Origin of the sequence: Pantoea sp. BAV 3049 (assembly GCF_009765445.1) — a bacterium.
GTDB lineage: Bacteria > Pseudomonadota > Gammaproteobacteria > Enterobacterales > Enterobacteriaceae > Erwinia.
This window is the reverse complement of sequence record NZ_WHOY01000031.1, coordinates 273,668-381,084: the sequence shown is the minus strand read 5'-3', so window position 1 is coordinate 381,084 and position 107,417 is coordinate 273,668. Positions and strand designations below refer to the sequence as shown.

The following is a 107,417-nucleotide window of genomic DNA, read 5'->3' as shown; positions in this document are numbered from 1 at the left end:
TCAGATGTGTATAAGAGACAGGTCTTTGCACGCACAACAGGATTTATCCGGCCAGGGGGCGAACGAAAAACTCAGCCCGCCTGCAGGGAATATCACCATCCAAGAGGCCAGAACATGACTATCACAGGAAATTTTATTGGCGGGAAAACATCCCTGAGCGCCAGCAATGAAACCATCCCGGTTTACGATCCGGCGACCGGCAAAGTGGTGCGTGAGCTGACGCAAAGCACGGCGGAAGAAGTGGAAAAGACGATTGGCGTTGCTCATGCAGCGTTTGACGACTGGTCCCGTACTTCTCCGCTGCGCCGTGCCCGTGTGCTGTTTAACTTTAAAGCCCTGATGGAGCAACATCGCGATGAGCTGGCGGCGTTGATCGTCAGTGAACATGGGAAGGTCTGGTCTGATGCGCTGGGCGAGCTGACCCGCGGAATGGAAGTGGTGGAGTTTGCCTGTGGTATTCCGCACCTGATCAAAGGTGAGAACTCGGCGGATGTGGCAACCGGCGTAGACTGTTATTCGCTGATGCAGCCGCTGGGCGTGGTCACCGGCATCACCCCATTTAACTTCCCGGCGATGGTGCCGCTGTGGATGTTCCCGATTGCGCTGGCCTGTGGTAACACCTTTGTCCTTAAGCCACCGGCGCTGGATCCTTCTGCTTCCGTACGCATGGCCGAGCTGCTGACCGAAGCCGGCCTGCCGGACGGCGTCTTTAACGTGGTGCACTGTTCTAACCAGGATGCGGAACAGCTCTATACCGACCCGCGCGTGCAGGCCGTCAGCTTCGTAGGTTCTTCCGGTGTGGCAGAGCATATCTATAAAACAGCCAGCGCCCATGGTAAACGTGTGCAGGCCTTTGGCGCGGCGAAAAACCACGCCATCGTGATGCCGGATGCGGATCTGGAAGCGACCGTTAACGCGATTATGGGCGGTGCTTTTGGGTCAGCGGGTGAACGTTGTATGGCGCTGCCGGTGGTGGTGGCGGTGGGTAACGACACGGCAGACAAGCTGATTGCCGCCCTGACGCCACTGGTCAGAGCGCTGCGCGTTGGTCCTGGGATCCAGAAGGGCAGTGAAGAGAACGAGATGGGCCCGGTGGTCTCTGCGGCGCACCAGAAAAAAGTGCTTGGTTACATTGATAAAGGCGAGGAAGAAGGCGCGAAGCTGGTGGTTGATGGACGTAACTTCCAGGTACCGGGCTTTGCCGGGGGCTACTATGTCGGAGGCACGCTGTTCGATAACGTAACCCCGGAGATGGTTATCTGGCGGGAAGAGATCTTTGGCCCGGTGCTGAGTATTATGCGTGCGCCGGACTACGTCAGCGCGCTGAAGCTGGTCAATAGCCACGAGTTCGGAAATGGCAGTGCAATATTTACCAGCAACGGCCATACGGGCCGCGATTTTGTGCGTGAGGTGCAGGCGGGCATGGTTGGCGTAAACGTGCCGGTGCCTGTGCCGATGGCTTTCCACAGCTTCGGCGGCTGGAAGCGTTCTGTATTTGGGGCGTTGAACGTGCACGGGCCAGATGGCGTGCGTTTTTACACCCGCATGAAAACGGCCACGGTGCGCTGGCCGGGTGGTCAGAAAACCGTTTCCGAGTTCAGTATGCCTACGCTGGGCTAAGCGCGTTTCGTACGGAAAATTCAGTCATTTAAACCCCCTGATATTGCCTGTTAGCCAGGCAGTATCACAGGGAAAGAGGAGCAGCAGAATGGCATTGCTATCCAAAGCACAGCAGCCGGATGCGCAGGGGCGCATCCAGCATGTCACACCGGAAAGTGCCAGCTGGCGCTATGTCGGTTTCGATGCTTACCAGCTGAAAAAGGGCCAGACCCTGGCGCTGGAAAGCGGCAGCAAAGAGCTTTGCCTGGTGCTGGTCGCCGGGCTGGCTTCGGTGAAAACCCGCCACGCAGAGTTTCCGGGCATCGGCAAACGGATGTCGCCGTTTGAGCGTACACCGCCTTACTCAGTGTATGTGCCGCATCATGAGCAAGTGGAAGTTTATGCGGATTCCGACCTTGAACTGGCAGTGTGTAATGCACCCGGCAACGGCAATCTGCCTGCCAGACTGATCTCACCTGAGGATGTCGGTGTGGAGCAGCGCGGGAAAGGCCGAAATAAACGCCTGGTGCACAATATTTTGCCGGATGATAAGCCAGCCGACAGCCTGCTGGTAGTGGAGGTTTACACCGACGAAGGTAATACCAGCTCTTACCCGAGCCACAAGCACGATCGGGAAGATTCAGAGACAGAGACCTGTCTGGAAGAGACCTACTATCACCGTTTTAATCCGGAGCAGGGTTTCGCCATGCAGCGCGTCTATACTGACGACCGCTCTCTGGACGAGTGCATGGCGGCTTACAACCGCGATGTGGTCACCGTGCCACGAGGTTATCATCCGGTGGCGACTCTTGCCGGTTACGATAACTACTATCTGAATGTGATGGCCGGGCCAGTCAGGCTGTGGAAGTTCAGCTGGGAGAAAGATCACGCCTGGGTAAACAGCGAAGATTATCCGCGTAAATCGGGCAACTGAACGACAAATTCATAGCCTGCTGCATACTGAAACCGGCTCTGGAAGGCCAGAGAGAGGCCTTCCGACAGACTGAAATAACCTGACAGGATAACCAGGGTTGCCGCCGTAATTATCCTGAGAAGTCGTTCTGACCTGTTCATTCCTGTTCCCTCTCTCTTTGCTGCTGTTCTCTGGCCCGGCGCAGAAGCAACCAGACTCTGACCGTTTTGACAGCGACGCGGCGTGCTGCGGTTGATTCCGGATCGGCAGCCAGCTCCACCGGTTGGCATGCCTCACAGCTGCGGTTTTTAAAGTGAAGACCTTTCCCGTTCAGGATCAGATTCGAGACGATTGCTGTGCAGGTCCCCACGGTGATCCCGCTGTGTAAAAACATCCTTGCCAGCTCCGGAAGCTGTGAGAAAAGTTGCGGCACCAACACCGGCATCAGACCCAGACCCAGCGTCAGTGCAACCACCATCCCATTGTTATTATTCCGGTAATTGACCTGGCCCAGCGTACGGATCCCCGCCACGGCAACCATGCCAAACATCACAACACCTGCCCCACCCAGCACCGGTTTCGGCACCACGACCACCAGTGCGGCAATTTTGGTAAACAGCCCCATCAGGATCAAAATGCAGCCCGAAGCGGCAACCACAAAGCGGCTTTTAACGCCTGTCAGGCCAATCAACCCAACATTCTGTGCGAATGCAGCATAGGGAAAAAGATTAAAGAAGCTGCCGCAGAATGTTGCCAGCCCGCAGGCCAGTAGCCCTTTTTTCAACGTTTCGCTGTCCGCTTTTCGTCCTACCAGCTCACCGGTCGCCATCATGGAAGACATGGTTTCCACCATCACCACGACCATGACCATCGACAGCAGCAGGATGGGGATCAGGTGGAATTCCGGGTGGCCGAACTGTAGCGGAACGGGCAGGCTAATCCACGGACTGGCACTGACCCGGCTGAAATCCAGTGAGTCAACGAAGTACCACACCGTTGACCCAATAATCAGCCCAATCAGCACAGCGATGTTTTTAATCAGGCCGGAGCCAAAGGTATAGATATTCAGGATGATCACCAGCGTCAGCGCAGCCAGTGCCAGCGACAGAACATTGCCAAAGTCGGCCATGCTGCTGCTTCCTCCGCCAATCCATCCACCGGCAACCGGCATAATTGACAGTCCAATCAGCGTGACTATCGAACCCATCACCACTTTAGGAAAGAAGCGAACCAGCTTACAAATCCACGGCGCACACAGTAGCGTGAACAGACCAGCGATCATCACCGCCCCCGAAATGCCTCCCATGCCGTACTCTTTGCCGATAAGTACCAGTGGGATCAGTGCGGCAAAAGTACAACCCTGGACCAGAGGCAGACGGCATCCGAGCCACCGGCCAATGCCTATCGTCTGTAACAGCGTGGCTATTCCGCACACCACCAGATCACATCCAATCAGCACCACGATCTGGTTATCCGCCAACCCGATTGCCGAGCCGACAACCAGCGGAACGGCAACGGCCCCGGCGTACATCACCAGCACATGCTGTAAGCCATACAGGGCCATTTGGCCAATGGGCAGCACTTCATCCACTGGCAGAGAGGAAGAGGGCGTTGGGTCAGAGTGAAGTGCAGAAGTCTTCATCAGGAGAGTTCTCCCATTTTTTTCCACAGCCTGCTGGCTGCTTTACGCGCCTGGGCGTAGAGGGGGGCGACATCGAAGGGGAACTGGCGATCTTCATACACCATACGCCCGCCAACCATTACGCTGTGAACGGCTGAACTACCGAGGCCAAAAGCCAGATGCCCGGCCAGATTTTCCGGCTGCAGCGGAGTGGGAGAGGCATAATCACAGATTGTCAGGTCGGCGGTATAGCCCGGAGCCAGCTGACCAAAGCGCCCGGTAAAGTTGCGTTCCAGCAGTACATTGCCGTTTTGCAGCATGTGCATAAAGCTGTCCGGCCAGAGAGGCCCACCGGCATCCCGATGTTTGAAATAAGCGAACTTCAACTCCTCAAACATATCCGCGCCAATGCCGTCCGTTCCCAGCGCTGCCAGCTGGTAACCAGCGAGGTGGCGGTTATAGCCAACGTGATTGTTCATATTGGAACGGGCGTTATGGACAAGGCAGGCCCGGCGTTCATTCAGCAGCGTAATTTCATCGGGGGAGAGCCAGAGGGCATGCGCAATCACTGTTTTTTCATCCAGCAGCCCGAACTTATCCAGCCTGGCAATGGGGTCGATGCCATATTTATCGTGGCTGTGTGACACATCATAGCGGTCTTCAGCAACGTGGATGTGCAGGCCACGTCCGGTTTCCTGCTTCGCCTGACGAAGCAGCGTCAGCCCGGCGTCAGGGACGGTGAATGGCGCATGGGCCCCAAGGTGGGATTCCACCAGCGTGTTTCGGGGGTGGCTGCCGCGTTCGGCATCAATCAGCCGGGCAAAGGCGATATTCTCTTCCACGCCAGCTTCCAGCTCCTCCATCCCAAAATTGCGATCGGTGGTTTCGAAGCAGGTCATCCCCCGTAGCCCTGCTTCAAGAAAACCTTTGCGCAGAATGGCCAGCGAGCCTTTGATCAGACCGGGCGAGGCGTGGTGATCAATCACTGCGGTACACCCCTGACGGATCGACTCCAGTGAGCAGATCAGACCGCTGTAATACAGCGACTCTTCATCGAGCGCCCGATCCAGCCGCCACCAGAGGTTTTTCAGGGTAGAGATAAAGTCCGGACAGGGGGCGATCGGGGCAAGAATGCCCCGGGACAGACCGGAGTAGAAATGGTTATGGGCACAAACCAATCCGGGCATAACCAGCTTGCCATTCATCTGTTTGATTTCAGCCCCGGGATACTGTTCAGCCAGATTACTGCCGACTGCCACAATCTTGTCATCTTCAACGGCAATATCGTATCCCAGTTCTACCTGACAGGGTTCAAACTGCACGGCGGTACAATTTTTCAAAATCAGCATGATTATTCCTCCACACTGCCCAACAGATATGAGTGGTGCTGGCGCGTATAATCGATAATCCGCACCATCTCCTTCAGCTCGTCCGGTGTTTCTCCGGTAACGCTACCTTGCCCGTTAAGGTTCAGTCGCCAGACACGATCCTGCAGACGGACCTGCACGCTCTGCTGGCTGATGAGAAAGCCGGGATTGGTGCTGTTGCCGAAATCATCCTGACGGCTGAAAACGGTGACCTTGTCTTTATAGGGTTTGCCCTGCCACGGGCAGAACTGGGCGCAGTTGCCACATTCGTTGCAAAGCGCATCCAGATGCAGAATTTGCTGACGGCTTTGGAAGCCCGGCACGCTGAGTGCCACGTTGGCGCGATTAGGGCAGACATCCACACACTTCGCGCAGACGTAATTACATTCAAGGCAGCGGGTGGCCTCCTGGCGGGCAAAGGCATCTTCATTGCTGGCATCAATCTGCGTGACGGCGACGATCCCCCTGCGGGTATATATCGCGGCCGGATCGCTGTTCAGCCAGCGTTTGTCATCCTTGTCGGAACGAATGTTTTCCCGCTGCAGGATGGCATTGGCAGCTTTACGTGCCCCGCCAATGGCTGAAACAATGGAGGCTGGCCCGGTCTGGACATCGCCGATCAGATACACGTCAGGCAGGCTGGTTTCCAGCGTGTGCGGATTAACCTCCACTCTGCCGGAAGAGGCCAGCGGCAGGCCAATTTGACTCAGCACCTCTTCGTCCGGATTCTCACCGGTGGCGGTGATAAGCGCGTCAAAATGCTGTGTTTCTGTTTGCGCTGTTGCCATCGGGCGACGGCGTCCCTGGGCATCCGGCTCACCAGGTTGCATCAGGCGTAAGGTCATATTGCCCTGAGGATCGAAATGTTCAGGGTTCACCAGCGTCCGGAATGCCACGCCTTCCTGTCGGGCAGCGGCAATTTCTTCCGGCCAGGCGGGCATATCCAGCTCCTCCCGTCGATAGACAATGGTGACCGAGGTGACGTCTTTAACCTTCAGGGCGGCTCTTGCACAGTCCATGGCCGTGTTACCTGCCCCCACTACCGCAATCTCCCCGCGCAGGGTTTCTGGCAGGCATTTCTGGTTGAACAAACGCAGAAAATCAAAGGACTTCAAAACATGTGGATTGTTACCGGGCAGGGCAAGGGTATTGGTTTTACCCGCACCGATGCCGATGCAGACAGAGGTGAAACCCTGCTGCCGTAGCTGAGCGATAGTCAGCCGGGGGTCGCAGCTGTAGACGAATTTCACACCGTGATCGGCAATAAACCGGATGTCCTGTTCGATCAGGCTGGCAGGAATGCGAAATTGTGGAATGATGTGCCGGACCACGCCGCCGGGGCTGGCTTCCTGCTCAAACAGGGTGACCGGATGCCCTGCGCGCGCCAGGAAATACCCTACGGCAAGCCCAGCCGGACCGGCTCCCAGTACCGCTACCGGATGTTTGTCACCGGACCCCGCCGGTTTGTGCCAACGCTGGCGATAGCCCACCCAGCCTTTTTCCAGCGCAATTTTTTTGATTCGCCTGATGTTCAGGGCATTGTCGTAATCCAGGCGGGTACAGTTGTTCTGGCACTGGTGGTCGCAAATATGGCCAGTGATGGCGGGTAGAGCATTACGTTGATAGATCAGCTCCAGCGCTTCGGTGTAGCGTCCTTCACCGGCAAGACGCAGGTATTCCGGAATGTCCTGTCGAATGGCGCAGGCTGTCACGCAGGGAGCGACATAACAGTCGGTAAGCGGCAGCGGTCCCCCGGCATCTATTTCATCCCGGCTTTTCCACTCCTTCTTCGCCCATCCGGCAGTGAGTGCCGCGCTGGCAAGTGATTGCAGCCGCGGTACATCGATCTGTTTGCGGTCCCAGCCTTCATGGGTTTCCAGAATTTGTGCGCAGGCTTTCATTCGCAAATAGCCGCCGGGCTTCAGCAAATCGGTTGCCATGGTAATGGGTTGAATACCAGTGGCGAAAATATCGGCAATGTTATACTGGCTGGCTCCCCCGGAGTAGGAGACAGGAAGCTCACCAGCAAAATGTGCCGACAACACGGCTGCCACATTAATGGAGAGAGGATAAAGCGCGCGGCCCGACATGTACATTTCTTCACCGGGAAGGCGATGCTTATGATTTCGGGCACCCAACGTATTCGTCAGCTTCACCCCGAAGGTTCGCTGCCGTTTTTTACCCAGAGCAATCAGACGCTCAAGCATTTCCAGTGCCCGATTTAGCTGGAGATCGTGCCCAAAAGACTCTTCACTGAGCGAGATATAGTCAAAGCCATTGCCATCCAGGATCTCCCTGACTCGCTGATAGCCCAGCAGGGTCGGGTTGAGTTTGACGAAAGTATGCAGATTTTTCTCCGTCAGCATGTAGCGACAAATTGATTCGATCTCATCGGGAGGGCAGCCGTGCATCGTCGAGAGCGTGACGCTGTTAACCATGCGGGAGGAGATCAGCCCCGGCAGAGCGAGCAGTTCCTTCCGGTCAGCTTTTTCCAGTAGCCGCCAGTGGCCGGAAGAGAGACAGCTGAGTAACGTCTGCTGGTAGCGGGTAAATTTTTCGTTTTTACCGGCGTCGGTCATCTCTTCGATAAACTTCTGCATCGGCGGTTGTTTAATGCCCTTCAGGTCATAACCCACGCTCATATTAAAAATAAATGAGCGCCCCTTACCTGCGTGTCGGGGAGTATAGAGAGCTTCCAGCAGGTGCAGCACCATCCATGCTTTCAGGTATTCATCCCAGGCTTTCCGCAGGGTAAATTCCGTCGACCATTCGGTATTGAATGCCTCATCACTGGCATCAATACAGGGCTTTTCCAACTCAAGCCTGTCGAGGATCTGCACGGTTTTTAACTCAATAAAGCTGCCACCGGTGAGCCAGGAGACAATGATATTTTGCGCCAGCTGAGTATGTGGCCCGGCGGCAGGGCCAAGCGGGGTGTCGCAGGTTTCACCAAACAGAGAAATCTGCCGGTCAGGACGGCGTGTATAAAACTCTTTTTCCGGTATACCGAATATCGACTGGTTTTCCTGATATTCAGCGCAAATCCGCGTCAGGAGTTCGTCGAAGGGAAGGGGTCGCATGATATCGCCCATAGATAGCTCCTCATCACTTACCTGTTAATCCACATGGAGTATTCCTGTGTGGAGAGGGTTTCGGCAGAGCATTAGCAACAAGTGAGCCAGGCTGGTCCGGGGATGATTATTTGCCGTTGTTTCGTGACGGGATTCGCACTCTGCCGGCGACAGAAAGAGACTCAGGAAAGTAGGTGATAATGAAATGCATTTACAGTCGGTTTCACCGCTGGGTGAAACGAGAATCTTCGCAATTTAATAATCTCTCTCTCATTATGAGAAATTACCCCACTCCAATTGGTTATCTGACTGATACTTAATGTATTAATAACGGCATGCGGGTTGCATGGAACTCAGCAGACCTTATGGATTTGAGGATAAAACAATGAGCTTATTTACCACAGCCAGCAGGCTGGAAAATGAAAACCGGGCTTTTGCCCTTTTACAAATTATCGAATGTCGCGGTTCGTCGCCGCGCCACTCGGCCAGTATGCTGGTCCCGGAAGAAGGTCCCACCGTGGGGACCATTGGCGGAGGAATGATGGAACGGCTGGCTATTGAGCAAGCCAGGGAGGCGCTGGCGGAAGGAACTTCAAGGGTTTTTCACGGCAAGCTGGCCCGTCAGGGAGCGAATGCCGTAGGCTCTGACTGTGGCGGCGCAATGACGGTGCACATTGCTGTGTATCCCGGCAGTCCGCATCTTTTTCTGTTGGGTGCAGGGCATGTCAACCGGGCGCTGGCCCGCCTTGCCATCCCCCTGGGCTTTAAAACCACCCTTGCCGATCCCTGGGAAGAAAATCTGCAACATCCTGAGCTGCCGGAGCAGTGTGTACGGGCAGGCGGGGAGAACTTTACCGCTATCATCAGTCAGCTGAAGCTCACCAGCAGCAGCTATGTGGTGATTGCCACCAATCACCAGGACAGGGAAGTGCTTGAACAGGTCATCTCACTGCCGCTGGCTTATCTGGGGCTGTTGGCCAGCCGACGCAAAGCCCAGCATTTTCGCGACCTGCTGCAGAAAGAGCAGGGGATCAGTGCCGACAGGCTGGCAACTCTGCATGCTCCCGTTGGACTGGAAATCGAAGCCGAGACGCCGGAAGAAATTGCGGTGAGTATTCTGGCGGAGATGATCCTGCACTACCGACAGAAAAAAGCGGGTGCAGGTCAGGAGAATAAAACGCAGACGGGCGACGTCGCTGCTGAAAACGTCGCCTCCCGGGAGGCTACTGCTGTATAAGCGTCCCGGTTTTACCTGCAATACCCTCACTGGCTTTGGTCAGCAGAGTAATCAATGCCTGACGTCCTGGCTTCGATTCTGCGAAGGAGACAGCAGCCTCAACTTTAGGCAGCATCGAGCCGGGGGCAAACTGCCGATCGGCAATGTAGTGATGAGCCTCCTGTGGGGAGAGGGTGCTCAGCCAGCGTTCACCTGGCTGGTTGAAGTCAACGGCAACTTTTTCCACTGCGGTCAGGATAATCAGCATATCGGCATTGATATCTCTGGCCAGAACGGCGCTTGCCCAGTCCTTATCGATGACCGCATTTGCGCCCAGCAACCGGTTATCACTGGCGATGACCGGGATCCCTCCGCCCCCTGCAGTGACGACAATTTGCCCCGCCTCAAGCAGCGTTTTAACCGACCGGGCTTCGATGATTTCCTGGGGTTTCGGTGAGGCCACCACCCGCCGCCAGCCGCGACCGGCATCCTCAACCAGCAGTACGCCCGCACCGCGCAGCCTTTTCGCCTCTTCTTCCGTCAGAAATGAGCCGATTGGCTTATCAGGATGATTAAAAGCCGGATCGTGCGCATCAACGCGAACCTGAGTGATCAACGACACCACATTTTTCACTATGCCGATATCAAGCAAAGCCTCACGAAGCGCATTCTGCAGGTCGTAACCAATGTATCCCTGACTGAGTGCCACACAGACCGACATTGGCAGTACCGGAGAGTGAGCGCTGGTGGCGGCGGCCGCCTCAAAGGCCTGGTGGATCATCCCCACCTGCGGGCCATTGCCGTGGGTAATCACCAGTTCGTGGCCTTCAGCTACCAGTCCGGCAATGGTTTTGGCCGTGCTGTGCACCGCCTTCATTTGCTCCTCCAGTCCATTACCCAGAGCATTTCCTCCCAGCGCCATAACAATTCGCTTCTTCACTATTTACTCCTTTTCAATGAATGGTTTGCGGGCTATAAACCGGCCATGTCCTGCCTGCCCGGTAAAACGTCCTTCGCGGCAAACGACTTCACCACGAGACAGTGTCATCACCGGCCAACCCTGGCACGATATTCCCTCATAGGGAGAGTAGTCCCCCCGGTCGTGGAGCTTTGCATGCCGGATGGTTTGATGCAGGCGGGGATCGAACAGGACCAGGTCAGCATCTGCACCCGGCAGCAGGCTGCCTTTTTCTGGCCACAACCCAAAGAGTTTTGCCGGACGCGCACTGGTAAGCGAGACAAAGCGAGAGCGGCTTATCCTTCCTGTCATCACGCCGGAGGAAAACAGCAGTGCCATACGGTTTTCCACACCGGGCAATCCGTTAGGACAGCGGGTAAAATCTGCTGCTGCCATTTGCTGGCGCTGACTGAAGGGAAAATTGCAGTGATCGGTGGCGACGGTTGCAATACTGCCGTCAGCAATGCCGACCCACAGCTTATCCAGTTCGCTATACGGTCTGAGCGGCGGGCTGAGCATGTACTTCAGGCCATCGGCCAGGTGATAACGGCTGATATCCAACAGGAGATATTGCGGACAGGTTTCTGCCCAGACCGGCTGCCCGGTTGCCCGGGCCAGACGAACATAGTCCAGCCCAAGGCCATTTGAGAGGTGCACGATATAAAGTGGGGCGTTATCCGCCAGCCTGGCAAGATTGATGGTGCGGGAGATCGCTTCTGCTTCACAGGCCAACGGACGACTGTGTGCATGCCAGATCGGTGCTGTTTTCCCCTGTTTCCTGAACTGCTGAATACGCCACTGGATAGCCGCATCATTTTCAGGATGTACCGTGGCCAGTGCGCCAGCTTCATTGAGGCGCTGCAGAACTTTCAGGATATCGCTGTCGTGCAGCATATGATTATAGGTCAGATAAAATTTGAAACTGCTGATGCCCTCTTCATGCACCATCGGGGCAATTTCTTCGAGGATCTGCTGATTAACGTGCTGGATCACCCCGTGAAAACTGTAATCAATAACGGCCTGGCCTTTTGCATCCTGATGATATTTTTGCAGCTGGTGGTATAGCGAGCAGCCATCAGGCCCAAAACCCATATGGTCGACGATGGTGGTGGTCCCTCCGCACGCGGCGGCCCGGGTACCACTGAAAAAATCGTCGCAGCTCTGTGCAATACCAACATCAATATTGAAATGGGTATGGACATCAATCCCGCCAGGCATGATCAGCAACTCCTGTGCATCGATCACCTCCATACTGGCATCCGCACTGATATGTTCATCACGACGGGTAATTTTTCCCTGCTCAATCAGCAGGTCCTGGCGGTACTCCCCGGCCTCGTCTACCAGGATGCCGCCTTTAAGAAGTTTTCTCATCGTCTCTCTCCCGCTGGCACCCGGCATGAGTGCCAGCCTCAAAACGATTTAGCTGTTCAATTGCTGCAGCCAGGCCAGTGGTGTCGCTGCATACAATGCGGCGCAGGTGACCAGATGGTCCTTCCAGGTTTTTTCATTGGGAGCGTGGGCTTCCGGCTCTTTCCCCGGGCCGAAGCCGATGACCGGAATACCATGGCGTCCCATGATCGACACGCCATTGGTTGAGAACGTCCATTTATCCACGACCGGATCCTGTTTAAACAGGCCGCGATAGGCCGTACTCAGGGTTTTCACCGTGATGTGATCTTCTTCCACCTTCCAGGTGGGGAAATAACATTCAGTAGGGTAGACCAGGCCAGTCCAGGAGGCGCGCTCGTAGTTGTAGAGTGAAACTTCCGCTTTTGTCGCTTTCACTGCTGGCAGGGCGCGAATTTCTTCCAGCGCATTTTGCCAGCTTTCGCCCCAGGTCAGGCGGCGATCGATGGAGACGGCACAGCTGTCGGCAACCGCGCAGCGGCTGGGGGAGGTGAAGAAAATCTCTGAAACGGTCAGCGTTCCTTTTCCCAGGAAGTCATCATTGCCCAGCTTGCCGGACAGCTCCTGTAGCCCGGTCAGGATCGGGGCCATCTTGAAAATGGCATTATCACCACGTTCCGGCGCAGAGCCGTGGCAACTCACTCCCTGTACCTCAACCCTGATTTCCATGCGGCCGCGGTGCCCACGATAAATCTGGCAGTCGGTGGGCTCGGTACTGATCACGAACTCCGGGCGGATACCTGACTGCTCGATAATATATTGCCAGCACAGGCCATCGCAGTCCTCTTCCTGCACGGTGCCGGTCACCAGCAACGTGTACTCATCCTCCAGGCCCAGATCTTTAATGATCTTCGCGGCATAGACCATAGCGGCCATACCACCTTCCTGATCGGACGACCCGCGGCCTCCGATCAGCTGGTCATCTTCCATGCCGTCATAAGGATCGAACTGCCAGTTCTTTATATTGCCAATACCGACGGTATCAATATGCGCATCCATTGCCAGCAGGCGGGGGCCATGGCCAAGATAACCAAGAATGTTCCCCATCGGATCGACGTCGATCTTATCGAAACCTACTTTTTCCATCTCCTGACGGATGCGTTCTATTACCCTCTTCTCATCGCAGCTTTCGCTGGGAATAGCGATCATATCGCGCAGAAAGCGCGTCATTTCAGGCTGATAACGTTGAGCCTGAGCAAGAATCGCGTCATACGGAATAGGCTTTACCATTTTAAACTCCTGTTAATTACTCGCTGTGATCCCATCTTTTCCTTCCCACACCACTTCCCGATAATGCTGAGGATCGGTATCGCCTTCGGTACTGAGGAGCAGCACGCGAGAGGTGGCAGTGAGCTTGAGTTGGTCTTTCAGTTCCTGTGCCTGGGGATGGTGCAGAATGGCGGCCAGTACGCCCATGCTGACTGCTCCCGACTCGCCGGAGATGATGCGGGGATCGTCTCCCAATGGATTTCCCAGCACACGCATACCCAATGCGGCGACCCGGTCCTCGCAGGAGATAAAATGCTGCACGCAATTTTTCAGCACAGGCCAGCCCAGAGGGTTCGGTTCACCACAGGCCAGGCCAGCCATGATGGTGTTCATCTCGCCAGCCACGTTGACGATTTCGCCGCGTTGAGCTGACCGGAACAGGCAGTCAGCTTTATCCGGTTCAACCACCACCGCATGCAGCGTCCCGGCACCGTAAACATCGCTGAAATAGCCCAGAACCCCGGCAGCCATGGCTCCCACCCCGGCCTGCAAAAAGAGATGAGTGGGGTCTGCCATTCCTGCTGCGGCGATCTGTTCAACGGCTTCATCCGCCAGCGTGGCGTAACCCTGCATAATCCAGGTTGGCACTCTGGTGTAGTCTTGCCAGGCGGTATCCTGCACCACTTTCCAGCCGTTTTTTTCAGCTGTGCCGATCGTCAGCCGCACTGTATCGTCGTAGTTCATTTCGGTGACAATACAGTCCGCCCCGAGGTCGGTGATGTGTTTAACGCGGGCGGCAGAAGAACCTTTAGGCATGTAAATGACCGCATGTTGCCCCAGCTGTTGTGCCGCCCAGGCGACGCCGCGACCGTGATTTCCGTCGGTAGTGGTAGTGAACGTCAGCGGTTGAGGATGCTGGCGGCGAAAGGATTCAAAGGAGAATTCACCAATATCGAGGTTGTATTCTTCACACAGCAGGCAGGCAATGGCCCACGCTCCGCCCAGCATTTTGAATGCGTTCAGACCGAAGCGCTGTGACTCGTCCTTGACCATAACCTGATGTACACCCAGCGCCTGAGCAAAAGCGGGTAACAGGCGAAGCGGGGTAGGCTGGTACCCTGGCAGTTTACTGTGGAAGGCTCTGGCCGCCCGGGCGTGGTGACGATTAAAAAGTGTGGACCCGCCGGGGGAAAATGTGGCATTCCCGGCGATTTTCATCTGTAGCATAAACTGTGACATGACTGATTTTCCCGGTAAACAGAGTGGATGCGTTTTTGCCGTGCCCGGTTTCAAAGCTTGATTCGCGGAAGGGCCTCTTTGAGGCGTTTTTCCAGCACGGCTGCCGGGTCTGAGAATTTCCGCGCCACGATCATGCTGGCGATAATCCACGGTTTCCAGCTGGCTTCCTTATAGGTAGCGATACGGTAACGCTCGAAAACGCTGGCCTCGACTTCTCCGGCTTCACAAGAGATGCCGCTGATATCAGCAGGCAGGCAGTGCATATAGAGCGCATTGCCCTGACGGGTTAGCTTCATCAACTCTTCTGTGCAGTGCCAGTCACGATGCTGGGCATTCTGCTGCAGGCAGCGCTGTTCGAGAGATTTCAGACCGGCGCTGTCCTGGCTGCGAAGCAGTGTGGTTCTCTGTTGCATAACCTGCCAGGGAGCCCAGGATTTGGGATAGACGATGTCGGCATCGCGGAATGCCTGTTCCATGGTGCTGACCTGGCGGAAGCTGCCCCCGGACTCTTTGGCATTGCTGCGGGCGACCTCCAGCACGTCGGGTATCAGATCGTAACCTTCGGGGTGGGCAAGGGTGACATCCATACCAAATCGGGTCATCAGCCCGATAATGCCCTGCGGCACAGAGAGGGGTTTACCGTAGCTGGGAGAGTAAGCCCAGGTCATGGCGATTTTTTTGCCTTTCAGGTTCTCCAGGCTGCCAAAATGTTCTTTCAGCCAGGCCAGATCCGCCATCGACTGCGTTGGGTGGTCAATATCACATTGCAAATTGACCAGCGCAGGGCGCTGAGGCAAAACGCCCTCGGCGAATCCTTCATCCAGCGCAGCACCCACTTCACGCATATAGGCATTACCTGCGCCGAGATACATATCATCCCGGATGCCGATAGCGTCGGCGCAAAACGAGATCATATTGGCGGTTTCGCGTACCGTCTCACCGTGGGCGATCTGCGATTTTCCCTCGTCCAAATCTTGCTGTGTCAGGCCCAGCAGATTCAGCGCGGAAGCATAAGAAAAGCGGGTTCGGGTGGAGTTATCACGGAATACCGAGATCCCCAGTCCATTGTTGAAGATACGGGTGTCGATATTTTTTTCCCGCATGCGTTTCATGACTTCTGCAATTTCCAGAACCTGCTCCAGCTCCTGCCGGGTTTGTTCCCAGGTCAGCAGAAAGTCTTTTTTTGCCAGGCCAGATTTTTTCTGCCGGATGGCATGCAACAGCGTGGTGATTTCATCCATTTCAGGCGTTCCTTATGACATCAAAGCTAACCCCTGCCGGGGGCGAGGCAGGGAAATGTAATAACCTCCCGACCTTTATCAACTTCTGTGCCAATCCTTTATGTCCGGCCCGACAGCTGGATGAAATGTGATCGCATTCTTACTCTGAAGGTATTTTTAAGAAAAAAAGGCCTTTGTTGTGATCAATCATGTCCTGCTCTGAATAAGCAACGTAGTTGTATAGCTGTTGTCATTGAGGTGACGCAGAGCCTGCAGGGCTCAAAATGAGAAAATCGGCTGTTCTTCTCAAAATGAGAGAAGCCAGCATCTCCGGGACGAGAAAACGCAACAGGGACAAAAGGGAGTCATATATGAGTGAAACAGCAGCATCACCCTCTGCACTGATGCTCATCCAGTCCACCATTCTTAACTTCAGCAGCCTGTTGGCCAATGTTTTGCGGATGGAGGTCGAAGTTGTCGATAACCACCTGATACGGATTGCCGGAACCGGGCCTTATGGCAGCGGATTTGGCTGCCCGCCGCAAAATAACAGCCATTTGCTCAGGAACGTGATTGAGACGCAGAAGGAAGTGGTGATCGTGGACTCACGTTTTAATCCGTTATGTGCCGCCTGCCAGAATCGTGACAGCTGCAAGGAGCGGGCTTTTATTGGTGTCCCGATCCTCGGGCCACAGCGATGCCTGGGGGTGATCAGCCTGATCGCAGTGAATAATGAACAGCATCACCGACTGAGCGAAAATGCGGAAATGTTTGCGCAGTATATCTGGCACGTTTCCCGTCTGCTGGTGGCAAATCTCTCCAGTGCCCAGCAAAAAACACCTAAAAACGAGGCAATATGGCCGCTTCTGTTGAGCAACATCGATCAGGGTGTGATCGTCCGGGATCGAGACTGCAAAGTGAGAATTATCAACGATCGGGCACTTGAGTTGCTGCATCTTGCCCGTGAGTCGGTCCTGGGGAGAACGCTGACTGTTGAGCCGGTGAGCCGCCAGAAAGAACCCAGCGAAGGACACATTCAGCATCGGGTCAGGCTGGAGGAGTGGCAAAATGTCCTGACCGGGCAGCTGCATCACACCGGGCAGCAATCCCTTTTTTTACTGGCCTTCCATCAGAGCGCTTCTCTGGCAGCTTTGCCCGAGGATGACGATCCTCCCGGCATTGAACGGCTGGTGGGGCAGTCGCTGGCAATGAAAAAGCTGAAACGCCTGATTATGCGGATAGCTTCCAGCCCTTCCAGCGTGATGATTTTGGGGGAAAGCGGTAGCGGCAAAGAAGTGGTCGCTCGTGCTATCCATCGGTTAAGCAAGCGGCACGATAAGCCATTTGTTGCCATCAACTGCGCGGCGATCCCGGAAAATCTGCTGGAAAGCGAACTATTTGGCTATGTGAAAGGGGCTTTTACCGGTGCGTCACCAGGAGGCCGGCCAGGATTAATTCAGTCCGCCAGCAGTGGAACGCTGTTTCTGGATGAAATCGGCGATATGCCGCTCAGCCTGCAGGCGCGTTTGCTGAGGGCGATTGAAACTCGCGAGGTTCTCCCCGTGGGTGCCAGCCGTCCCGTTCCTGTTGATATCAGGATTATTTCCGCCACCCATCAAAATCTTCAGGGATTTATCAGTGCCTCCCGATTCCGGGAGGATTTGTTCTATCGCCTGAATGTGATCCCTCTGGAATTGCCGCCATTACGTGAACGGGGAGAAGATGTGGAGCTGCTGCTGCATTACTTCCTGAATTATCACTCACTGCGTATTGGCTGCACTTATCCGGGAGTCAGCCAGGAAGTGGTCAGGCTACTGCAGAGCTACCGCTGGCCGGGCAACGTTCGTGAACTGAGTAATCTGGTGGAGTATCTGGTGAATATTGTTCCCGATGGCGAGATGATCGACAGCGCTTTGTTGCCCCCGGTTTTCCACGCAGCTTCCACGCTGGAGACCCGGGAAACTGCCGTGGTGAAATTACTCCGGGCCGGGGATTGCCTGCACGATGAAGAGGGCGGCGCAAACCTCAAATCGATGGAAAAAACCATTATTGAAGAAGCATTGCAGCGCTGCCGCAATAAAAAGCAGGTCGCTGATGAACTGGGCATCGGCGTGGCCACTCTTTATCGTAAGATCAAAAAATACCATCTTACGGATTAGCGTTCAGTTCCGGGATCGCCAGCAGATGATGGTACTGTTCGGGGGTATCAAGATCCCAGTGAATGGTTTTGCTGCCAACAGGGACGCTCAGTCTGCCGTAAGCCTGCATCAGCAAGCGCAGATTGCTCTCTGCTGGCGAGTTGCGTATCAACTTTATCAGCGGCGGAGGAAGTAACACCGGATGTCCGTTGCCGCCATCATAAAAGGGTTGCAGACATTCCTGAGCGGAGTGAGACCACAAGCTGGCATAAATCTCCGGATCGATGGCTGGCATGTCGCCAGGCACGACAAAAAAACGCCCGCCTGCCAGCTCCGCTGCGCCACAGCGGACAGAAGAGAACATTCCCTCTCTGAAGTCCTTGTTGTGACAGATCTGGATCCCCGGGTGACCCCCATAGCGCTGCCGCAACTCTTCACCCCGAAAGCCGGTGACCAGAATCACTTTATCGCAGAAGGCCAGCGCATTCAGCAGTGCGCTGTCCAGCACGGTGCCATCGTTCCAGGGCAGCATCATTTTCCAGCGGCCCATCCGCGAAGAGAGGCCTGCTGCCAGCATAATGCACTCTTTCATGGCGTCTGTTCCTTGTTCCGGTGGGCCTGCCAGCTGCATGGCAAGGCAGGCCCGACTGTGTATTAAGGTTTCAGGGCAGCCTTGATCGATTTAATGATTGGCTGGTAGCCGGTACAGCGGCAGAGATTGCCTTCCAGGGCTTCTGCCAGTTGGCTGTCATCGGGGTTGGGATGTTTATCCAGAAGGGCTTTGGTACTCATCAGCACGCCTGGCGTGCAGAAGCCGCACTGAACGCCACCGTGGCGCACGAACTCCTGCTGCAACCTTTTTCCGACTTCGTCAGCAGCTAGCGCCTCAATGGTCGAGATCTCCGCTCCGTCACACTGTGCAGCAAGCAGCAGGCAGGAACAGACCGCTTTGCTGTTCACAATCACCGTACAGGCACCGCACTCTCCTACCGAGCAGCCCTCTTTTGTACCCGTCAGCTGCAAATCTTCCCGCAGAAAATCAAGGAGGCGGCGGTTATCGCCTACCGTTTTTTCTACCTGAATACCATTTACTTTCAGCTTAATGTGATGCATTTCAGTTCCTTATATAACCTGGCTGTCCTGTGCTTCCTGAAGCATCTGGCGCAGCATATCGATAGCCACCGGCACTTTGTAGGCGGCGGACCAGCGTTTACCAATGGCCGCCATCAGCAGGGTTTCGAGCGCTTTGCTTCCAGCGTCAATCTGCTCAGCGGTAAGCTTTTTCCCGGTCAGCGTTTTTTCAACAGCGATCAACCGTTGAGGGTTGCTGAACAGCGCGCCATCCACCAGACGACAGCGTGTCAGGATACCTGCCGGATTAAAGGTGAACTGGCCGGTGAAACTCTGGCGGGTAATATTCAGCGCATTTCGTCGCCCCAGCTGGAGATAGCGCTGCTGCAGCCCGGTGTCCTGATACGGGAGGGGGAGGATAATTGCGGTAACGAGTTCATCAGGCTGGAGCCTGGTCTGGTAGCCGCCGGTTACAAATTCTGCCAGTGGCAGCTGACGCTTAGTCTTAAGGCTCTGCAATACCACCGTGGCGTCATAAATTATTAAAGGAGGCATCGAGTCAGCACAGGGCGCTGCATTGACAATATTGCCGCCTATCGTGGCGCGGTTGCGCAATTGCAGGGAACCAATGGTATTGCAGGCGGTGACCAGTAACGGGTAGCTGTCCTTAATCAGCGGATGAACGGTCAGATCGCTGAAGCAAACCCCGGAACCGATCGAGACGCCTTCGGCTACTGCGACGACCTCCTTCAGCGCTTTGATTGCGGAGATATCGACCAGTGGCACGGCAGCTGATTTCAGCCTCGCCTGTACCAGCACATCAGTGCCTCCCGCGATGGGCTGGGCCGTTCCCTCTGCCAGCGCCTGCAGTGCCTCTGGCAGCGTTGTTGCCCGCGTGAGCTGAATGGTATTCAGGCGAAGCACCTGTTTTTTCTCTCCGGTTTCTGCCAGTAGCTCGCTCTGCCGGACCGGTTTTTTCAGGGCGTAACCCAGCCGGACCTGCTCCAGGGTCAGCGGCAGCACGTAATTGCGCCGTTCCAGCGCAAAACTCACGGCATTGTTCAGTGCAGCACCGCCGAGTTCCAGTACCGGCTCGCCAATGACCTTGCCGCCATATGGACCCGCTTTATCGTGGTTTTCGACGGCGATGACTTCAATATCCGGGACATCTTTGATAGTCGGCAACAGATAGGTGTCAAAGTTTTCCGATTTCACCTCGCCATTTTCAATATTGAACTCCTCCAGCATGCCATAGCCGATCATTCCCTGTACCACGCCGCCGTAAACCTGCCCCTCAAACCCCACCTTATTGATCACTTTTCCCACGTCATGCACGGCAGTAATGTGATTGATGGCTATTTTTCCCGTGCGGGTATCGATGGCGATGTCGGCGACCTGGCAACCATAAACCCAGGTGAAATAAGGGCTTCCGGTTCCTTTCTCTTCATCCCAGTGGATATCAGGAGCAACATGCCAGCCATAGGCTGACAGGTTCGCACCGGTGGCTTTGGTCATATCCACCACCTGCTGAAACGACAAACGTTGCCAGGGGTGATGACGGTTAAAGACTTTGCCATTCTCCCAAACCAGATCTTCCCGATCTTTTACCGAGAGTGGCTCTGTGATGGCATCGGCCATCCGGCGTTTGATCTTGTTGGCGGCATTGAGAATCGCCTGTCCGCCCATCAGCGTCCCGCGGGAGGCCACGGTTGATCCGCCGTCAGCAATCATCGCGGTGGCCGGATCGGAAAAGCTGATGCGATCCAGGCTGACGCCGAAAGCTTCAGCCGTTATCAGCGACATGGTCGTTTGCAACCCCTGGCCGTTTTCTGAGACCGACGTGGAGATATTGATACTGCCGTCCGCGTTAACCTGAATCAGCGCAGATGAGGCATCCAGCCCCTCCGCACCCAGAGAACATCCGCGGTGGCTAAGTGCCAGCCCGATGCCATAACGGATGGGACCGCCCTGCTGATTGAGCTGCTGAAAATGCGCTCTCTTCTCGAGATATTCGGTACTTTTGACCGCTTTCATCAGCACTTCCTGCGCCGATACGCAGTGTTCGCTGAAGACCTGTCCGGCCATACTGGTATCGTTCTGTTTCAGCACGTTACGCAGGCGCAGCTCAATGGGCGACAGCCCCATAGCTTCGGCCACTTCATCCATCAGGGATTCATTAGCAAAAATCACCTGTGGCGCGCCAAATCCACGATAGGCCGAGGTGTAATTGTTGTTGGTATAGACGCCGGTGACATCCACCCGGACATTGGGAATGTTATAAGGGCCAGCGGCCTGCACCGAACTGCGCCAGGTGACAAATACCGTCTGCCCGGCGTAGCTGCCACCATCGGCCAGCACGTCGATTTTGATCGCCTGGATGCGCGCCTGATCGTCCAGGCCAATTTTGTAATGCATCAGATAGGGATGACGTTTATAGCTCTCCCGCATCGATTGTTCGCGGTTGTAGGTGATTTTAACCGGACGGGAGGTCAGCTTCGCCAATAGTGCGGCACGGCAGGCCAGATGATCGATAATGTCATCTTTTCCGCCGAACGAGCCACCCAGCACCGAGCGTTTGACGTTAACTTTGGCCTGAGGCAGGTTGAGGTATTTCGCCACCATTCCTCTGACGCGGTGCGCATTTTGTACTGAGCCATAAATGTTCAGGATCTGTTCGTTGTCATCGTACCCGGCCGTAATGGATTCCGGCTCAATATAAGCATGTTCCTGAAAGCCCACCTCATAGTCGCGTTCGAAAATATGGGTGGAAGCGGCGAACCCGGCCTCAATATCGCCTTTCACCGTATGGTGATGATTGATAATGTTATTTTCTCTGTCGCTGTGGATCAATCGGGCACCAGGGCTGATTGACTCTCTGACGGAAGTGATCGGCGTCCACGGGGTGTAAACCACTTTGATTTTGTCTGCGGCCAGGCAGGCAGCTTCATAATTTTCTGCCGCCACCACGGCTATCACATCGCCACGAAAAGCGATTTCACGATCGACTATTGGCGGATAGTCAGGAATAACCACTCCAATATGCGTGTTGCCGGGAATATCTTCCCAGGTGGCTATTCTGACCACACCAGGCACTTTTTTCGCTTCGCTAAGATCGAGTTTCTCGATCCGACCTGCAGCAATATCGGCATAGCGGCACACGCCATAAAGCATATTTTTCAGCACGATATCGTCGCCATAAACGGCGGCGCCTTTTACCTTTGCTGCCCCGTCGACGCGCGGGACTTCACTGCCAACCAATAACGTATTCATTGGGCATGGCCCTCCAGAGATCCATTTATGGCGCTTTCAAAGCAAGGGATATGCCAGAGAAGTCAGGAGGCTCATTGTTGCTGCAGAGTTGTGATGGCGGTTAGAAAAATGGCCTGTCTGCAAAGCGTTAAGGCGTGCAAGGATCGCGTTGTTTTTTCAATTTGAAGTGATTTTTATCAAATTGAGACGGAGTGAAGGCGTATTGGCAGGGCCAGCGGCAGAAGGGAACGTCTGCAATCAACATATTGAGAGAAGGTTCACATAAAGAAGTAATTTCTTCCTGTTTCTGCAAACTCGCCTCTTTTTTGCATTAGCCACCTGGCGGAATCGCAAAAAGGAATAATTATGAATCGATTCGTTGTTGTTAACCCCGGTGAGTGTATTGGATGCCACGTTTGCGAAGTGGCCTGTGTGCTTGCACATAACCAGCAGGCCTGGCCTGCCAGCCCTGAGCAGTTCCGGCCACGTATTCACCTTATTACCCGTGGCGGCAGCGCCGTGCCGTTAACCTGCCGCCATTGCAATAACGCCCCCTGTGTGGCCAGTTGCCCGACAGAAGCACTGGTCCCGGAAGGTGACAGCATTCGTTTGCGGGAAGAGAAGTGTATCGGCTGCAAAAATTGCCTGCTTGCCTGTCCCTTTGGCGCTATCGAGCAGGTCAGTGACCGGCCTGTGGTGCAGAAATGTGACCTGTGCCAGCAATTGGCAGCGGGGCAGGCAGCCTGTGTTGAAACTTGTCCCGCGCAGGCACTTCAGCTAATGGATGAGGCTGAACTGCAGCGACTGCGGTTGTACCGGCAGCATGCGACTGCCGGAGGGAAAAATCGGCCAGCCCCCATCGCTTCAAAAGGCGTTGAGCTGCTTGACAGAACCCCGCGCATCGGCGCTGCCAAACTCGCAGCAAAGGACAGAAAGCTTCACTTCAGGGAGATCTATCAGGGGCTTAATCAGGCCCAGGCACGATATGAAACGGATCGTTGTCTGTATTGCGCACAGAAAGCGTGGTGTAACTGGACCTGTCCTTTGCATAACGCTATCCCGGATTTTATTCAGCTCGCGGCTGCAGGAAAGCTTATCGAAGCCGCAGAACTTTCTCACCAGACGAGCAGCCTGCCGGAAATTTGCGGGCGGGTTTGTCCCCAGGATCGCCTGTGTGAGGGGGCATGTACCCTGAACGGTCAACCCGGCTCCGTCAGCATCGGTAATATTGAGCGTTACATCACGGATGAAGCGCTTGCCCGGGGCTGGAGGCCAGTCTTGCATGGAGTAAAAGACAGACCGGAGCGTGTGGCTATTGTGGGAGCCGGGCCGGCCGGATTGGGCTGTGCCGATGTGCTGAGGCGACAAGGGGTTCACGTGGATGTTTACGATCGCCACCCGGAAATCGGCGGATTGCTGACCTTTGGCATTCCCTCTTTCAAACTGGATAAGCAGGTGATCGTGAACCGACATTCGATATTCAGTGAAATGGGAATCAATTTTCACCTCAATTGTGAAATTGGCCGCGATATTCCTTTTTCCCGACTGCTGGAAGAGTACGACGCGGTCTTCCTTGGCGTGGGGACCTACGGACTGATGGGCGCAGGACTGGAGAATGAAGATGCGCCTGGGGTGATGCAGGCCCTGCCTTATCTGATCGCGAACACGCGGCAGGTGATGGAGCTGGAAGAGGATGAGCAGCAGCCTTATGTCTCGCTGAAGGGTAAAAAGGTGGTAGTGCTTGGCGGCGGGGATACCGCAATGGACTGCCTGAGAACGGCCGTGCGGCAACAGGCGGAAAGCGTGATTTGTGCCTATCGCCGTGACGAGAAAAGCATGCCTGGCTCTAAGAAGGAGGTCACCAATGCCCGCGAAGAAGGGGTGGAATTCATGTTTAACCTGCAGCCGCAGTATATCGGGCTGGATGAAGCGGGCTGCCTGAACGGCATTGGGCTGATCCGTACTGAAATGGGGGCGCCCGGCAGTGACGGGCGTCGCAGGCCACAGCCCATCGCCGGGTCAGAGTTTGTGCTGGCGGCCGATGCGCTGATCCTGGCGTTTGGCTTCCAGGCGCACGAGATGCCCTGGCTGGCCGGGCAGGGGATTCGCTTCGACCGCTGGGGCTTGATTATTACCGGGCAGTCAGGCCGCAAAACGCAAACGCACAATCCAAAAGTTTTTGCCGCCGGTGATGCCGTTCACGGGGCCGATCTGGTGGTCACCGCGATGGCCGAAGGCCGCCGTAGCGCCGGTGAAATGATGCAGATGTTTGAGGAACAGCAACAGCTGAGGGAGCGTGCCTCATGAGCTTTATCGTGGCTTCACCGGAGAAGTGCATCGGCTGCCATACCTGTGAAGTGGCCTGTGCGGTCGTCCATGTCGGCGGTGTGGCGCTTACCGCCCGTCACTATTTTCCCCGGCTCAGGGTGATAAAGCTGAGCAACATCAGTGCGCCAGTAATGTGCCGACAGTGTGAAAACGCCCCCTGCGTGGCGGTTTGCCCGACAGGAGCTCTGTACAGAAAAGGAGAAGCGATCGAATCAGTCAGCCACAACTGCATCGATTGTAAAAGCTGCGTCGTTGCCTGTCCGTTTGGCGCGATTGAGATTGTCAGCCAGCCTGACCTGAGTCCGCAGATTATTAAATGCGATCTCTGTAGCGGGCAGCAATCCGGCCCGGCCTGCGTCTCTGTCTGTCCCACGGATGCGCTCGCCATTGTCACTGCTGCAGGTCTCAGCCTTCAGCAACAAAAAAAACAGCAAAAAGCCGCCAAATGCAGCCGCCTGAGTGGGCTGCTTCTGCTGGAGGGATCAAACCATGGATGAAGTAATTTCTGTCTGTCCGTACTGCGGCTGTGGCTGCAAAATCGCACTGCAAACCGAGGCCGGTAAGATTGTCGGGGCCAGGGGGGCGAAGGGCGTAACCAATGAAGGAGAACTCTGCCTGAAGGGCTACTTTGGCTGGGAATTTCTCAATAATACCCGGCTACTCACTCCCCGATTGCAGCATCCGGCGATCCGCCGTAAACGGGGTGGTCCTTTTGAGGCGGTAAGCTGGGAGGAAGCGATCTCTTTTGCCAGTTCACGGCTGCAGAAGATTAAAGATCGCTATGGCGCGCAGAGCATTATGGTCACAGGTTCGTCGCGGGGGCCGGGCAATGAAACCAACTATGTGATGCAAAAATTCGTCCGGGCAGTGTTGGGGAGCAACAATATTGACTGCTGTGCCCGCGTTTGTCATGGCCCCTCGGTGGCTGGATTGCAGGCCACGCTGGGGAATGGCGCAATGAGCAATTCGCTGGAGGATATCGAGAACAGTGACTGTCTGCTGATATTCGGCTACAACGCCGCTGATTCTCACCCCATTGTGGCCAGGCGAATCGTCAGGGCTAAAGAGAAGGGGGCCAAAATTATCGTATGCGATCCCCGCTATATCGAAAGCGCCCGGCTGGCAGATCTCTGGCTCCCTCTGAAGAACGGCAGCAATATGGCGCTGGTGAATGCTTTCGCCAACGTGCTGATTGCTGACGATCTCTGCAATAAAAATTATCTTGTACAGCATGTTGAGGGCGTGGATGAGTGGCGGGAAGTGGTATCGCGCTATTCGCCAGAGTCGGTACAGGAGGTGACGGGCCTGGCACCCGATCTGATCCGCCAGGCGATGCATCTTTATGCCGGGGCGAAAAATGCCACCATCCTGTGGGGAATGGGAGTAACCCAGTGGGGACAAGGGGTGGATGTGGTGAAAGGGCTTTCCAGCCTGGCGCTGGCAACCGGTAACTTTGGTCGTCCCGGGGTTGGGGTCGGCCCGGTCAGGGGACAAAATAACGTCCAGGGAGCCTGTGATATGGGGGCGTTACCAAACCTTTTTCCCGGCTATCAACCTGTTACCGATCCCGTTGCCCGCGATAAATTCGCTGCAGCCTGGGGCGTGAAGTCCCTGAGCGACAAAGTGGGCCATTCCATCACCGACGTACCGCATCTGGCAATGGAAGGAAAGCTGCGCGCCTACTGGATTATGGGAGAAGACCCCCTGCAAACGGAACCCGATCTTGCGTTGATGCGCAAGGCGATGGCGAAGCTGGAGCTGGTGATTGTGCAGGATATATTTATGACCAAAACGGCGGAGCTGGCCGATGTTTTGTTGCCTGCAACCAGCTGGGGTGAACATGAAGGGGTCTATACCAGCGCCGATCGGGGATTCCAGCGTTTTTATAAGGCGGTTAAACCGCAGGGTGACGTGCTGCCGGACTGGGAAATTATCAGCCGTATGGCCACTGCCATGGGCTATCCGATGCAGTATGCCGACAATGAGGCCATCTGGAACGAGCTGCGCCTGCTGTGTCCGCTGTACAAGGGCGCGACCTGGGAGAAAATGGCTGATTTTGGCTACGTCCAGTGGCCCTGCCCGGAAGAGTCCCACCCCGGAACGCCTTATTTGTACGAGGGAAGCCATTTTTCACGGCCTTCTGGCAAGGGGCTGCTTTTTGCCTGCGACTGGCATCCGCCAGCGGAAGTGGTGGATAAAATGTGGCCGCTGGTGCTCTGCACGGTCAGAGAAGTTGGCCATTACAGCTGCCGCTCAATGACCGGGAACTGCCATGCGTTGAGTGCTCAGGCCGATGAGCCAGGACGGGTACAAATTAACACGGAAGATGCGCAGGAGCTTGGGATCGTCCAGGACGAGCTGGTCTGGATAACCTCAAGGCGGGGGAAAGTGATCAGCAGGGCTGATATCAGCGAACGAACGAATAAGGGAGCCGTCTATATGACCTATCAGTGGTGGATTGGTGCCTGTAATGAACTGACGATCGACAGTCTCGACCCCATCGCTAAAACGCCGGAATTCAAATATTGCGCGGTCAGGCTGGAAAAAATTGACGATGCTGCATGGGCTGAAAAATATGTGGCTGAAGCTTACCAGCAGATGAAAAACCGTCTGGCAGAAGCGGCGAGACCGCTGGCCTGATCAACCGGCACAGAAATGAAATGAGTCGGCTGAAAACGGGTGGAAAATTCCACCCGTTTTTTATGCTTTTTCGACGTTGTTCAGCGCCATGGAGACGGCCAGAGTCTGGGCCAGGCACAGGGAAGCCACCTGGGAACGGAAGCCATCAACCTGTGCTTCCCGCACGACAAAACAGACATCGCTGAAGGCGGCCAGCGGGCTGACCTGGCTGTCGGTAATGGCGATCTGATGCGCACCGCGTTTGGCGCCCAGCTCGACCAGTTCCACCGCTTCACGCGCGTAAGGCGAATAGCTGATGGCGATCACCACGTCTTTCGGGTTTACCATGCTCAGCTGCTCGGCGAACATCCCGCCCAGACCGTCGATCAGAAACGCACGGCGCTCCAGATGGCGCAGGGCATAGGTCAGATACGATGCCACGCTGAACGAACGACGCAGCCCAATCACATAGATATTCTCTGCCTGGTTCAGCAGCTCAACCGCTTTATTCAGCTGCTCCGGGTTAGTCTGCATTGCCAGCTGCTGCAGCGCCTGCGAGTTTACCATGGTGAATACGTTGAGGATTTCGGCCGGGTTTTCTGGCGGCGTGGCCGTTTCATCCGTTGCCGTCTGGCGGAACAGGCGTGCCCGTTCGGTATAGTTCACGGTCTCTTCCATCAGGTGCTGACGGAAAACCTGTTTCATTTCGTTAAAGCCGCTGAAGCCAAAAGCGTTGGAGAAGCGGATCAGCGTGGAGGGCGGCACGTCCGCCTGCTGCGCAATGGAGGCGACGGTATCAAAAGCAATGCTGTTGCTGTTATCAAGGATATAGCGAGCCACCTGCTTCAGGCGCTTACTCAGAGTATCGTAACGACGACGGATGTCGTCCTGTAACAGGGAAAGCTGCGTCGGGTTATTGGTCATTACTTCGGCTCGCTAAGAAAAATAAGTCACGTTCATCTGCCCGATAGTCTACCAGATGAACAAAAAATTTCACTTCCTAACGAAAATCAGGCGATCTATTTCATCGGGATATGAAATAAATCACAGATTGGCAGCCGATCCCCATTCTTTGCAGGGAATTTTACTTCGCGGCGAGAATTAAGTGCGGGGTTTCAGCAGAAGAAGGATGTAAAAAAGGGGCGAATAACTCGCCCCCGGTGCCACTGATTACTTCGCCGGTCGCACTTCGCGCCAGGCATTGATCAGCCGCAGATAGTTACTTTTGACCTCATTGATCAGCACCTGGTCATCCAGCTCACCCTGCAGCCACTGCCGCGAAGGCTGGCCGAAGATAGTGCGGCCTACTGCGAAGCCTTTAACCCAGGGGGATTTGGCGGCGGCGGCGAATCCGGCTTTCAGCTTCTCTTCCGGCGCATCCAGACCGAGGATCAGGATCCCGCGGCAGTGGGGATCCTGCTGCTCGATCAGACCGCCGATCGCCTGCCAGCTTTCAGGCTGCAGCGGCGGCAGTTTCCACCAGTCCGGCTGAACACCCAGCGAATAGAAGTGGCTGAGGATATCCAGGTAGTAAGACTCTTTTTTGTCCGGATTGCTCTCCGGCAGGATCACTTCCAGCAACAGTTCGTGACCGCTCTTGTTGCAGCCCCGCCACACATCGAGGATCAGCTCATCCTGCTCCTGCCGCAGCTCTGCACTGTCGTGTGGGTGATAAAAGACCAGGCATTTCACCACGTGTTCCTGCGGCCAGTCGACCAGCTGCGAGCCAATGTTGCCGTGTTCCAGGCGCAGCGGGCGGGAGCTGGGCAGCTCAATAGGGCGGCCAACCCACCAGCCTTTACCGGTTATGGCGTTAAGAGCGGGTTGCCCGTAGGTGGTGTCAGCCAGAATACCGCTGCGGTGATCCAACCCCGCTTCCCCGGCTGCGGCTTCAGCCGCCCGCAACAGCAGCTGTTTCAGTTCCGGCAGGCGCGAGGTATCCACATCCGCTTCATTAGCCATATCCAGCAGTTGCTTACGGTGATCGAAGGCGAAAACACAAAGCTCTGGCCACTGCTGTTTACGGGTCGTGACCCGGTGCAGATGAGTGAGGCGGGTATCCAGATCCGGGCACTTCACCTTGTTGTCACGGCTGAGGAAATCATCCAGCTCGGCTTTGGTTGGCATCGCCGGAGCGCAGCCGTGGCGGGAAACCACCAGCGCAGCGCAGGCGTTGGCATAGCGGCAGGCCTGCTCCCAGCTTTCATCGTTCAGCCAGCCGCGCAACAGCCCGGACATAAACGCATCCCCGGCTCCCAGCACGTTCAGCACTTCCACCCGCACGCCGCTTTGTAGTCGGGTCTGTTCCCATCTTTCCGGGATGTCGTCTTCCAGCACCACACAACCCATTGCGCCACGCTTACAGACCAGCGTCGCTTTACTGGCCTGTCGCACATTTTTCAGCGCCGTCAGTGTATCGGTGCTACCCCCGGCAATATGAAACTCTTCTTCCGTTCCCACCACTAAATCGAAATAGTGCAGCACTTCCTGCAGCTGTTGGGTGACGTGCTGCGACTCGATGAACCGCGTTTCACCATCGCCCAGTGAGGTCAGCCCCCACAGCACCGGGCGATAATCGATATCCAGCGCGGTGCGTATTCCGTTACGACGGGCAATTTCCAGCGCTTTCAGCACGGCAGCGCGTGTATCCGGGTGAGAAAGGTGGGTGCCGGTCACCGCCACGGCGCGGGAAGAGGCGATGTACTCTTCCTCTATATCTTCCGGTATCAGGCCCATGTCCGCGCAGTTATCGCGGTAGAACACCAGTGGGAAGGTATCCTGATCTTTGATCCCCAGGATCACCAGCCCGGTCAGGCGGGTTTTGTCAGTGATCAGGCATTGCGTATCAGCGCCGACACGTTGCAGCTCTTCCCGCAGAAAACGACCCATATGCTCGTCGCCAACCCGGGCCAGCATTGCCGATTTCAGTCCCTGAATGGCCGTACCATAAGCAACATTGCCGGAAGAGCCGCCGAGATATTTGGAAAATGTGCTCATATCTTCCAGCCTGGCACCAATCTGCTGGCCATAGAGATCAACGGCTATACGTCCGATACAAATCACATCAAGCCGTTTCTGTTGTGTACTCATACCTGTTTATTCCTTCTGTGATAAGCCAATTCAGCTGCGCTTCTCCAGCGGGTCTCCCGAAACTGCCTTCCCGGCTTCCGGACCTGACATGGCAATCAGTATGGAGAATAAAAATTTCAACTTCAATATTAAATGAAACTTTTGGCCCAAAAGTGTGAGATGGATAAAACTCTTCTGCTGGCGGTCCCTGCGGATCAAAATGTCACTGTTTATCCCGCTTGCAGGGCGGTGTGACCTTGCTCCCAATCCTGCAGAATTAAAGTGGCGAACATACTGAAGTGAAACGAAATTTTTCGTTTACTGACGTAGGCGCTCTTCACCTTGCAGATTCGCCTGGCAGATCGCCCTTCAGGCTGCGGTTTCATTAGATAATTTGATCTCTCTCGCAAAATGAAATGTTTCTTCTGTAATTGTGTTTGGTGAAAAAAATATTTGTTTATAATCGCCTCACGTTTCACTTACAGCCGTCGCCGATTTACTGCCGACCGTGGCGACCACACATGCGAATTGCGGCTGGCCCAGGTCCACCGCTGTAACGCTAAGGAAGATCAAATGGCTAAGATCAGATTAACCACGGCACAGGCCCTGGTCAGATTTTTGGACAACCAGTATCTGTCGGTAGATGGCGTGGAAACCAAGTTTGTTAAGGGGATTTTTGCCATCTTTGGCCACGGCAACGTGCTGGGGCTCGGCCAGGCGCTGGAACAGGAGAGCGGCGATCTGGTGGTGCATCAGGGGCGTAATGAGCAGGGCATGGCCCATGCTGCCATTGGTTATGCCAAACAAAAGCTGCGCCGTGAAATCATCGCCTGCACCTCATCCGTGGGGCCTGGCGCTGCCAATATGATCACCGCAGCCGGGACGGCCTCTGCAAACCGCATCCCTTTATTACTGCTGCCGGGCGACGTTTTCGCGACCCGCCAGCCAGATCCGGTGCTGCAGCAGATCGAACAGAGTCACGATCTCAGCATCAGCACCAACGATGCCTTCCGCGCCGTCAGCAAATACTGGGACAGAATTAGCCGTCCGGAACAGCTGATGACCGCCTGCATTAATGCCATGCGTGTTCTGACCGATCCGGCGGAAACCGGTGCGGTGACAATTTCCCTGCCGCAGGATGTGCAGGGTGAAGCCTATGATTATCCGGATTATTTCTTCCAGAAGCGTATCCATCTGTTGGATCGCCGTCTGCCAACGGAAGCGCAGCTGGCTGCCGCCCTGAAGCTGATTGCCGGTAAACGTAAACCGCTGATCGTTTGCGGAGGTGGGGTGAAATACTCCGGGGCGAGCGAGGCGCTGCGCCAGTTTGCCGAGCGGCATCAGATCCCGTTTGCTGAAACTCAGGCGGGCAAAGGCACAATCGTCTCCGATCATCCGCTGAACGTTGGCGGCGTGGGCGAAACGGGTTGCCTGGCGGCTAACCTTCTGGCGAAAGAGGCCGATTTGGTGATAGGCGTTGGCACCCGCTACACCGACTTCACCACCGCATCTAAATGGATTTTCCATAACGAAGACGTCAGCTACCTCAATATCAACGTCAGTAATTTTGATGCTTACAAGCTGGATGCTGTGCAGGTGGTGGCCGATGCCCGCGAAGCTCTGACTGCGCTGGACGAGCGGCTGACGGCACAAGGCTTCTCCAGCGGCTGGGGTGAAAAAGTGTCGCAGGCGCAGAGCAAACTGTTGAAGGAAACCCAGCGCGTTTACCAGGCAGTATACAGCAATGACGGTTTTATACCTGAGATTGACGATCATCTGGATCGTGAGGCGGTGTACGCCGAATTTAACCGCCTGACCGACTCATTCCTGACCCAGAGCAGCGTGCTGGGCACGCTGAATGAAAACCTCCCAAAGGACTCGGTAATCGTCGCTGCGGCGGGTAGCCTGCCGGGCGATCTGCAGCGTGTCTGGCGCACCAAAGATTACAACAGTTATCACGTTGAGTACGGCTACTCCTGCATGGGGTATGAAGTGGGCGCCTCGCTGGGGGTCAAGCTGGCCGAACCGCACCGTGAGGTCTACACCCTGGTCGGCGATGGCTCCTTTCTTTATGATGCTGCACTCCGAGCTGGTGACCTCGATCCAGGAGAACGCCAAAATAAATGTGATCCTGTTCGATAACATGACCAACGGTTGTATCAACAACCTGCAGATGGAACACGGCATGGACAGCTTCACCACCGAATTCCGCTTCCGTAATGTTGAAAGCGGCAAGCTGAACGGAGGGTTTGTACCGGTGGATTTTGCCGCGATTGCGGCCGGCTATGGCTGCACAACCTGGCGCGTCACCACGCTTGAAGAACTTAAGCAGGCGCTGGAAGAAGCGCGTCAGTCGCCGGTCTCCACGCTTATTGATGTCAAAGTGCTGCCGAAAACCATGGTGCACAAATATTTCAGTTGGTGGCGTGTGGGTGGTGCGCAGGTTTCCGGGTCCGTACGTGTGGACGCGGTGGCCCGCATGCTCAATGAGCATATCGACCAGGCCCGTAAATACTAGTTTCCCCCACTCTTTTACCTTAGCGTCCGGGACGCCAGCACACTGTCAGCAGATAAATGGCAGGGATGGCGCTCCGGGCGGAACCCTACACATTAAGGAACTCTTATGACTCTGAAACTTGGCGTAATCGGCACCGGTGCGATCGGTCAGGAACATATCCGTCGTTGCAGCAAAGTGCTGCAGGGCGCGAAGGTAGTCGCGGTTTCCGATATCAACGTTGACGGCGCGAAAGGTGTGGTCAGTCGTTTAGGGCTGGATGCCGAAGTGTATGCCAACGGCCACGATGTGATCCGCTCGCAGGACGTGGATGCGCTGCTGGTGACCTCCTGGGATCCCACCCATGAAGAATTCACTCTGGCGGCTATTGCCGCGGGTAAACCGGTGTTCTGTGAAAAGCCCCTGGCAATGAGCGCAGAAGGTTGCCGTCGCATCGTGGATGCGGAAATTGCTTATGGTAAACGTCTGGTGCAGGTCGGCTTTATGCGCCCTTACGATGCGGGCTATCGTGCCCTGAAGCAGGTGATCGTTAACGGCGAAATCGGCGAACCGCTGATGCTGCATTGCGCGCACCGTAACCCGACAGTACCGGAAAACTACACCACCGATATGGCGATCACTAACACGTTGATCCACGAGCTGGATGTCCTGCGCTGGCTGACCGACGACGACTATAAAACCGTGCAGATAGTGTTCCCCCGTTCCACGAATAAAACCCATGCCAGACTGCGTGACCCTCAAGTCGTGCTGTTTGAAACGCAGAAGGGCACCCGTATCGACGTGGAGATCTTCGTTAACTGTGCTTACGGCTACGACATTCAGTGTGAAGTGGTGGGGGAAACCGGTATTGCGAAGTTGCCTGAACCGGCCTCGGTACAGATGCGTAAGGACGCGAAGCTGTCCACGACCATCCTTACCGACTGGAAAGACCGCTTTATTGATGCCTACGATGTTGAACTGCAGGCCTTTATCAATGATGTGACGGCGGGTCAGTTACAGGGGCGATCTGCCTGGGACGGTTTTGCGGCCTCGGTAGCGGCAGATGCCTGCCTGAAGGCGCAGGAAAGTGGGGCGATTGAAGCCGTTGAGTTGCCACCGCGTCCTGCATTTTACAACAAATAGTCCCTGCTTCCCTACACCCATTCGGGGGGAAGTGCCGACCAACCTGTCAGGGAGACAACGATGAAAATTGCCTTTGATGTGGATGTCATCAAAGACCTGGGCATCACCAAAATGGTCCACCAGGTTGCCGACTGGGGCTACAGGTATATTGAGCAGTCACCGCATCCACAGATCAACCCGTTCTACAAACACCCGAAAGCGAGCCGGGAGATCATCGCCGAGTACAAAAACGCGCTGCGCGAAACCGGGCTGGAGATCTCCTCCTATATCGTGGTGTACCGCTGGTCAGGCCCGGATGAGGCCCGTCGTCAGGCTGCAGTGCGTAACTGGAAGCGCATGATTGAGATTGCGGTGGAAACCGGCGTGCAGGTGATCAACACCGAGCTTTCCGGTACGCCAAACGAGCCGGAAATCTGCGAAGAGATGTTCTACCGCTCGATGGAAGAGCTGCTGCCGATCATCGAACGTGAGGGGCTCCGCATCGAAATTCAGTCACATCCGTGGGATTTCTGTGAAGAGAGCAACGAAACCGCCGATCTGGTGAAATCGTTTCGCAGTGAGAACGTCAAGTATCTGTACAGCGTGCCGCACACCTTCTTTTATGACAAAGGCAAAGGAGATGTTAAAGGCATGCTGGAATACGCAGGCGGCGATCTGTCACACGTGCTGATCGCCGATACCATGAATCACACCAAGCACTGTCGCTACATTGTTAACCCGCCGGGTGTGGATGCCACCATTCACCAGCACGTGGGCGTTGGCGAGGGCGAGGTCGATTTCCCGACGCTGTTCCAGACACTTCGGGAGATGGATTTCGCCAACCGTACTTACAAGGTTGGCGGTGAGTCAATCATTGCCTCTTCGCTGTTTGGCTATCCGGAAAAAATGAAGCATCAGGCTGTGGACACTCGCGAGCTGATTGAACGCGAGCTGCTGAACCGCTGACTTATTGATGAGTTGAGGCACGAAGATGAACAAAAACAACGTGAAGCTGGCCATCGCCCCGATTGGCTGGACCAATGATGATATGCCGGAGCTGGGCGGAGAAAACACCTTTCAGCAGATTGTCAGTGAAATGGCACTGGCCGGGTTTACCGGAAGTGAAGTCGGCAGCAAATACCCGCGCGATCCGGCGGTGCTGAAACCGATGCTGGAAATTCGCGGCATCCAGATCTGCAATGCCTGGTTCAGCACCTTTTTTGCTGACGGCGACAAGGCGAAAACCATCGATGAATTCATCAATCACCGTGACTTCCTGCACGCCATGGGGGCAAAAGTGATTGGGTGTTCCGAGCAGAGTAAAAGCATTCAGGGTACTGCGCTGGCGGTGCTGGAAGAGAAGCCGTATTTCACCGATGAAGAGTGGCGTCTGACGGCGGAAGGTTACAACGAGCTGGCGAAGCTGGCTGCGGAAAAGGGGATGCAGGTTTGCCTGCATCACCATATGGGCACGGCGATCCAGACCACCGAAGAGATCGACCGGTTTATGCAGCTGACCCATGACGATGTCTGTCTGCTGTTTGATACCGGCCATGCTTATTACTCCGAGGGCAGCCAGGCGAAGATGCTGGCGCTCCTGCAAAAGTACCTGCCGCGTATCAATCACGTTCACCTGAAGGATGTGCGCGATGAGGTGGTAACACAGGTCAAAAGCCAGAGGCTTTCTTTCCTCGAAGGCGTGAAAAAAGGCACCTTCACCGTGCCGGGTGACGGAGTGATCGACTTTATGCCAGTCTTTAAGCTGCTGGATGAATCAGGCTATCAAGGCTGGATGGTGGTGGAAGCCGAGCAGGATCCGGCGCTGGCCAATCCCTTTGAATACGCGGTAAAAGCGCGGAAGTATATTCGCGAGCATGCTGGCCTGTAGTGCAAATCTCGCAAGCTTTTCGGTTGTATGTGAAAGCTGGTCAGTATCCCGGCCAGATGAAAAAAGCCCCTGTCGTTATGACCGGGGCTTTTAATATTTCACCGCGAAAAGGTTATTTCAGCGTGATGCTATTGATGATGTTTTCCGCTTCAGTCTGCGACTGCTGCTGATTGTCCGCTGGCAGCGTGATCTGCAGGGTCAGCAATTTGCCGTCAACCTTCGCCAGCACCACAGAAGACCAGGAAGACTGGTTCTTGGCAGAAATCACGGTGTCCAGTTGCTGTACCTGCTGGCCCTTCAGCTGTACGGATTTATTGGTCACGACCTGCAGCTGCGGATCGCGGTTGCGCTGCTGCTGTTCCAGACGCTGGGACAGCACGTCCAGCCCTTCGGTGGTGCTGTCACCCTCAATGACGATAATCGCTTTCTGTCCGGTTGCATCCGCGTAGACGTGCATATTATTGGCCTGAGTGCCCAGCTTGCCACTCTGATCCGACATGCCCGCGGGCAGTGAGAAGGTCAGCTTGCCGTCCAGCAGGGTCACGTTCTGGCTACTCTGGCTGCTGCTGGTGCCATTGTCATCGGCTGCGGCTTTGTCATTTTTGCCGTCGCAGGCGGTCAGTCCAACCACCAGTAAACCGATACCGGCATATTTCAGTAAGTTACGCATCATGATCCCTTTTACGTTAGTCGTGTGCCTGTTACAGCCACTCATAAAATAGTATTCAGCTGGCAAAAGCAACCGACACTCTGTGACAGAATGCAGCTTAGCCGAAGTTCATCTGAGTGTGGCTGGATTTTTCCGCCAGACGCTTCAGGGTGGCATTCAACAGCACGCCGTAGGCTGGCAGGAAGAAAATCATGCAGATAATTACCTTGAAGCTGTAATCCACCAGGGCGATCTCCACCCAGTTCTGCGCCATAAACAGGTCAGGGCTTTTATAGAAAGCGATAAAGAAGAAGGCCAGCGTATCGCTGATATTGCCCAGGAACATCGCAGAAGCAGGCGCAATCCACCACTGTGGCAGCTTGCGCAGGCGGTTAAACACGTGCACATCCAGGATCTGTCCCAGCGCATAGGCCATAAAGCTGGCGCAGGCGATACGGGCGACAAACAGGTTAACGTTTTCCAGCGCGGCAAACCCCTGCCATTCCCCCTGATAGAACAGGGCGGAAATTGCATAGGAGATCACCAGGGCCGGGATCATCACCGCCAGAATGATGCGACGGGCCAGCGGCGCGCCAAAAATCCGCACGGTTAAATCGGTAGCGAGGAAAATAAACGGAAAGCTGAACGCGCCCCAGGTGGTATGCAGTCCAAATACAGAGACCGGCAGCTGCACCAGATAGTTACTGGAGGTGATCACCAGCACGTGAAATAACGACAGCCAGATCAACGCATGCGTGCGCTGACGGGAAGAGAAAGAAATCATCAATGTGACCTTTTTGAATATTGGGGTGAGGGAACCCAAAAAATATTTCTCGCCTGAGCGATTGCGCGGCATCTTACCGAAACAGCTTGCTAATGCAATGGTTAATTTTAGCGCAAACGTTATCGTCGGTGGAGCCCGCTGACTGAGTAAAAGCCAGCGTTGATAGTCAGGTTAGTGTCCGCTAATGCTTTGATGGATAGCACCGCTTGCACATACTGATGCTGTGGGTAAAATGGCCGCAGTTTTCCTGCCTTGTTGAGAATGTTATGAGCGATCTGTTCGCCAACCCTGACCAGACCCTGGATGCTCAGGGGTTGCGCTGCCCGGAGCCGGTAATGATGGTGCGTAAAGCCGTGCGCCATATGCAGGACGGCGAAACGCTGTTAATTATCGCCGATGACCCGGCAACCACCCGCGACATCCCCGGCTTCTGCCGCTTTATGGAACATACGCTGGTGGCCCAGGCAATCGACGCCATGCCTTACCGTTATCTGCTGAAGAAAGGGCTTTAACGCTTACGCAGCAGTCTCAGGGCGTTAGCGGTTACTAACGCCGTGGCGCCGGAATCCGCCAGTACCGCCAGCCACAGGCCGGTGATCCCCAGAAGGGTGGTTACCAGAAACACTCCCTTCAGCCCTAAAGCCAGCGTGATGTTCTGCCGGATATTGGCGTGAGTCGCCCGTGACAGACGAATCATCGTTGCCAGCCCGTTCAGGCGGTTATGCGTCAGCGCTGCATCTGCTGTTTCCAGCGCCACGTCGCTGCCGCTGCCCATTGCTATCCCCGCCGTGGCGGCTTTCATCGCTGGCGCATCGTTGATGCCGTCCCCGACCATTGCTACCGGGTTTTGTTGATTCAGTTCGCTAATCGCCGCAACCTTATCTGCGGGCAGCAAGCCTGCGCGGTAATCCATCCCCAGCTCGCTGGCAATGGCCGCGGCGGCACGAGGATTATCTCCTGTCAGCATGACTGCCTGAACGTTCAGCGCCCGCAGTTCCCGCAGGGCTTCAACGGCACCCGCCCGCAGTGTATCCCGCAGGCCAATCAGCCCCACTGGACGGGCATCCTGCAGCAGGATCACCACGGTATTCCCGGCTGATTCAAGCTCTTCAACCTGCGCAGACTGCCCGGCACTCAGACAGTTTTCCGGTACTCTTGCCGGGGCGCTGATTAAAAGTTTGTGACCACTTACTATCGCTTCAACGCCGCTACCAGGCAGCGCTCGCTGAGCACTGGCTTGAGACACTGTCAGTTGCCGGGAGTCTGCAAGCGCAACAATGGCCTTAGCCAGAGGATGCGAGGACCCGCCTTCCACGGCCGCCGCTTTAGCCAGCAGCTCTGTTTCGTTTTCCCCGTTCAGACTGACTATGGCGGTCACCTGCGGTTTCCCTTCGGTCAGCGTGCCAGTTTTATCGAACGCCAGCGTACGAACAGCGTTCAGGCTTTCCAGCGCGGCACCGCCCTTGATCAGCACGCCTCTTCTGGATGCGGCGGCAAGACCAGAGGTGATTGCTGCCGGAGTGGAGATCACCAGCGCACAAGGGCATCCAATCAGCAGCAGAGACAGGCCTTTATAAATCCACGGTTGCCATTCGCCACCCAACAGCAGAGGCGGGATTACCGCTACCAGCAGCGCCAGCGCCATAATCACCGGCGTGTAAATACGGCTGAAGCGGTCGAGGAAGCGCTCAACCGGCGCGCGATGCGCTTCAGCTTCTTCAATCAGATGCAGAATACGGTCGATAGCGCTTTCGCCAGGACGGGAAACCACTTTCAGTCTGACCTGGTGTTCAACGCTGAGGCTGCCAGCGGCAATCACCTCGCCCTGCTGGCGTTCCACCGGTACTGATTCGCCAGTCAGCGCGCTTTCATCAAAGCTGGCCCACGGTGATTCCAGGCTTGCATCCGCGGGCAGGCGGGAACCTGGCGCAACTTCAATAATATCGCCAGGGCGCAGCTCGCTCAGTGCCACCGTCTCGCGCGTCTCTCCCTTGAGGCGAACTGCGACTTCTGGTTTCAGCGCCATCAGTGCGGTGACGCCCCGGCGAGCACGACCAGCGGCATAGGACTCAAGTCTTTCACCCAGCATATACAGCAGCAGCACCATTGCGGCTTCAGCGGTTGCTCCGATACACAGGGCACCGATGGCGGCGACCGTCATCAGTGTCTCTATGGCAAAAGGGGTTCCGCTTCTCATCAGGCGCAGTGCGCTGCAGGCAACCGGCCACGCACCAAACAGCGTGGTGACAGTAAAGGCGATTTGTCCGGCAAGCGGGCTGACCTGTTGTAGCAGCCAGCTGGCCAGCATCAACACGACCAGCACCAGCAGGGTGCCATTCTCCTGCCAGAAACCGGGTGCCGGTTCTGCAGGCTGAGAAGTATCGCTGTGCGTAAGGCTGAATCCCGCTTTCTGCACGGCAAGTTCGACCTGCTGGCGGATGTCCTGGCTGGCGTTCACCACCAGTTTTTCAGTGGCAAACAGCACCCGGGCCTGAGTGACCGAGGGCAGCTGACTGACCGCGTTTTCAATCTTTCTGGCGCAGCTCGGGCAGTCCATCCCGGCAATCTGCCAGCTGTAACCAGGCACTGATCCGGTGCTGTCACTTTCCTCATCGGGACTGTCGCCGGAACCGCAGCCGGCTTCACTGCAGCAGCCGCTTTCCCCTGAAGGCGCGCTGATGGACGTAATTTTGCTGATAACCGGGCGAGTTTTTCCACTGCAGCCGGGCTGGCTGTCAGCGTGGCAATGACCACAATTGCAGGACGAAGAGTGCTGGTGCATGAAGCCTCCTTAGACGACGGCGGAAAATGTTCCCGCCGTTTGCCTATCTTACACTCTGGAGTCCACTCCAGAGTCAAGTCTGATCTGGAGGTTAAAGATACAGCGAACGCACAATCATAAAGTGACCTGCAAAGTAGCAGGCGGCAACAATCGCGCTGTCTGAGGTAAAGCGACGGCGATAGTGGCTGGCAAACCAGACAATATTAGCCAACAGCAGCAGCGAAGTGCCGATCATCAGCGAGAAGCTGTAAGCCGTCGGGCGGAAGAAATACTGTTCTGCGGTCAGCCAGACCATCAGCAGCGTCATACCGATAAACGTACAAATCGGCCAGCGCAGATCTTCCAGCCTGCTCCAGATGGTGGCGATCAACAACACGCCGATGATCACCAGCACCAGCGGGATTGGCCAGAAGAAGGTCAGGGTCATATGGCTGGCAAAACAGATGGTGTACAACAGGTGCGAAAGGAAGAAGGCACCGATGGCATACAGCATGCGCCGGTTTGGCAGCAGCGTCAGCGCATCACCAATCAGCGTTGCCAGCAGACCAAACAGGATCAGATAGTCGGTGGTGTTCAGCACCGGAGCCTGCCAGGCCCAGGCAAGAAGCAGCAGTAATGTGACCGGTTTAAAAACCCAGCGCTGCCACTGTGGCCCGCGATAGGAGGCATCCACATACAGCCAGCCGGAAAAAAGTACCGCCAGAAACGACCAAATCATAATGTGTCCCTTTGTTTTAGATGCAAAACTCCACAATTCCGAATTCAGTTTAGGCCAGGCTGCGACGATGTGACAATGGGAGGCCTCTGGTTGTATGCTTTTGGCTTTGAAATTGCCTGATAAGGAGTAACAACGAAAGTATGAAGCCACCACTGATATTTTTGATCGTACTTGCTGTCATCGCCGTGCTGGCCACACGTCAGTTTATCAAGCAACGCCGGGAAGTTGCCGTCAATGATGCTTCACCGGTGCGATCGATGCCTGCGGAAGTCAAAGCCAAGCGCGAAACGCCGATGCCAAATCGCCGCTCACGCCAGCGCGAAGTGATCCCTGTGGAAGATATGCGCTATGAAGCCTGGTTCCATCCGTTGAACGGTGCAGGGGACTTCAAGCTGATCCTTAAAGAAAAGGACTATAACCAGATCGATAAAGGGGCGAAGGGTGAACTGAAAGTGCAGGGCACGCGGTTTATATCGTTCGGTCCGGTACAGCAGTAAGAAAGCTCGCCGAAAAAGTGCGGCGGGTTCCACGCTTTTTCGGCTGGCTTTGCCAAAAATTTACTGTTTTGGCAGATATTTTTTTTGCCAGGCCAGTAGCTCAAATACGCCGAAGAAGAAGATTTTGGTCTGGGTAAGGCCACTCAGTTTCGGTCCCTCTTTGGGCTGTGTGGCACGCATCAGCACCAGCTGCAGGCCGTGCATGATCACCATGAAAAACAGCGCCACATCAATAAAGTATTTCAGCGGTTTGGGGTACGGATGGATCAGATTGAACAATAAAAAAGCCCAGACGCACGCCATTAATAACCTTCCAAGATTAATCAGCATCGTTCTCTCCCTTTCCTGAGGTGTGACGAACATACAGGCGAAATGCCACCTGTCCGGCTATCTTTTCCCGGTGAAGCTGCCAGCTGACCGGTACGGGCGGCATGCCATTTTCCACTTCGCTTTCCACGTAGACCAGCGCTTTATCCGCCAGCCAGCCGCCAGATTCCAGCTGCTCAATAGTTTGTTCTAACAGGCCTTTGCGGAACGGCGGATCGATAAAAACCAGATCGTGAGGTTCGCCTGCCTGCGCCAGAAATTGCAGCGTATTGGTGTTCACTACCCGTCCGGTTTTCGCGCCGAGCGTAGCGAGATTCTTCTCCAGCTGTTGGGCTACCGGCCGCTCAAGTTCCAGCAAGGTTGCCGAAGCGGCATGGCGTGACAGCGCTTCCAGCCCCAGTGCGCCGCTGCCGGCAAAGCAATCCAGGCAGCGCGCGCCCTGAATATCCGGGGCCAGCCAGTTGAACAGCGTTTCCCGGACGCGATCGGTGGTGGGTCTCAGTCCGGCGCTGTCAGGAACCGGGAGTTTTCTGCCGCGCCACAGACCGCCAATAATGCGGATTTGTCCGGCGCCGCCGCTGCGGGGTTTTTTAGTCATGCTACTGAACTCTTCATAATTTGTTGCACAGTTTAACGGGCTTACCGGGCGGAGGAAACGTAAAAAGGGTGCTGTGTTGCGTTAGCAGGAAAGTGTTAGACTAGGGGATTAAGATGATTTTCAGAGACCTGACCGATTTTTCCCCGCGAGGAGTGTGGTTGTACCATGGCAAAAAATAAAAAACGTGGCTTTTTTTCCTGGCTGGGATTAGGGCGTGAAGAACCAACGCCTCAGGAAGAGACAAAAGAGACGTCCGAGCAACAACAGCCCGTTACTGATGCCGCCACGCCCGCTGAATCGCAGGCAGAGCAGCGCGCCGAAGACCTCGTTGAAGTCACTGAATCTGTGGCTCATCAGCAGGTAGAACGGCACCAGGTTGCTGGAGCCGAAGAGCCGGAAGCCGAAGTGACGACCGGGCTGAATGAAGCACGTCAACCGCAAGAAGTGCCAGCCTTCCAGCCGCTGGACGAGCCACTGCCAGAAGAAACCACCGTAATTAAACCGGAGCCGGAAGAAGAGCTGTTGCCTGAAGAGGTCGCCGAAGTTCATCCGGAGCCGGAAGAAGAGCTGCTGCCTGAAGAGGTTGCTGAAGTTCAACCAGATCCGGAAGAAGAGGCAGAGATCCTGCCGGAAGAGCTCGAAGCAATCGCGCTGGCCTCAACAGCAGCCGAACCCGAGCTGATTGAGCAGGAAGAGTCGGTTGCTGCGGCACTAGCTAAGGTCGAACAGACTCACGAAACGGCAGAGCAGGAGCGTCCGACTAAGGAGGGCTTCTTCGCCCGTCTGAAACGCAGCCTGGTCAAAACGCGCCAGAACCTCGGTTCCGGATTTATCGGATTGTTCCGCGGTAAAAAGATCGACGACGATCTGTTTGAAGAGCTGGAGGAACAGCTGCTGATTGCTGACGTCGGCGTGGAAACCACCCGCCGCATTATCTCTAACCTGACCAATCAGGCAAACCGCAAGCAGCTGCGCGATGCTGAGGCGCTGTATGGCCTGCTTAAGCAGGAAATGTCAGAAATCCTGGCTAAGGTTGATCAACCGCTGGATGTGACCGGCAAAACGCCGTTCGTGATCCTGATGGTTGGCGTCAACGGTGTGGGTAAAACCACCACCATCGGTAAGCTTGCCCGTCAGTATCAGGCTGAGGGCAAATCCGTGATGCTGGCCGCCGGGGATACCTTCCGTGCCGCTGCGGTTGAGCAGCTGCAGGTCTGGGGTCAGCGCAACAACATTCCGGTGATTGCCCAGCATACGGGGGCCGATTCTGCTTCGGTCATCTTCGATGCGATTCAGGCGGCGAAGGCCCGCCATGTGGACGTGCTGATTGCCGATACGGCGGGCCGTCTGCAGAACAAATCGCACCTGATGGAAGAGCTGAAGAAAATTACCCGCGTGATGAAAAAGCTCGACGAGCAGGCACCACACGAAGTGATGCTGACAATTGATGCCAGCACCGGACAAAACGCCATCAGTCAGACTAAGCTGTTCCACGAAGCTGTGGGCCTGAACGGTATCACGCTGACCAAGCTGGACGGCACCGCCAAAGGCGGAGTGATCTTCTCTGTCGCTGACCAGTTCGGCATTCCCATCCGTTATATCGGCGTGGGTGAAGGCATTGAAGATTTACGCCAGTTCAAGGCTGACGATTTTATAGAGGCACTTTTTGCCCGAGAGGACTAATTAGGATGATTCGCTTTGAAGAAGTCAGTAAGGCTTATCTCGGCGGTCGGCAAGCGCTTCAGGGGGTAGATTTCCATCTGCAACCGGGAGAAATGGCGTTTCTGACCGGACATTCCGGGGCAGGGAAAAGTACCCTGCTGAAGCTTATTTGCGGCATCGAACGCCCGAGTGCCGGGCACATCTGGTTCAGCGGGCATGACATCAGTCGCCTGAAAAGCCGGGAAGTGCCCTTCCTGCGCCGTCAGATTGGCATGATTTTCCAGGACCATCACCTGTTGATGGACCGCTCGGTGTATGACAACGTGGCGATTCCGTTGATTATCGCCGGGGCCAGCGGTGAAGATATTCGCCGTCGCGTATCGGCCGCGCTGGATAAGGTCGGCCTGCTGGATAAAGCGAAGAGTTTCCCGATCCAGCTTTCCGGCGGTGAGCAGCAGCGCGTGGGCATTGCCCGGGCGGTGGTGAACAAACCCGCTGTACTGCTGGCAGATGAGCCAACCGGTAACCTGGACGATGCGCTGTCGGAAGATATTCTGCGGCTGTTCGAAGAATTTAACCGCGTGGGAGTGACCGTACTGATGGCAACTCACGACCGGGGCCTGATTGCCCGGCGCAACTATCGTCTGATGACGCTGAATCAGGGACGTCTGCACGGAGGCCAGGGTGGTGAATAAACGCAATACCCGGCCCGCGCCGAAAGCCGCGAAGCCAAAACAGCCTTCCAAAAGCAAAGCGCTGAAGGGCGGCTGGCAGGAGCAGTGGCGCTATGCGCTGCGCGGCACGCTGTCCGATATGTGGCGTCAGCCGCTGGCAACGCTGCTGACGGTGATGGTAATTGCCATCTCTCTGACGCTGCCGAGCGTGTGCTTTATGGTATGGAAAAACGTCAGCCAGGCGGCGGAGCAGTGGTATCCGGCACCCCAACTGACCGTTTACCTGAGCAAAACGCTTGATGACGATGCGGCAGAAAATGTCGTGGCGCAGATTAAGAAAGAAGACGGTGTGGATAAGGTGAACTACCTGTCACGCGAAGAAGCGATGGGCGAGTTCCGCAACTGGTCCGGCTTTGGTGGTGCAATGGATATGCTGGAGCAGAATCCGCTGCCAGCCGTGGCCATTATCACGCCGAAGCTCAACTTCCAGAATTCCGACACCATGAACAACCTGCGCGATCGCGTGGCGAAGACGCAGGGCGTGGATGAAGTGAAGATGGATGACAGCTGGTTCGCCCGCCTGGCGGCGCTGACCGGGCTGGTCGGGCAGGTGGCTGCGATGATCGGCGTGTTGATGATTGTAGCGGTGTTCCTGGTGATCGGTAACAGCGTGCGGCTCAGCATCTTTGCTCGCCGCGACACTATCAACGTGCAGAAGCTGATTGGTGCAACGGATGGGTTTATCCTGCGCCCATTCCTTTACGGCGGTGCGCTGTTGGGCTTTACCGGTGCGCTGTTGTCGCTGGTGCTGTCCGAAGTACTGGTGTTCCGTCTGGAATCTGTGGTGACGCAGGTTGCGGCGGTATTTGGCACCACCTTCAGCCTCCGTGGGCTGGCGTGGGATGAGAGCCTGCTGCTGCTGCTGATCTCCGCCATGATTGGCTGGATTGCAGCCTGGCTGGCGACGGTGCAACATTTACGTCGATTTACGCCGCAGTAACCCCTTCACACGTTTTTTTGATATAATATTCCTCTGTTGCATGAAGGTTGTGCCGCAGAGGAAGTCATCATTTTGTCACTTCCCCCGGCCATACTCCCCTGGCCGAGAATGTGTGTAAAATATACACCGGTGAAAGTGAACTTGTGGATAACTTTGCAGTCGAAGTAGCACAGATTGCTTTCATTTCTCCCCGTCATTCACGTAGTCTTGTGAATCGCGCAGGGAAATGCGCAGCAACATTGCTTATTACAGAGAGGGTTTGAATGACCAAAGAAATGCAAACTTTAGCTATTGCTCCTTTGGGCAACCTGGATTCCTATATCCGGGCGGCCAATGCCTGGCCTATGCTGACGGCAGAAGAGGAAAAAGCGCTGGCTGAACGGCTGCATTACCAGGGCGATCTGGAAGCAGCTAAGACGCTGATCCTGTCTCACCTGCGCTTTGTTGTTCATGTCGCCCGTAACTACTCCGGCTACGGCTTGCCGCAGGCTGACCTGATTCAGGAAGGTAACATTGGCCTGATGAAAGCCGTGCGTCGTTTTAACCCGGAAGTGGGCGTGCGTCTGGTTTCTTTCGCCGTGCACTGGATTAAAGCCGAGATCCACGAATACGTTTTGCGTAACTGGCGTATCGTGAAGGTCGCTACCACCAAGGCTCAGCGCAAACTGTTCTTTAACCTGCGTAAAGCCAAGCAGCGTTTAGGCTGGTTCAACCAGGATGAAGTGGAAATGGTGGCCCGCGAGCTGGGCGTCACCAGCAAAGACGTGCTGGAGATGGAGTCGCGTATGGCGGCTCAGGACATGACCTTTGACCCGACGCCGGATGATGAAGGCGAAGGGCGTTCAATGGCGCCGATGCTGTATCTGCAGGATAAGTCGTCTGACTTTGCCGGTGGCATAGAGGAAGACAACTGGGAATCCCACGCTGCAGATAAGCTGAGCGACGCGATGCAGGGACTGGACGAGCGCAGCCAGGACATAATCCGTGCCCGCTGGCTGGACGATGACAACAAAACCACGCTGCAGGAGCTGGCCGATAAATACGGCGTTTCCGCGGAGCGTGTGCGTCAGCTGGAAAAGAACGCGATGAAAAAACTGCGTGTCGCTATCGAAGCGTAACACTGCAGTGTAGAGAACAGGGCGACTTTGGGTCGCCCTTTCTGTTTTCTGCGCCCGGATAAATGACTGTGCGCCGCTGCCAGGCCAGCGCTACCCCGCTCAGACACTTTGCAGAACAGGGCTTCCGCTTACTTCTGCAGCCAGCCCCAACCGCCCACCTGCGCAATAAAACTCACTGACTGCATAAAAGCCGCAGCCGCCTCCCGGTCGCTGAAACCCGCGTCGGCAATCCACCATTGAGCGATCGCTTTATTCTGTGCCAGCACCTCTTCCAGCAGATATTTCCCCACTCCACGGCGGCGCGTGACCTCGCGCACCATAAACTCTTCAAGCTCTCCGTGCGTTCCCTTGATCGTCGCCCTGACGGCAGCCAGCAGCCGATCGTTGAATTTCGCGGCATACAGCTGGTGATGTTCGTCCAGCCTCATTTCCAGCGCAGCCAAATCGGCCTCAGGCCAGATTTTTGCCAGGTCGAGGCGATCCTGCGCGGATAAGTGTTTCAATCTGATGATAGTGAGCTTCATGTGTGATACCTGCCTGGAACAAAGGGATATTGTAGCGAATTCGCTCAAAGACGGACTCAGAACTTTTTTTGTACGAAAACGAAGCAATCTGTGCAATGCGTGTTAAAACTTAAGTGTTAACACTAACTGGTCGCCATTTATCCAGCATAACCCGCTGGATTGTCAGCATTAAAGCCAGCTTTAATGCCAGTGATTTATCCTGCGCGGGGCGGGTGTTTATCAATGTGTCAGTTGATTTACAGAAGAAAACTCCTGTTTAATAACCTGAATTTTAAAGCCTTATTCCTAAAAATGACGAATTATTCCGCTAACTCTTTATAACCAAAGCGTTTTCTGCGGGATACCGTTGAATAAAAGTGCAAATACAACAGATGGGGTACTCAGGATGAAAATCAGTAAAGGTAGCGCGTTCCTGGCAGGCTGCGTGGCAATGGCGCTGAGCCATGCTGCCGTGGCAAAAGACATTAAAGTCGCCATTGTTGGCGCCATGTCCGGCCCGGTTGCGCAGTATGGCGACATGGAGTTCACCGGTGCGAAGCAGGCTATTGCCGACATCAACGCCAAAGGCGGCGTGAATGGCGATAAGCTGGTTGGCGTGGAATATGACGATGCCTGCGATCCAAAACAGGCGGTCGCGGTCGCCAACAAGGTGATCAACGACGGCATTCGCTATGTTATCGGTCACCTCTGCTCCTCTTCCACCCAGCCTGCTTCTGATATCTATGAAGATGAGGGCGTGCTGATGATCACGCCAGCGGCCACTAACGCCGATCTGACCACCCGCGGTTATAAAATGATTATGCGCACCACCGGTCTGGATTCAGATCAGGGGCCAACGGCGGCGAAATATATCCTCAGTGAAATCAAACCGCAGCGTATTGCCGTGATCCACGACAAACAGCAGTACGGTGAAGGCCTGGCGCGTTCCGTCCAGGACAGCCTGAAAAAATCTGGCGGCAACGTGGTGATGTTTGAAGGTATCACCGCAGGCGATAAAGATTTTTCCACCCTGGTGGCGCGCCTGAAGAAAGAGAACGTCGATTTCGTCTACTTCGGGGGTTACTACCCGGAAATGGGCCAGATCCTGCGTCAGTCCCGTGCCGCCGGTCTGAAAACCCAGTTTATGGGCCCGGAAGGCGTGGGTAACTCCTCGCTGTCCAACATTGCCGGTGCTGCCTCTGAAGGCATGCTGGTGACGCTGCCGAAGCGTTATGACCAGGTTCCTGCTAACCAGCCCATCGTGGACTCGCTGAAAGCGAAGAAACTGGACCCGACCGGCCCGTTCGTCTGGACCACCTATGCTGCGCTGCAGTCACTGACTACCGGTATGGAGCGCAGCAAAAGTGCTGAGCCAGAGGACATCGCTAAAAACCTGAAAGAGGGCGCGCCGGTACCTACAGTGATGGGTGACCTGAGCTGGGATGCCAAAGGCGACCTGAAAGGGTTCGAGTTCGGCATCTTCAAATGGCATGCCGACGGCTCTTCCACTGCGGTGAAATAATAAAGCCAGTCCGGGCGGCGTTTACGTCGCCCGATGCAATAATAAGCCTCATTCCCACCACCAGGGTGGAAAGAAGTAAGGTACGGATATGTCCGAGCAGTTCCTCTATTTTCTGCAGCAGATGTTCAACGGCGTGACGTTGGGCAGCACCTATGCGCTGATCGCCATCGGTTACACCATGGTGTACGGCATTATTGGCATGATCAACTTCGCCCACGGCGAGGTGTATATGATCGGCAGCTATGTCTCCTTTATTGTGATTGCCGCACTGATGATGATGGGCATCGACGTCAGCTGGATGCTGATTGGCGCCGGGTTTATTGTCGCCATCGTGATTGCCAGCGCCTACGGCTGGAGCATTGAGCGCGTGGCCTACAAGCCGGTCCGTTCCTCCAAGCGTCTGATTGCGCTGATCTCCGCCATTGGCATGTCAATATTCCTGCAAAACTACGTCAGCCTGACTCAGGGCTCACGTGACCTGGCCTTGCCCAGCCTGATTACCGGGCAGTGGACGCTGGGCGTCAGCAATGGCTTTGCTGCGACAATTTCCACCATGCAGGTGGTGATTTGGGTGGTGACCTTCCTCGCCATGCTGGCACTGACGCTGTTTATCCGCTATTCCCGCATGGGCCGCGCCTGTCGTGCCTGTGCTGAAGATCTGAAGATGGCCAGCCTGCTGGGCATCAATACTGACCGCGTAATCTCACTGACCTTTGTGATTGGTGCCGCAATGGCGGCGGTGGCGGGTGTACTGCTTGGCCAGTTCTACGGTGTAATTAATCCGTATATTGGCTTTATGGCCGGGATGAAAGCCTTTACTGCCGCGGTACTGGGCGGCATCGGCAGTATTCCGGGCGCGATGCTTGGCGGTCTGATCCTCGGCATTGCTGAAGCGCTGACTTCTGCTTATTTGAGCACTGAATACAAAGACGTGGTCTCTTTTGCGCTGCTGATTGTGGTGCTGCTGGTGATGCCAACCGGTATTCTCGGTCGTCCGGAGGTGGAGAAAGTATGAAACACCTCAACCTGCTTAATGCCCTTGCTTCAGCGGTGATGCTGCTGGTGCTGGCGGCGTTCTTTATGGGCATGCGCCTGAATCTGGATGGCACCCATCTGGTGGTGAACAATGCCGGAAGCGTTCGCTGGAACTGGATTGCTGTCGGCTGTGCCGTGGTGTTCTTCTTCCAGCTGCTGCGCCCTTTATTCCAGCACGGAATGAAAAAAATGTCTGGCCCGGCGTTTGTTCTGCCGGGGATCGACGGCTCCACACCAAAGCAAAAACTGCTGTTTCTGGTGTTGATTATCGCTGCCGTGGCATGGCCGTTTCTGGTCTCTCGCGGTACGGTCGATATCGCCACGCTGACGCTGATCTACGTGATGCTGGGCCTCGGCCTGAACGTGGTTGTCGGCCTGTCCGGCCTGCTGGTACTGGGTTACGGCGGTTTTTATGCCATCGGCGCTTACACCTTCGCCTTGCTGAACCACTACTATGGCCTGAGCTTCTGGGAATGTCTGCCGCTGGCCGGTCTGGTGGCGGCGATGTTTGGCCTGCTGCTGGGGTTCCCGGTACTGCGCCTGCGCGGTGACTATCTGGCGATTGTGACGCTGGGCTTCGGCGAAATCGTCCGTATCCTGCTGCTCAATAACACGGAGATCACCGGAGGCCCGAACGGCATCAGCCAGATCCCGAAACCGTCGCTGTTTGGCCTGGAGTTTAGCCGCAGCGTTCGCGATGGTGGCTGGGATACCTTCAGTAATTTCTTCGGGCTGAAATATGACCCCAGCGACCGCATTATTTTCCTTTATATGGTCGCGCTGCTGCTGGTGATTGTGACGCTGTTTGTCATCAACCGCCTGCTGCGTATGCCGCTGGGCCGCGCCTGGGAAGCGCTGCGCGAAGATGAAATCGCCTGCCGCTCGTTGGGCCTGAGCCCGACCCGCATCAAACTGACCGCATTCACTATCAGCGCCGCCTTTGCGGGCTTTGCCGGTAGCCTGTTTGCCGCGCGTCAGGGTTTTGTCAGCCCGGAATCCTTTACCTTTGCCGAGTCGGCCTTTGTACTGGCGATTGTGGTGCTGGGCGGGATGGGATCGCAGTTTGCGGTGATCCTCGCTGCCGTGCTGCTGGTGGTTTCCCGCGAACTGATGCGCGACCTTAACGAGTACAGCATGCTGGTACTCGGTGGTCTGATGGTACTGATGATGATCTGGCGGCCACAGGGCCTGCTGCCGATGAAGCGCCCGCACCTGAAGCTGAAGAGTGTGGAAAAAGGAGAGCAGCCATGACCCAGCCTTTACTGGCCGTGAATGGCCTGATGATGCGCTTTGGCGGCCTGCTTGCCGTGAACAACGTTGAGCTGGAGCTGCGCCCGCAGGAGATCGTTTCGCTGATCGGGCCGAACGGCGCGGGCAAAACCACGGTGTTTAACTGTCTGACCGGTTTTTATCGTCCGACGGGCGGCAGTATCAAGCTGCGGGATCAGCAGCTGGCCGGTCTGCCGGGGCAGAAGATTGCGCGGATGGGCATTGTGCGGACCTTCCAGCATGTTCGCCTGTTCCGTGAAATGACGGTGATTGAAAATTTGCTGGTTGCCCAGCATCAGCACCTGAAAAGCGGCGTGTTTGCCGGACTGCTGAAGACGCCTGCCTTCCGTAAAGCTGAAAGCGAAGCGCTTGACAGTGCCTCCAGCTGGCTGCAGCGTGTTGGACTGCTTGAACTGGCAAACCGTCAGGCGGGGAATCTGGCCTATGGCCAGCAGCGCCGTCTGGAAATTGCCCGCTGCATGGTAACCCGTCCGGAAATCCTGATGCTGGATGAACCGGCGGCGGGGCTGAATCCGAAAGAGACGCACGAGCTGGATGAGCTGATTGCTGAGCTCAGAGGCGAGCGTAAAGTCTCGGTACTGTTGATTGAACACGATATGAAACTGGTAATGGGCATTTCTGACCGCATCTATGTGGTTAATCAGGGAACACCGCTGGCCAATGGCACGCCGGAAGAGATCCGCAATAATCCGGATGTGATCCGCGCCTATTTAGGAGAAGCATAATATGAATCCGATGCTTTCCCTGCAAAACGTCAGCGCCCATTACGGCAAAATTCAGGCGCTGCATAACGTCAGCCTGCACATCAATCAGGGCGAAATCGTCACGCTGATTGGCGCTAATGGCGCGGGTAAGACCACCATCCTCGGTACGCTATGTGGCGAGCCGAGGGCGACAGAGGGGACAATCACTTTCGACGGTAAGGCGATCACTGAATGGCAAACCGCGCGCATTATGCGTGAAGCGATTGCGATTGTGCCGGAAGGACGGCGGGTATTTTCCCGCATGACGGTGGATGAAAACCTGGCGATGGGCGGCTTCTTCGCTGAACGTCAGCAGTATCAGACTCGCATCAGGCGTGTGTATGAGCTGTTTCCGCGCCTTTACGAGCGCCGCATACAGCGAGCCGGAACCATGTCCGGCGGCGAACAGCAGATGCTGGCGATAGGCCGTGCGCTGATGAGCCAGCCGCGCCTGCTACTGCTGGACGAACCGTCGCTGGGCCTGGCACCGATCATCATCCAGCAGATTTTCGACACTATCGAACAACTGCGGCAGGAGGGAATGACGATTTTCCTCGTTGAACAGAATGCCAACCAGGCGCTGAAGCTGGCCGATCGGGGCTACGTGCTGGAAAACGGTCACGTGGTACTGGAGGATACCGGCGCGGCGTTGCTGGCTAATGAGGCGGTACGTAGCGCTTATCTGGGGGGATAGTTGGCCCCGACAACTAAAGCGCGGGTAATGTCGACCGGTAATCCATCAACCCGCTCCTGGAAAGGGGTGGGTTGATATGTTCCCGAAGATGCTTTTTGCGCTTTATATACTGCCGATATTGCACGCACCCATGCTGGTTTATGGCGTGATCCCTCGTCACCTGTCTGTCACTGCTCTGTCATAAGCTCGTTATCTTTCCGTCATTTTTACATGTCATGTTACATCCCGAACAATATTGCGCCATTTGGCGCGAATGACACCGGGCACAGGAAACCGACATGACATCGTTCTCACGCAAAACCGCACTTTGCGTCGTACTGGGACTGACCTTCAGCAGCCACGCTCTGGCCGCCACTGAAATTCCTTTCTGGCACTCTATGGAGGGAGAGCTGGGCGTTGAAGTCGATTCTCTGGCAAAACGCTTTAACGAATCTCACCCTGATTACAAAATCGTGCCGACTTATAAAGGCAACTACGAACAGAGCCTGGCAGCCGGTATTGCTGCCGTACGCTCCGGTAAAGCGCCAGCGATCCTGCAGGTTTACGAAGTGGGTACAGCGACCATGATGGCCTCTAAAGCTATCGTGCCGGTGTATGACGTGTTCAAAAACTCAGGGATTGCTTTTGATGAATCCCAGTTTGTGCCAACGGTTGCCGGTTACTACAGCGACTCTAATGGTCATCTGATTTCCCAGCCGTTCAACAGCTCCACGCCGGTTCTGTATTACAACAAAGACGCCTTTAAGAAAGCCGGTCTGAACCCGGATGAGCCGCCAAAAACCTGGCAGGATCTGGAGAAAGATGCTGCTGCACTGCGTAAAGCGGGTATGACCTGTGGCTACGCCAGTGGCTGGCAGGGCTGGATCCAGATCGAAAACTTCAGCGCGTGGCACGGTCTGCCAGTGGCAACCAAAAACAACGGCTTCGACGGCACTGATGCCGTTCTGGAATTCAACAAACCAACCCAGGTCCGTCATATCCAGATGCTGGAAGAGATGAACAAGAAGGGTGAGTTCTCCTACTTCGGTCGTAAAGATGAGTCTACCGCCAAGTTCTACAACGGCGACTGTGGCATCACCACTGCCTCTTCCGGTTCACTGGCTGACATCCGTCACTACGCCAAATTCAACTACGGCGTGGGCATGATGCCTTACGACTCTACCGTACCGAACGCTCCGCAGAACGCCATTATCGGTGGTGCAAGCCTGTGGGTGATGAAGGGCAAAGACGCAGCAACCTATAAAGGCGTGGCTGAGTTTATGCAGTTCCTGGCCCAGCCGGAAATCGCTGCCGAATGGCACCAGAAAACCGGTTACCTGCCAATCACCACCGCGGCTTACGAGCTGACCCGCAAGCAGGGCTTTTACGATAAAAATCCGGGTGCGGACACCGCCACTCGCCAGATGCTGAATAAGCCACCATTGCCGTTCACCAAAGGCATGCGTCTGGGCAACATGCCGCAGATCCGTACCATTGTTGACGAAGAACTGGAAGGCGTCTGGACCGGATCGAGCACTCCTCAGGCCGCTCTGGAAAACGCGGTGACCCGTGGCAACCTGCTGCTGCGTCGCTTCGAACAGACTGTTAAGCAGTAATAACGACTTGCGGGGCGAAGAAATTCGCCCCCTACAACCTCCCTGGCTGTACAGCTGACTGTTTTTGTAGCGGCGGAAGGTATTCCGCCCGCAATACCTTAATTTCAGAGCGACCTTATGTCTTCTTCCCGTCCCGTTTTTCGCTCGCGCTGGCTGCCCTGGCTGCTGGTGTTGCCACAGTTGCTGATCACCGTGATCTTCTTCCTCTGGCCTGCCGGAGAAGCGCTGTGGTATTCGGTGCAGAGCATCGATCCCTTTGGTATTTCCAGCACCTTTGTCGGGCTGGACAACTTCAAACGCCTGGCTGACGATGAATACTACCTCGACTCCTTCTGGACCACGTTGGTGTTCAGCGGTCTGGTGACCGTTATCGGCCTGGTGGTTTCCCTGTTTTTTGCGGCGCTGGTCGATTACGTCCTGCGCCTGAAGCGTTTCTATCAGACGCTGTTTTTACTGCCTTATGCCGTGGCACCTGCGGTAGCAGCGGTCTTGTGGATGTTCCTGTTCAGCCCCGGGCTGGGCCTGATTACCCACTTCCTGGCGCAGATTGGCTACAACTGGAATCATGCGCAGAACAGCAGCCAGGCAATGTTCCTGGTAGTGCTGGCCTCCATCTGGCAGCAGATGAGCTACAACTTCCTGTTCTTTTTTGCCGCGCTGCAGTCAATCCCAAAATCGCTGACCGAAGCTGCCGCCATCGATGGAGCCGGTCCGGTACGCCGCTTCTTCCAGCTCTCACTGCCGTTGATCACCCCGGTGGGCTTCTTCCTGGTGGTGGTGAATCTGGTCTATGCCTTCTTCGACACCTTCCCGGTGATTGATGCCGCAACGGGCGGTGGACCGGTGCAGTCCACCACCACGCTGATTTACAAAATCTACCGTGAAGGCTTTGCCGGACTGGATCTCTCTTCCTCCTCCGCGCAGTCGGTGGTGCTGATGGTACTGGTGATCATCCTGACGGTGATTCAGTTCCGCTACGTCGAAAAAAGGGTGCGTTACCAATGATTGAGAACCGACGCGGGCTGGATATTTTTAGCCATATCATGCTGGGGCTGGGCATCCTGACGGTGTTATTCCCGCTCTATATCGCTTTTGTCGCTGCCACGCTCAGCAACACTCAGGTATTCCAGGTGCCGATGACGCTGATCCCTGGCCGCTCACTGTGGGACAACATCGCCAATATCTGGGAACACGGCGTGGCGCAGAGCAGCGCGCCCTTTGGCGTGATGCTGATGAACAGCGCGATTATGGCGCTGAGTATCACCGCCGGGAAAATCGTGGTGTCGATCCTCTCCGCCTTTGCGCTGGTGTGGTTTCGCTTCCCGTTGCGCGGGCTGTTCTTCTGGATGATTTTCATCACCCTGATGCTGCCGGTGGAAGTGCGTATTTTCCCTACGGTGGAGGTGATCTCCAACCTCAACATGCTGGACAGCTACAGCGGATTAACTCTGCCGCTGATGGCCTCAGCCACCGCCACCTTCCTGTTCCGCCAGTTCTTTATGACCCTGCCGGATGAGCTGATTGAGGCGGCCCGCATCGACGGAGCCAGTCCGATGCGCTTCTTTTGGGACATCGTGCTGCCGCTGTCGAAAACCAACCTGGCGGCGCTGTTTGTGATCACATTTATCTATGGCTGGAACCAGTACATGTGGCCGCTGCTGATCATCAACGATGTGCACCTGGGCACCGCCGTGGCGGGGATCCGCAGCATGATAGGCAACGGTGACGGCTCCACGCAGTGGAACCTGGTGATGACGGCGATGTTGCTGACCATGATCCCACCGATTGTGATTGTTTTAGTGATGCAGCGCGCCTTCGTTCGCGGGCTGGTTGAGAGCGAGAAATAAGTTATGGCAGGTGTAAAACTTCAGGCCGTTACCAAATCCTATGACGGTAAAAACCAGATTATTCAGCCGCTTGATGTGGCGATCCGCGACGGCGAATTTATGGTGATGGTCGGGCCATCCGGCTGTGGAAAATCGACGCTGCTGCGCATGGTCGCCGGGCTGGAGCAGGTCACTACCGGCGACATCTATATTGATAACGAGCGCGTGACTCACCTGGAACCGAAAGATCGCGGTATTGCGATGGTGTTCCAGAACTACGCTCTGTACCCGCATATGAGCGTGGAACAGAATATGGCTTATGGCCTGAAAATCCGCGGTATGGGTAAAGAGCATATCCGCCAGCGCGTGCTGATCGCTGCCAGAAGCCTGGAGCTGGAAGCGCTGCTGCACCGCCGCCCGCGTGAGCTTTCCGGTGGTCAGCGCCAGCGTGTCGCGATGGGACGCGCCATCGTGCGTGAACCTGCAGTTTTCCTGTTTGATGAGCCTCTTTCCAACCTGGATGCGCGCCTGCGCGTGCAGATGCGTCTGGAGCTGCAACAATTGCATCGCCGCCTGAACACCACCAGTCTGTATGTGACCCACGATCAGGTGGAAGCGATGACGCTGGCCCAGCGGGTGATGGTGATGAACAAAGGCGTGCTGGAGCAGTTGGGCACGCCGGTAGAAGTGTATGAACGTCCCGCCACGCGCTTTGTGGCCAGCTTTATTGGTGCGCCGTCAATGAACCTGCTGGAAGGTGAGTTGAGTGATGACGGTACGCGGCTGGCACTGGCGGATAACTTCGCGATTCCGCTGCCGGAAGCGAAAGCCCGCTGGGCAAGACGCTCGTTGACGTTGGGGATCCGCCCGGAGCATATTACACTCTCCACACAGCGAGCGGGTGGTTTGCCGCTGGTGGTGGAAACGCTGGAGATGCTGGGCGCGGATAATCTGGCCCATGGTAAATGGGGCGGTGGCAGTGTGGTGGTCCGTCTGCCTCACGTCGAGCGTCCGGCCATTGGCAGCACGCTGTGGCTGCATCTGTCGGCAGAATCGCTACACTTCTTTGACACCCTGAATGGACAACGTCTTGAATGACTGAGAAAGCCTGGCCTTACCCTGCCATCGTCGCCCACCGTGGCGGCGGGAAACTGGCCCCGGAAAATACCCTGGCCGGTATCGATACCGGCGCGAAGCTGGGCCACAAAATGATCGAGTTTGACGTCAAATTATCGCTCGATGGCGAGATCTTCCTGCTGCACGACGACACCCTGGACCGCACCAGCAACGGCTGGGGCATTGCCGGTCAGCTGCCGTGGGAAAAATTATTGCAGCTGGATGCCGGTGGCTGGTACAGCAAGGATTTCACCGGTGAGCGGCTGCCGCTGCTTTCACAGGTGGCGGAACGCTGTGCGGGCTATCAGATGATGGCGAACATTGAAATCAAGCCCACCACCGGGCTGGAAGCAGAAACCGGACGGGTCGTGGCGCTGGCTGCCCGCGATCTCTGGCATACCCAGACCACGCCGCTGCTCTCTTCGTTCTCCTTCACCGCGCTGGAAGCGGCAATGAAAGCGGCCCCTGAGCTGCCGCGCGGCATGCTGCTGCACGAGTGGCATGACGACTGGCAGGCGATCGCGGAGAAGCTGGACTGCGTGTCGATCCACTTTAACCATAAAATTCTGACGCAGGAGCGGGTGACACAGGTCAAAGCGGCCGGGCTGCGGGTTCTGGCTTATACGGTGAATACGCCAGAAAGGGCGAAGGAACTGTTGAGCTGGGGCGTGGATGCGATCTGCACAGACAGGATAGACCTGCTGGGGCCGGATTTCGCCATTAACCTCTGTACTTAACGCCATAACTGCGTGAGCTGCATGCAGAAACCCCGGTCACTTACCGGAGTAAGCTCCCGGGAATTTCTGCACTGGCCGCCTGGTTGTGGCGCCATTTATTGGGTGAATGTTCAATCAGAGAGTCATTCAATTCCCGGCTAATTTGAGTTGTTTTGCTGAACCGGTGGTTGGGTATTGCTGCCCGGCTGCGACTGAAGAATACGCTGGGAAGCGCTGTCACGCTGTTCCTGCACTTTACGCTGCAAATCCTGGCTCTGACGCTGCTGGTCCTGCTGTAGCTTCAGTTTTTGCTGGGACTGCTGCGTCTGCATTTGCTGCTGCATCCGCTGCGTGCTCGGGTTATAGCCAGGCTTGTCAGGATCATTGCTGTTGTTCAACATGTTTGCCATGCCACTCAACGGGACCAGTGCGGCAAATATCATTAACCATTTCATAACTGCCCTCCTTGTTTCTTTCCCTAAGTGTATGCCAGTGTCGCGTGAATGAACCTTCCTGTTCTCTTAATTTGCTTCAAGTCTCGCCTTTTCACTTATTTAGTACACACTTAAGTGCTGTAAACAAACGTAAATAACACTAAAAAGGGGTGAAGATGACTGGACGTGCAGCGCGGTTTGCAGGGCCGCTGATGGCAGGGCTGTTTTTCTGGCAGGGGGCTACGGCGGCACCCACAGCTCCACCGGTTTCTTACGGGGTGGGAGCCGATACTTTCCATCCGGTTAAGGAAGTGCACGGCATGGTAGCCTCGGTGGATGCCACGGCGACCCAGGTGGGCGTGAATATCCTCAAGCAGGGCGGTAATGCAGTGGATGCGGCGGTGGCGGTAGGGTACGCGCTGGCGGTGACTCATCCACAGGCCGGGAACCTTGGCGGCGGCGGATTTATGGTGATCCGCACTGCTTCAGGCCATACCACCTCTATCGATTTCCGCGAAATGGCACCCACCAGAGCCAGCCGCGACATGTTCCTTGATGGGCAGGGCAATGCTGACAGCAAAAAATCTCTGACCTCGCACCTGGCTTCCGGCGTTCCCGGAACGGTGGCAGGCTTCTCGCTGGCGAACAAAGAGTACGGCACCTTACCGCTCAGTCAGCTGATTGCTCCGGCTCTGAAACTGGCAAACTCAGGGATTGTGGTCAACGAGTCGCTGGCCGACGACCTGAAGGTCTATGGCAAAGAAGTGTTGCTCGGCCATCCCAACAGTAAAGCCATTTTCTACAAGCAGGACGGTACGCCTTATCAGCGCGGAGAAAAGCTGGTGCAGCGTAATCTGGCGCACAGCCTGGAGCTGATCGCAAAGCAGGGGCCGGATGCTTTCTATAAAGGCCCGATAGCTGACCAGATTGCTAAAGAGATGGCAGCCAACGGCGGGCTGATTGATAAAGCGGATATGGCGAACTACAAAGCTATTGAGCGCAAACCGGTCAGCGGCAGCTATCGCGGCTATGAAGTTTATTCCATGCCGCCTCCTTCCTCCGGTGGGATCCACATCGTACAGATCCTGAATATCCTCGAAAACTTTGATCTGGCGAAAATGGGCTTTGGCAGCGCCGATGCGATGCAGGTAATGGCAGAAGCGGAGAAGTATGCTTATGCCGACCGTTCGGAGTACCTCGGTGACCCCGATTTTGTCAAAGTGCCAACCCAGGCGCTAACCAGCAAGATCTACGCTAAATCGCTGGCGCAGCAGATAGATCTCAATAAAGCTCGCCCTTCTGCTGACATCAAACCGGGCAAACTTGCGCCGTATGAAAGTAACCAGACCACTCACTTCTCGGTAGTGGATAAGCAGGGTAACGCTGTGGCGGTGACCTATACGCTGAACACCAATTTTGGCAGCGGCATTGTGGCGGGTAACAGCGGTATCCTGATGAACAACGAAATGGATGACTTCTCAGCCAAGCCGGGCACGCCGAATGTTTATGGCCTGGTGGGTGGCGAAGCGAACTCTGTTCAGCCTTACAAGCGCCCGCTCTCCTCCATGTCGCCGACTATTATAGCGAAGGATGGCAAAACCTGGCTGGTGACGGGCAGTCCAGGCGGCAGCCGGATTATCACTACCGTGCTGCAAATGGTGGTGAACAGCATTGATTTTGGTATGAATGTTGCCGAAGCGACAGCAGCACCGCGCTTCCACCATCAGTGGTTGCCGGACCAGCTGCGGGTGGAAAAAGGCTTCAGCCCGGACACGCTGAAACTGCTGGAAATGAAAGGTCAGCATGTAAAAGTTCAGCCAGCGATGGGCAGTACGCAGAGCATCATGATCGGGCCAGACGGCACGTTGTATGGTGCTTCTGATCCGCGCACGATTGACGATTTAACTGCGGGTTATTAAAAATAAATTTTCCTTCCTGTCTGCCTGTTTAAAATGGGCAGATTTCAGGGAGGAAATATTGATCCTTGTGCCATTCTTATCACTGCATATTGCAGGTTGATCAAATAACTGTTAATTTTTATTAATGCAACGCAAGGAATGCCATTTTTTCCAAAAGGAATCGGAAACATGATAAATGAAATGTTATTGTATTTAATAGATATTGACCAATTAAATATTGAACTCTTTCGTAGCGGGAATGCCTCAACCCCCAACTTTAGCGAAGTTCGTGCGCTGAAAGATCTCACAACCTACCAAAAGGTGGATGATGAAGGGGAGCAGGTTTTGTGGGTTATTGCAAATGGTGGCGGATTTTCAACTTTTGACCATATAACTTCCGGTATGAAGCGTCAGGGAAAAAATATCTGGAAACTCAAGAAAGGGGCATTGTTGCCTGCTGAGCTAAGGCTGGTAAGGGATTATACACCAGGTAAGAAAGGTCATTACATGATTGCCCCTCTGATGGATATGACGTTAGAAAAATATCTGAAATTAATAAATGATTTTGGTAAAGATAGTTCGAAATGTATTAAGTTAACGTCCGAGGAAATAAAAAATGGGTAAAACAGACAGCTTGTCCCTTCCTATGATCATGGGAGACTGGAAACTGATTATACTCGCACTGCAAGAAAAACTTAACGCTAACACTGCCATTGATATGGATGATGTTGATGATGACGAAGCCGCGGCGTTGTGTGAAGAAATGGATAAATTAGAAGGGTTATTAAATTATCTTACTGAACAATTTACCAGGGAATATGGTGACATTAATCTCCCGGGGTGATCCGTCCTTCATTCTGTCTTAAGTTGAAATAGTTGCCCGATTCACCGTCGGGCAACAACAAAGGCGTTAATTTTTTTCAATTAGCCGCGCCATATAAAGCGTGTCGACCAACTGACCATGACGCATGGCATGGCGGCGCGCCAGGCCTTCGGTTTCAAACCCAAACCGCTGATAGAGCCTGATGGCCCCAGCGTTATCGGCAAACACCGTCAGCTCTATGCGTTCCACACCGAGCCAGTTATCACACAGGTTAATCATCTCCTGCATCAGCCTGGTTGCCACGCCCCGGCCGCGATAGTTGCAGTCCACGCAAATGCCAAAGGTCGCCACATGGCGGCGGCGAGCGCGCCCATTGACCTCCAGCGTCAGATCGCCCACCACCAGACCGTCGATGCAGGCGACCAGGCGTTGCATCCCATCACGCGGCGCGGCAAGCCGCTCCTGCCAAAGCTGTAGAGAAGGATGAGGGATTTGTAGCGTGTCGGCATAGGTTTCCGGCTGGCTGAGGATACGGTGCAGGTCTGCAGCATCTTCCGGGGCGGCATGGCGAATCACAATCTCACTCATCTTCTCTCTCCTTTTGGTGGTAATCCTTTTGAAGATCATGGGTTTCATGGCGGAAAGCAAGTGAAAAAATCATCAGGAAAACGCTTTACAAGTGCGAATGATAATGATTATTATTGTCATGCGTTTTCGGCACGGACTTCACGGACCGGTCGGGAAAGCACGACATTGCTCACATTGCTTCCAGTATTACTTAGCCAGCTCGGGTGCTGGCTTTTTTTTTGCCTGCGATTCCCCTCCGCCAGAACCGCTGACTGTTCCCTGCTTATTTAGTCGAATAATTTGAACAGAGAAGACAATTTTCTCCGCTATCATCCCCCTCAGAACAGGTCCAGACTACGTGAAAACGTTGAGGAGGATTGAACATGATTTACTTACGCAAAGCAGAAGAACGCGGACACGCTAACCACGGCTGGCTGGACAGCTGGCACACTTTCTCCTTCGCTAACTACTACGACGCCAACTTTATGGGCTTTTCAGCGCTGCGGGTGATTAACGAAGACGTGATCGATGCCGGACAGGGTTTCGGTACCCATCCGCATAAAGATATGGAAATCCTGACCTATGTGCTTTCCGGTACGGTTGAGCATCAGGACAGCATGGGCAACAAAGAGCAGATCCCTGCCGGTGAGTTCCAGATCATGAGTGCGGGTACCGGTGTGCGCCACTCTGAGTACAACGCCAGCAAAGAAGTGCCGCTGCACCTGTACCAGATCTGGATCATTCCGGAAAAAAATGGCATTGAGCCGCGCTACGCTCAGCGTCGTTTCGATGATGTGCAGGGCCGCCAGCTGGTGCTTTCTCCAGATGCCCGTGAAGGTTCGCTGAAGGTTTTCCAGGATATGACGCTGTCCCGCTGGGCGCTGAAACAGGGCGAAGAGGGCAGTGTGGATGTCGATGGCAATCGCAAGATCTGGATCCAGGTAGTGAAAGGTGACGTCACCGTGAATGGTGAAAAAGCCACCCGCAGTGATGCTTTCGCGATCTGGGATGAAGCCACGCTGACCATTGTTGCCGACAGCGATGCCGAAATCCTGCTGTTCGACCTGCCACCGGTTTAAGTCGGTCACACTTTGGGTGCGGTTTGCCGCACCCTTCACCGTTTCCCCGCTATTTTTGTTACACTCCAGCAATACTCCCTCAATCTGCAAAATAATGAAGAAGAAAAGACCGGTATTACAGGACGTTGCCGATCGCGTTGGCATCACCAAGATGACCGTCAGCCGCTATCTGCGCAACCCCGCTCAGGTTTCTGTTGCCCTGCAGAGTCGCATTGCCGAAGCGCTGGACGATCTGGGGTATATCCCTAATCGTGCCCCCGATATTTTGTCTAATTCCACCAGCCGGGCGATTGGCGTGCTGCTGCCTTCACTGACCAACCAGGTTTTTGCGGATGTACTGCGCGGTATTGAGGCAGTGACCGATGCGGCAGGCTACCAGACCATGCTGGGCCACTTTGGCTATAGCGCCGAAAAAGAAGAGCTGCAGATGCGTTCGCTGCTGGGCTGGAACATCGACGGGCTGATCCTCACCGAGCGTACCCACACGCCGGCCAGCCTGCGGATGATTGAAACGGCCGGTATTCCAGTGCTGGAGATGATGGATTCCGTGTCACCCTGCCTGGATATGGCCGTGGGCTTCGATAACGTTGAGGCTGCCCGCCAGATGACTCTCGCCATTCTGAAAAAAGGTTATCGCCACACCGTCTACCTGGGCGCAAGGCTGGATGAACGTACCCTGCTCAAACATCAGGGCTATGAGAAAGCGATGCGTGAATCCGGTCTTGAACCGCACAGCATCATGATGGAAGCCGCCTCTTCATTCTCAATGGGCGGCACTTTGCTGCTGGAAGCGCAGAAACGTCATCCCGCGACTGACAGCCTGTTTTGTACCAACGATGACCTTGCGGTGGGCGCGATGTTTGAGTGCCAGCGTCAGGGGCTGAGGGTGCCGGACGACATGGCAATCGCCGGTTTTCACGGCCATGATATAACCCAGGTGGTAACACCTAAACTGGCAACGGTATTCACCCCGCGAGAGAAAATGGGGCGTGAAGCTGCCGCGCTGCTGCTGACCAGGATCCGTGGTGAGCAGACTGGAACAGAACCGATCGATGTTGGCTTTACTATCTCAGAGGGCGGCAGCATCTGATTTTTCAGGGGCGCCGTCCGGCTGCCTCTTTGTCCCTTTGTGCCCCGGTCTTCCGAAACTGTCATTTTTTTGAACTACTTCACATTTACCAGCTTTTTCCCGCCTGGCTGTTGCCTTAGCCGACGGGCCTTCCGACAATGTTACCGATAACAAATTGCGCTATTACTGAAACGGACAGGTCCTGGACCTCTTCTGCCGGAGCAAAAAATGAAAGCATCACCTGCGTCTAACCATGTGTTTGTCCTGATGGGCGTATCAGGCAGCGGCAAATCCGCTGTCGCCAATGCCGTGGCCTGGCAGCTTAAAGCGGCGTTCCTGGACGGCGATTTTCTGCATCCCCGCGCCAACATCGAAAAAATGTCCGAAGGCCACCCGCTGAATGACGACGATCGCAAACCGTGGCTGCAGGCAATTAACGATGCCGCTTTCGCCATGCAGCGCACCAACGGTGTATCGCTGATCGTCTGTTCCGCATTGAAAAAAAGCTATCGCGACATCCTGCGTAAAGGTAACGAGAATCTGTCATTCGTTTATCTGAAGGGTGATTTTGACACGATCGAATCCCGCCTGCGTGCGCGTAAAGGGCACTTCTTCAAGCCGCAGATGCTGGTCACGCAGTTCGCCACGCTGGAAGAACCCGGCAGTGATGAGCACGGTGTGCTGGTCGTGGATATTAATCAGACGCTGGATGAGGTGGTGGCTGAAACTATCACCACCATCGAAGGTGCGATAAAGAAATAACCAGGATGGATTGATGGCTACTGCAACACTGGTGTTAACCGCAGCGGGATCTGTTTTACTGCTGCTATTTCTGGTCATGAAAGCGCGTATGCATGCCTTTTTGGCGCTGATGTTAGTTTCCGTGGGTGCCGGTATTTTCTCCGGGATGCCGCTTGATAAAATCGCCGACACCATGCAGAAGGGCATGGGCGGTACGCTGGGGTTCCTCGCTGTTGTGGTCGCGCTGGGCGCGATGTTTGGTAAAATTCTGCATGAGACCGGCGCGGTCGATCAGATCGCCATCAAAATGCTGAAGGCGTTTGGCGAGAGCCGGGCGCACTACGCGATGGGGATTGCCGGGCTGATTTGTGCGCTGCCGCTGTTCTTCGAAGTGGCGATCGTGCTGCTGATCAGTATTGCCTTTGCCGTGGCTCGCCGCACTCAGGACAACCTGGTAAAACTGGTTATTCCGCTGTTTGCCGGCGTGGCAGCTTCTGCGGCATTTCTGCTGCCGGGGCCAGCTCCGATGCTGCTGGCCTCACAGATGCATGTGGATTTCGGCTGGATGATCCTGCTGGGCGTGTGTGCCGCTATCCCGAGTATGCTGATTGCCGGTCCGCTGTTCGGTAACTTTATCAGCCGCCACGTGGAGTTCACGCTGCCGACTGAAACCAGCCATCCGGAATTTGAAGAGCACAAGCTACCGTCATTCGGCTTCAGCCTGTCGCTGATCCTGTTCCCGCTGGTGCTGGTGGGGCTGAAAACTATCGGTGCGCGCTTTACCGAGCAGGGCAGCAGACTGTATGAGTGGCTGGAGTTTATCGGCCATCCGTTTATTGCCATTCTGCTGGCCTGTCTGGTGGCGATCTATGGTCTGGCTTACCGTCAGGGCATGGACAAAGAGCAGGTGATGAAGATTTGCGGCAGTGCGCTGCAGCCTGCAGGCATTATCCTGCTGGTGATTGGTGCGGGCGGCGTGTTCAAGCAGGTGCTGGTGGATTCCGGTGTAGGCCCGGCGCTGGGCCATGCGCTGACCGGAGCCGGTCTGCCGGTGGCGCTGGCGTGCTTTATCCTCGCCGGGGCGGTGCGTATTATTCAGGGTTCAGCCACGGTAGCCTGCCTGACGGCGGTCGGCCTGATTATGCCGGTTATTGAGCCACTGCATTACTCTGGCGCGCAGATGGCGGCACTGTCCATCTGTATCGCGGGCGGCTCTATCATTTTCAGCCACGTCAACGATGCCGGTTTCTGGCTGTTTGGCCGCTTTACCGGCGCGACGGAAGGGCAGACGCTGAAAACCTGGACGATGATGGAAACCATTCTGGGAACCACTGGCGCCATCGTCGGGATGATCGCTTTTGAGTTATTGTCTTAACCGACATCTGAACTTCAGGCGCGGGGAACGCAGCGCAGAGTCTTCTTGCTTCAGGCATGTTGAACTCTGTGCCTTCTTGTAGACGACTCCCAAATTTAAGGCCTGTGTTCCCCGCGCAGGCACTGTGTTCATCCTGTTAAATCTTCAGATAGGCCCGGATACCATCCAGGAACATCTGGGTGGCCAGCATAATCAGGATCAGCCCCATCAGCCTCTCCAGCGCATTAACCCCTTTCTCTCCCAACAACCGCAGAAACAGCCCCGACAGCAGCAGGATCACCACCGTTGCCCCCCAGGCAATGAGCAGCGCGCCCACCAGGTGGCTCATCTGATCCGGATACTGGTGTGACAGCAGCATCAGCGTGGCCAGCAGCGAAGGGCCAGCGACCAGTGGAATGGCTAACGGCACAAGGAAAGGCTCTTCACCGGCAGAAAGGCCGCTGCTGCTACTTTCCTGCGAGGGGAAAATCATTTTGATGGCGATCAGAAACAGGATGATGCCGCCGGAAATCGAAACCGTTTCGGTACGCAGGTTAAGGAAAGCGAGAATTTTTTCCCCTGCAAAAAGAAACAGCAGCATGATGACCAGCGCGATCAGCATCTCGCGGATTAACACCACCCGGCGACGTTTCGGCTCCAGATGCTTCAATACCGACATAAAAATCGGCAAATTGCCCAGCGGGTCCATAATAAGCAACAATAATATTGTCGCAGAGATCATTTCAGTCATCGTTATTCTTCTCTTGTTTGCCCGGTTCGCTGCACGTTATAAGCAGCTCTGCTAAAAAAACGCCGCTAATCGATTTAATTCACTTGCCACTTTTCCTGCATTTTGTAAGGTGATAACCATACTTCTTTCTTATCTCTTTTACTCTAACAGGCAAATAAAGTTGCCTGCAGCAGGTGCAACATGAAATCAGTAGGTTTAGTTGGTTGGCGTGGCATGGTGGGTTCTGTCCTTATGCAGCGCATGGTGGAAGAACGTGACTTTGATGTGATCCGTCCGGTCTTCTTCTCCACGTCTCAGCACGGTCAGGCGGCCCCTGCGTTTGGTGGTCAGTCTGCCGGCGCGTTGCAGGATGCGTACAACATTGACGCGCTGAAGGCCCTCGACATTATTATTACCTGTCAGGGTGGCGATTACACTACTGATATCTATCCAAAACTGCGTGCCGCTGGCTGGCAGGGCTACTGGATTGATGCAGCCTCCACGCTGCGTATGAAAGATGACGCACTGATTATTCTCGACCCGGTTAACCACCATGTTATCCGTCAGGGTCTGGATAAAGGCATCAAAACCTTTGCGGGCGGTAACTGTACCGTCAGCCTGATGCTGATGTCGCTGGGTGGCCTGTTCGCTAACGATCTGATTGAGTGGGCTTCTGTGGCAACCTATCAGGCAGCTTCCGGCGGTGGCGCGCGCCATATGCGTGAGCTACTGACCCAGATGGGCATGCTGCACGACAACGTGGCAAAAGAGCTGCAAAACCCGTCTTCAGCCATCCTTGATATTGAACGTAAAGTCACCGATATGAGCCGTAGCGGCGTGCTGCCGACCGACAACTTTGGCGTGCCGCTGGCGGGTAGCCTGATCCCGTGGATCGACAAACAGCTCGAAAACGGCCAGAGCCGTGAAGAGTGGAAAGGCCAGGCAGAAACCAACAAAATCCTGCAACCGGCGAGAACCATTCCGGTTGATGGCCTGTGCGTGCGCGTGGGCGCGCTGCGCTGCCACAGCCAGGCCTTCACGCTGAAGCTGAAAAAAGATGTGCCGCTGAACGAAATCGAACAGCTGCTGGCCAGCCACAACGAATGGGTTAACGTGGTGCCAAACGATCGCGATCTGACCATGCGTGAACTGACACCTGCTGCCGTCACCGGCACGCTGAAAACGCCTGTTGGCCGCCTGCGTAAACTGAACATGGGGCCGGAATACCTCTCCGCCTTTACCGTGGGTGACCAGCTGCTGTGGGGCGCTGCCGAGCCGCTGCGGCGTATGTTGCGCCTGCTGGTCGACTAAGCCCTCACCGCTCTGCCCTGGTGCAGCAGGTGGGTTCACCGGGACTGGTCATCATTTTTGTCCAGTCCCTGAATTTGCTGAACAGCCACGCATGGCTTCTTTTGCGAAACAGCAACACCATCGCTTCCCCCTCCAGACTTTCCACCCGGTCTGCAGCGACGTTTCCTCTTCCTGCCCTGTCACATGTTCTCAAGCTGCCCTTAAACACCGTTATCCACATCTTTCCCGTGACCTGCTTTCTCCCTGATTTCCAGTAATCCCCCTTTAATCCCCGAAAATTTGATCTGAAAACAACATTTTTCCGCATTCGGTGCTGGCTTTAGTTGCGCCCTGGCTATGCTTAAAAAATAGCGTGTTATTAGCTCAATGAAGAGCAGTGCATTCCCTGCCATTTCTGGCTCAGGGGATCGCCTGCCAACTATCACAGGAAGACAGACATGTCAGAGCTTACGGATCGCCGGCTGATTAGTGCTTTAATTTCCGGCCATTATGCAGACCCATTCTCGCTCCTTGGCATGCACCAGACTGAAAACGGTCTGGAGGTGCGGGCGCTACTGCCGGATGCCACCGAAGTCTGGGTCATTGAAACCAACACCGGGCGTAAGTGTGCTCAACTGGAATGTATTGATTCACGTGGCTTTTTCCATGGCGTGGTGCCGCGCCGGAAAAAGCCCTTTCGTTATCAACTGGCTGTCACCTGGCATGGTCAGCAGAACCTGGTGGATGATGCCTACCGCTTTGGTCCGCTGCTGGCCGAAATGGACAGCTGGTTGCTGGCTGAAGGCACCCATTTACGGCCTTACGAAACCATGGGGGCGCATGCCGATGTGATTGATGGCGTGATCGGTACCCGCTTCTCGGTCTGGGCGCCGAATGCCCGCCGGGTATCGGTAGTAGGGGATTTCAACTTCTGGGATGGCCGTCGCCACCCGATGCGACTGCGCCAGGAGGCAGGCGTCTGGGAGCTGTTTGTGCCCGGTGCGGTTCAGGGCCAGCTTTATAAGTTTGAAATCATTGATGTTCACGGCCATCTCAGGTTGAAGTCTGACCCCTATGCGTTTGAAGCACAGATGCGCCCGGACAGTGCCTCGATGATTTGCGGCATCCCGCCAAAAACGGAAATTTCAGCGGAACGCAGGCGTGCCAATGAGTTTGATGCACCCATCTCTATCTACGAGGTGCACCTTGGCTCCTGGCGACGCCATACCGACAATAATTTCTGGCTCAGCTACAAAGAGCTGGCCGAACAGCTGGTGCCTTATGCCAAAGAGATGGGCTTCACTCACCTGGAGCTGATGCCGATAAACGAGCACCCCTTCGACGGCAGCTGGGGCTATCAGCCTACCGGCATGTATGCGCCAACGCGGCGCTTCGGCACGCGGGACGAATTCCGTAATTTTATCGCCGTCGCCCATCAGGCCGGTCTGAACGTTCTGCTGGACTGGGTGCCCGGGCATTTCCCTGCCGATGACTTCGGCCTGGCAACGTTTGATGGCACCGAGCTGTATGAGCACGGCGACCCGCGCGAGGGCTATCACCAGGACTGGAACACGCTGATCTATAACTTCGGCAGGCGCGAAGTCAGCAACTATCTGGCGGGCAACGCGCTCTACTGGATCGAACGATTTGGCATTGATGGGCTGCGGGTGGATGCGGTGGCTTCGATGATCTATCGCGACTACAGCCGCCAGCCCGGTGAATGGGTTCCCAACCACTTTGGCGGACGGGAGAATCTGGAGGCGATCTCCTTCCTTCGTTACACCAACCGCACGCTAGGTCATGCCGCTCCCGGCTCGGTGACTATTGCAGAGGAGTCGACCGATTTTCCAGGCGTGTCCCGGCCACCGGAAATGGGCGGGCTGGGCTTCTGGTACAAGTGGAACCTCGGCTGGATGCACGACACGCTGGATTACATGAAGCTGGACCCGGTGTATCGCAAACATCATCACAACAACCTGACCTTCGGCATGTTGTACAACGCCACCGAGAACTTTGTCCTGCCGCTGTCCCATGACGAAGTGGTGCACGGTAAACGTTCAATCCTCGATCGGATGCCCGGCGATGCCTGGCAGAAGTTTGCCAATCTGCGGGCCTACTACGGCTGGATGTTCGGCTTCCCCGGCAAGAAGTTACTGTTTATGGGCAACGAGTTCGCCCAGGGCAAGGAGTGGAACCACGACGTCAGCCTCGACTGGCACCTGCTGGAAGGGGACGATAACTGGCATCACGGCGTACAGCGTTTGGTGCGCGACCTCAACCACACCTATCGCCACTACCCGGCACTGCATCAGCTCGACTTCGATCCAATGGGCTTTGAATGGCTGGTGGTGGACGATTTTGAAAACTCGGTGTTTGTTTTTGTGCGCCGTGACCGGGACGGGAATGAAGTGATTGTCGTCAGTAACTTCACGCCAGTTTCCCGTCCAGGCTATCGTTTTGGCGTCACTCATTCTGGTCGCTGGCGCGAGGTGCTGAACACCGACTCCAGCCACTATCACGGCAGCAATACTGGCAATCAGGGCGTGATCCATACCGATGCGCATCCGAGCCATAACCGTGAACACTCTCTGAGTATGACTCTGCCGCCGCTGGCGACCGTCTGGCTGGTCAGGGAGGCATGATGAGTCCACTGCAGAGTGGTCATTCTTCCCCGGTCGGGGCCGCTTTTGACGGTAAAGGCGTTAACTTCGCGCTTTTCTCTCAGCATGCTGAGCGGGTGGAGCTGTGCCTGTTTGACGAGCAGGGCCGCGAAACCCGTCAGGATCTGCCAGCCCGCAGTGGCGATATCTGGCACGGCTACCTGCCAGCAGCGAAGCCCGGCCAGCGCTACGGTTATCGGGTACACGGGCCCTGGCAGCCGGAAGCCGGGCACCGTTTTAATCCTCACAAGCTGCTGGTGGATCCCTGCGCCAGGGAAGTGGTGGGTGAAGTCACTGACCATCCCTCTTTCCAGTGTGGCGACAGGGAAATCGATACTCTGGACAGCGCCGCCGTTGCGCCAAAAAGCGTGGTGCTGGCGGATGATTTCGATTGGGAAGACGACCAGCCACCGGGCATCCCGTGGGGCGAAACGGTTATTTATGAAGCCCACGTGCGCGGGCTGACGAAACGTCATCCGGGTATTCCGCCGGAGATTCAGGGCACCTATGCGGCGCTGGGCCATCCGGTGATGGTCAGCTACTTCAAAAGGCTGGGCATTACCAGCCTGGAGCTGCTGCCGGTAGCCTGTTTTGCCCATGAACCGCGGCTGCAGCGGATGGGGCTGAGTAACTACTGGGGCTACAACCCGCTGACACCCTACGCACTGAATGCCAGCTATGCTTCGGGTGTGGATAGCGTTCACCCGCGCAATGAGTTTCAGCAGGCGGTCAAATCACTGCACGCGGCAGGCATCGAAGTGATCCTCGATGTGGTGTTTAACCATACCGCTGAACTGGAAGATACCGGCCCGACGCTGTCGAAGCGCGGAGTGGACAACAAAAGTTATTACTGGCTGAACGACCGGGGTGGTTACCAAAACTGGACCGGCTGCGGGAACACGCTGAATCTCAGTCACCCTGAAGTGATGACCTGGACGCTGGACTGCCTGCGCTACTGGGTGGAAGCGTGCCATGTGGACGGTTTCCGATTCGACCTGGCGACGGTGCTTGGCCGCATGCCTGACTATCAGCGCGACGCCGGGCTTTTCCGGGCGATTCAGGCCGATCCGTTGCTGTCGAAATGCAAGCTGATTGCCGAGCCGTGGGACATCGGGCCGGGAGGTTATCAGGTGGGGAACTTCCCGCCGCCGTTCGCTGAGTGGAACGACCATTTTCGCGATGTGATGCGCCGTTACTGGCTGCATGGTGATATCAGCAATGGCGACTTTGCCCGGCGGTTTGCTGCCTCCAGCGATGTTTTCCAGCGGGACGGGCGGCTGCCTTCGGCCAGTATCAACCTGATCACTGCTCACGACGGGTTCACCCTGTGCGACGTGGTCAGCTTTAACCAGAAGCACAACGAAGCCAACGGTGAAGATAATCACGACGGCAGCAGCAGTAACTTCAGTCATAACCACGGGGTGGAAGGGCTGAATGCACCGTTGTTGATAATGGAACATCGTCGTCGCAGCGTTCACGCGCTGCTGACCACTCTGCTACTGGCGCAGGGCACGCCAATGCTGCTGGCCGGGGATGAACACGGCCACAGCCAGCACGGCAACAATAACGCCTACTGTCAGGATAATGAGCTGACCTGGCTTGACTGGCAGCACAACGACAGTGGGTTGTTTGCCTTTACTGCCGCGCTGATCCGTCTGCGTAAACGCATTCCGGCGTTGACCAGAGACAGCTGGTGGCAGGAAGAGGATGGAAATGTTGAATGGCTCGGCCCGAAGGGAGAGCCGCTTAATGCGCAGGAGTGGCAACAGGGGGAACGTCGTCTGCAGATCCGCCTGTCACGCCACTGGCTTCTCACCATAAACGCCACCGAAGAAGTGAGCGATATTGTTCTACCTCAGGGGCGCTGGCATGCCATTCCGCCCTTCGCCGGGGATGATAACCCGATTTTGTTAACTGTCTGGCATGGACCAGCCCACGGTGTGTGCATGTTCCGGGAACAATCATAACAGGAGTCAGACATGGTCACTGATAAGAACGATCCCCTGATGCTGGCAAGACAATTGCCAACACAAACTGTAGCCCTCATTCTGGCAGGTGGACGCGGTACGAGGCTGAAAGACCTTACCGCCAAGCGTGCCAAACCTGCCGTTCATTTTGGCGGGAAATTCCGCATCATCGATTTTGCCCTGTCGAATTGTCTTAACTCCGGGATCCGACGGATCGCGGTGATCACTCAGTATCAGTCGCATACGCTGGTACAGCATATCCAGCGCGGCTGGTCGTTTCTCAACGAGGAGATGAACGAGTTTGTCGATCTGCTGCCCGCTCAGCAGCGCCTTTCTACCGAACACTGGTACCGCGGTACGGCCGATGCCGTGACGCAAAACCTCGATATTATCCGGCGCTATCAGGCGGAGTACATCGTGATCCTCGCGGGGGACCATATCTACAAAATGGACTACTCGCGCATGCTGCTGGACCACGTGGAAAACGGCGCGAAATGCACCATCGCCTGCCTGCCGGTGCCGATTGAAGAGGCCAGTGCTTTTGGCATCATCGCGGTGGGCGACGATTATAAAGTCACCGAATTTCTGGAAAAACCTGCCGATCCACCGCCTATGCCGGGGGATAAAACCCAGGCAATGGCGAGCATGGGCATTTATGCCTTCAACGCCGACTACCTGTACCAGCTCCTGGAAGATGACCTGAAGCTACCTGAGTCTAACCATGACTTCGGCAAAGACATTCTGCCGAAGATAGTTGAGTCCGGAGAAGCACTGGCTCACTCCTTCGGCATTTCCTGCGTGCAGAGCGATGAAAGTTCGCCCCCGTACTGGCGTGATGTCGGGACGCTGGAGGCTTACTGGAAAGCTAATCTGGATCTGGCCTCGGTCACGCCGGAACTGGATATGTATGACCGTAACTGGCCGATCCGCACTCATATGGAACCGCTGCCTCCGGCGAAATTCGTGCAGGATCGATCCGGTAGTCACGGCATGACCATGAACTCACTGGTGTCAGGAGGTTGCATTATCTCCGGCTCGGTGGTGGTGAACTCAGTGCTGTTTTCACGAGTGCGGATTAACTCCTTCTGCAATATCGAATCCTCTGTTCTCTCGCCGGATGTGGTGGTGGGGCGATCCTGTCGCCTGCGTCGCTGCGTGATTGACCGCGCCTGTGAGTTACCGGAAGGAACGGTCATCGGGGAGAATCCGGATGACGATGCACGCCGGTTTTACCGCTCGGAAGAGGGGATTGTGCTGGTCACGCGCAGCATGCTGGCGAAGTTGGGATGGCGTAATTGAAAAAGCATAAATGTCCGATGCGGTGGATCGCGTCAGAACTGAGTCAAAGGAGCCGATAATGCAGGTTTTACATGTCTGTTCAGAAATTTTTCCGCTGCTTAAAACGGGCGGGCTTGCTGATGTTGTTGGGGCATTACCGGCGGCGCAGATTGCGGAAGGTGTGGATACCAGAGTCCTGCTTCCTGCCTTTCCCGATTTGAAAAAGGGCATTCCGGACACTCAGGTGGTTGCCAGGCTGCAGACTTTTGCAGGCCCGGTCGATCTGCTCTTTGGAGAATATGATGGGGTGGGAATATACCTGATCGACGCGCCGGGCCTGTACGATCGGCCCGGCAGCCCATATCACGATGAGTCACAGTTTGCCTATACGGATAACTATCTGCGCTTTGCACTATTGGGGTGGATGGGCTGTGAAATCGCCTGTGGGTTAGATACTTTATGGCGTCCGGAAGTCGTGCATGCGCATGACTGGCATGCAGGACTGACCTGCGCTTACCTGGCGGTCAGGGGGCGACCGGCAAAATCGGTGTTCACCGTGCACAACCTGGCCTATCAGGGGCTGTTCGCAGCGCATCATCTGGATGAGATCCAGCTGCCCAGATCGTTTTTCAATATGTACGGGCTGGAGTTTTATAACCAGATTTCCTATCTGAAAGCGGGGCTGTTCTATGCCGATCATATTACGGCCGTCAGCCCGACTTATGCCCGTGAGATTACCCTGCCGGAGTTTGGCTATGGCATGGAAGATCTGCTCAAACAGCGTCAGCTGGAAGGGCGGCTCACCGGGATCCTGAACGGGGTCGATCCCTCAATCTGGGATCCGGCACAGGATCTGCTGCTGACCGCGCGCTACAACCGTGATGTGCTGGAGGCCAAGCAGGAGAACAAACGGCAGCTGCAAATTACCATGGGCCTGAAGATTGATGAGAGGGTGCCGGTGTTTGCGGTCGTCAGCCGCCTGACTAAACAGAAGGGGCTGGATCTGGTACTTGAAGCGCTGCCAGGCCTGCTTGAGCAGGGCGGCCAGCTGGTGTTGCTGGGCGCGGGCGATGCGGTATTGCAGCAGGGTTTCCTCGCTGCTGCTGCCGAATATCCTGGCCAGGTGGGCGTGCAGATCGGTTATCACGAAGCGTTCTCGCACCGCATTATGGGGGGCGCGGACATCATCCTGGTGCCAAGTCGTTTTGAGCCGTGCGGGCTGACCCAGCTGTACGGTCTGAAGTACGGCACGCTGCCGCTGGTGCGGCGTACCGGCGGGCTGGCAGATACGGTGAATGACAGCTCGCTGGAAAACCTGGCAGACGGTATTGCCAGCGGTTTTGTGTTTGAAGACAGCAATGCCTGGTCGCTGTTACGGGCTATCCGGCGTGCTTTTGTTCTGTGGTCCCGGCCATCACTGTGGCGCTATGTTCAGCGTCAGGCGATGGGGATGGATTTTAGCTGGCAGGTGGCCGCTGTGGCCTACCGCGATCTCTATCAACGTCTGTTGTAATCAGGAAATAGGAAATTTGATATGAACGCACCTTTCATCTATACCGCCCCCACGCTGAGCGTGGACGCATTAAAGCATTCGATTGCCTATAAGCTGATGTTTACTATTGGTAAAGACCCGTCGGTTGCCAACAAGCATGAGTGGCTGAATGCCACGCTGCTGGCCGTGCGTGACCGCATGGTCGAACGCTGGCTGCGCTCTAATCGTGCGCAGCTGTCGCAGGATGTGCGTCAGGTTTACTACCTGTCGATGGAGTTCCTGGTCGGGCGGACCCTGTCGAATGCTCTGCTGGCGATGGGTATCTACGAGGATGCAAGGGCCGCGCTGGAGGAGATGGGCTTCGATCTGGAAGAGCTTATCGAAGAAGAGAGCGACCCAGGGTTGGGCAACGGCGGTTTAGGACGACTGGCTGCCTGTTTCCTGGATTCCCTCGCCACCCTGGGGCTGCCCGGTCGCGGCTATGGTATCCGCTACGATTACGGCATGTTCAGGCAGAACATCATTGACGGACGGCAGGCTGAATCACCGGACTACTGGCTGGAGTATGGCAATCCGTGGGAGTTTCAGCGTTTTAACACCCGCTATAAAGTGCGTTTCGGCGGCCGTATTCAGCATGAGGGCAACCGTGCCCGCTGGCTGGAGACGGAAGAAGTGCTGGCGATGGCCTACGACCAGATTATTCCCGGTTTTGATACCGACGCAACCAACACGCTGCGGCTGTGGGGCGCGCAGGCCAGTAATGAAATCAACCTTGGTAAGTTTAATCAGGGGGATTACTTTGCTGCGGTAGAAGATAAAAACCATTCGGAAAACGTGTCGCGCGTGCTCTATCCGGATGATTCAACCTATTCAGGACGCGAGCTGCGTTTGCGCCAGGAGTACTTCCTGGTTTCGGCAACGGTGCAGGATATCCTCAACCGACACTGGATCATGCACCAGACCTTTGACAATCTTGCAGATAAAATTGCCATCCACCTGAATGACACTCACCCGGTGCTGGCGATCCCGGAACTGATGCGGCTGCTGATCGACGAACATAAGTTCAACTGGGACGATGCCTTTGAAGTGACCTGTCAGGTGTTCTCCTACACCAATCACACCCTGATGCAGGAAGCGCTGGAGACCTGGCCGGTGGATATGATCGGCAAGATCCTGCCACGCCACCTGCAGATTATTTTTGATATCAACGACTATTTCCTCAAAACTGTTCAGGATTACTACCCGGATGACTGGGATCTGCAGTCGCGTATTTCAATCATTGATGAGGCTAACGGACGCAAGGTACGTATGGCGTGGCTGGCGGTGGTAGTCAGTCATAAGGTTAACGGCGTCTCAGAACTGCACTCAAACCTGATGGTACAATCGCTGTTTGCTGATTTTGCCGCCCTGTTCCCTGGCCGTTTCTGCAATAAAACTAATGGGGTGACCCCTCGTCGCTGGCTGGCGTTGGCAAATCCTACGCTGTCAGAAGTGCTGGATGACACTATCGGGCGTAACTGGCGTACCGAGCTGAGCCAGCTGGATGAGCTGAAACAGCATATCGATTACCCGAGCTTCCTCAAGCAAATCAGCGACTCCAAGCTGCACAACAAAAAGCGGCTGGCTGAATTTATCGCGCAAAAGCTGGATATCGTTATCGATCCTCAGGCGTTGTTTGATGTGCAGATCAAGCGTATCCATGAATACAAACGTCAGCTGCTTAACGTGTTGCATGTTATTACCCGCTACAACCGGATAAAAGAGGATCCGGAAGCGAACTGGGTGCCCAGGGTGAATATCTTTGCAGGGAAGGCCGCTTCGGCTTACTACATGGCCAAGCATATTATTCACCTGATCAACGATGTGGCAAAGGTGATCAACAGCGATCCGCAGGTGAAGAACAAGCTTAAGGTGGTGTTTATCCCTAACTACAGCGTGAGTCTGGCGCAGATCATTATTCCGGCGGCGGATCTTTCAGAGCAGATCTCGCTGGCGGGGACGGAAGCCTCCGGTACCAGTAACATGAAGTTTGCCCTGAATGGTGCGTTGACTATTGGCACGCTGGATGGGGCCAACGTCGAGATGCTGGAGCACGTGGGTGAAGAGAATATCTTCATTTTCGGCAACACCACCCCGCAGGTCGAAGAGTTGCGCAGCAAGGGTTACAGTTCGCACAAGTATTATGAGCAGGATGCTGAACTGCATCAGGCGCTGACGCAGATCGCCACCGGCCTGTTCAGCCCGCAGGAGCCGGGCCGCTACCGGAATATCTTTGATTCACTGGTCAATCTGGGTGACCACTACCAGCTGCTGGCCGACTACCGCAGCTATGTGGATACCCAGGATAAGGTGGATGAACTCTATCGTCATCCGGAAGAGTGGACGCGCCGTGCGCTGCTGAATATCGCCAATATGGGCTACTTCTCTTCGGACCGCACCATTCAGGAGTACGCCGACGAGATTTGGGGTATTAAGCCGGTTCGGCTGTAGGCGGCGGGTCATCAGTTTGAAAGCCGTCATGGATGGCGCTTTCGGGGGGTATGACAGATGAAAAAAAAGCTGGCAGATGCCAGCTTTTTTATTTCGTGCAGGGTAGATCAGGAAGCCAGTGACAGCGCCGGTTTCTTACCGTGCTGGGCCAGCCACTCACCCACGCGGGCACGTTGCTCTTCGTTCAGCCACATCCCTTCTTTGGTGCGACGCCACAGCGCATCATCCTGCTCACGTACCCACTCGTTCTGCACCTGGTAGCGCAGCTCCGCTTCGTAGAAATGGTGACCAAACAGCTCACCCAGATCTTCCAGGCTCTTCGCATCTTTCAGCAGCACTTCGGTATTGCTGCCGTAGGTACGCGCATAGTGACGGGCCATTGGCTCAGTGATAAACGGATAGCGGCGGCGCAGGCTGGCGGCGTAGTCTTCACGGTTACCGGCAATATCACCGCCTGGCAGTACGCAGGTTTTGGTCCACGCCGGGCCTGCTTTCGGATAGTACTTCGCCAGTTTTTCCATCGCATGTTCGGCCAGCTTACGGTAAGTCGTCAGCTTGCCGCCGAACACAGACAGCAGCGGAGCCTGACCGTTGTCGTCGCGCACATCCAGAGTGTAATCACGGGTAATAGCCTGCGGTGAATCTGACTCATCATCACACAGCGGGCGCACGCCGGAGTAAGACCAGACGATGTCATCGACGCTCAGCGTCTTCTTAAAGTGGTTGTTAAACACGTTAAGCAGATAGGAGGTCTCTTTTTCGTCAATATGGACATATTTCGGATCGCCTTTGTACTCCACGTCGGTGGTACCGATGATGGAGAACTCGTCCATCCACGGGATCACAAACACGATACGGTTATCTTCGTTCTGCAGGATATAAGCCTGCTTCTGCGTGTGTACACGCGGCACCACAATGTGGCTGCCTTTGATCAGGCGGATACCGTAAGGCGATTTCAGCTTCAGCCCGTCATCGAACAGCTGCTTGACCCACGGACCAGCCGCGTTAACCAGGCCTTTTGCCTGCCAGGTGAAGGTTTTACCGGTATCGACATCTTCCGCTTCCACGGTCCACAGGCCGTTTTCACGCCATGCACGGGTCACTTTAGTGCGGGTACGAACCTCGCCGCCGCGCTTTTCCACTTCCTGAGCATTCAGCACCACCAGGCGCGCATCATCCACCCAGCAGTCGGAATATTCGAAACCGCGCACGATTTCAGGCTTTAACACTGAATCTGAGCCAAAACGCAACCCTTTACTGCCCGGCAGGCTGGTGCGTTTGCCCAGATGATCGTACATAAACAGACCAATGCGAATCATCCACGCCGGACGCAGATGCGGACGATGCGGCAGACGGAAGCGCATTGGGAAAGCAATATGTGGCGCCATTTTCAGCAGTACTTCACGTTCTGCCAGCGCTTCGCTGACCAGACGGAATTCGTAATGCTCCAGGTAGCGAAGGCCACCGTGGATCAACTTTGAGCTGGCGGAAGAGGTCGCGCACGCCAAATCTTGCGCTTCCAGCATCAGCACAGACAGGCCGCGTCCTGCAGCATCAGCCGCAATGCCAGCGCCGTTGATGCCGCCGCCGATTACGATCAAGTCTTTGGTTTCCACGTCATCTCCTCCGATGTTCGGAATAGTTCTTAAATGTTCGTTTTCGAGCATAATAATAATCGCAAACCAACATCGACGCCAGCGTTAACCGAATAAAAACATTTATGCGTGATCCAGGTAACATTACTGAGCGCAGAAAACAGTGTTAACCTTTCACTCTGTTGGGTTATTGTCAGCCGGGTTCGCGTTACAATAAGCCTTAGTTGTCCCCTTTTGACGAGAACCCACCATGGAACAATTTGAGTGCATCAGCGTGCAGCAGGCGCAGGCACATCTGACCGACGGTCAGGCTCTGCTGGTTGATATTCGTGACCCGCAAAGCTTTGATGCCGCCCATGCCAGCGGCGCGTTTCATCTGACCAACAACTCGCTGAATACCTTTATTGCGCAGGCGGATTTAACCGCGCCGCTGCTGGTGATGTGCTACCACGGCAACAGCAGCAAAAGTGCCGCGCAGTATCTGCTGACTCAGGGCTTTGAACAGGTTTACAGCATTGATGGGGGCTTTGAAGCCTGGCGCGTACAGTTCCCGCAGCAGGTTGAGTCTGGTGCGTAGTCATCTTGCGGTGAAAATAGTGCGGTATACTGATACCGTTTAATTAACAGGGACTTTTGCAGGCGATGATGCGCATTACTGAGTTTTCCAATCCCCGCATGGCGCAGGCCTTTGTGGATTATATGGCGACCCGCGGCATCCAGCTCCGGATTGAGTCTGATAACCACTACACGGTGTGGCTGGATGATGATTCGAAAGTGAATCTGGTCGAAAACGAACTTAACCAGTTTATCCGCGACCCCAATCATCCCCGTTATCAGGCGGCCAGCTGGCATTCCGGCACCACCCGCAGCGGCATCCACTACCAGAGCACTTCGTTGATGACCAATATCCGCGAGCGTGCAGGACCGCTGACGCTGGCGGTAATGGCCGCCTGTATTGTGGTCTTCATCCTGATGCAAATCCTGGGCTTCCGGACGGTGATGACCTGGCTGGCCTGGCCAGATGCGGATCAGCACTTCCAGCTGTGGCGCTGGTTTACCCACGCACTGCTGCACTTTTCTCTGCTGCATATCGTCTTTAACCTGCTGTGGTGGTGGTATCTCGGCGGGGCGATTGAAAAACGGCTCGGCAGCGGTAAATTATTTGTCATCCTGCTGATCTCTGCGCTGCTCAGTGGCTGGATGCAGGCGAAGTACAGCGGTGTAATGTTCGGCGGCCTGTCTGGCGCGGTTTATGCGTTGATGGGCTACGCATGGCTGCGCGGCGAGCGCGATCCGCAGAGCGGCATCCATCTGGAACGGGGCCTGATGGCCTTCGCCATTATCTGGCTGGTGGTGGGATACATGGGCTGGTTTGGCCTCTCGATAGCCAATGCAGCGCACGTCACTGGCCTGTTGGTCGGCCTGGCGATGGCCTTTGTCGATACCCGACAGAAGAAAAGATCCTAAAGCAAAAATAAGCAGGTCGACAAACAGGAGAGCTTTGTGAAGCAGACGCAACGTCATGACGCCATTATCGATTTGGTGCGCCGTCAGGGGTATGTCAGTACTGAAGAGCTGGTGGATCATTTTACCGTCAGCCCGCAAACCATCCGCCGCGACCTGAATGACCTGGCGGAGCAGAACAAAATTCAGCGTCACCACGGCGGCGCGGCGTTGCCTTCCAGCTCGGAAAATACCGCCTGGCAGGATCGTAAAATGATGTGGTCGGCCGAAAAAGCCCGTATCGCCCAGCGCGTTGCCAGCCAGATCCCGGACGGTGCCTCACTGTTTATTGATATCGGCACTACGCCGGAAGCGGTGGCCCATGCGCTGCTGAACCACAATAACCTGCGGGTGGTGACCAACAACCTCAATGTGGCGATGCTGCTGATGTCGAAGCCCGACTTCAGCCTGATTGTTGCTGGTGGGGAAGTCCGGACCCGCGATGGCGGCATTATGGGAGAAGCCACGCTGGACTATATCTCACAGTTCCGTCTTGATTACGGCATCCTCGGTATCAGCGGCATCGATATGGACGGCTCGCTGCTGGACTTTGACTACCACGAAGTGCGCACCAAGCGGGCGATTATCGAGAACTCGCGCTGCGTGATGCTGGTGGCTGACCACTCGAAATTTGGCCGGAATGCGATGGTTAACCTGGGTAATATGAGCCTGATTGACTACCTGTTCACTGATGAAACGCCGCCGCCCGGCGTGCTGAAAACCATTGAACAGCACGAAGTGCATCTGGAATTGTGCTGAACGGAACCGCTGTCGTCGTGGTACAGAATATCCCCTTTGACGACAGCTCTCTGGTCAGATTTCCTGTAAATCAACGCCGGTAGCGTCCGGCAGACAAAGCGCCGCCGCGAATGCCAGCACATAGGCGACGATAGCAAGGCTACCCATGGTCACGCCCAGTGGAAAATGGGAAGAAAGTACCCCAACAAAGGCTGGCATCAACGAACCAAAGCCTCTGCCAAAACTGGCACAAAACCCCGCTCCGCTGGCGCGAAAGGCCGTGGGATACAGCTCAGAAAACGCAGGGGTTAATCCTGATGCTAATCCCCCTTGTAGTGCGCCAATAAAAAACCCCAGCACTAACGTATGTGGGGTGGTAATCATTTCTGGACTCTTTGGGCAGCATCTGATTAGCCGACAGCCCTTTGGCGGCGCGGCTTACAGTGATTTCAGAGATTCTGGACTCGTCACGAGAAAATGATAAAAAAGTGATTTTTTTGCATCAGATTCTGGACTGGAATGATTGTAGTTTGATCTAGTTTAAAAGGCGTTTAAAAGGGTTTTGATTATTGTCATATCAAATCGGTATTGCCCAGCACAAACAAGATAGGAGTGCCATTCTATACTCGTTTCAACTGGCCTGCCTCTTATCGTCGGATGCTGGGCTTTGGGTGATGTCTAACTCACTGTTTTCAGATGCCCCTTTTTTGGCTTCATGCAGAGCCATGAGGCGCTCCTTCTCTTCTTCCGGCAGACCAACTAGCATCTGATCCAGATCATTAGCAACTCCGGCTAGTGAAATCACGCCTAGCACCCCGCGGCTATAAATCAATTTAAGTAAAGCCTCAATATCTTTGGTTTCAAGCGAATCAAATACAGCCACCCACCTATCGCGGAGAGGTAAAGCGGGTGTGGTCTGCGTTGATTGATTCTCATCAGCTTCAATAGCACCACCGTGATTCATTTTAGCGTCACCAGTACCAAATGCCAGCCAGTCTAAAGACACCCTCTCCGCATGCGCTATAGCTTGCATAGCTACGAACGAAGGCTCTGTGCCGCGTGTAATGTAGTTATTAAGTGTAGAAAATGATAGCCCCCACTCCTTAGCTGAAGCCCTGACACTTCGGCTTCCTATCAGCTGCTTAAGTCTTCCAATGAAGCTTTCTTTTCTCGCCTCATCAAAAGCAAATTTATTTTCTTTTCTATACTCCATTTTCTTTACCGATAAGTAATTGATTTCATAGGGTTGATTCAAATTCCACTCAAAACGCAGATAAAACACCAAGGAAAGTGGGAAATTTGCTTTACATGTGTGAAATTTGGATCAATACTTATCCCAACGGATAAGCCTGTGGTGTTATCCGTACGGTTAACTTTTAAGGGTAATCGAATGATGAACGGAAAAGAAGTAATTAGTAGTGACTGGCACCGGATCGACATTGTCGCAGCGCTGCACAAGCGTGGCGTGACAATGCGCGGCTTGTCAGAGGGTGCGGGTTTGAAACCTGACACGCTTAAAAATGCCCTGCATCGCTCATACCCTAAAGGGGAGCGCATCATTGCTGATGCACTAAATATAGATCCGGCCTGCATCTGGCCAAGTCGTTATGTGCGTAAGGCGTCGTAGTTATGTTTGTTACGGTGAATGAGTTAATGGGCTTGCCGGGATTGCCGGGTACGGTTCAGGGGCTGAGGTTCACTCTGAATAAGCTGGCTGGTGATTCTGTTGAATTAATGCGCCGCCGCAAAGGTACAAAAGCATTTGAATACCACGTTGATTGTCTGCCTGAGCAGGCGCGTGAGATCGTCAGGGCGAAGGCCGCGCGTAGGCTGCTGGCTTCTGCTGAAGCGGGTGATGCTCAGGTGCCGGTTGCAAGGTCGGTTGGCATTAAATCTCGTCAGGAGTTGGTGTTATTGCGGCAGTGTCCGGCGCTGGTTGAGCGCAAGGTTAATAAGCTGACCGAGAAGCAAAAGAAAATTGCCGATGCGCGTATGGTGCTGGCTCAGGAAGTGCTCAGGCTGATGGATACATTAGGCAGCACCCGCAAGGCGGCGGTGGAGTTTGTCGCCACTGAGTCGCAGAACGGCACTTTGCCTGAGCGCGTTCAGCTGGCGGCTGACATCGCCAATGCCCGTAAAGGTTCAACCCGGCGCGGGGTTGGGAAAAGTAGCCTGCAGCAATGGCTGTCAGACTATTTAGCCACGCAACACTCTGGTGAACGGCTGGCGATTATGGCCCCCGGCCAGGCGAAGAAAAAAGAGGTTTTCCAGTATTCATGGATGCCTGATTTTATGAGGCACTGGCGCGATCCCAATCAGCCTACTGTTTCAGGGGCCTATGAGAAGTTTAAAAAGGAATGGAATGAAATTAACGCGGGCAATGAGACCATGCTGTCCATGCTGCCAAAGCCCGACATGGTGCGTTATGCACTGAGTAAGCTACCGGTTGCTGAGCTTCATCGCGGGCGTGTAACGGGGGCCGAATACAAGAAGTACCTGCCGTTCGTGCGGCGCGACTGGTCGAAACTGCCTGTTAATGGTGTGTGGGTCGGTGATGGCCACGGTATGAAAATGGAAGTGATCAATCCCATTACGGGTAAACCGTTTAAGCCGGAGATCACACTCGTTATTGATGCCCGGACTCGCGTGGTGGTTGGCTGGAGTCTGGCAATGTCCGAAAGTCAGATAGCGGTTGGCGATGCAATACGGCATGGCATATCACAGTACGGCTTGCCGCTGATGTATTACTCCGATAACGGCGGTGGTGAAAAAAACCGGGTATTTGATGCTGAAATAACGGGTATTTTCTCCCGCCTGGGCATTGAGCACCCGACCGGTATTCCGGGCAACCCGCAGGGTCGCGGTATTATCGAGCGTCTTAACCAGGAAATTCCAAAGCGGGCAGCAATGGCGTTTGGTTCCTGGGTGGGTAAATCTGGTGACCGGGAAACGCAACGTAAGTACCGAAAAGCGGTGGATTCAGCGATTAACGCCATTGAAAAAGGCAAGGAGCTTAACCAGGTTCAGGCGTCAGCCATGCGCAAGGTGCCAACGATGCGGGAGCTGGTCGCGGAGATCGAGAGTCAGGTTGAGCGCCATAATAACCGTCCTCACAGCAGTCTGCCCGAACGTGAACGCGGTAAACACTGGTCACCTCTGGCTTACCGCAATCATGTTATTAAGCAGGAAGAGGAAGAGATCCAGTATCTGACTAACTCTGAACTGCATGAGATGTTCAGGCCTGAGGAGATTTGTACGGCCAGACGCGGTGAAATTCAGTTGTTCAAAAACCTGTATTTCAGTACGGAGTTGGCCTGCGTTGAGGGCGAAAAGGTTCGGGTATGCTATGACATTCATGACCCCAACACCGTTATCGTGCGGCGCATGGATGGCAGCTGGATTTGTGATGCCATCTGGAACGGTAACAAGGTCGATGCCTTCCCGAAAGCACGTATCGATCAGCTTAAAGAGAAGCGCGTTAAAAACAGCGTTAAAAACCTTGAGGACAAGGTGCGCCGCAAGAAAGAAGAGATTCAGCCTGTTATTGAGCAGAAGCCTGAAATTGATTTAAGCCTCTTCTCGGCACCTCAAATAAATAAAGAACCTGAGAAAGTTTATTTATTTGAGTCTGAACGTGAATACGATTTAAAGAAAGCCGGTAATCACCGCTAAGGATATTTAAATGCAGGTCAGAGAAAAACTAATCCAGTTGCTGGAGGCATCCTCCTACACCCAGCGCAAGGTTGCCGATAAAACAGGGCTGAGCGGTGCGACCATTTCTCAGTATCTGAAAGGCTCTTACAACGGCAACATTGAAAACATTGAAGCCACGCTGCGTGATTTTTTGAGCCGCGAAGATGAACGCGCCAGACGCCGCGAGGTGAAAGCCACATTTGTACCCACCCGACTCGCCAGGCTGGCGCTGGGGTTAATCAGCAACACCCACAGCGACGGTGATATCGGCGTGATCTACGGGCCTGCAGGCATGGGTAAAAGCATGGTGCTCAAGGAGTATGTGCGGGCCAACAGCGCGAATAAGGGCGTGATCCTGATTGAAGCCGATCCGGGTTGCACGGCTAAAGTCCTGCTGCAATCGCTGTGTGAACGCCTGGGCGTCAGGAAGAACGGCAATATTCATGAGCTGAGCGAGGAGTGTATACAGGCGCTCAGCGGCAAGGGCTGGCTGGTGCTGGTTGATGAGGCTGAGTTACTGCCTTATAAGGCGCTGGAGGTGCTCAGGCGCGTACATGACCGCTCAGGTGTGGCCATCGTTCTGGCGGGTATGCCTCGCCTGCTGATTAACCTCAAAGGTTCTCGCGGGGAATATGCGCAGCTCTATAGCCGCGTTGGTATGGCGCTTGACCTTGAGGCCCATAAGGGGAAGTCAGAAGTTGAAGACTTCAACGCCATACTGGCCAGCCTGTTACCGGATGAGGTAGGTGATTCAGGCAATAAACCGGGAATAGCGGAAGCATTCCTGAAACACTCTAAAGGTAATTACCGGCGCATGTTTAAGCTGGCGCGGGGTGTGGCGCGGGCCAGCGTGTTGAATGAGAGTGGTATTTCTCTGACGTTAATTGAAAGTTACGCAGCAATGCTAATTCACTGAGGATTATTTAAATCATGGATAAAACAGCAATGTGTTGTGCGCGTTCACGCGCAAAGGTTGAGATCAATACTCATGGTGGGCGTGTAACCGGTATGCATAAGAGTCTCCCGGTGGTGTATGCCATCCCTCCAGCATGCGGGCCAGTATGGCCCTGTAATGAGGTGTATCAGAAATCTAACGGCGTTTGCAGCGTTCAGCGGACGTCCTCTATTGGCGGTTGTACGGTTATATGGAGCTAATTATGGCGGCAAAACTTGAAGTAATAATTACTGAATATAGTGAGCGTATGGAATTTGATGTTAAAGGGGGTGGAGAACGTACTCCGCGTGAAGATACGCATCTGGTAGCAATGATTGCCGCAATCAAAGCCCTGGTGAGTGACTTTGACAAGCGTTCAGAAGAGTGCAACTGCGCATCGTGTAAAGCAAGTCGGGAGCGCAAGGCTGAATATGAGCGTCAGAATATACATTGACGTTGACTGTGGCGCGTCGGGTTTTGTGGTTAGCCCTGAGATTATAGTCAGTCCTGATAATCACACCGTATCAGAAATGAATATTGCCACCAGTGCCGTTAATTATGCGGTGGGTCTGGCGGCGCAGTTTAATCAATTACAACTTAAAGCTAAGTGTATTAACGGAGAAAATCATTATGTCCAGTGAAGTTAAAGAAACAGTAGTACCCGCAGGTTACTGGAAAGATGCTCGTGGCGTACTGACGCCTGAAAGCCTGGTAAAGCCGGTGGACAAAGAGCGCGATACGCTGGTGCGGGCCATTGTTGAACGTGCCATTCCCCTGAGTCAGTCTCTGCGTGATTTTAAGCAGGATACCTTTGCTGATATTCAGGCGCTGGTTGACCTCTCGGCAGAGCAGTACGGGGCCACTATTGGCGGTAAAAAAGGCAATGTGACGCTTTATACCTACGATGGCCGCTATAAGGTTCAGCGGGCCATGCAGGACAGGATCGCTTTTGATGAGCGTATCCAGGCTGCAAAAGAGCTGATCGATGCCTGTGTGGCTGAGTGGACGCAGGACGCGAGACCTGAGTTGCTGGCCATCATTGACCGTGCGTTTTCCACCGACAAAGAGGGTGAGATCAATCCGGGGCGCGTTCTGCAGCTGCGCCGTCATGATATTACCGACCCGCGATGGTTGCGTGCGATGGATGCATTAGCGGAAGCCGTGCAGGTCGTCAGCAGTAAAAGCTATATCCGTATTTATGAGCGTATTGGTGACAGTGACCAGTACCAGCCAATTTCCTTAGATATGGCGGGGGTCTGATATGTCAATGAATCCGGCAAGTGCCTGTAAGGGCAATCGTTACGTGCAGCTGGCCAGTGACGCGGCTCAGCAGGAGCGGATGGGCAACCATGCCTTTGCGGCTAAGTTATGGGGTAAGGCCGCACTGCTGCCCGGTAATAAGCCTAATCGTGCATGGGCTGAGGGGCGTGAGGATACCTGTTTATACAAGGCTGGTCTCCCCAGGAGGGCACCTTATGCAAGCCACTGAGTTTAACCAGAAATATCCCGTTGGTAAGTGCTTTATCTTCCAGCCCTGTCCAATGCTCAGGGGTGGTCGTGCGGTCAAAACCGTTGATATTGCGCGTGACCTTGAATCATCCACTATTGTGGAAATTAACGTAGAGCCGTATTTCGCCAATATTAAATCACTGAAGCCTGCGGGCTGAATTTAAAACTTAATTAAACATCGTTCAAATATGGCGTAAACCGTCAGGGGACTGCTTACGCCTGAAACTTATCTGGAGGGTATTTGTGAATATGGATACCAAACGTTCAAGTAAGGAGCCAGCATGCCAATTACAGCAGAATTACTACTAACCGATGCATTTAGCCAGATAGAGCCTTACGTTAACCGACATTATAGCGACGTGATCAAGGCCCATATTGACGCCCAGGCGGCGAGGATTGCTGAACTGGATGCATCATTGTGTGCAAGTGCCAGGCTGCAAACTATTCACAGAGAAGCATGCCAAAAAGCAGAAACCGAGCTGGCGGCGCTGCGGGAGCAGGCACCTGTTGCGTATAGCGATGATGAAGAACTGACCTTTTGCCATAACCACGGTGACATGTGGGAAACACCTCACGGCTTTGGGAGGGATATTCCGCTTTACCGCCAGCCAATACCAGCCGCCCCGGTTGCTGTGCCAGATGAAAAAACAACGCAGCGAAATGATTGGACTGTCGGAGATTGGGTTTCGCATTTTGGAGGACGTTACCAGAATGAAGACCCGCGCAATTATGTTGAGTTTGGCAGTATGCAGGCCGTTGCTGCGATGATTCAGCAGCTATCCAAATGGGCAGAAACTGTCGGGTGGAACGCCTGCCGCGCCGAGGTGCTGCGCCTCAACAGCGAAAGTAAGCCGCTTGTTGTGATGCTACCCGAGCGGTTTTATTCCGTCATCCAGGGCGGAAAAGCAGTCATGCTGCCAGTACAGCATGGCCACTGGCTGAACCTAACCTCTGTGAAAGAGGCAATCCGGGCCGCTGGCGGGGAGATTGCAGAATGACGATCGAAAAACAGCGATGGGCTGGTATTGAAAGTGCCATTAAATCAGGTGTGCGCGTTGCTTTTGATTATCAGGGTAGCAGGGTTGAGGTCGCCAAAGTCCAGACCGATGAAACGCACCTCGCTTATCTCCTTACGGTTGATGGTGATCCGTTGTTAGGTTTCCGTAAGCCGGATGATCCTGGTTATCAGCCTTTGGCAGCGGTTCTTTTACGCACGAAGATGGTTAATCCAGCAGCAAGAGTGGCGAGAAGCATCGCTAAGGAACGCGGCGGTAAGGCTTTCCTGCGCAGGAAGGAGAATCGCCATCTGACAGAGAAAACCCGCGAGATCACGGAAACATTTTTCCCCACCGCCAAAACAGTGGTGAGCCATTTCCGCAAAATTGAAGGGCTTACGCTGGTTTCCCCTCTCACTCATATAGCGGAGGGCAACCATGTACCTGTGCGTGACGGGCTGTGAGCATCACGGCACTGGTGAGCAGCGGGTCTATCACCTTAACGATGGCAGCACGGTAGTAGAGCGTCGTGATTTGCCCGATGTGGCCCGCTGGCAGTGCTGGGATAACCATAATCACCGTGTTTACCGTAAATCCACTCAGACCGCGATGAAACAGGCGGCGGAACGGCATAAGAAGAGGTTTAAACTTGTATGAGTAATCAGGCTGAAGTTAACGAAAACAGCGGCGTTAATCGTCGTCCGGTCATCTTTATTTCGGGGCCAATGACGGGGCTGCCCTATTTTAATCGCGATGCGTTTAATTGCGCTGAGAAGCAACTGAGCGATCTGGATTTTATCGTGCTTAATCCTGCCGTGTTTCCTGATGGCCTGCAGCATGGCCAGTACATGGTGATGACGCTGGCCATGCTTGGGCAGGCCGATGCCATCTATCTGCTGAATGGATGGGAGGACAGCAAAGGCGCACGGGCTGAGGCTCTGAGGGCGCGTGAGCTGGGTCTGATGTTTTACGGGGAGTCGCTGGAGGCGGTTAAGGGCGTGATGGCGTTGCCGTCGAGATATCGGGCGGTGACAAGTGACAGAGTAAGGCATGGGTGTCTTGAATATTACGGCAGGCTGAGTTCATTTCCACCCTTTGTGACGCCAGAAAGTGAGGTGAATTAAACATGAGCAGAATGACTTTTATTGTTGATTTTCCTGATGGTCAGGAGCCAGCAGTCAGCGCTGCAACTGATATTTTGGGTGGGCAGCTGGTCAGTGTCAGTTTCAGCGATATACAGGAGCAGTGGGAATGGCGCAAGACTGATGAAGAGCCGCCCTATGATGTTGAAGTGCTGGCTCAGTTAAGCGATGACTCCATTGTGATCAGTAGCTGTAGTGCGTTTGTTGGCTGGTATCACGATGAAGAGGATGCGCACGTGGTGGGCTGGATGCGGTTGCCTGAACGTATGGAGGACTGAAATTAATTATCAGAATAGCCCCTTATCAAGGGGCTAACTTATTCATTCTACTTAATTTCTTCCCATGACTTCCAGGCATCATCCATGTTTCCGTCATCTGGAGCATCAAGGTCACCCTGTTCAGGTTTTTTGACTATATTGAGCCGTATATAAGGCATCAAGAGATTACATTCATCCACCATAAGATCTACGCTTTTATCCGATATGCTTATTATGGAATCAATCCCCTCCTCATAACGTGCGCTGGTCCTCAACCAAACATCTAATGTTTCATCAAAGTATTGCGGCTTAATTTTTTTTAGTGTGTTTTTTGCTTTATTATAAATATACTCTCTGCTGGTGATGGTAACCATATGTTCTCGCTCGTTTTTATTGACAATATCCCCAATCAACTCCCTTTTAAGACATTCGTGTATTTTACCCAGGAAGTAATAGTGACTTGTACCGGAACCCATAATGTCGCTATCAGTAGCATGGGCAGAAAAGGCCATAGCGACTTGGGTTATTGCTATAAATAGTATTTTTTTAAACATAAGTTGGATTCCGTGAAAAAAGACCCTTCCATAAAAAGACAGGTAACATCAACATATGCACAACGAATTTTGATTAACTTGTAAGGTAATCCTTACATTGATTTACATCTAGGTTTGTGGAAAAGTGTGTTTTTTAAATTTGATTTACACAGCAAGTTGTGATCCAATACTTACACGCATTTAGCGTAAAAAAGTATTTTTCAGCCTTAAAAGGCCCCGCCCAGCGGGGCCTTTTTCGTTTCCATATCTGACGGGAGTTCTGAGGTGGTATCACTCATTCTGCAGCTTATTGTTAGTTGCTTCACTGTGGTTCTGATGTTTGAACATCACAACCCCCTGTGGGGGAGTGCGTTATTAATTGCCATGTTGGTTGTTGTAATCATGAAGTTATCAGAATGGTTGGGCAAGGGTAAATAACTGTCGGGGGCTTTATGAAGTCTAACCTCATCCGCATTATCCACACCGGTAAGTCCCGCCTTGGCTGGGACGATGAAACCTATCGTGACGTGCTGGCGCGTGAAACCGGCAGGCGCAGCGCCAAAGACTGCACGGATGCTGAGCTGGAGCGCGTGGTGCGTTATATGCGCACTCAGGGCTTTGTGTCGGTTGCTGGTCGCGGGCGTCGCCCGTCCGTTGCCGTGGGCCGCAAAGGCATGATCGGTAAGATTGAGGCGCTGCTGGCCGAGGCCGGGAGACCGTGGGGTTATCTTGACGGCGTAATTGAACGCATGCTGGGTGAGATAAAGCCCGTCGAATGGCTGGATGATGTTCAGGTGCGTAAGCTGATGCAGGCGCTCATTGTTGACGCGAAGCGTCATGGGAGGCTTTAATGCGCGACTTCAGACTCGAAGATCTTGAAGATCTGCTGCCCGATACCGTCCGCCAGATTGTGGACGTGATCGGCTTTGATGCCACGCAAAAGCTGGTCGGGCGGTTCGGTGGTGCACGGTTCCCGATTGGCTGCGGCACGCGCAGTGCCGGTGAGCGCCGCCTGTCCCTGTTACGCGAGGTGATTGGTGACGAAAATACGCGGCTGCTGGTTAAGCATTTTGGGGGTGAGGATACCCTGGTGATCCCCCGGTGCGCTGCTGCGCTGCGGGAGTGGCGCAACCGCTGTTTTTATGCAGAAATGGATAATATGGTTAACAGTGGTGAGTCGCTGCGCATGGCGCTGACGCTGGTTGCGCCAAAGTATGGCTTTGCCAATACCTGGGCGTGGGAACTGATTAACCGGCGACGCAACCAGACCCCACAAACGCAGGGGCGGCTTTTCTGAAGGTTGCCCGTCTCACCCCTGTCACTCACTCCGCCAGCCCGATGCGATCACAATAACCCTCACATTATCAGTGAGGGTTTTTTTATGTCTCTTTCCCTTAAAACCAGTGAGCGCGGCAAGGCGCTGATTAAGCAATTTGAAGGCTGCAGGCTGAGTGCCTATCAGGATGATGGCGGCGTCTGGACAATCGGCTGGGGCTGGACGCGTCCGGTTGACGGCGTGGACATCCACAGCGGTATGACCATCACTCAGGTCAAAGCTGATGCGCTGTTCAGTGAGGGTCTGGTGGATTATGAGCAGGCCGTGTGCCGTCTCGTTACCGTTCCGCTGACCCAGAATCAGTTCGATGCGCTGGTCTGTTTTACTTACAACCTTGGCCCCACCTCCCTGCAGCATTCCACCCTGCTGGCAAAACTTAACGCCGGTGATTATGCCGGTGCGGCGGCAGAGTTTGACCGCTGGATCTACATCAACAGAAGCCCGTTTGATGGTCTGATCCGCCGCCGTGCGGCTGAGAAAGCGTTGTTTCTGGAGGCTGCGGCATGAGCAAGGTGTTTTTAGTCTGGTATCACCGTTACACCCCCGAAATCATGACAACCGGAATAATTTGTTTTGTATGGGCGCTGTTTTTCCACTGGGCACGGGGCATTAGCTGGGCAGGCTCGTTTGTGCTGGCGCTACTCGTTTTTATGGTAGGCGCTGCGTTGGGAACGCTGCTGGTTAATTTGTTAGATCGGACTCGTTACTGATGTGGCGTGGGGTGATTCTTATGGGCTTTATGAAGCGACTGCCGGAACTGGTCTCCAACCGTCAGGGGCAGCTTTCAACCACGGATGCAACAACGCTGTTTGCCCTGATTGTCAGTTCTGCCGTGGTGCTTATTGTCGCCTGGCGATGGGAGCGTGAGGTTGTCGAGATGACGGGGATCTACCTGACGGCCTGGGTGGCGCATGCCGGGGTGCAAAAGTATCACGACCGCAAGACGGATGATGACGTGCCGCCTGGTCCGCAGGGAGGAAAAAATAATGAGCGTGGCGCTGATTAAATGGCTGTTAACCCGACTTTTACCCGGCGTTCTGGTGTGCGCGGCGCTCGGCGGTGCCGGGTGGTGGTTACATCACGGCGGTTATCAGTCCGGGTTTGCGGCGGCAAAGCTGACGGGTGATTCCGCGCTGGCTGGTGAGAAAAAGTCCCGTGCCGATGAGCGCCAGCAGCTGGCGCAGGCCAGCAATAAGGCCCTGCTGGATGCCCGTTCGCGGGAACAGCAACAGCAGCAACGGGCTGACGAGCTGGCGCTTAAGCTGGCCAATTCAGAATACGCACTACAGCAGGCAAGTACCCTGCTCGGTCTTCAGATAGGAAAGGCGGTCAGTGATGATAACAAAACGGCGGGCAATGCCGGTGGCTGTGGTTTTAACGGGCTTGGCCCTCGCAGCCTGCAGCTCTACGAAAAAGCCCTCGGCTACGCCGGTGGTGGTGACGCCAGCGCCGGTGATCGTGCAGGACGCTAAGCCACCGCGACAGATGGTGACGGTGGCCACCATGCCGCCAGCCCCCTCAGCGTATGCGGGCGGCGGCAAGGGGTTACCCCCGGACGCGCTGCTGCGGCATGCAAATGATTATGGTGCCTGGTGCCAGGCGAATGCGGCGAAGCTGAAAGCGCTGGAGGCGTTTTTCTGGCCGGATAACAAGGAGTAAGTGATGGGTTCAGTAGCAGACGTATGGCAGACCATTGTGTCTACGATTGTGGCGGGAATTTTTCTCTTCTGGCTGAAGGTACTACACAGTGCGATTGGAGAGTTGCGACGGGAGAATATCCGCATGCGTGAGCTGTACCAGCTTAAGTCTGATGCGGTGCGCGATCAGGAGCAGATTATGGCGATGCTCTCGGAGATCAAGTCCTCAATGGAGCGCACCACCGAGCGTATCGACCGCCTGATTGGCGGCGGGGGGCGTTGATGGCGCATTCAAAAGAGGTTCGCGCTGCCGTTCGTCGTGACTACATCAGTAAAAACATCGCGCCGGAGGTGCTGGGGCCGATGCATGGCGTGAGTATCGCCACCGTTCTGCGCTGGCGCAGGGATGACCGGGATAGCGGCGACGACTGGGACAAACACCGCGCCGCCTTGCGTCTTTCAGGTGGATCTCAGGAGGAAGCGGCCCGCGCCCTGTTTGTTGAGTGGCTTGAGCACCAGAGCCTTGCCATGAATCGCGTGCGCCAGTTGCGCGAGGCGCACCCGGATGGCGAAGGGCTGCCCGTAGAGAAGTACAGCGAAATCCTCGCCAGACTGGCAGACGGCTTTAACAAAATGATGGCGGCAAGCCGTCGCATCCTTCCTGAGACCGACCGACTTATCGTGGCGGCGGGCGTGGTGGAAGAGTTCGCGGCGTTTCTAAGTGATAAACATCCGGCACTGATGGCGCGCTTCCTTGATGTTCTGCCTGAGTTCCAGCAAATCGTGGAGAAAAAATATGGGTGAAGTAATTAAGTCCGCTAGACAGTTCATAGAGCTGACGGACCGTAATGCTGTGCGTGCTGACAGCATCGTGCGCGTGTTTATTTTAAGTGATCACCTCATGGTGCAGACCGCTGACGGAGAAGCTCACGAAACAGATACCGGTTATGGCCAGAGCATCTGGCAGGCAAAATCTCATCTGTTAGAGAAGATTGAGGCTGCTCTGGCAGCAGGCAATCGGGCGCAGGGGTAAGCGTGTCTAAATCCTCCCTTAAATCGTTTCGTGAGCGCATTGAGCAGATCCAGCTGGATCTGCGCACCCGTATCGAGAATGAGAGCGCCGGTCTGGATGTCAGCCCGGAAGCCATCCGGGAGCGCCGGGAGCGGGTCAGCGATCCGGTGAACGGGTTTCGCTATTTCGTCAATACCTACTTCCCTCATCACGTCCGCCATCCTGAGACCAGCCTGCTGCATGAGTATCTTTTTGAGCGCCTGCCGCAGGTAGTAACCAGTAATGAAGATGAGAACGAGGTGATAGCAGCGCCGCGTGGTGAGGCCAAAACCACCCTGAGTCAGCAGCTGTTTGACCTCTGGTGCGTGGTCCGGGAGCTGAAAAAATACATCATCATTGTTTTTGAGACGGGTGAGCAGGCGGCGGGGTCGCTGGAGGCGATCAAGGCTGAGCTGATGTACAACCGCGCACTGGCGATGGATTATCCCGAGGCGTGCGGTCAGGGTCGCGTCTGGCGCATTGGCTGCATCCTGACGGCCAGCGGTATCAAAATTGAGTCAGCCGGTCAGGGGCAGGCCCTGCGCGGGCGCAAGCACGGCGCATACCGCCCCGATCTTGTCCACCTTGACGATCTCGAAAATAACGAAAACGTGGTGACGCCAAAGCAGCGAGACAAGCTGGAGCGATGGCTGAACAGTACGATCATACCGCTGGGCGGTGCGGGCATTAAGCTTGATATCATTTATGTCGGTTCAATCCTCCACTACGACTCGGTGCTGGCACGCACCCTGAAAAACCCGTCATGGAACGCAAAGCGCTTCCAGGCAATCCTCGCGTGGCCGGAGAACCTCAAGCTGTGGGACGACTGGGAAGCCGTGCTGCGGGAGAAAGGCAAAGCGGCGGCGAAGGCGTTTTATAAGCGCCACCAGAAGGCGATGCTGAAAGGGTCGCGCGTGTCCTGGACTGCGCGCCCCCTGCTGGACTTGATGCTTATCCGCGTACGCGTGGGGAAACGCGCCTTTGATGCGGAGTACCAGAATGACCCGGTCAGCGGCGAAAACGCCATTTTTCACGGCTGCATTCATGAGTGGCGCGAGCTGGAGCCGGATTTGATTTATTTCGGTGCCTGCGACCCCTCGCTCGGTAAAAACAATTCGCGGGGCAATGACCCCAGCGCCCTGCTGGTTGGCGGCTGGCACCGCATCAAGAAGGTACTCAAGGTGGTGCGGGCAGATATTCGGGTGCGTCGCCCCAAAAAGATTATTACTGACGTTATCCGTTTGCAGAAGGAATTTGGCTGCGTGGCCTGGGCGTTTGAGTCGGTGCAGTTCCAGGACTTTCTGCGTGAAACGCTTATCGAGGAGTCGCTGAAGCAGGGCGTGCCGGTTCCGGCCCGTTCGGTCATCCCCACCACCGACAAACACGGGCGCATCGAGTCCCTGCAGCCATTTATGGAAAATGAGCGAATTCTCATTTACCACCTGCTGACCACGCTGATCGAGCAGCTTAAGCACTTTCCAATGGCCGAGCATGATGACGGCCCTGATGCCCTTCATATGCTGTGGGCGATTGCCTCCACAAGCGTCGGCAATTTTGAATTTATTCCCATCAGTGCCGTCAGTGATGACCGGTTACCTGATGACGACGATGAATATGGCGAATCCACGTCTGGTGGGTTCGGTTCGGGAGGATGGTAATGGATATTAAAGGTGCGTTTAAACGCCTTTTTAACGGTGATAAATCCCGCCCCATGCAGAGTGACGGCGATGATTTTTTGTATATGGATACGCCGGATCACCCGTCATCCGGGCTTGATGTTAACCGGGTTTATGCGCTGTTCAGCGCCGCCGAGCAGGGAGATATTCAGGCCCAGAGCGACCTTTTCAGGGATATGGAGGAGCGCGACGGCCATCTGTTCGCGGAGATGGCCAAGCGTAAGCGTGCGCTGCTGACGCTGCCTTTTCGGGTTGCTCCACCGCCTGATGCCACGGACGCTGAAAAGAAAGTGGCAGCGGAGGCGGACTGGTGGCTGCGCAATCTTCCCGGCCTGCGCGAGATGATGATGGACATGCTGGACGCCATCGGCCACGGCTTTGCCTGTATTGAGCTGGAGTGGCCACTGAGAAGCGCCGTCTGGCTGCCCGCCGCCTTTCATAAGCGCCAGGCGAGAGTCTTTACCATGCCACAGGCTAACCTGGATGATATACGGCTTAACCGGGGTGGTTCTGACGGTGAAGTCCTGGAGTCGCTGGGCTGGATTGTACATAAGCACAAGTCCAAATCCGGGCCGGTTGCGCAGAGCGGGCTTTTCCGCGTGCTGGTCTGGACATACCTTTTCAAGAACCTGTCAGCCCGCGACTGGGCGCAGTTCCTGAACCTGTATGGTCTGCCGTTTCGCATCGGTAAATATGACTCGACCATGACGGACAAGGAGCGGCTGCGGCTGCTGCAGGGTATCCGCAGGCTGGCCCGTGAGGGAGGCGGGATTATTCCCAATACCGCCTCGATTGACCTGGTTTCGCCTGCATCCGGTCAGTCCGCGCCTTTTTTAAACATGGTGGAATGGTGCGAAAAAGTGCAGTCAAAGGTCATTCTTGGCGGCACGCTGACCAGCCAGGCTGACGGTAAAACGTCCACGAATGCCCTGGGCAATATTCATAACGAGGTGCGTCACGATCTGCTTGTGGGTGATGCGCTGGCCGTGGCCGACACGCTGACGCATCAGCTACTGTGGCCCATCCTGGCGCTGAATGGTCGTTATAACCCGGAGCGTGCGCCCCGGTTCGAATTTGACACGCGCGAACCTGTCGATCTTGGCGTGCTGATGGACGTGGTGATCAAGGCTCAGGCTACGGGTTTTAACATCACCGAGCAGTGGCTTTCGGATAAAAGCGGTATCCCGCTGCCGCAGGATGGCCAGACGATACTGAAGCCCATCACGCGACAGCTGCCGGGTGACGCCGCCCTGTCGCAGGCCGTGCAGATGCGCCTTGCGGCCTTATCCGCACCGCAAACGACTGCTGACGGCGTGCAGCTTCAGCTTGACGCCGCCCCGCAGCTGCTGGCCGCGCAGGCCAGCGCCGCCGCCGAGACCATGCTGAGGCCGCTGATTGACAGGGTGAAAGCGGCCCGCACGCCGGATGACGTGTATGAGCTGCTGGCGGCAAGCTATCCCGGCATGGATGATTTCGCGCTGAGAGAGCTGGTCGGTCAGGCGATCTTTGTGGCGGACGTCATGGGGCAACAGCATGGCTGACGTAAGCGCCGGATTTGCCATGACGCTGCCCCCTGAGCGGGCAATCAGCTACTTTGAGTCAAAGGGGCTGACGCCCTCTTTAAGCTGGCAGGATATGAAGGATGAAGCCCACGCGGTGAAGTTTACCGTGGCGGGCATCACTAAACTGGACGTGCTGAATGATATTCACCAGGGGCTGACGGACGTGCTCAGGAACGGCTCGACGCTTCGCCAGTTTCAGGACGACCTGGAGCCGCTGCTGCAGCGCAAGGGCTGGCTGGGGCGCGGTCTGAAAGCGGATGAAAATGGCGAGCTGGAAGGTAAGAAGCTGATGCCGTACCGGCTTGATACCATTTTTCGCACCAACGTGCAGTCAGCCTATGCCGCAGGCCGCTGGCAGCAGCAGATGCGCAACGTTGCCGACCGGCCTTATTTTGAATATAACGCGGTAATGGACAACCGCACGCGTCCCACGCATGCGGCGCTGAATGGCCGGGTGTTTCGCTGGGACGATCCCATCTGGCAAAGCATCTACCCGCCCAATGGCTACCGCTGCCGCTGCTGGGTACGCGCGCTGAATGCGGCTCAGCTTGACAGCCATCCGCTGGGGCTGGAGACCAGCGCCGGGCGACTGATCACCGTGCAGCAGCCGTATGGCCTGCAGGGTGAAATGCGCCCCGTGACGGCCTATCGCGACCCCAAAACCGGGCAGCTTCTGACGCCCGATGCCGGGTTCCACCTCAACCCCGGACAGGGATACCTTGCCGGTCTCGGCCAGAGCCTGCTGGAAAAAGGCACCACCGCCGCGCCGCGACTGGCCGCGCAGGCCGTGCGGGAAACGCTGGGCAATAATAACCGGCTGGTCTCTGAGATGAACCGGAGCCTTGATAACTGGACCAGGGGACTCACCGCCGCCTCAAAAGGTGACTTTCGTCGCGCCGGTGCGATTTCGCCGCACGTGCTGGCCATGCTGTCCGCTGACGGCAACCTGCCTTCGCCGGTGATCACTCTCAGCGCGGAAGTGTTTCTGGCGCATCGCGATGCCGGAAAGGCGTTATGGCCGCGCCTGGTCTCGCTGCTGCTGCGCCCGCAGGCGGTGCTGCTGCGTGGGGAAGAGCTTCACCTCGTCACCCCTGACAACCCACGCCGGGAGGTGGTGGTATTGCGGCGTGGATCGGACGGGTTCAGCATTGCCGGGGTGCGGGCATGGGCAGATACCGATGCGGCTGGTGAGGTAATTGATGGCGCACTGGCGGAGGTGGCCGATGGAGCCTGACATTGAACTGACGTTCCCGGATGACCTGCAGCACTGGCTGGACGAGCTGGAAAACCGCGTGAAGCGCCGCGAACCGCTGATGACCAGAATTGCCGGGATCATGATGGACGCGGTCGATGAGAACTTTGTGCAGGGTGGCCGTCCCGCCTGGAAGGAACTGAAGTATCGCGACGGTAAGCCCCTGCAGCTGACCGGGCGGCTGCATAATTCCATTCAGCCGTGGAGCGACAACGACCGCGCCGTGGTCGGGACAAACGTTGTTTATGCCCGCATCCACCAGATGGGTGGCCAGACCCGCCCCCACGTTATCCGCCCCCGCAACAAAAAGGCGCTGTATTTTAACGGGCGCTTTGCCGGTAAGGTAAACCATCCCGGCTCAAAGATTGATGCCCGACCGTTCCTCAGCCTGACGGATGAGGATTACGCGCTGATACGCGAGGCCATTATTGGCCACATCAACGGAAACCAGGACTGACGCCTCAGCGCCCCGCTGCGGCGTTATCGCCGGGAATGTGGTAACGTTGTACCCCTTCACACATTTATCGCAATCTGACGCGATTTAAACGGGTTTTAAACGGGGTTGCGCTCCCTCACTCCCATTCGTTAACGTTGTTTTTCTTCTGTCCCTCCCTGATTACCCGTCTCACCCCTGTCACTTATTCGCCACTCACCCTCCCGTTATCCTGCTGTCATTCTGACGGATTTAAGGATGCGATCCCCGATGTGGAAACTTGCCACGGCCTCCGTTTCGGCCATCGACAAAACCAGCGACAGCGCCCGGATACAGCTTTTTCCTGCTGGCTGGTTCGGTTCGCCGAAGGGTGGCCAGCGCTGGTACATGGATGCCGCGCTGGCGCAGAGCCTCATTGATGAAGCGGCGCGGCGCAAAAACGATTACCAGTTTGACTATGAGCACCAGTCACTGAATGCCCCCAGAGCCACCGGGCCGGTGCCTGCCTCCGGGTGGTTTAAATCACTCAGCTGGGTGGAGGGTCAGGGGCTTTTTGCAGACGTGAAGTGGACGGAACGCGCCGCCTCGCTGATTCAGGCAGATGAATATCGCTATGTGTCACCCACCTTTCGCTATGACGAAAAAGGGAACGTGCGGGAGCTGGTTAATGCCGCGCTCACCAACATGCCGGTACTCGACGGGATGCGGCAGGTCGCTGCGTCACTCATGTTTTTTGATAACGGAGAACACCCCATGAATGAAAACCTGCGCCTTGCCCTGTGCGCCATTATGGGCCTGGACAATAAGGCGGATGAAAACGCCATTCTGGCCGCAACAGAGGCGCTGCAAAACGGTGCGCTTAAAACGGCTGACTGTTCAAGCGTACCCGCGCTGATTGAGGCGCACAACGCGCAGCTGCAGCAGAAAGACCAGTCCATTCAGGAGGGTCAGAGCAAAATCGCTGCGCTTTCACAGCAGCAGTCCGGCGCACCCGACCCGGCGAAGTATGTGCCGGTGGCCGTGCTGGATGAGGTACGCAACGAGCTGGCCGCGCTGTCCTCTCAGGTTCAGGGCGACAGGGTGGAAACCCTGCTCACCGCCGCGCTCAGCGACGGGCGCGTACTCAAAGGGGCCGACGAAGACACCATGCGCGAACTGGGTCAAAAGGATTATGCCCTGATGGAAAAGATGATCGGTTCCCGCAGGCCCATCCGGGCGCTGTCGCAGATGCAGACGAGCGGCATGTCTCTGGATGCGAAAGACAAACAAGCCCCTCAACTGGATGCGCAGCAGATTGCCCTGTGCAGCATGTTCGGTAACACACCTGAAGACCTTTTTGGAGGTGATGAATGACGGCCATTACAGCCCCCCGCGATACCCCGTTTCGTGACTGCATCCTTGTGCCGCTCCCCGTTGCCAAGGGTGAGAGCATCCCAATGGGCGCTATCGTCTGCGTTAACAGTGAGGGTTACGCCGTAAACGGCAAGGCAGACGCCACGCTGAAATACGCGGGATGCGCAGATGAATCTGTTGATAACTCGGCGGGAGAAAACGGGGCGCAGTTTATCAACGTCCGCGCCAATAAAGCATTCAAGTGGGCCTCGGATGGCACGATCACCCAGACCAACCTGCTTGATCGGGCTTACATCCTCGACAATCAGACCGTGACGGCTACAGACGGCAGCGCAGCAGCGGATGGTGATACGCCCGCCGTTAAAGCCTCCCACGCTAAAGCCGGAAGCATCATCCTGATCGAAAGTGATGGCGTCTGGATTTACTGAGTTAAAAGGAAAATATTATGGATATTAATACGGCTAACCTCAGGCTGCTGTTTCTGAACCTGAAGAAATCATTTCAAAATGGTCTGAAGTTAAGCACGCCGAACTGGCAGCGCGTGGCAACCCGCATCCCCTCAACCGGCGCGGCCAACTTCTACGCCTGGCTTGAGATGTTCCCGAAAATGCGTGAATGGATCGGTGAAAAGCAGCTGACCAAACTGCTTGAACACGATTTTGTCGTGCCTAACCGGGACTTTGAGGCAACGGTTGTCGTTAAACGTAACCACATCAAGGATGACCAGTTGGGGATTTACGGCATTCAGGCATCCGGTGCGGGCGACAGTGCCACCATGTGGCCGGATGAACTGGTCTTTGAGCTGCTTGATAAAGCCTTTACCGCCAAAGGCTATGATGGCCTGCCTTTTATCAGCGACAAGCACAAAATGGGCGACACGACCTACAGCAACATGGGTAAAGCCCCTCTGTCTGTCGCCACGCAGACTGAGGCCAAAGCCTCATTCGGCGCTGCCCGCACGCAGATGAAAAAGCTGAAAGACCGTCATAATCGCCCGCTCAACCTGCGACCGGATTTGCTGGTTGTTCCGCCCGCGCTGGAGGATGTGGCTAAAACACTGGTCACCACCGACAGGCTGGAAGATGGCAAGCCCAACCTTTACAAGGGGGCCGCTGAGGTACTGGTGGTGCAACACCTGACCTCTGACACGGCCTGGTTCCTGCTCGATACCACTCAGGTACTGAAGCCGCTGATTTACCAGGATCGCGAAACACCCACCTTTGTCTCCCAGACCACTATGGATTCAGACGATGTTTTCATGCGCGCTGAATACAAGTACGGCGTTGAGGGACGCGGCGCGGCGGCGTTTGGTTACTGGCAGATGGCCTATGGCTCAACGGGCGCGGGGGCGTAGCCATGAGTTACGCCACGCCGGATAACTACAAAGCCTATTTTACCTCGCGTGACGCGGTGAGTGTTACGGCGGCGCGGGGCAAGGCAGAGGCGGATGATGATCGCATTGCTTACCACCTGAACTCCGCCAGTAACCGCATTGATGCCTGGATAGGTGCGCGTTATACCTTGCCGTTACGTGATATTCCTGACGCGCTGCGGGATTACTGCTGCGATATTGCCCGCTACCTGCTGACCGGCACCGAACGCACCTGTACTGAGGAAATTCGCCTGCGCTATGAGGATGCCATGAGCTGGTTGAAGCAGGTCGCTAACGGAAAGGTCAGCATAGGCAGCAACCCTGAAAACGGCGGTTCGGTTGATTCATCCTCCCCGGACGTGGCGTTTTACTCCGGCGGTGAGGATTTGTGGAGCCGCGACCGCACGCAGGGAGGTTGCTACTGATGGTCACCATTACGGCGGTTGAATCCGCAATGTGTGAGCGGCTGCGTGAAGGTCTGGGAGGTATGGTTGCAGACGTGGTCAGCTGGGACGTCATGACGGATGACATCGGCGTGATCCTGGGCTGTCTGCCGGGCGCGTTCGTGACCTTTACCGGCATTACCTCCAGCCAGCCGCACGACACCCGCCGCACCCGCTTTAAGGTAGCGGCCCGGTTCGCGGTATACGTGGCGGACTATAACCTGCGCGACAACGAGAGCGTGCGTCATGGCGGCATCAATCTGGATGAGCCGGGTTGTTACCGGCTTGTCCGTGCCGTTCGCCGCCTGCTGTCCGGTCAGGATTTGGGGCTGGATATCGGCAACCTTCGCCCCGCCACGGTAAAAATGGTGACCAACAAGGTATTCAGCGAGCAGGCTGTTGCCATGTACGAGTGCCTCTTTGACACGCTGTGGTACGAGGACACCCTGGAGAACCGCCACTGGCCCGTTGCCCCGGACAGCGAAAGCGATCCTGATTACGACTTTGTGCGATGGGAGGGTCGCCTTGAGGATGCCGCGCCTGCTCACGATGTCACTACAGGCACCATCACCACGCCATCCGGCGCGTCAGTTACCGCAACCGTCACAACGGAGAAAAAAATATGACCTCAGTGATTGCCCGTAAGGGAGTGCGCGTGCCGCTGGAAAATGACAGCCGCCGCTACATCACCGACAGCGCGTCAGTCGAGGTGGAGCTGACCACCTATTACCGTCGCCGCATGCGCGACGGCGACCTGCAGCTTGTCCCGGCAAAAGAAGCCGCACCGGCAGTAAAAGCAGCCGCGTCGGTGGCAGATAAAGCCGCCGATACCACCACCAAAAAGGAGGGCTGATCCGTGGCAGATACCGACAGCATTTCCACCACCACCCGCGTGCCGGGAACCTACGTCCGGTATGACTTTACCAATGCCGGTCGGGCGCTGGCCACCGATGACCAGTATCTGGTTATCCTGGCGCAGCGCCTGAGTACCGGCACCGTGGCCGCGCTGACGCCGACCGATATTTATACAAGCGAGGAAGCGGCGGTGTACTTCGGGCGTGGCTCACAGGCCCACCTGATGGCCACTGCCGCCATTGCGGCCAACAGCAACCTGCAGCTGGCCGTGTGTGCGCTGGATGATGACAGCGCGGGCGTGGCGGCTAAGGGTTCGCTGGTGCTGAACGGCCCTGCGACCGGTTCCGGCCAGGTCAGCCTGCGCGTGGGTGGCACCACTGTTTCCATTGCGGTGAAGTCCGGCGCGACCGGCGACACCCTGATGGCCGACCTGCACGCCGCCCTTGCCGCGAAGGGTGGCCTGCCGCTGCTGGCGACCCTCGACCGCGTGGCTGAAAAGCAGACCGGCCTGGTCTTTACCGCCATGAATAAGGGAGCCTGCGGTAATGAAATCAGCCTCACGCTGACCATCACCGCCAGCGGCGTGACGGGTGAACTGAGTCCGCTGACGGGCGGCGCGGGCGATCCGGATATTTCGGACGCGCTCTCCGCCATTTTCAGCGCCGGTCACACGCTGATTGCGATCCCGTATTCATCGCAGGACGCGCTTACCGCGCTGGCCACGCACATTGATTCGGTCTCCGGCCCCACCGAGCAGCGTGGTGCTATGGGCGTCACGGGCTGGAACGGTACGCTGGCCAGCGGCATTACGCTGACCGGGAACACCAACGCCTACCGCATCACCACGGGGTGGCATCACGGCTCCGTTCTGCCGAATGGCGTGCTGGCAGCGGTCTATGCCGCCGTTATTGCCGCACAGGACGACCCCTCTGAGCCGATGGATAACACCGCGCTGACCGGGCTGGACGTCACTTTGCAGGCCGACTGGCCGATGGGCACCGAGATGGAGAAGGCGTTGCACAACGGCCTGACACCGTTTGAGGTGGTGAATAACAAGGTGCAGCTGGTGCGGGCCATCAGTACCTACATCAAGGACAGCACGGGGATTGAGGATGCCACCCTGCTGGACATTACCACCATCCGCACGCTGGACTACATCCGCAAGACGTGGCGTGCCCGCATTGCGAAGCGCTTCCCGAACGGCGGCAAGCTGACCGACGCCAGGCTGACCCGCATTCGTTCGGAGACGCTGGACGTGCTCTATGCGCTGGAAACGCTGGAGATGGTGGAGAACATCGACACCTACAAAGACCAGGTGAAGGTCACGCGCAACGCGCAGGACGACACCCGCGCCGATGCACTTATTCCGGCTCCGGTGGTTCGCGGTCTGCATATCCTGACCGGCACCGTGGCCCTGTATTAAGGAGAGTACCAATGAGTGACGTATACGTCGGGCCAATTGTCCTTGAGGTCGATGGCACCGAGATTGAGATTACGCAGGTCAGCCCGAGCGTGGACACCGGGCGCAAGCTGGTGAAAACCATGAACTCCACCGGACGAGCTAAGGGTCATGTTAACGGCATTGCGACCTACAACCTGACGCTGGAGGCGGTGATCCCCAAGACCGGCACCCTCGTGTGGGAGAACATCACCGACGCCAAGCTGACCATTTACCCGGAAGACACCGCCAGCGGCGGCCTGACCACCACCTATCAGAACTTTACGGTTCAGACCGTGGGTCGCCAGTACAACGTGGACAATGAGGCCCGCATCAGCATCGCTGGCTTTGCCCTTAACTGCATTGAGGAATAATGATGACCGGAAACACCAAAACCATCAGTGGCACGCTGGAAATTGGCGTGGAGCATGAAGGCAAACTGCACCAGGACTTCACCCTGCGCCTGCCCACCGTGGGCGATGAAATCGACGTGGCCGAAGACGAGAGCGTACCGGACAGCGGTTTTCGGGTGGCACTTATCGCAACCTGCCTGGAATCGCTTGGCACTATCCCAAAAGAGGCGATCACGTACAATTTGCTCCGTGACAACCTCATCAGCAGTGATTACAGCCTGATCACTAAAGCGAATGATGAGCTGAAAAAAAAGAGGAAAGAGCTGGCAGAAAGCGACAGGAATTCCGTTATGCCTGTGTCAGGCTCAGTAAGTACGGATATCCAGAATCTGAAGTCCGCTCCTGGAGTGCTGTAGAGCTGGCCTGCCGCCTTGATGCGGTGTTCCGCATCGAGAATCCTAAAGCCTGGCATAAGAAACAGCGCGGTGAAGGGGTTTCTTATGTCAGTACCCGACGCAAAAAACGAAAATCTCCCCGTAAACGCAGGAAATAACGCATGGCTGGCCCCTTTGAAACGCAAATTGGCATTGGCGTTAAGGATAATGCCTCCGCCGCAATCAGTCGCATTCGTACTGAAACGCAACGCATGCAACAGGCGCGTGAGCAGCTGGGTATCCGCAGTGAGCGATCTATTCAGCGTGAGATTGATCGTACAGCTGCAGCTTACCTGCGCCTTGCCAATTCAGGTAAGTTATCTGCCACTGAACAGACCCGCGCATTTGATAAAATGACCTCCACAATTGACCGTCTGAACCGTGAAATGGGGATGATGGCACAACAGCAGGAGCGTATCAGCCGCAACCCGGCCCGCGAAGCCTACGCCGCCCTCGGTATCCGCAGTGAACAATCCGTTCAGCGGGAAATTGCTAAAACCATCGCCGCTTATAATCGCCTTGAGCGCTCCGGCACTCTGTCTGTGGGCGAACAGAAACGTGCCTATGAGCAGATGACCGCGACCGTCAGCAAGCTGCGTCAGGAATTGGGTGAGACAGAGCGCACGCAGGGCCGTATGGCTGGTGCGTTCAGGGCAATGGGTATGATTGGTGGTGCCGTGGCTGGTGTGGGGATGGCCCTTCGTAAGCCAGTGACTGACGCGGCGTCGTATGACGCGGAACTGCGCAGGCAGGCAAATTTTGCTTACAGCAACAGTGATTTTGCTGGACGTAAAGCCGGAATGGAACGCATTAATCAGGTTATCAGTCACTCTGTTGATGTTAGTGGGGCAAGCCCCGACGAAGCATTTTCCGGGATGGAAACGATGATGCGATCCGGAGTGGTCAGCAGGGATCAGGCTTATAAATTTCTGCCTTATGTGCTGCGAAATGCGGTAGCCACTGGCGCAGACGCGGCATCTGTAGCTAACACGCAGGCCAGCGCTGTTAACTTCGGTCTGAGCGATAAAGATGCTCCGGCTGCGCTGAGCGTTCTGACCACGATGGCGCAGCACGGACGTATTGATGTGCCGGAGCTGGCGCGTGAGATGCCTCGCGGTCTGGAGGCGGGTAAGTCGGCTGGCTTTTACGGGAATCGGGGATTTTCTCAGCTGGCAGCTTTTTTTGAGGCGTCAGCTATTGGTGCGAAAGATCCACAGGATGCGGCCACGAATGCCAATGATTTCCTTGCTGAGCTTACCTCTAATAACCTTACTAATAATGGAAAGCGCATCAAAATCAATGGCAAGGGTCTGGATATTCGCAGCATGATGCGGCATGACCTGGCTCACGGCAAAACTGCGCTTGATACCATTACTGGGATCGTCGGAAAAATGGATGACACCGACCCTACTTATCGTCGTCTGCAGAGGCAACTCGGCAACGCCAGCTCAGATCAGGAGCGTGAAAGCCTCAACGCGCAGATTTCACAGATACACGGTCAGCACATTTCACAACTGTTCCCCAATCAGCAGGCCCGCAATGCTTATATCAACTTTGACCGTAACCGAGATTTCTTCAATAGGCAGGTTAATGAAGGCGTTAACCAGTTCAGCCTGCCTGATGGTCAGCGCTCCGCTGACCTGGACTTTAAAACGGTAGCAGACGGGGCGCAGTGGAAAATGGATCGGGCCAAATACAACACTGAACTGACCAGTGACAATGCGCTCAAGGGGGCCACAGGTGTCTGGGGTGGTCTTATGAACGATCTGGCTGACCTTGAGAAAAAATTTCCTGAATTGTCGGA

106 protein-coding genes and 1 pseudogene are annotated in these 107,417 nt (G+C 55.4%); 79 read left to right on the top strand and 28 right to left on the bottom strand.

Annotated features, from left to right (window positions below; genetic code table 11):
• Window positions 1–114: 114 nt before the first annotated feature.
• On the top strand, window positions 115–1,620 hold the full coding sequence (locus GSQ70_RS02550; RefSeq protein ID WP_158780839.1) for a CoA-acylating methylmalonate-semialdehyde dehydrogenase: 1,506 nt from the start codon (window positions 115–117) through the stop codon (window positions 1,618–1,620).
• 88 nt (window positions 1,621–1,708) lie between these two features.
• Window positions 1,709–2,533, top strand: a complete 825-nt coding sequence (gene iolB, locus GSQ70_RS02545) for a 5-deoxy-glucuronate isomerase (protein WP_158780832.1) — start codon at window positions 1,709–1,711, stop codon at window positions 2,531–2,533.
• A gap of 136 nt (window positions 2,534–2,669) precedes the next feature.
• Here the strand turns inward: iolB and GSQ70_RS02540 are convergent, their stop codons facing one another.
• The 3 genes from GSQ70_RS02540 to ygfK are packed head-to-tail and all read right to left on the bottom strand — an operon-like array spanning window position 2,670 to window position 8,592.
• A complete protein-coding gene (locus GSQ70_RS02540) occupies window positions 2,670–4,154 on the bottom strand; it encodes a nucleobase:cation symporter-2 family protein (RefSeq protein WP_158780831.1) in 1,485 nt (494 codons plus the stop codon).
• Window positions 4,154–5,482 (bottom strand): putative aminohydrolase SsnA, encoded by a 1,329-nt coding sequence (ssnA, locus tag GSQ70_RS02535; RefSeq protein ID WP_158780830.1) that lies wholly within the window; start codon window positions 5,480–5,482, stop codon window positions 4,154–4,156. Before ssnA ends, GSQ70_RS02540 begins: the two co-directional genes overlap by 1 nt.
• A 2-nt stretch (window positions 5,483–5,484) precedes the next feature.
• Complete coding sequence (ygfK, locus tag GSQ70_RS02530) at window positions 5,485–8,592, bottom strand: putative selenate reductase subunit YgfK (protein WP_158780829.1); 3,108 nt, start codon at window positions 8,590–8,592, stop codon at window positions 5,485–5,487.
• Window positions 8,593–8,956: 364 nt separating this feature from the next.
• Between ygfK and GSQ70_RS02525 the strand changes: the two genes are divergently transcribed.
• Window positions 8,957–9,808 (top strand): XdhC family protein, encoded by an 852-nt coding sequence (locus tag GSQ70_RS02525; RefSeq protein WP_158780828.1) that lies wholly within the window; start codon window positions 8,957–8,959, stop codon window positions 9,806–9,808.
• Here the strand turns inward: GSQ70_RS02525 and arcC are convergent.
• Genes arcC through ygeW form a run of 5 tightly spaced genes read right to left on the bottom strand, consistent with a single transcriptional unit; the run spans window position 9,795 to window position 15,841 of the window.
• Window positions 9,795–10,727, bottom strand: coding sequence for a carbamate kinase (arcC, locus tag GSQ70_RS02520; protein ID WP_158780826.1), 933 nt, complete (start codon window positions 10,725–10,727; stop codon window positions 9,795–9,797). The two genes, GSQ70_RS02525 and arcC, sit on opposite strands and share 14 nt — an antisense overlap.
• 3 nt (window positions 10,728–10,730) lie before the next feature.
• Window positions 10,731–12,116, bottom strand: a complete 1,386-nt coding sequence (hydA, locus tag GSQ70_RS02515) for a dihydropyrimidinase (RefSeq protein WP_158780824.1) — start codon at window positions 12,114–12,116, stop codon at window positions 10,731–10,733.
• Window positions 12,117–12,164: 48 nt separating this feature from the next.
• A complete protein-coding gene (locus GSQ70_RS02510; RefSeq protein ID WP_158780822.1) occupies window positions 12,165–13,382 on the bottom strand; it encodes a YgeY family selenium metabolism-linked hydrolase in 1,218 nt (405 codons plus the stop codon).
• Window positions 13,383–13,394: 12 nt separating this feature from the next.
• Window positions 13,395–14,600: a diaminopropionate ammonia-lyase gene (gene dpaL / locus GSQ70_RS02505; protein WP_158780821.1), complete on the bottom strand. Its 1,206-nt coding sequence runs from the start codon at window positions 14,598–14,600 to the stop codon at window positions 13,395–13,397.
• A gap of 50 nt (window positions 14,601–14,650) precedes the next feature.
• Window positions 14,651–15,841 (bottom strand): knotted carbamoyltransferase YgeW, encoded by a 1,191-nt coding sequence (gene ygeW / locus GSQ70_RS02500; RefSeq protein WP_158780820.1) that lies wholly within the window; start codon window positions 15,839–15,841, stop codon window positions 14,651–14,653.
• Between the two features lie 350 nt (window positions 15,842–16,191).
• Here ygeW and GSQ70_RS02495 point away from each other — a divergent pair, with 350 nt between their 5' ends.
• Window positions 16,192–17,979, top strand: coding sequence for a sigma 54-interacting transcriptional regulator (locus GSQ70_RS02495; protein ID WP_199257214.1), 1,788 nt, complete (start codon window positions 16,192–16,194; stop codon window positions 17,977–17,979).
• On the opposite strand, the gene GSQ70_RS02490 is transcribed toward GSQ70_RS02495, so the two are convergent.
• The 3 genes from GSQ70_RS02490 to GSQ70_RS02480 form a co-directional block, all read right to left on the bottom strand.
• The gene (locus GSQ70_RS02490; protein ID WP_233268234.1) at window positions 17,969–18,550 is read right to left on the bottom strand and encodes an NTP transferase domain-containing protein; all 582 of its coding nucleotides are present in this window, start codon (window positions 18,548–18,550) and stop codon (window positions 17,969–17,971) included. The two genes, GSQ70_RS02495 and GSQ70_RS02490, sit on opposite strands and share 11 nt — an antisense overlap.
• Window positions 18,551–18,612: 62 nt before the next feature.
• Window positions 18,613–19,071: a (2Fe-2S)-binding protein gene (locus GSQ70_RS02485; RefSeq protein WP_158780819.1), complete on the bottom strand. Its 459-nt coding sequence runs from the start codon at window positions 19,069–19,071 to the stop codon at window positions 18,613–18,615.
• A 9-nt stretch (window positions 19,072–19,080) separates the two neighbouring features.
• Window positions 19,081–22,299, bottom strand: a complete 3,219-nt coding sequence (locus GSQ70_RS02480; RefSeq protein WP_158780818.1) for a molybdopterin cofactor-binding domain-containing protein — start codon at window positions 22,297–22,299, stop codon at window positions 19,081–19,083.
• Between the two features lie 345 nt (window positions 22,300–22,644).
• Between GSQ70_RS02480 and GSQ70_RS02475 the strand changes: the two genes are divergently transcribed.
• From GSQ70_RS02475 to fdhF, 3 genes are read left to right on the top strand one after another with little or no spacing between them, the layout of a single operon-like run.
• Window positions 22,645–24,585 (top strand): FAD-dependent oxidoreductase, encoded by a 1,941-nt coding sequence (locus tag GSQ70_RS02475; RefSeq protein ID WP_158780817.1) that lies wholly within the window; start codon window positions 22,645–22,647, stop codon window positions 24,583–24,585.
• Window positions 24,582–25,103 carry a 4Fe-4S dicluster domain-containing protein gene (locus GSQ70_RS02470; RefSeq protein ID WP_158780815.1) on the top strand — a complete coding sequence of 174 codons (522 nt, stop codon included), beginning with the start codon at window positions 24,582–24,584 and terminating at the stop codon, window positions 25,101–25,103. Before GSQ70_RS02475 ends, GSQ70_RS02470 begins: the two co-directional genes overlap by 4 nt.
• A complete protein-coding gene (gene fdhF, locus GSQ70_RS02465) occupies window positions 25,096–27,246 on the top strand; it encodes a formate dehydrogenase subunit alpha (RefSeq protein ID WP_158780813.1) in 2,151 nt (716 codons plus the stop codon). Before GSQ70_RS02470 ends, fdhF begins: the two co-directional genes overlap by 8 nt.
• 60 nt (window positions 27,247–27,306) lie before the next feature.
• Here fdhF and GSQ70_RS02460 read toward each other — a convergent pair whose 3' ends face one another.
• Window positions 27,307–28,149, bottom strand: a complete 843-nt coding sequence (locus tag GSQ70_RS02460; RefSeq protein ID WP_158780811.1) for a MurR/RpiR family transcriptional regulator — start codon at window positions 28,147–28,149, stop codon at window positions 27,307–27,309.
• Window positions 28,150–28,395: 246 nt separating this feature from the next.
• Window positions 28,396–30,315 carry a 5-dehydro-2-deoxygluconokinase gene (iolC, locus tag GSQ70_RS02455; RefSeq protein WP_158780809.1) on the bottom strand — a complete coding sequence of 640 codons (1,920 nt, stop codon included), beginning with the start codon at window positions 30,313–30,315 and terminating at the stop codon, window positions 28,396–28,398.
• A 552-nt stretch (window positions 30,316–30,867) separates the two neighbouring features.
• Between iolC and iolD the strand changes: the two are divergent.
• The 4 genes and pseudogenes from iolD (at window position 30,868) to iolE (ending at window position 35,798) form a co-directional block, all read left to right on the top strand.
• A pseudogene (gene iolD / locus GSQ70_RS02450) lies at window positions 30,868–32,812 on the top strand (3D-(3,5/4)-trihydroxycyclohexane-1,2-dione acylhydrolase (decyclizing)).
• A gap of 105 nt (window positions 32,813–32,917) precedes the next feature.
• Complete coding sequence (locus tag GSQ70_RS02445; protein WP_158780807.1) at window positions 32,918–33,931, top strand: Gfo/Idh/MocA family protein; 1,014 nt, start codon at window positions 32,918–32,920, stop codon at window positions 33,929–33,931.
• A gap of 60 nt (window positions 33,932–33,991) precedes the next feature.
• Window positions 33,992–34,876: a sugar phosphate isomerase/epimerase family protein gene (locus tag GSQ70_RS02440; protein ID WP_158780805.1), complete on the top strand. Its 885-nt coding sequence runs from the start codon at window positions 33,992–33,994 to the stop codon at window positions 34,874–34,876.
• A gap of 25 nt (window positions 34,877–34,901) precedes the next feature.
• On the top strand, window positions 34,902–35,798 hold the full coding sequence (gene iolE, locus GSQ70_RS02435; RefSeq protein ID WP_158780803.1) for a myo-inosose-2 dehydratase: 897 nt from the start codon (window positions 34,902–34,904) through the stop codon (window positions 35,796–35,798).
• A gap of 112 nt (window positions 35,799–35,910) precedes the next feature.
• Here iolE and GSQ70_RS02430 read toward each other — a convergent pair whose 3' ends face one another.
• Both GSQ70_RS02430 and GSQ70_RS02425 read right to left on the bottom strand, forming a co-directional pair.
• Complete coding sequence (locus tag GSQ70_RS02430) at window positions 35,911–36,468, bottom strand: DcrB family lipoprotein (protein WP_158780801.1); 558 nt, start codon at window positions 36,466–36,468, stop codon at window positions 35,911–35,913.
• 97 nt (window positions 36,469–36,565) lie between these two features.
• Window positions 36,566–37,231, bottom strand: coding sequence for a 7-cyano-7-deazaguanine/7-aminomethyl-7-deazaguanine transporter (locus tag GSQ70_RS02425; RefSeq protein WP_158780799.1), 666 nt, complete (start codon window positions 37,229–37,231; stop codon window positions 36,566–36,568).
• Window positions 37,232–37,497: 266 nt separating this feature from the next.
• On the opposite strand from GSQ70_RS02425, the gene tusA reads away from it, so the two are divergent.
• Window positions 37,498–37,743, top strand: coding sequence for a sulfurtransferase TusA (tusA, locus tag GSQ70_RS02420; RefSeq protein ID WP_158780797.1), 246 nt, complete (start codon window positions 37,498–37,500; stop codon window positions 37,741–37,743).
• Here tusA and GSQ70_RS02415 read toward each other — a convergent pair.
• Entirely contained in the window at window positions 37,740–40,013 is a 2,274-nt protein-coding gene (locus tag GSQ70_RS02415; RefSeq protein WP_158780795.1) for a zinc/cadmium/mercury/lead-transporting ATPase, read from the bottom strand. The two genes, tusA and GSQ70_RS02415, sit on opposite strands and share 4 nt — an antisense overlap.
• 91 nt (window positions 40,014–40,104) lie before the next feature.
• Complete coding sequence (locus tag GSQ70_RS02410; RefSeq protein WP_158780793.1) at window positions 40,105–40,731, bottom strand: lysoplasmalogenase; 627 nt, start codon at window positions 40,729–40,731, stop codon at window positions 40,105–40,107.
• A 140-nt stretch (window positions 40,732–40,871) separates the two neighbouring features.
• Between GSQ70_RS02410 and GSQ70_RS02405 the strand changes: the two genes are divergently transcribed.
• Window positions 40,872–41,228, top strand: coding sequence for a DUF2500 domain-containing protein (locus tag GSQ70_RS02405; protein ID WP_158780792.1), 357 nt, complete (start codon window positions 40,872–40,874; stop codon window positions 41,226–41,228).
• Window positions 41,229–41,288: 60 nt separating this feature from the next.
• On the opposite strand, the gene GSQ70_RS02400 is transcribed toward GSQ70_RS02405, so the two are convergent.
• Together GSQ70_RS02400 and rsmD are read right to left on the bottom strand one after the other, a co-directional pair.
• Window positions 41,289–41,558 (bottom strand): DUF1145 family protein, encoded by a 270-nt coding sequence (locus tag GSQ70_RS02400; RefSeq protein ID WP_158780790.1) that lies wholly within the window; start codon window positions 41,556–41,558, stop codon window positions 41,289–41,291.
• On the bottom strand, window positions 41,548–42,153 hold the full coding sequence (gene rsmD, locus GSQ70_RS02395) for a 16S rRNA (guanine(966)-N(2))-methyltransferase (protein WP_158780788.1): 606 nt from the start codon (window positions 42,151–42,153) through the stop codon (window positions 41,548–41,550). The genes GSQ70_RS02400 and rsmD overlap by 11 nt, the downstream gene beginning before the upstream one ends.
• 165 nt (window positions 42,154–42,318) lie before the next feature.
• Here rsmD and ftsY point away from each other — a divergent pair, with 165 nt between their 5' ends.
• From ftsY to rpoH, 4 genes are all read left to right on the top strand, one after another.
• The gene (gene ftsY, locus GSQ70_RS02390; RefSeq protein WP_158780786.1) at window positions 42,319–43,836 is read left to right on the top strand and encodes a signal recognition particle-docking protein FtsY; all 1,518 of its coding nucleotides are present in this window, start codon (window positions 42,319–42,321) and stop codon (window positions 43,834–43,836) included.
• A 5-nt stretch (window positions 43,837–43,841) separates the two neighbouring features.
• Window positions 43,842–44,510 (top strand): cell division ATP-binding protein FtsE, encoded by a 669-nt coding sequence (gene ftsE, locus GSQ70_RS02385; protein WP_158780783.1) that lies wholly within the window; start codon window positions 43,842–43,844, stop codon window positions 44,508–44,510.
• Window positions 44,500–45,489 (top strand): permease-like cell division protein FtsX, encoded by a 990-nt coding sequence (gene ftsX / locus GSQ70_RS02380; RefSeq protein ID WP_158780776.1) that lies wholly within the window; start codon window positions 44,500–44,502, stop codon window positions 45,487–45,489. Before ftsE ends, ftsX begins: the two co-directional genes overlap by 11 nt.
• A gap of 263 nt (window positions 45,490–45,752) precedes the next feature.
• Window positions 45,753–46,607, top strand: a complete 855-nt coding sequence (gene rpoH, locus GSQ70_RS02375; protein ID WP_158780774.1) for an RNA polymerase sigma factor RpoH — start codon at window positions 45,753–45,755, stop codon at window positions 46,605–46,607.
• Between the two features lie 128 nt (window positions 46,608–46,735).
• On the opposite strand, the gene panM is transcribed toward rpoH, so the two are convergent.
• Window positions 46,736–47,131, bottom strand: a complete 396-nt coding sequence (panM, locus tag GSQ70_RS02370) for an aspartate 1-decarboxylase autocleavage activator PanM (protein ID WP_158780772.1) — start codon at window positions 47,129–47,131, stop codon at window positions 46,736–46,738.
• Between the two features lie 385 nt (window positions 47,132–47,516).
• On the opposite strand from panM, the gene GSQ70_RS02365 reads away from it, so the two are divergent.
• The 10 genes from GSQ70_RS02365 to ugpQ all read left to right on the top strand — a co-directional run bounded on the left by GSQ70_RS02365 (window position 47,517) and on the right by ugpQ (window position 57,668).
• Window positions 47,517–48,632: a branched-chain amino acid ABC transporter substrate-binding protein gene (locus tag GSQ70_RS02365; protein WP_158780770.1), complete on the top strand. Its 1,116-nt coding sequence runs from the start codon at window positions 47,517–47,519 to the stop codon at window positions 48,630–48,632.
• A gap of 88 nt (window positions 48,633–48,720) precedes the next feature.
• Window positions 48,721–49,647 (top strand): high-affinity branched-chain amino acid ABC transporter permease LivH, encoded by a 927-nt coding sequence (gene livH, locus GSQ70_RS02360; protein WP_158780769.1) that lies wholly within the window; start codon window positions 48,721–48,723, stop codon window positions 49,645–49,647.
• The gene (locus GSQ70_RS02355; RefSeq protein ID WP_158780768.1) at window positions 49,644–50,918 is read left to right on the top strand and encodes a high-affinity branched-chain amino acid ABC transporter permease LivM; all 1,275 of its coding nucleotides are present in this window, start codon (window positions 49,644–49,646) and stop codon (window positions 50,916–50,918) included. Before livH ends, GSQ70_RS02355 begins: the two co-directional genes overlap by 4 nt.
• Entirely contained in the window at window positions 50,915–51,682 is a 768-nt protein-coding gene (gene livG / locus GSQ70_RS02350) for a high-affinity branched-chain amino acid ABC transporter ATP-binding protein LivG (RefSeq protein ID WP_158780767.1), read from the top strand. Before GSQ70_RS02355 ends, livG begins: the two co-directional genes overlap by 4 nt.
• A 1-nt stretch (window position 51,683) precedes the next feature.
• A complete protein-coding gene (gene livF / locus GSQ70_RS02345; protein ID WP_158780766.1) occupies window positions 51,684–52,394 on the top strand; it encodes a high-affinity branched-chain amino acid ABC transporter ATP-binding protein LivF in 711 nt (236 codons plus the stop codon).
• Window positions 52,395–52,672: 278 nt separating this feature from the next.
• Window positions 52,673–53,989, top strand: a complete 1,317-nt coding sequence (gene ugpB / locus GSQ70_RS02340; protein ID WP_158780765.1) for a sn-glycerol-3-phosphate ABC transporter substrate-binding protein UgpB — start codon at window positions 52,673–52,675, stop codon at window positions 53,987–53,989.
• Between the two features lie 117 nt (window positions 53,990–54,106).
• Window positions 54,107–54,994 (top strand): sn-glycerol-3-phosphate ABC transporter permease UgpA, encoded by an 888-nt coding sequence (gene ugpA / locus GSQ70_RS02335; protein ID WP_158780764.1) that lies wholly within the window; start codon window positions 54,107–54,109, stop codon window positions 54,992–54,994.
• Window positions 54,991–55,836: a sn-glycerol-3-phosphate ABC transporter permease UgpE gene (ugpE, locus tag GSQ70_RS02330; protein WP_158780763.1), complete on the top strand. Its 846-nt coding sequence runs from the start codon at window positions 54,991–54,993 to the stop codon at window positions 55,834–55,836. The genes ugpA and ugpE overlap by 4 nt, the downstream gene beginning before the upstream one ends.
• A 3-nt stretch (window positions 55,837–55,839) precedes the next feature.
• A complete protein-coding gene (locus tag GSQ70_RS02325; RefSeq protein ID WP_158780762.1) occupies window positions 55,840–56,913 on the top strand; it encodes a sn-glycerol-3-phosphate import ATP-binding protein UgpC in 1,074 nt (357 codons plus the stop codon).
• Window positions 56,910–57,668, top strand: coding sequence for a glycerophosphodiester phosphodiesterase (ugpQ, locus tag GSQ70_RS02320; protein ID WP_158780761.1), 759 nt, complete (start codon window positions 56,910–56,912; stop codon window positions 57,666–57,668). The genes GSQ70_RS02325 and ugpQ overlap by 4 nt, the downstream gene beginning before the upstream one ends.
• Window positions 57,669–57,805: 137 nt before the next feature.
• Here the strand turns inward: ugpQ and GSQ70_RS02315 are convergent, their stop codons facing one another.
• Entirely contained in the window at window positions 57,806–58,102 is a 297-nt protein-coding gene (locus GSQ70_RS02315; RefSeq protein WP_158780760.1) for a DUF2756 domain-containing protein, read from the bottom strand.
• A 155-nt stretch (window positions 58,103–58,257) separates the two neighbouring features.
• On the opposite strand from GSQ70_RS02315, the gene ggt reads away from it, so the two are divergent.
• The 3 genes from ggt to GSQ70_RS02300 all read left to right on the top strand — a co-directional run bounded on the left by ggt (window position 58,258) and on the right by GSQ70_RS02300 (window position 60,823).
• Complete coding sequence (gene ggt / locus GSQ70_RS02310) at window positions 58,258–60,000, top strand: gamma-glutamyltransferase (protein WP_158780759.1); 1,743 nt, start codon at window positions 58,258–58,260, stop codon at window positions 59,998–60,000.
• A gap of 168 nt (window positions 60,001–60,168) precedes the next feature.
• Window positions 60,169–60,603 (top strand): hypothetical protein, encoded by a 435-nt coding sequence (locus GSQ70_RS02305; RefSeq protein WP_158780758.1) that lies wholly within the window; start codon window positions 60,169–60,171, stop codon window positions 60,601–60,603.
• Window positions 60,596–60,823 carry a hypothetical protein gene (locus GSQ70_RS02300; protein WP_158780757.1) on the top strand — a complete coding sequence of 76 codons (228 nt, stop codon included), beginning with the start codon at window positions 60,596–60,598 and terminating at the stop codon, window positions 60,821–60,823. Before GSQ70_RS02305 ends, GSQ70_RS02300 begins: the two co-directional genes overlap by 8 nt.
• A 66-nt stretch (window positions 60,824–60,889) precedes the next feature.
• Here the strand turns inward: GSQ70_RS02300 and GSQ70_RS02295 are convergent, their stop codons facing one another.
• A complete protein-coding gene (locus GSQ70_RS02295) occupies window positions 60,890–61,390 on the bottom strand; it encodes a GNAT family N-acetyltransferase (RefSeq protein ID WP_158780756.1) in 501 nt (166 codons plus the stop codon).
• A gap of 362 nt (window positions 61,391–61,752) precedes the next feature.
• Here GSQ70_RS02295 and GSQ70_RS02290 point away from each other — a divergent pair, with 362 nt between their 5' ends.
• The 4 genes from GSQ70_RS02290 (at window position 61,753) to gntU (ending at window position 65,633) form a co-directional block, all read left to right on the top strand.
• Complete coding sequence (locus GSQ70_RS02290) at window positions 61,753–62,448, top strand: pirin family protein (RefSeq protein WP_158780755.1); 696 nt, start codon at window positions 61,753–61,755, stop codon at window positions 62,446–62,448.
• Between the two features lie 94 nt (window positions 62,449–62,542).
• Window positions 62,543–63,538, top strand: a complete 996-nt coding sequence (gene gntR, locus GSQ70_RS02285) for a gluconate operon transcriptional repressor GntR (RefSeq protein WP_158780754.1) — start codon at window positions 62,543–62,545, stop codon at window positions 63,536–63,538.
• Window positions 63,539–63,745: 207 nt separating this feature from the next.
• Complete coding sequence (gene gntK / locus GSQ70_RS02280; RefSeq protein ID WP_158780753.1) at window positions 63,746–64,279, top strand: gluconokinase; 534 nt, start codon at window positions 63,746–63,748, stop codon at window positions 64,277–64,279.
• 13 nt (window positions 64,280–64,292) lie between these two features.
• Window positions 64,293–65,633 carry a gluconate transporter gene (gene gntU, locus GSQ70_RS02275; protein ID WP_158780752.1) on the top strand — a complete coding sequence of 447 codons (1,341 nt, stop codon included), beginning with the start codon at window positions 64,293–64,295 and terminating at the stop codon, window positions 65,631–65,633.
• Between the two features lie 136 nt (window positions 65,634–65,769).
• Here the strand turns inward: gntU and GSQ70_RS02270 are convergent, their stop codons facing one another.
• Window positions 65,770–66,363, bottom strand: coding sequence for a YhgN family NAAT transporter (locus GSQ70_RS02270; protein ID WP_158780751.1), 594 nt, complete (start codon window positions 66,361–66,363; stop codon window positions 65,770–65,772).
• Window positions 66,364–66,543: 180 nt separating this feature from the next.
• Here GSQ70_RS02270 and asd point away from each other — a divergent pair, with 180 nt between their 5' ends.
• Window positions 66,544–67,653, top strand: coding sequence for an aspartate-semialdehyde dehydrogenase (gene asd / locus GSQ70_RS02265; RefSeq protein WP_158780750.1), 1,110 nt, complete (start codon window positions 66,544–66,546; stop codon window positions 67,651–67,653).
• Window positions 67,654–67,853: 200 nt separating this feature from the next.
• Here the strand turns inward: asd and GSQ70_RS02260 are convergent, their stop codons facing one another.
• Window positions 67,854–68,045 carry a hypothetical protein gene (locus GSQ70_RS02260; protein ID WP_158780749.1) on the bottom strand — a complete coding sequence of 64 codons (192 nt, stop codon included), beginning with the start codon at window positions 68,043–68,045 and terminating at the stop codon, window positions 67,854–67,856.
• 45 nt (window positions 68,046–68,090) lie between these two features.
• Between GSQ70_RS02260 and glgB the strand changes: the two genes are divergently transcribed.
• Genes glgB through glgP form a run of 5 tightly spaced genes read left to right on the top strand, consistent with a single transcriptional unit; the run spans window position 68,091 to window position 77,519 of the window.
• Window positions 68,091–70,274, top strand: a complete 2,184-nt coding sequence (glgB, locus tag GSQ70_RS02255; protein WP_158780748.1) for a 1,4-alpha-glucan branching enzyme — start codon at window positions 68,091–68,093, stop codon at window positions 70,272–70,274.
• Window positions 70,274–72,259, top strand: a complete 1,986-nt coding sequence (gene glgX / locus GSQ70_RS25720) for a glycogen debranching protein GlgX (RefSeq protein ID WP_199257313.1) — start codon at window positions 70,274–70,276, stop codon at window positions 72,257–72,259. Before glgB ends, glgX begins: the two co-directional genes overlap by 1 nt.
• A 12-nt stretch (window positions 72,260–72,271) precedes the next feature.
• Window positions 72,272–73,558, top strand: a complete 1,287-nt coding sequence (gene glgC, locus GSQ70_RS25715; protein WP_199257213.1) for a glucose-1-phosphate adenylyltransferase — start codon at window positions 72,272–72,274, stop codon at window positions 73,556–73,558.
• Window positions 73,559–73,616: 58 nt separating this feature from the next.
• Window positions 73,617–75,050: a glycogen synthase GlgA gene (gene glgA, locus GSQ70_RS02245; protein WP_158780747.1), complete on the top strand. Its 1,434-nt coding sequence runs from the start codon at window positions 73,617–73,619 to the stop codon at window positions 75,048–75,050.
• Window positions 75,051–75,071: 21 nt separating this feature from the next.
• Complete coding sequence (gene glgP / locus GSQ70_RS02240) at window positions 75,072–77,519, top strand: glycogen phosphorylase (protein WP_158780746.1); 2,448 nt, start codon at window positions 75,072–75,074, stop codon at window positions 77,517–77,519.
• 107 nt (window positions 77,520–77,626) lie between these two features.
• Here glgP and glpD read toward each other — a convergent pair whose 3' ends face one another.
• The gene (glpD, locus tag GSQ70_RS02235) at window positions 77,627–79,135 is read right to left on the bottom strand and encodes a glycerol-3-phosphate dehydrogenase (RefSeq protein WP_158780745.1); all 1,509 of its coding nucleotides are present in this window, start codon (window positions 79,133–79,135) and stop codon (window positions 77,627–77,629) included.
• 229 nt (window positions 79,136–79,364) lie between these two features.
• Between glpD and glpE the strand changes: the two genes are divergently transcribed.
• The 3 genes from glpE (at window position 79,365) to GSQ70_RS02220 (ending at window position 81,376) form a co-directional block, all read left to right on the top strand.
• Window positions 79,365–79,691, top strand: a complete 327-nt coding sequence (gene glpE / locus GSQ70_RS02230) for a thiosulfate sulfurtransferase GlpE (RefSeq protein ID WP_158780744.1) — start codon at window positions 79,365–79,367, stop codon at window positions 79,689–79,691.
• 68 nt (window positions 79,692–79,759) lie between these two features.
• Complete coding sequence (gene glpG, locus GSQ70_RS02225; protein WP_158785174.1) at window positions 79,760–80,581, top strand: rhomboid family intramembrane serine protease GlpG; 822 nt, start codon at window positions 79,760–79,762, stop codon at window positions 80,579–80,581.
• A 36-nt stretch (window positions 80,582–80,617) separates the two neighbouring features.
• The gene (locus GSQ70_RS02220; protein WP_158780743.1) at window positions 80,618–81,376 is read left to right on the top strand and encodes a DeoR/GlpR family transcriptional regulator; all 759 of its coding nucleotides are present in this window, start codon (window positions 80,618–80,620) and stop codon (window positions 81,374–81,376) included.
• A 54-nt stretch (window positions 81,377–81,430) separates the two neighbouring features.
• On the opposite strand, the gene GSQ70_RS02215 is transcribed toward GSQ70_RS02220, so the two are convergent.
• Window positions 81,431–81,739 (bottom strand): hypothetical protein, encoded by a 309-nt coding sequence (locus GSQ70_RS02215; protein WP_158780742.1) that lies wholly within the window; start codon window positions 81,737–81,739, stop codon window positions 81,431–81,433.
• A gap of 247 nt (window positions 81,740–81,986) precedes the next feature.
• Window positions 81,987–82,610, bottom strand: coding sequence for a helix-turn-helix domain-containing protein (locus GSQ70_RS02210; protein WP_233268233.1), 624 nt, complete (start codon window positions 82,608–82,610; stop codon window positions 81,987–81,989).
• Between the two features lie 135 nt (window positions 82,611–82,745).
• Between GSQ70_RS02210 and GSQ70_RS02205 the strand changes: the two genes are divergently transcribed.
• The 12 genes from GSQ70_RS02205 (at window position 82,746) to GSQ70_RS02150 (ending at window position 89,906) form a co-directional block, all read left to right on the top strand.
• A complete protein-coding gene (locus GSQ70_RS02205) occupies window positions 82,746–82,982 on the top strand; it encodes a helix-turn-helix transcriptional regulator (RefSeq protein WP_158780741.1) in 237 nt (78 codons plus the stop codon).
• A gap of 2 nt (window positions 82,983–82,984) precedes the next feature.
• Window positions 82,985–85,027: a Mu transposase C-terminal domain-containing protein gene (locus GSQ70_RS02200; protein WP_158780740.1), complete on the top strand. Its 2,043-nt coding sequence runs from the start codon at window positions 82,985–82,987 to the stop codon at window positions 85,025–85,027.
• Between the two features lie 10 nt (window positions 85,028–85,037).
• Entirely contained in the window at window positions 85,038–85,964 is a 927-nt protein-coding gene (locus tag GSQ70_RS02195) for an AAA family ATPase (protein WP_158780739.1), read from the top strand.
• Between the two features lie 241 nt (window positions 85,965–86,205).
• Window positions 86,206–86,436: a hypothetical protein gene (locus GSQ70_RS02190; RefSeq protein WP_158780738.1), complete on the top strand. Its 231-nt coding sequence runs from the start codon at window positions 86,206–86,208 to the stop codon at window positions 86,434–86,436.
• A 176-nt stretch (window positions 86,437–86,612) separates the two neighbouring features.
• A complete protein-coding gene (locus GSQ70_RS02185) occupies window positions 86,613–87,242 on the top strand; it encodes a DUF3164 family protein (protein ID WP_158780737.1) in 630 nt (209 codons plus the stop codon).
• 1 nt (window position 87,243) lies between these two features.
• The gene (locus GSQ70_RS02180; RefSeq protein WP_158780736.1) at window positions 87,244–87,471 is read left to right on the top strand and encodes an ANR family transcriptional regulator; all 228 of its coding nucleotides are present in this window, start codon (window positions 87,244–87,246) and stop codon (window positions 87,469–87,471) included.
• The gene (locus GSQ70_RS02175; RefSeq protein WP_158780735.1) at window positions 87,458–87,649 is read left to right on the top strand and encodes a hypothetical protein; all 192 of its coding nucleotides are present in this window, start codon (window positions 87,458–87,460) and stop codon (window positions 87,647–87,649) included. Before GSQ70_RS02180 ends, GSQ70_RS02175 begins: the two co-directional genes overlap by 14 nt.
• Before the next feature lie 123 nt (window positions 87,650–87,772).
• Entirely contained in the window at window positions 87,773–88,489 is a 717-nt protein-coding gene (locus GSQ70_RS02170; protein WP_158780734.1) for a hypothetical protein, read from the top strand.
• Window positions 88,486–88,950, top strand: a complete 465-nt coding sequence (locus GSQ70_RS02165) for a hypothetical protein (protein ID WP_158780733.1) — start codon at window positions 88,486–88,488, stop codon at window positions 88,948–88,950. The genes GSQ70_RS02170 and GSQ70_RS02165 overlap by 4 nt, the downstream gene beginning before the upstream one ends.
• Window positions 88,925–89,143 carry a hypothetical protein gene (locus tag GSQ70_RS02160; protein WP_158780732.1) on the top strand — a complete coding sequence of 73 codons (219 nt, stop codon included), beginning with the start codon at window positions 88,925–88,927 and terminating at the stop codon, window positions 89,141–89,143. Before GSQ70_RS02165 ends, GSQ70_RS02160 begins: the two co-directional genes overlap by 26 nt.
• Entirely contained in the window at window positions 89,140–89,610 is a 471-nt protein-coding gene (locus tag GSQ70_RS02155) for a DUF4406 domain-containing protein (RefSeq protein ID WP_158780731.1), read from the top strand. The genes GSQ70_RS02160 and GSQ70_RS02155 overlap by 4 nt, the downstream gene beginning before the upstream one ends.
• A gap of 2 nt (window positions 89,611–89,612) precedes the next feature.
• Window positions 89,613–89,906 carry a hypothetical protein gene (locus GSQ70_RS02150; RefSeq protein ID WP_158780730.1) on the top strand — a complete coding sequence of 98 codons (294 nt, stop codon included), beginning with the start codon at window positions 89,613–89,615 and terminating at the stop codon, window positions 89,904–89,906.
• Window positions 89,907–89,953: 47 nt separating this feature from the next.
• Here GSQ70_RS02150 and GSQ70_RS02145 read toward each other — a convergent pair whose 3' ends face one another.
• Window positions 89,954–90,439, bottom strand: a complete 486-nt coding sequence (locus GSQ70_RS02145) for a hypothetical protein (protein ID WP_158780729.1) — start codon at window positions 90,437–90,439, stop codon at window positions 89,954–89,956.
• 431 nt (window positions 90,440–90,870) lie between these two features.
• Between GSQ70_RS02145 and GSQ70_RS02140 the strand changes: the two genes are divergently transcribed.
• From GSQ70_RS02140 to GSQ70_RS02025, 24 genes are all read left to right on the top strand, one after another.
• Window positions 90,871–91,269 (top strand): gp16 family protein, encoded by a 399-nt coding sequence (locus GSQ70_RS02140; protein WP_158780728.1) that lies wholly within the window; start codon window positions 90,871–90,873, stop codon window positions 91,267–91,269.
• Window positions 91,269–91,715 (top strand): Mor transcription activator family protein, encoded by a 447-nt coding sequence (locus tag GSQ70_RS02135; protein WP_158780727.1) that lies wholly within the window; start codon window positions 91,269–91,271, stop codon window positions 91,713–91,715. Before GSQ70_RS02140 ends, GSQ70_RS02135 begins: the two co-directional genes overlap by 1 nt.
• Window positions 91,716–91,799: 84 nt before the next feature.
• Window positions 91,800–92,261, top strand: a complete 462-nt coding sequence (locus GSQ70_RS02130; protein ID WP_158780726.1) for a lysozyme — start codon at window positions 91,800–91,802, stop codon at window positions 92,259–92,261.
• Window positions 92,258–92,464 (top strand): hypothetical protein, encoded by a 207-nt coding sequence (locus tag GSQ70_RS02125; RefSeq protein WP_158780725.1) that lies wholly within the window; start codon window positions 92,258–92,260, stop codon window positions 92,462–92,464. Before GSQ70_RS02130 ends, GSQ70_RS02125 begins: the two co-directional genes overlap by 4 nt.
• Window positions 92,465–92,484: 20 nt before the next feature.
• The gene (locus tag GSQ70_RS02120; protein ID WP_233268232.1) at window positions 92,485–92,760 is read left to right on the top strand and encodes a hypothetical protein; all 276 of its coding nucleotides are present in this window, start codon (window positions 92,485–92,487) and stop codon (window positions 92,758–92,760) included.
• Window positions 92,741–93,226 carry a hypothetical protein gene (locus GSQ70_RS02115; RefSeq protein WP_158780723.1) on the top strand — a complete coding sequence of 162 codons (486 nt, stop codon included), beginning with the start codon at window positions 92,741–92,743 and terminating at the stop codon, window positions 93,224–93,226. The genes GSQ70_RS02120 and GSQ70_RS02115 overlap by 20 nt, the downstream gene beginning before the upstream one ends.
• Complete coding sequence (locus GSQ70_RS02110; RefSeq protein WP_158780722.1) at window positions 93,192–93,413, top strand: hypothetical protein; 222 nt, start codon at window positions 93,192–93,194, stop codon at window positions 93,411–93,413. Before GSQ70_RS02115 ends, GSQ70_RS02110 begins: the two co-directional genes overlap by 35 nt.
• Before the next feature lie 3 nt (window positions 93,414–93,416).
• Window positions 93,417–93,674: a hypothetical protein gene (locus GSQ70_RS02105; protein ID WP_158780721.1), complete on the top strand. Its 258-nt coding sequence runs from the start codon at window positions 93,417–93,419 to the stop codon at window positions 93,672–93,674.
• Window positions 93,674–94,195, top strand: a complete 522-nt coding sequence (locus GSQ70_RS02100; protein WP_158780720.1) for a DUF1804 family protein — start codon at window positions 93,674–93,676, stop codon at window positions 94,193–94,195. The genes GSQ70_RS02105 and GSQ70_RS02100 overlap by 1 nt, the downstream gene beginning before the upstream one ends.
• Window positions 94,188–94,424 (top strand): hypothetical protein, encoded by a 237-nt coding sequence (locus tag GSQ70_RS02095; RefSeq protein ID WP_158780719.1) that lies wholly within the window; start codon window positions 94,188–94,190, stop codon window positions 94,422–94,424. Before GSQ70_RS02100 ends, GSQ70_RS02095 begins: the two co-directional genes overlap by 8 nt.
• A gap of 2 nt (window positions 94,425–94,426) precedes the next feature.
• Window positions 94,427–96,100, top strand: a complete 1,674-nt coding sequence (terL, locus tag GSQ70_RS02090) for a phage terminase large subunit (RefSeq protein WP_158780718.1) — start codon at window positions 94,427–94,429, stop codon at window positions 96,098–96,100.
• Entirely contained in the window at window positions 96,100–97,659 is a 1,560-nt protein-coding gene (locus GSQ70_RS02085; protein WP_158780717.1) for a DUF935 domain-containing protein, read from the top strand. Before terL ends, GSQ70_RS02085 begins: the two co-directional genes overlap by 1 nt.
• The gene (locus GSQ70_RS02080; protein WP_158780716.1) at window positions 97,652–98,914 is read left to right on the top strand and encodes a phage minor head protein; all 1,263 of its coding nucleotides are present in this window, start codon (window positions 97,652–97,654) and stop codon (window positions 98,912–98,914) included. The genes GSQ70_RS02085 and GSQ70_RS02080 overlap by 8 nt, the downstream gene beginning before the upstream one ends.
• Window positions 98,904–99,389 carry a phage virion morphogenesis protein gene (locus tag GSQ70_RS02075; RefSeq protein ID WP_158780715.1) on the top strand — a complete coding sequence of 162 codons (486 nt, stop codon included), beginning with the start codon at window positions 98,904–98,906 and terminating at the stop codon, window positions 99,387–99,389. The genes GSQ70_RS02080 and GSQ70_RS02075 overlap by 11 nt, the downstream gene beginning before the upstream one ends.
• A 246-nt stretch (window positions 99,390–99,635) precedes the next feature.
• The gene (locus tag GSQ70_RS02070) at window positions 99,636–100,718 is read left to right on the top strand and encodes a phage protease (RefSeq protein ID WP_158780714.1); all 1,083 of its coding nucleotides are present in this window, start codon (window positions 99,636–99,638) and stop codon (window positions 100,716–100,718) included.
• A complete protein-coding gene (locus GSQ70_RS02065) occupies window positions 100,715–101,146 on the top strand; it encodes a hypothetical protein (RefSeq protein ID WP_158780713.1) in 432 nt (143 codons plus the stop codon). The genes GSQ70_RS02070 and GSQ70_RS02065 overlap by 4 nt, the downstream gene beginning before the upstream one ends.
• A gap of 17 nt (window positions 101,147–101,163) precedes the next feature.
• The gene (locus GSQ70_RS02060; RefSeq protein ID WP_158780712.1) at window positions 101,164–102,072 is read left to right on the top strand and encodes a Mu-like prophage major head subunit gpT family protein; all 909 of its coding nucleotides are present in this window, start codon (window positions 101,164–101,166) and stop codon (window positions 102,070–102,072) included.
• Between the two features lie 2 nt (window positions 102,073–102,074).
• The gene (locus GSQ70_RS02055; protein ID WP_158780711.1) at window positions 102,075–102,515 is read left to right on the top strand and encodes a gp436 family protein; all 441 of its coding nucleotides are present in this window, start codon (window positions 102,075–102,077) and stop codon (window positions 102,513–102,515) included.
• Window positions 102,515–103,159 (top strand): phage protein Gp37, encoded by a 645-nt coding sequence (locus GSQ70_RS02050; protein ID WP_158780710.1) that lies wholly within the window; start codon window positions 102,515–102,517, stop codon window positions 103,157–103,159. The genes GSQ70_RS02055 and GSQ70_RS02050 overlap by 1 nt, the downstream gene beginning before the upstream one ends.
• On the top strand, window positions 103,156–103,386 hold the full coding sequence (locus GSQ70_RS02045; RefSeq protein ID WP_158780709.1) for a hypothetical protein: 231 nt from the start codon (window positions 103,156–103,158) through the stop codon (window positions 103,384–103,386). The genes GSQ70_RS02050 and GSQ70_RS02045 overlap by 4 nt, the downstream gene beginning before the upstream one ends.
• 3 nt (window positions 103,387–103,389) lie before the next feature.
• On the top strand, window positions 103,390–104,811 hold the full coding sequence (locus GSQ70_RS02040) for a phage tail sheath C-terminal domain-containing protein (RefSeq protein ID WP_158780708.1): 1,422 nt from the start codon (window positions 103,390–103,392) through the stop codon (window positions 104,809–104,811).
• A gap of 11 nt (window positions 104,812–104,822) precedes the next feature.
• A complete protein-coding gene (locus GSQ70_RS02035; protein ID WP_158780707.1) occupies window positions 104,823–105,200 on the top strand; it encodes a phage tail protein in 378 nt (125 codons plus the stop codon).
• A gap of 2 nt (window positions 105,201–105,202) precedes the next feature.
• Window positions 105,203–105,595: a phage tail assembly protein gene (locus tag GSQ70_RS02030; RefSeq protein WP_233268231.1), complete on the top strand. Its 393-nt coding sequence runs from the start codon at window positions 105,203–105,205 to the stop codon at window positions 105,593–105,595.
• A 140-nt stretch (window positions 105,596–105,735) separates the two neighbouring features.
• The coding region (locus GSQ70_RS02025; protein ID WP_199257212.1) for a phage tail tape measure protein at window positions 105,736–107,417 on the top strand (1,682 nt) is incomplete at its 3' end.

Coding starts and splice junctions, on each gene's coding strand:
- GSQ70_RS02550 (WP_158780839.1), top strand. CDS start 115: ATGACTATCACAGGAAATTTTATTGGCGGGAAAACATCCCTGAGCGCC.
- iolB (WP_158780832.1), top strand. CDS start 1,709: ATGGCATTGCTATCCAAAGCACAGCAGCCGGATGCGCAGGGGCGCATC.
- GSQ70_RS02540 (WP_158780831.1), bottom strand. CDS start 4,154: ATGAAGACTTCTGCACTTCACTCTGACCCAACGCCCTCTTCCTCTCTG.
- ssnA (WP_158780830.1), bottom strand. CDS start 5,482: ATGCTGATTTTGAAAAATTGTACCGCCGTGCAGTTTGAACCCTGTCAG.
- ygfK (WP_158780829.1), bottom strand. CDS start 8,592: ATGGGCGATATCATGCGACCCCTTCCCTTCGACGAACTCCTGACGCGG.
- GSQ70_RS02525 (WP_158780828.1), top strand. CDS start 8,957: ATGAGCTTATTTACCACAGCCAGCAGGCTGGAAAATGAAAACCGGGCT.
- hydA (WP_158780824.1), bottom strand. CDS start 12,116: ATGAGAAAACTTCTTAAAGGCGGCATCCTGGTAGACGAGGCCGGGGAG.
- GSQ70_RS02510 (WP_158780822.1), bottom strand. CDS start 13,382: ATGGTAAAGCCTATTCCGTATGACGCGATTCTTGCTCAGGCTCAACGT.
- dpaL (WP_158780821.1), bottom strand. CDS start 14,600: ATGTCACAGTTTATGCTACAGATGAAAATCGCCGGGAATGCCACATTT.
- ygeW (WP_158780820.1), bottom strand. CDS start 15,841: ATGGATGAAATCACCACGCTGTTGCATGCCATCCGGCAGAAAAAATCT.
- GSQ70_RS02495 (WP_199257214.1), top strand. CDS start 16,192: ATGAGTGAAACAGCAGCATCACCCTCTGCACTGATGCTCATCCAGTCC.
- GSQ70_RS02490 (WP_233268234.1), bottom strand. CDS start 18,550: ATGAAAGAGTGCATTATGCTGGCAGCAGGCCTCTCTTCGCGGATGGGC.
- GSQ70_RS02485 (WP_158780819.1), bottom strand. CDS start 19,071: ATGCATCACATTAAGCTGAAAGTAAATGGTATTCAGGTAGAAAAAACG.
- GSQ70_RS02480 (WP_158780818.1), bottom strand. CDS start 22,299: ATGAATACGTTATTGGTTGGCAGTGAAGTCCCGCGCGTCGACGGGGCA.
- GSQ70_RS02475 (WP_158780817.1), top strand. CDS start 22,645: ATGAATCGATTCGTTGTTGTTAACCCCGGTGAGTGTATTGGATGCCAC.
- GSQ70_RS02470 (WP_158780815.1), top strand. CDS start 24,582: ATGAGCTTTATCGTGGCTTCACCGGAGAAGTGCATCGGCTGCCATACC.
- fdhF (WP_158780813.1), top strand. CDS start 25,096: ATGGATGAAGTAATTTCTGTCTGTCCGTACTGCGGCTGTGGCTGCAAA.
- GSQ70_RS02460 (WP_158780811.1), bottom strand. CDS start 28,149: ATGACCAATAACCCGACGCAGCTTTCCCTGTTACAGGACGACATCCGT.
- iolC (WP_158780809.1), bottom strand. CDS start 30,315: ATGAGTACACAACAGAAACGGCTTGATGTGATTTGTATCGGACGTATA.
- GSQ70_RS02445 (WP_158780807.1), top strand. CDS start 32,918: ATGACTCTGAAACTTGGCGTAATCGGCACCGGTGCGATCGGTCAGGAA.
- GSQ70_RS02440 (WP_158780805.1), top strand. CDS start 33,992: ATGAAAATTGCCTTTGATGTGGATGTCATCAAAGACCTGGGCATCACC.
- iolE (WP_158780803.1), top strand. CDS start 34,902: ATGAACAAAAACAACGTGAAGCTGGCCATCGCCCCGATTGGCTGGACC.
- GSQ70_RS02430 (WP_158780801.1), bottom strand. CDS start 36,468: ATGCGTAACTTACTGAAATATGCCGGTATCGGTTTACTGGTGGTTGGA.
- GSQ70_RS02425 (WP_158780799.1), bottom strand. CDS start 37,231: ATGATTTCTTTCTCTTCCCGTCAGCGCACGCATGCGTTGATCTGGCTG.
- tusA (WP_158780797.1), top strand. CDS start 37,498: ATGAGCGATCTGTTCGCCAACCCTGACCAGACCCTGGATGCTCAGGGG.
- GSQ70_RS02415 (WP_158780795.1), bottom strand. CDS start 40,013: ATGCACCAGCACTCTTCGTCCTGCAATTGTGGTCATTGCCACGCTGAC.
- GSQ70_RS02410 (WP_158780793.1), bottom strand. CDS start 40,731: ATGATTTGGTCGTTTCTGGCGGTACTTTTTTCCGGCTGGCTGTATGTG.
- GSQ70_RS02405 (WP_158780792.1), top strand. CDS start 40,872: ATGAAGCCACCACTGATATTTTTGATCGTACTTGCTGTCATCGCCGTG.
- GSQ70_RS02400 (WP_158780790.1), bottom strand. CDS start 41,558: ATGCTGATTAATCTTGGAAGGTTATTAATGGCGTGCGTCTGGGCTTTT.
- rsmD (WP_158780788.1), bottom strand. CDS start 42,153: ATGACTAAAAAACCCCGCAGCGGCGGCGCCGGACAAATCCGCATTATT.
- ftsY (WP_158780786.1), top strand. CDS start 42,319: ATGGCAAAAAATAAAAAACGTGGCTTTTTTTCCTGGCTGGGATTAGGG.
- ftsE (WP_158780783.1), top strand. CDS start 43,842: ATGATTCGCTTTGAAGAAGTCAGTAAGGCTTATCTCGGCGGTCGGCAA.
- rpoH (WP_158780774.1), top strand. CDS start 45,753: ATGACCAAAGAAATGCAAACTTTAGCTATTGCTCCTTTGGGCAACCTG.
- panM (WP_158780772.1), bottom strand. CDS start 47,131: ATGAAGCTCACTATCATCAGATTGAAACACTTATCCGCGCAGGATCGC.
- GSQ70_RS02365 (WP_158780770.1), top strand. CDS start 47,517: ATGAAAATCAGTAAAGGTAGCGCGTTCCTGGCAGGCTGCGTGGCAATG.
- livH (WP_158780769.1), top strand. CDS start 48,721: ATGTCCGAGCAGTTCCTCTATTTTCTGCAGCAGATGTTCAACGGCGTG.
- GSQ70_RS02355 (WP_158780768.1), top strand. CDS start 49,644: ATGAAACACCTCAACCTGCTTAATGCCCTTGCTTCAGCGGTGATGCTG.
- livG (WP_158780767.1), top strand. CDS start 50,915: ATGACCCAGCCTTTACTGGCCGTGAATGGCCTGATGATGCGCTTTGGC.
- livF (WP_158780766.1), top strand. CDS start 51,684: ATGAATCCGATGCTTTCCCTGCAAAACGTCAGCGCCCATTACGGCAAA.
- ugpB (WP_158780765.1), top strand. CDS start 52,673: ATGACATCGTTCTCACGCAAAACCGCACTTTGCGTCGTACTGGGACTG.
- ugpA (WP_158780764.1), top strand. CDS start 54,107: ATGTCTTCTTCCCGTCCCGTTTTTCGCTCGCGCTGGCTGCCCTGGCTG.
- ugpE (WP_158780763.1), top strand. CDS start 54,991: ATGATTGAGAACCGACGCGGGCTGGATATTTTTAGCCATATCATGCTG.
- GSQ70_RS02325 (WP_158780762.1), top strand. CDS start 55,840: ATGGCAGGTGTAAAACTTCAGGCCGTTACCAAATCCTATGACGGTAAA.
- ugpQ (WP_158780761.1), top strand. CDS start 56,910: ATGACTGAGAAAGCCTGGCCTTACCCTGCCATCGTCGCCCACCGTGGC.
- GSQ70_RS02315 (WP_158780760.1), bottom strand. CDS start 58,102: ATGAAATGGTTAATGATATTTGCCGCACTGGTCCCGTTGAGTGGCATG.
- ggt (WP_158780759.1), top strand. CDS start 58,258: ATGACTGGACGTGCAGCGCGGTTTGCAGGGCCGCTGATGGCAGGGCTG.
- GSQ70_RS02305 (WP_158780758.1), top strand. CDS start 60,169: ATGATAAATGAAATGTTATTGTATTTAATAGATATTGACCAATTAAAT.
- GSQ70_RS02300 (WP_158780757.1), top strand. CDS start 60,596: ATGGGTAAAACAGACAGCTTGTCCCTTCCTATGATCATGGGAGACTGG.
- GSQ70_RS02295 (WP_158780756.1), bottom strand. CDS start 61,390: ATGAGTGAGATTGTGATTCGCCATGCCGCCCCGGAAGATGCTGCAGAC.
- GSQ70_RS02290 (WP_158780755.1), top strand. CDS start 61,753: ATGATTTACTTACGCAAAGCAGAAGAACGCGGACACGCTAACCACGGC.
- gntR (WP_158780754.1), top strand. CDS start 62,543: ATGAAGAAGAAAAGACCGGTATTACAGGACGTTGCCGATCGCGTTGGC.
- gntK (WP_158780753.1), top strand. CDS start 63,746: ATGAAAGCATCACCTGCGTCTAACCATGTGTTTGTCCTGATGGGCGTA.
- gntU (WP_158780752.1), top strand. CDS start 64,293: ATGGCTACTGCAACACTGGTGTTAACCGCAGCGGGATCTGTTTTACTG.
- GSQ70_RS02270 (WP_158780751.1), bottom strand. CDS start 66,363: ATGACTGAAATGATCTCTGCGACAATATTATTGTTGCTTATTATGGAC.
- asd (WP_158780750.1), top strand. CDS start 66,544: ATGAAATCAGTAGGTTTAGTTGGTTGGCGTGGCATGGTGGGTTCTGTC.
- GSQ70_RS02260 (WP_158780749.1), bottom strand. CDS start 68,045: ATGGCAGGGAATGCACTGCTCTTCATTGAGCTAATAACACGCTATTTT.
- glgB (WP_158780748.1), top strand. CDS start 68,091: ATGTCAGAGCTTACGGATCGCCGGCTGATTAGTGCTTTAATTTCCGGC.
- glgX (WP_199257313.1), top strand. CDS start 70,274: ATGAGTCCACTGCAGAGTGGTCATTCTTCCCCGGTCGGGGCCGCTTTT.
- glgC (WP_199257213.1), top strand. CDS start 72,272: ATGGTCACTGATAAGAACGATCCCCTGATGCTGGCAAGACAATTGCCA.
- glgA (WP_158780747.1), top strand. CDS start 73,617: ATGCAGGTTTTACATGTCTGTTCAGAAATTTTTCCGCTGCTTAAAACG.
- glgP (WP_158780746.1), top strand. CDS start 75,072: ATGAACGCACCTTTCATCTATACCGCCCCCACGCTGAGCGTGGACGCA.
- glpE (WP_158780744.1), top strand. CDS start 79,365: ATGGAACAATTTGAGTGCATCAGCGTGCAGCAGGCGCAGGCACATCTG.
- glpG (WP_158785174.1), top strand. CDS start 79,760: ATGCGCATTACTGAGTTTTCCAATCCCCGCATGGCGCAGGCCTTTGTG.
- GSQ70_RS02215 (WP_158780742.1), bottom strand. CDS start 81,739: ATGATTACCACCCCACATACGTTAGTGCTGGGGTTTTTTATTGGCGCA.
- GSQ70_RS02205 (WP_158780741.1), top strand. CDS start 82,746: ATGATGAACGGAAAAGAAGTAATTAGTAGTGACTGGCACCGGATCGAC.
- GSQ70_RS02200 (WP_158780740.1), top strand. CDS start 82,985: ATGTTTGTTACGGTGAATGAGTTAATGGGCTTGCCGGGATTGCCGGGT.
- GSQ70_RS02195 (WP_158780739.1), top strand. CDS start 85,038: ATGCAGGTCAGAGAAAAACTAATCCAGTTGCTGGAGGCATCCTCCTAC.
- GSQ70_RS02190 (WP_158780738.1), top strand. CDS start 86,206: ATGGCGGCAAAACTTGAAGTAATAATTACTGAATATAGTGAGCGTATG.
- GSQ70_RS02185 (WP_158780737.1), top strand. CDS start 86,613: ATGTCCAGTGAAGTTAAAGAAACAGTAGTACCCGCAGGTTACTGGAAA.
- GSQ70_RS02180 (WP_158780736.1), top strand. CDS start 87,244: ATGTCAATGAATCCGGCAAGTGCCTGTAAGGGCAATCGTTACGTGCAG.
- GSQ70_RS02175 (WP_158780735.1), top strand. CDS start 87,458: ATGCAAGCCACTGAGTTTAACCAGAAATATCCCGTTGGTAAGTGCTTT.
- GSQ70_RS02170 (WP_158780734.1), top strand. CDS start 87,773: ATGCCAATTACAGCAGAATTACTACTAACCGATGCATTTAGCCAGATA.
- GSQ70_RS02165 (WP_158780733.1), top strand. CDS start 88,486: ATGACGATCGAAAAACAGCGATGGGCTGGTATTGAAAGTGCCATTAAA.
- GSQ70_RS02160 (WP_158780732.1), top strand. CDS start 88,925: ATGTACCTGTGCGTGACGGGCTGTGAGCATCACGGCACTGGTGAGCAG.
- GSQ70_RS02155 (WP_158780731.1), top strand. CDS start 89,140: ATGAGTAATCAGGCTGAAGTTAACGAAAACAGCGGCGTTAATCGTCGT.
- GSQ70_RS02150 (WP_158780730.1), top strand. CDS start 89,613: ATGAGCAGAATGACTTTTATTGTTGATTTTCCTGATGGTCAGGAGCCA.
- GSQ70_RS02145 (WP_158780729.1), bottom strand. CDS start 90,439: ATGTTTAAAAAAATACTATTTATAGCAATAACCCAAGTCGCTATGGCC.
- GSQ70_RS02140 (WP_158780728.1), top strand. CDS start 90,871: ATGAAGTCTAACCTCATCCGCATTATCCACACCGGTAAGTCCCGCCTT.
- GSQ70_RS02135 (WP_158780727.1), top strand. CDS start 91,269: ATGCGCGACTTCAGACTCGAAGATCTTGAAGATCTGCTGCCCGATACC.
- GSQ70_RS02130 (WP_158780726.1), top strand. CDS start 91,800: ATGTCTCTTTCCCTTAAAACCAGTGAGCGCGGCAAGGCGCTGATTAAG.
- GSQ70_RS02125 (WP_158780725.1), top strand. CDS start 92,258: ATGAGCAAGGTGTTTTTAGTCTGGTATCACCGTTACACCCCCGAAATC.
- GSQ70_RS02120 (WP_233268232.1), top strand. CDS start 92,485: ATGGGCTTTATGAAGCGACTGCCGGAACTGGTCTCCAACCGTCAGGGG.
- GSQ70_RS02115 (WP_158780723.1), top strand. CDS start 92,741: ATGAGCGTGGCGCTGATTAAATGGCTGTTAACCCGACTTTTACCCGGC.
- GSQ70_RS02105 (WP_158780721.1), top strand. CDS start 93,417: ATGGGTTCAGTAGCAGACGTATGGCAGACCATTGTGTCTACGATTGTG.
- GSQ70_RS02100 (WP_158780720.1), top strand. CDS start 93,674: ATGGCGCATTCAAAAGAGGTTCGCGCTGCCGTTCGTCGTGACTACATC.
- GSQ70_RS02095 (WP_158780719.1), top strand. CDS start 94,188: ATGGGTGAAGTAATTAAGTCCGCTAGACAGTTCATAGAGCTGACGGAC.
- GSQ70_RS02085 (WP_158780717.1), top strand. CDS start 96,100: ATGGATATTAAAGGTGCGTTTAAACGCCTTTTTAACGGTGATAAATCC.
- GSQ70_RS02080 (WP_158780716.1), top strand. CDS start 97,652: ATGGCTGACGTAAGCGCCGGATTTGCCATGACGCTGCCCCCTGAGCGG.
- GSQ70_RS02075 (WP_158780715.1), top strand. CDS start 98,904: ATGGAGCCTGACATTGAACTGACGTTCCCGGATGACCTGCAGCACTGG.
- GSQ70_RS02070 (WP_158780714.1), top strand. CDS start 99,636: ATGTGGAAACTTGCCACGGCCTCCGTTTCGGCCATCGACAAAACCAGC.
- GSQ70_RS02065 (WP_158780713.1), top strand. CDS start 100,715: ATGACGGCCATTACAGCCCCCCGCGATACCCCGTTTCGTGACTGCATC.
- GSQ70_RS02060 (WP_158780712.1), top strand. CDS start 101,164: ATGGATATTAATACGGCTAACCTCAGGCTGCTGTTTCTGAACCTGAAG.
- GSQ70_RS02055 (WP_158780711.1), top strand. CDS start 102,075: ATGAGTTACGCCACGCCGGATAACTACAAAGCCTATTTTACCTCGCGT.
- GSQ70_RS02050 (WP_158780710.1), top strand. CDS start 102,515: ATGGTCACCATTACGGCGGTTGAATCCGCAATGTGTGAGCGGCTGCGT.
- GSQ70_RS02045 (WP_158780709.1), top strand. CDS start 103,156: ATGACCTCAGTGATTGCCCGTAAGGGAGTGCGCGTGCCGCTGGAAAAT.
- GSQ70_RS02035 (WP_158780707.1), top strand. CDS start 104,823: ATGAGTGACGTATACGTCGGGCCAATTGTCCTTGAGGTCGATGGCACC.
- GSQ70_RS02030 (WP_233268231.1), top strand. CDS start 105,203: ATGACCGGAAACACCAAAACCATCAGTGGCACGCTGGAAATTGGCGTG.